This is a genomic window from Microvirga aerophila, assembly GCF_003332305.1.
Lineage (GTDB): Bacteria > Pseudomonadota > Alphaproteobacteria > Rhizobiales > Beijerinckiaceae > Microvirga > Microvirga aerophila.
Genome location: NZ_QOIO01000003.1, coordinates 1 through 115,343, shown reverse-complemented (window position 1 = coordinate 115,343; position 115,343 = coordinate 1). Strand labels below are relative to the sequence as shown.

Here is a 115,343-nt window from a genome sequence, read left to right as displayed (position 1 = left end):
CACGTGCCACGTAAGCCTCGACGGCGGCATCGATGTTGTCCTGGCATCCCAGCTCGAAGAATGCGGCGTCCGGGCGCAGGCCCCAGAAGGCGAAGGCATTCAACGAGACAATGAACTGGGCACCGCGCGGCATCAGCTGGTCGTTTAGGGAGACGCTATCCCAGAGTTCGCGCCAGCCCTTAGGCCCGTCGTTGTGTTCGGCACCAAACAGCTGCTCGTAGAGGACCGTCATCGTCGCGTTGACGGCATTCTGGTTCATCAGAAGAGCCTCCAACCAATCGCCGGTCTTTACGACCAAGCCGACGATGTCGGCGCCTTCGAAGTCTTCGTACTCGGCGCCGAATTCGTTCTGACGCAATTCATATAAATCGTTTGTGTCCATGCCCACTCCACTTGGGAAGCGGGATATCCCGCTTCCTGGCGAAGTTATGGGGAGATTGCATGAATGAGTCAATGGGATGCAGGACGTCCTTTTTCCCAAAAATATCTTTGCTTATGGCGTTCGTGTTTGTTCAAGCATTTGGCCCCGTAAACTGGTCCCTTGGCGAACCCTTTGCCAGCGGTGGGTGGTCGGGAGCTTTAGGTGGCAGGTCAGCACCACAGCGTCGGCCACGGCATTCCTCAACCGGCCCCTCGGAGAGGATTTGGGATTCCAGACGCTTGCAACGTGAGCATGGAGTATAGAAGGAACGCTCCAACGTTTGCCGCGAACTAAGTGTGGCAGTTCGATTGTCAAAGTGGTGTGGCCGCCACTGTGCAAGGATGTCACCCGGGACGAGCTTCCAAAGGTCGTCGGTGGAAAGCGTCCCATTTGGATTGATAGCAAGGTTCGTGCGCTGGGTAACAGTACTGGTCGCGGTGGCCACAACCGATGCTGGTCCCCGTTTGGGCTTCCCGTGGCCTCCTTCCGGGTCTCCGCCTGCCTCGGCCGAATGGCTGACCGGGAGCGCCAAACCGAATTCCAGGTCGTGAAACTCAGACCTGGCCTCGGCACCGCGCCCGGTCGAGCGCAGGATGACGGTGGAGACATAGTCGTGATCAATCTGGAGGTGGCACTCAAGCCGCTCCAGGAGTGGCTGCGCCTTTGGGTCGACCGGCAGGTTGAGCACGCAAAGGGTGCTCCGCGGATCCTCCGGGTTGGCTGTTCCAATTCGGGCAGGTTTCGCCAATTCAACGACCGCAATCCCTTCCCGCGGATCGACGCAGTAAAGCCGGGTATTGGTGGCTGGAATGACCTGGTTCTCAACGGGCAGCTGCAGGCCGGCTGGCACGAGGGGGTAATAGGCTCCTCGCCCGGAACTGTCGGCCACAAGGATCTCAATCGGCTTGGACAAGGTGAGACGGAGCCCGTCATGGGCAATCCAGGCAGCTCCTTCCGCGATGATGCGGTCGCCGTTGCCCAATTTTGGAACTCGTCCCACGAAGCGCTCGGTTAGCCCAGCCTGGATCGCCGGCATGTTCACCATGCCGCCTGTTGCGAGGCAGAGCTCGATGTCCTGGTAGGTCAGGCGGGCCCTTGCGAGGACCGAGTCGATGAGCGCGAGGCCTCGTGCAACGATGCTCTGGCTTGCCTCCTCCAGTTCGGCCCGGGTGACCGAGTTGACAAGGTGCCTAGAAGGGCCTTCCACCTTGAGATAGTTGCCGATAAAGACTTCCTCGCTCTCGGTGTTCGGGTTCGAAAGGTGGATCTTAACCAACTCGCACTGGTTCAGGAGCTTCGCGGCCATGCCAGGCTGCTCCAGGGCCGAGATGTCATCGAGTCTGTGCGCGGTGGCGTGCTTGGCACGGAACAGGTTCCGCAGTCTGTTGTCGAACTCGTCGCCTCCGATCTCGTTGTCACCCGCGTTGGCCACCTGCATGATGGAGCCACCCTGGATCTTACAGAGCGTCAGATCGAGGGTGCCGCCACCCCAGTCGAACACCAGGACAGACCGCCCCTCCAGACGGGCGAGCTCACGATTCATGTCCGGCTGCGAACGAAGGTAACCGTAGAGAGCCGCAACGGGCTCATGCACAAACTGGACGACCGAAATGCCGGCGGCACGAGCGGCCTGCCGGAGGGCTCGCCTTTCCGGCCCACCAAAGTCAACGGGGATCGTCATCACGGCGCGTCCAAGATCGCGGCCCGGCGCCCTCTCGCGGGCGACCGCCGCATCCTTCTTGAGGTGCTTTAGAACCTCCGCAACCGCATCGACCGGATCGACGGGACGTCCATCCACGAAGATCGGCCCCTGGCGGCGCAGGCTCATCTTTGGCGAGCGGACGAAGCCTGGAGGCGCACCACCCTGGTCGATATCGAGATGCTGCTTCGCCTCGCGACCGATCACGATGTCGCTTCCGCGGTACCAGATCACGGAAGGGTGCGGCCGCCCCTCGTCGTCGGCCAGCGGGACCGGACGGTCGCCGATGATGGAGGCGGCAAGGCTGTTGGTGGTGCCGAAGTCGATTCCAAATGTCATCCCGGTCATCGGGTGGTCTCCTCAATGGTGCCGATGGCCGATTTCAGGCGTTTGATCGCGATGTGAGGCACAGGAGGCTCGATCTCTAACGCGTCCACCGCGTCACTCAGCAGCGGTGCGATGCGTCTCTTCAACAGAAGTGTCTGCTGGGACCTCAGCTCCACGATGTCATGCCCGGCGTGCTGCTGACTTTCCTCAAGCCTGCGCTTCGCCGCCTCCAACTCGGAGGCGAGGCGGCCCCGCTCCTGGGAGAGAACCTCATTCTGTGCCGTCAGATCCGAGATCTGTGCTTTGGCTTCCCCAAGCCTGTCCTCGACGGCTGCCCGGCGCTGCCGCTCCATATCAAGCGAAGCGCGGGCCTCTTTCAGGGCGTGCCCAATGAAGGTGGCCACCGCGGCCGTTCTCTTCACCTCCGAAAACTTGCCGGAGACGAGACCCTTCCGAACCACGTCTCGGATTGAGTCCTCGGTACCTGGAAAGGTGTCCCGCAAGGTGTCCAATGTCGAGACTATGTCGAGCGACCGTTGCGTACCGAGCCATGCAAGCGAAATCAGGAGAAGGGTCTCGCCCTGCTGACGCCGCTGCTGGTCCGAAGCGTCTAGGGTAGGCGATACCTCGCGGTGGATACGCCTGAACGTCACATCGGCATCGGCGTCGAACGGCTCGAAGGCCGCAGGCACCCTTGTCTGCAGGAAAGCCTGGATTTCGGGCCAGATCCAGCGCTCAACTGCTTTCGGCAGCGTCGGCATGGCGGCGAGTGCGAGCAAGCGCGATCCGATTGGATCTGTTTCGGGAGCCAGGGAGGACGCAGCTTTGATGTCGTCATCCATGAACCGATGGATCTTTGCCGACCGGACCGCCCTGATGAAGGGACCAGGCTGAACCACGTCCTTGCCGAAATAGGCTGTCAGGGTCGGTTCCACAGGAGGACCTTCAGCACGCTTGCTCTTTGCAGACTTCGCAGCCCTGGGCGCATCCGGATCGGGTTGCTGCAGCGGCTGGGCGGGGGTTTCAGGGGATTGGTCGTTCACGCGCTCACCGCTTCAAGATAGGAGGAAGCCCACTCGGCGAATGGGTATGTCGCCGCAATGCGTTCCAAGGGTTCAATGGCATCACGGGTAGCCCCAAGGCGCCAAGCCGCCAAGGCCCACAGGGCTAGGGCCTTTTGTTGGTCCATCAGGTCCAAGGTCCCGGCACCTGCCACCTGTCGGCACTCGTCCTGTAGGACACTGCTCCACCGTCCTGTGCCGGCAAGGCGATCCGCCAGGAGGAGAATACGGCTCGTACCGTGATCGATGGGACATACCCGCCGCGTCGCGCCCCCTGGGCTGGTCGGAATTGGCGGACCGTGGAAGCTCGGTCCCCTCAGGATCGCAGTGGCTGCATCTAGCCCAGCATGTCCGGTTGGTACGCCGGCGCCAGAGAAGTTGTTCAGCGCAAAGCGCATGAGAGCGCACAAGAGCGCGGGTAACGGTCGATTGTGGGGCGAAAGCTTCAAATTCGCGGACCCGAAGTGCTCGCGGAAGCGCTCCAAAGGCGAGGTGATGCCCTGGCCATGAGGTCGCTCTTTGATCAGCAGCCCTAAGGCATACTCGGCCATGCCTGTCGCGTAATCGCTCGCGGCGCCGGCGCACCTTGGATCCGCCAGGAACCTGTCGACCGTCCCAACTGACAGCCCCTCGACGTTGAGGTGCTCTTCGAAGGCGCGCTCGACCGCCTGGAGCGCGGCGGAGCTGGCGACCCGGATCGAGAGGTCATAGCCGCCAGTGACCGGGGTGGTCCCCTTCTGGGCAGCGTTCTCAAGCCGCACTCGCACTGTCGCCAGGTTAGTCCTCGCCAATGCCCGCCCGAGCTCTGTCGCAGTGATCTTTTTGAAGGAGATACCGTCGATTGAAAGGCTGGCAGAGGTCACGTTGGCGAGGACGATGTCGGAGGGCAGCACACGCTCCCGTAAGACGAAGGAGGAGGTCGGCTCCTTACCGGCGATCAGCATCATGGGACGCGCGACATGGTGCGACGCCGACAAATGGGCCTGGAACTCGGCCGGCGTCTGGAGAATGCGGGAGCAGAACGGACATGCGAATGTTGGCGCCCGCTCACCGGATGGCTCCGGCACGCTTTCGGTGGCAGTCAGTATCCTGTCCCAAGCGTCCTCTTGGACCCAGCCGAACGTTGGCATTTCGAATCGAGCCCCCCTGTTCTTTGAATGCAAAGGTAACAGGAGAAGGAATGAAGTCACCGTTCAATAAGACCTTGGGGGCATTCGTGTGGGGTCGTTTCACGTGCGACGCCCAGGTAGGCCCTGGAGGGTTTTCGCCCAGACACCAATCCGCATCCGTTGTCACGCTTTGAGGATAGTCCGCGTTAACGCCAAGCTTAGGGAGCGGAGTGCTCTTATCCGTAGTGCTGGAGGTTCCGCAACTTGCGATGATCAGCAGTTCATGACTGCTTTCTTTTAGGCACAACTTTACCCAGTTCGTCGCCCTAAAACGCAATAATGTTGCTCTCTCCCCTCCTTCCGGACCAACTCGGAAAGCAGAGCATAGTTGGCTAGGGGCATAGTTCTAAAGAGTCGCCTGATGCGCTAGAAGTATTTTCTCGGCCCCCTTATATTCCCATCCTACAGCTAGGGAAAATTGATGGGTCAGGCAAAAGACTCGGCGCCAAGACTAGAATAACGAAACTGTCGTAATGCGGATCGATGAAGGCGGCGTCGACGAGTGTATTGCTGAGCAGTGGGCAGAACAGAATGGGTGCACCATAGATGAGGCTCGCAACAGTGATCAGAGCGCAAAATTGAGCAGCGAAATTTAAGATTATGACCCGTTTTGTGCGAAGAAAGCAGCGTCCGACTGAACTTTACCACCAAGATTGGTTATTGGCGTTCCCAGCAGCAATATCGAGCAATATTAGTAAGTTCCGCCGATAATGTAACTCTATACAATGTTGCTTCTGCTGATGAGTACAATAACAAGATTTCTGCCCCGCATTAAGCGAACGGTGGTCCATACCCATGTTGGTCGACGTCTGAGAGCTCTATGAAGTTCTATCCGACTTCTCTGTATGATGCCAATGCCGGCGAAGACGCTGTCTGGACAGCGTTACAGGTCGGTCTCGAGGCCGTGCTAGGTGGTGCATACTATCGACTGCCGATAACCGGATCTGATGGTTTTACCCGATATGAACCCGACATTCTCCTCGTCTTGCCTTTTCGGCGTCTCCTGATCCTGGAATGCAAGGGCTGCCGCATTGCGAATATCGACGCAATCAATGGCAGTGTCTGGCAAATGGCAGGGTGGTACCGCACACAGGAGCAGCCACACAGTCAGGCACGAACACAGATGTTCGCCTTGAAGGATATGCTACGGGATAGGGGGATCGCCGGTATGCCGGTGGAATATCTCGTGGCACTGCCCTTCGTCAGCAGAAAGGAATGGCAGGAGAGATTTGGCGGCTTGGCTGCCGGGGACAGTATTTTATTTACTGAGGACCTTGCCCCAGAGGCCCTTATTCGGCGTATCGAAGCCATCCAGACCCATGACATGGTTGATGAAGCCAGTTGGGGCCGGCTATCGGAGGTACTCGGCAGTTCGGATCGTTGGTCATCTGGAGGAGCTAGGGTACAGGGGAGCCCAACGGTAAATCCCGACGATCGTACCGCCATCGCCAGACGAGTCACTATCCTACGGTATACCGGGACCCCACCCTCGGCCCAGCAACTATGCTCGACGATTGGGATCGGTCTGGAAGCTCCTTACACATATCTTGTTGCTACCGCGGCACTCGAACGTCGTCGGAGTGCTGAGGCTTTAGGAGGACAGCATCAGGTAAGGAAGAATCTGCGTTCAGATGCCGAACAAACTGAGGAGGTGCAACTCCTCTTCAGTAAGGCGCTGCGCCACTTCATCTCTCGACCAATTCTATCTCGTTCCGAGGAGCGCGTCCTAATCCGCCGGGCAATCCGTGAGGTAGCCGAGCACGATGCCTATGCCGCGGAGCAACTCCGCCACGATGTATTCGCATGGCGAGATGTGCTTGCAGAATTGGAGGAGGCAGGAATTGATCTTGCAGTTAGCAGCGGTTCCACCAACCATGATTGGGCCGACCCTGCACTGCGGGATCTCGCTGTCAGACTACAGGCTTCTTTCCGGCGTCAGCGACAAAATGCTGGGAGAAGGCGCGAGACCTTCGAGGGAGCAGCCCGGCATTATCTGGACCACGTCTATGAGCCGACGCCGACGGTCGTGATGGAGGGTTTCACGCGACTAACGCCGCTTCAACGCCATTTCATATGGCGATGTGCAGAAAAGGGTGCTCGGGTTTGGGTGGTTCAACCCTACCGATCAGAACAGAGTCGGGGCTTCGCGGCTCTAGATGACACCTATAAAGACTTCCTGAATGGCGCGACAATCCTCGACATCCGCACAGATCCTGTCGGCCAAGGAAACATGCTTGTTCAACTTCAGCAAGGACTCTTTTCAAATCAAGTACCTGCAGGGGCAAATCCTTCCAATGGCAGTGTTCGGGTCGATAGATTTGAACACAGGAATGATGAGGTGGCTGCCTGCGTTGAGCGCATTCTGGCAGCCTTGTCTGATCCAGACGATTCCCGTTTACCGAAAGACATAGCGGTTGTGTGTAGCGATCCACAAGGAACCGTTCCTCTATTGCGGGAGGAAGCAGAGGTGCGTGGCAAACCGGACCTGTTTTCAGTGCCGCCGCGTCAACTACTGCTAACGCCGGTGGGCCGCTTTGCACTAACCCTCTACGAAGTCTGGGAATCAGACGGTTTAGATCTCGACGCCGAGCAGTTTGCTACACTATTGGCTTCAGGTTGGCTTGGAGCTGCCGCGCAGCGCAGTATTGAACCCTTTACTGCAATTGCAGCCCAGCAGTTCCTTTCGTGTCGCACAGCCAGAGATTGGTTGGAGGCTTTTGGTCGCCTTGAGCTACAACGTAAGGCAGGACCGGGGCTACTCGGAAGTTTATACGCTCGATTACCCTCATCTCTGATTGAGGACACTCATCTGAGGCTTTGGCGCGAAACAATCCATACGGTCGTGCGCCTATGCCGAAAGCTCTTTCAATCGGGCGAGAAGCCGATTGGTGATCACATTGCTCTGCTGTTGGACGAGATTGAGCGTCTTGATCCAGACAGAATATTGCTGGCAGAGCGGGAGGTTCTTACGAGTATCCGGGATGCCTTCGCTGACCTAGCGTCCGCTAACTCCGTATTGATGGACGCAGGGGAGTTTGGTCAGGTTCTTAACGGGCTAATTCGCGAACGTGCTGATGGCACTGGTATCAGTGACGGTGAGTTGCCCGGCAGCCAAGCGGGAAAGCAGCCGGACCGGATTTGGGTTGTTGGTCCAGAAGGCATCGATAACGTAACATGCCACACGGTCTTCTTCCTCGGTCTTGATGACCGTAATATGCCGGCCTCGGGCGGACCGCGGTGGCCGCGAGCCGAGTGGAACCTGGAGGAGCATATAAAGCGTGAGCGCTATCGATTCCTCGCTGTACTTAGAGCCGCCGAGCACAGACTCTATCTTTCCTATGCTGGACGGGACTGGGAGCAGACCTACCGAGCCTCGCTTTATTTAGACATGGTTGGGAGCTTTGTTCGCACAAATGTGGTTGCTCCCCGACCTTCACCTCCGAGCCAGGAGGTCGTAACGGCCGACCTCCCCGCGCGGCACCATATCAGCGTTCATCGCAGCCGGTATGATATCGCCGAAATCGCCATTTTTAAGCTGTGTCCCTATCGCTTCAAGCTGGAGGCCCTAACTAACTGGGCACGCTGCTATTCCAACTCATGGCAACTCGCCTGGATAGCGCGCGGGGTCTGGATTGCTGAGATCTTCGCCCACGTTCACGCAGTTGCGCCCGGTCGCCATGCCCCAATCGAGATGTCGGAACTCCTGCAAACGGCAGTTGCCGCTACAAAGTGTGCTGTTGTTGATCGGTTCAGAGGACTGCATCCCCTGACCTGGATTTCCGTCGAACGCGACGTCCGGCAATCAGTCGTATGGTTGGCCAACAAAATGATCCAGAGAGGCGCCGAGTGCGGCATCACATCGTCCACCAATTCCTTCTCTAAGGAGTTGAGTATCGATTCAGAACGCACCGTTATCATCGAGGCGTCTGCTGATTTCCTAGAACTCCGGGGCACATGGGCAAATCCCCTGTGGGAGACCAATCGCCGCGCGGTGTGGCTTCAATATGGGCGCAGGGATGTTGGGATTCCTGCACAGCAGGGCGAACTATCATTATTCACACGTCTCTACGATGCTGTGAGTTGGTGGGGCGACATGAGCTTCCATCTGTCTCGCACGGCTAAGATGGAGGTGTCCAAGGCAGACGAATTACGTGAAGCAGTACGGCACATTCAAGCCGGCGCTTTCCCGAAGAATCCAGGCGATCATTGCCGCTATTGCCCAGTGCACGACACCTGCATGGGCCTACTACCTTGAGAGATTAAGTTATGACTCGGACCCTCGCCTGTGGGATTGAGGTTTTTGAAGAACAATGGGACGTAATAAAGCATCTGATTGAGAACCCGGTGACAGTGGTTAGTGCAGGTGCCGGTTCAGGAAAGACGTACACAACAGTCGCGTCGGTGCTAGAATTGATAGAGACGCGACGAGCGCAGGCTGACCAGTTCATCCTGATCACTTTTACAAGGAAAGCTGCCAACGAACTTAAGAATCGATTGCAGGAAGCGATGTCTAAACGGGCATCGAGTTTAAGCGACGCTGATCAGCGTGGATTTTGGGAGGAGCAGCGTGAGCGCATTACAGCCGCTTACATTGGAACAATCCATGGATTTTGCCGGAGCATTCTCGAGCTATACGGGTATTCGATCGGGATTGCTCGCGAAGCCTCAGTTAGCACAGCGCAACAGTTGCTATCGCAAGCCATAACCGAAACTGTCGAGGCACTCGCTACTCGGGATGACGATCCACTCTCACCGCTTACGTTTCCTGGCGGATGGGAGGAATATCAATTGCGCAAGCGCCTCACAGAGATTTTCACGAAATCGCGGAATCAGGGCATCAGCGCGCAGGCTCTTCTCCAGGCCACAGAGCGCCAGCCAGATGAGGAGAGCAAGCGCTATAGAGTTAGAATTGCGCAAATAGTTCTTGAAGTTGAGGAGCACTACGAAACGGCTTGTCGTAATCTCCAGCAGTTAGACGCCGCAGCATTGCTTATCAAGGCCGCTCAGTTGCTGACGACGTGCGAGGATGATCGAATATCGAAACAGATAGCTGAGCGCTTCCGGTTCTTCTTCATTGATGAATTTCAAGATACAAGCGAGACACAACTGGTCATCGCGAGGGCGCTCTCACGGTACATAAAGACACTCGTAGTTGGCGATAGAAAACAGGCAATCTATGCATTTACCGGAGCCGATGTAGCGTTGATCGATCGCTTCGCTGAGGAGAACAGCACACAACCGCTGTCCCTTAGACTGTCCGGGCGCCCAACCAAGCCTTTGTTAGCCATACAGAACGTTTTGTTCGAGAGCATGCGCAGGAACTTTCGAGCTCTAGGAGATCCACTGCTCCCAAGAGATACGAGCCCTGAACCTAAAGATAAGCTGCCACCCTTTGTGATCTTTTCAGCTCCGGCAGACGACAGAGATCGCCTGTTGCGACTGGCCATCCGCATCAAGGGTATGATTGGCACCGAGATTGACCGCGAGGATGTACCCGACAGAAAAATTGCGGAAGGACACATCGCGGTATTAACTCGGACTAACGAAGAGGTCGCAGAGTGCGTTGCAGCGTTACGCAACGTTGGAGTCGATGCTAGGGCTGATAGTGGAACACCGTTCTTCCACCGACCGGAAGTCGTTGCGATGTACCGGTTTCTACATTTCCTTGTCCGCTATCCCGACGATGCCGCCTTGGTTGAGGCACTTGCAACACCGCATTTTTCGGAGGTTGATATTAATGATCGGGAAGCGCACCTGCTCGCTTATGGACACCAACGTGGAACTCCGCTGACAGACGCTTTGAGCGCGCGTCATACTGACCTCCACAAAACCATTATGGATCTTCGCTTTGCTGCACGTACTGCGACGGTGCCTCAGTTTCTCGGTGCAGTTGAACGTGCTTTTGGTCTAAAGGATCACTACAGAGAGTTAGGTCTCAGCGATGCGGCACTAGCTCTCGATCGTTTACGCGACTATGCGCGAACACTTTTCGATGATGATGAAGCTCTAACTCTTCGGACCTTTATCAGCATCCTACGCAGAGATATTGAGAATGATCGCGACCTTCCGGAAGCTGATGATCCTGCAGCAGGCGACCCGTCATTTGTCCGCGTGATGACAATACACCGTGCAAAAGGCCTCGAGTTCCCGATCGTGGTGATCCCCGAAATTCATCAGAACCGCCGTGGTAACTCAAGACCATCGTCATTGGTCGATCCAGATCATGGTCTTGAAGTGAGCGTCCAAGGCGCGCCGATCGATACTTTATCGCAAGGGTTCAGAAGGCAATCCGCCGCCGCTTTGCAGCATTCACTGGAAGAGGAAATGCGCCTGTTCTATGTCGCCGTGACTAGAGCCGAACATTTGGTCATCATGTTCGGGAGCGATATGACGGATCCGGCGCCTTTCCCCCCGCGGAGAACTTATAGTTGGCAGGACGAGGTCATCCGCGCCCGGAGTACACTTGAACGTCTCGGGGCATGGTTCGGCTCGGTTGATCGCCGCTCTCCAAACTAAAATCGTCGGAACGCTCAACTTTGCTCGTGGCGCAGAAACTCGCTCTCGCGCTGTAGCCCCTTCAGTACAGCTTCCATGTCCTACTACCGATATTCTGGCGTTACTCCAGGTTATCTAGAACGGCCCGAAGAATGCTCGCCGTACCCTTGCCAAGTGCCCAGACGGGTTCACTTGGACTGGCCCCCTTCACGCAGTAAAAGGCTTGATGACTGCTGCTTTTCCAGGCGAACACAAATAGGTCAGCCGCTCTTGCGAGACTCGTGAGTTTAGCGGTGCATACGAGATCGGAATTTACCTCAACACGGCAACCGGGGAACATCATCTCGAGAGCCTGTTTCGCTCTGCTGCCTGCAGCCTCCTCAAGTGTGTAGATGCCGAGCGTTTTGCCGTCCAGAGTCGGAAGCGTGGGTCGGGAGGTGTCCTCATCACTCACGCGCTTCAGCGAAACAATTGCTTCGTGGCTAATGCCGTAATCTTTGGCCACAAATTCAATTGGCAGCAGGTCCTGAGGCCCTAGCCGATGTGCGAAGGCTTGCGCTTGGCCAAGCACCTTCAGAAATAACTGGAGCCGGGCATTGTGCCCAGCGTCGGAGGGGCACGGTGCGACAGCGAGCGCTTCGCAGACATCAAGGCTCCAGGGCAAATGCGTGTAAGATCCGACGCGGCTCTGAACGTCTTCCAGATCAGCGATGACAGACACATAGTCGTCTGCTGACAAACCAAAGCTCAGCAAGGAGTTCAGGAGTTGCGCTAGGAGGTCTAGGTCAGTGCGCGATAGAGATTCGCCCATCGCGATCAGGACAAACAGGACGGCGGCTATCGGCTTCACCCCGGGCGCAGTCTGAGCCGCTGATGGGAAGAAGGCCGCGAAAATCTGTGGGACCGACCGGCGAACGACTGCTTCGGCCTCCCCGCTGAGATTCCCGAGTGTGTCAGCAAAAGCCTTTGATAAGTGCTGGCTCTCCTGAAAAGGCGCAATGTCCCAACTGGTCGCTGCCGCCTGGACGGACCTCTCGGCGTCGGCGGGGTCCGTCCCGCGCTTTAACTGCTCAGCCCAACGCGTCCAGGGACTCGACGCTGAATTGACGTCCGAAGTCTCAGATACGTCAGGAGTTGATGTACGCAGATCGGATATTCTCTGCTGGACCGGCGGCGGGAGAGTTGCAATGAGTTCGCTGTCGGCACCATCCACCGCAGCTCGGAGCCGCCGCGTCGCCTCCTCAGTACCGATGAACAATACGCAGGACAGAAGCCGGGTGATCGATCTGCGGCTGAGCGGAAGAGCGAGATACAGCTCGAACGCGCGATCATACTGCGCGTCGTCGAATGCCTCATCAGCATTTGCCTCGCTCGTAGCAGGCGCCGTTGACGCATTAGCGGCGCTCACGGCAGCCTGCATCAGAACCGATCCATGCTCCCTTTCCGGCAATAGTGCTACCAAATCGCCGATGATCTGCGGATTTGGTCGGGGTTGAAGGAGTTCGTAAAGGAGGAAAGCTTTAACGACATGGGGAATCCGGATTCCCCGCCGCGAAGCGAATAAGCGTGGATAGCGCTTAGCAATATGCTGGTCGAACGCCTGGCGCGTGGCGGCAAAATCCCCGGTTGCCTCCACCTCATCAACGTAGGTGCGAAAAAGCGCCTCGATGATGTCAGCGAGGGTCTGCGGTGGCAGGGCCAAGTCTGACATCGTTAGAATCAGCCAATGATCGCGTGCGACCTGTGGCCAAAGGCCGAGTCCCGCTTTGAGGCGGATATCAAGGTAGCGGAGGTTCTCCTCGTTGAGCCGGCCAGTTTCCCGCAATTCAACTATCAATTCCTCGGCACGGGTTTCGTCCCGCGCCAGGAGTGCCCGCTCAAAATCGGCCCGTATGCTCCCAACAGGCCGAGTGCTACGCCTAAGAATGGCTGGGCGTCTGCGCAGTAATGCACCGTAGTCCGCAACGCGTGCAGCAATCCTGCCATTAGCAGCAGCATCGGACCCCGCGAAGCGATAGACGGTCCCGCTGAAACGAGCACGCATGGCGCCCGCCATAGGGTCCTTGCCTCCCGCTGGCACCAACTCGAAAACATTCAGGTAGGTTGGCCCGAGCCAGGCTTGCAGCTCTTCCCCGAGCTCATAGCCACCCCGTGGGCCTGGAGTAGTGGCGTACCAACCGGTGACAGCGTGAGGCACAGTCCGAGCGAACGGGAGAATGATCGGCACGTTACTCTCTCCCTTCAGCAGGGGTTGGAGCCACAGCCGGATCTGCTCGATCACATCGGCAGGGGCGGATCCGTCGACGATTGCTTCCCATCCAAGTGCGTTCGGCGCGGCAAAAAACGCTCCAAGCCAGGCAGTTTCTGGTTCGGGCAGAGCGTGGATCATGTGCCACTCTCAACATAGGACTCGAAGTTGAGCCGAGCTTCGGCTAGCGTCTTGGGAGTTGTGTCGTAGACAACCACCTCATCGTTGAGTTCGAGGCCGTTGTACGTAAGATTCATTGAGCCCGTCAGGAGCCCGCGTTTCAGAAGCACCCCCTTGGTGTGAAGGTGTTGCCGGCGCACGATTGTGAGTTTGTCGCGCACACCAGCCTCGTCAGTCGCTTCGCCAATTGCGTCAATCAGGGTATCATTGTGCGCATCGAAACTGGTCGCGATCCCGAGCGGCGTCCCTCGCACGATCAAGTCCGTAACAACTTCGACAAGTCGGACTTCGCGTATGCCCCATTCCGGATTGATCGACCCGAAGCCGCCGGCTCGGTTGTCGAAAAGAACGATGTTGCTAATCCATGGACTCACAAACCAAACGCGATCGCCTCCAGGCGCCAGCAGTTCGCCCAGCAGCATGAGTTGCAACAACTCGCGGACAAGGTTCTGGCTCGTCACTGCGCTCTTAAAAATGCGGCGCGACTCGAAGCTCATTGGATTGCCTCCGCGATGTCAACATCAACGTGGAACCTGTCAGTGACACGGCGAACCGCCTGGATCCGAGCGAAGACAGAAAGATAGTTTGTCTGAACCGGGTTAGTCGCAAGAAAGCTGAAAGCGTCGGCGAGAACAGAAGCTGCCGTCATAGGGCATGATAAGGTAACTGCGCCGGTGCGCGCGAGTTGATCGAGGCACTGGTCGCGCCATGCGGGGTCGCACAAATCGACTAGTGCGGCCCCTTCTTTGAGATACGCGTTGACTAGTAGTGTCTCGGGCGAGGGCAGGTCGGCAAAAGGCGAGTAGAGGCGGAGGCCCGATTGCCGAATATGGGCACCGCGGGGCCACAACAGGCCATACACGACGCCGAACCGCCACTGGTCGGGGTTAACCGTTGGCGCTTCGATTCCGGCCAATCCGAGCGCCGCATCGATGTCGCTGCTGCGTGCTAACCGATAAGCGAGCACCCGCGCATCGAGTTCGACCCCAAGCCGTTCTTCTTGCTGGCTCCACATCCGGATAGCGTCAAGGAAAAAGGAGTCGCTCTCTGGTCCCGAACCGGGTCGCAGCACACGATTGGCAAGCGCGACCATGAATGCATGGAAGGTGATAAAGCCCTCCTCTGCCAAGCTTTGTCGGAGCGCGGTAAAAGTACGGTGGCTTTCGTCGGCGCCGTAGGCGTCACGAAAAGCGCGCGTCGCAACACCAATCTCACTGTTGCTATCGCCCTCAACGACATTCTCAAGGAAACGGCGCAGCTGGAAATCGCTCAAGGAAAAGTCATTGTCGCGCAGCGCACCTGTCATGAGGCTGAAGAAGCGGCGTGGATCCTCCGAATACTGGCGCAGAACCTCCTCAATATGCCCGTTGCTGCCTGGCGTCAGTTCGCTGATCCATATCTCAGTCTCCCGATCGCCCTCCAGCACATCTTCCTCGCTGCGGGGTCCGGCATCAACGTCGACGACAAGGCTCTCGCCGTCGATCTCTGGGCAAGTACTCAGGATTGCATTGAACGCAGCGGCGCCGGCCGTGGTGGCGAAACGCTCACGCAACCACGGTTCCCAATTTGCATCGATCGGAGTCCAGAGGACAGCAGCCAAGCTAAGCAGGCCCGCATTGACCTGCGCATCGCCGAGATATCCTGCGAGCTCCTGTCTGAGCTTATCCTGGACATTGCCCTGGCCGTCAGCGTCGTCGACGACGGGTGACTGGAACAAGACGTTCAGCGTTTGCTCGAGGTTAAGGTCGGCTTTACCGTTAGTAAGATTGTCTGCAGCCTGCTTTAGACTGATCAACTTGGCAATCGCCTCGTTGCTGAGTGTGGCAAGCAGGAGATGGGCCAACCACTCCCGTGCGAATGGGTTGTCGACGGCGCGGAGATAGGGTCCATAAATTGCCTCGTGATGGAAGCGCGCCGTTCTCATTGCGCGGTAACGTTGACTGGTTTCCTCGCCGAGATCCGACCACAATGCTTCTGGGAAACGTAACCTGATGCACAGTGCATCAACCGCAAGGCTGAAGCCAAGCGCCGCTGCCGTGCCGTTGACCTCAAAACTGAAGTCCTTGTTCAGCGAACTCCCGTCCCGAAAGCGGAGCACGGCATCACTGCCGAGTGCCATGCGCCTGGCCTCGATCGGGTTCATGCCCTGGTGGGTGAAAAATCGGACATCGGCGACAAGATTGGTCCAGGGACTTCCGCGTGGTGGATCAAGAATGAGGCCGGGGTCACGCGCGACGAGCTGCGTGCGCCATTTGAGACGTGCGTTTGACGTATCGATTACATTTGCAGGCGGTTGCTGCACGTTGATGACCCGAGGACGAAACACCGGCAGGCAGCATGGTCCGGCCTCGCTGTGGATCATCCAGTTGCCGAGACGATCGGTTTGCAGACTGGGCGCGAGCGGAACGGTCTGCGCCCGGTTCTGGTCAAGTGGGGGACAAAGCCAATGGCGCTCGAACGCATGACTGATGCCATAGCGTCGCGACACCCGGCCTGGGGCGAACTCACGCATCGCCTGAGTGATAGGCATGGTAACCCCTTCAGGCGTCTCACTGCCCGGTCGAGGCAGAACAATATTCACCTCGGGTAAATTTAGGTCGCTAAAGAGGTTGGCGGGTGCAAACTCGGGAAGCGGCGAGTTTGATATGTGGTAGTCCTCGCCAGTGCGGCCAGAGGCAGACCAACCGCTCTCAAGGCGCCTGAGCGCCGTCGGGAGGACCTGAGTCAGCAGCGGCCGTGGATGATCCCATAGCAGGAGCCGCACCTCATCCTCGTTGATGCGCAGCGCTTGCCCAAGATAGGTGGCAAAGCGCTCCTGCTCAGCGGGAACGCTGATGATGCGCTTGATTTCATCTGCCAAGACTCGCTGACGCTCGCGCTGACTCGAATGCTCAACTGGGCCAGCCAAGTTGGCCCAGACGCTGCCACGCTTAACTGGCCCGATCGCTTGGCTCAAGTAGTCGAGAGTGGCATAGACAGCCTGCATGCGACGGACATGACGATTTCCAGTCGGAAGAGTACGGAGCGGAAGTTCAGGATCGAACAGCATGTCGTATCCCTGATAGGCGAGACGGTCACGGCCATAATCAGAGAGAACGACGATGGTCCAGGGTCGCATGCGCCGTGACCGACCCGCCCGCCCTTTCCGCTGGAGAAATTGTGCAATGTCGCGGGGCGCCTTGTGCTGGATGACACCCCCCACCTTTGAATCGTTAAACCCCACCTCAAGCGAAGCGGTGGCGACGACGATATCGAGATTATTGCCCACGCCCGGATCCATCGACATGACGCGGCCGACCGCCTTGCGGTCTTGAGCCTGAAGGCTGTGGCCGATTGCGACCGCAGCCTCCCAATCTTGACCGTGGATCTTTCGATGCTGGCTCGGCAGGGGGCGACGCAGGGCGGCCAAGCCACCGGTGCGATGCCTAATCATGTCGAACACGCCATCGCTCTTCCGGCCCTCAGCGTCAAGCATCGCGAAATACATGCGGTTGGTAACGTCAATATCGTCGGTGAAGAGAAATACTCGCTCACCCAGAACGCCTCCGCTCTTCCGTGTGTCCGGTGCATCTAGCACGCGCGACAGCAGCATCGTGGTCTGGATAGTGGTTGACAGAAGAGCGGTGCGGGACACCGGATCGCCGCGCAGTGCAAGGAGATACTCGGCGCCCTCGGCGATCATGTCACGGCTGCGTGGCGTGACCTCAAGTGATACCTGTTCGGAGAGGCCCGTTAAACGAGCAAAGAAACGTGCCCCATCTTTAAGCGTCGCCGATAAGCCAACGAAGCTGACAGGCCTGCGCAGCATCCATCGCCAGCGGCGGAGGAGAAATGCGACCTGAGCGCCTGAACTGCCAGAATAGGTGTGAACCTCGTCAAGCAGCATCATCTCGACGGGACGCTCGGCCCTGTCGCCAATTCCGAAGAGATGACGGAAGCGATTGTCCCCGATCCGCTGGTTCAGCATTTCGGTTGTCGTGAACAGAATGTCGGGACTTTCGGCTTCGAGGCGCCGCCGGGTGAGAATAACTTCATCATTGTCGACCACGTGTCCGCAAGCGAGACACGATAATCTCTCACGACCTGCCTTTCGGTCGGACTCGCGCCAAACCAGATCGCCATCACAGCCATTGCATGGGCAGCGCAGATACTCGCAGATCAGGCCAGCGGAATGAGTTCGCCAACCGCTGCGGGCCTGGTGCGCCGTATCAGCATCGTTCGGTGTCGGACCGAAGAACGTTCCGATCAGGATCTTGCGGCGGCCCTTTGCGGCCAGTGTAGCGTCGAGCCGTCGCGCTTGGCTATAAACTTCGGAGAACTGGTCCTTGAGCAGTTCATTGCGTGGGTACAGTGCAAGGACCTTGACCCATCGACTGTCTGCGGCGGCGTGTTGAATGTTGGAGGCTATACGCGATAACGCAGGCAAATAGAAAGCGAGTGTCTTGCCACTGCCGGTCCCAGCGCTCACCAGGGTAGCCAAAGACCGAGGGCTCTCGAACCCACTAAGGATGCGGCGCGCGGCGTTGACCTGGAACTGGGCAAGGGCGAAGCTGGGCCCGTAGCTCTCGATCAATGCCTTTATGGCCACGCGGGCTGCCGTATCAGGCGTGGCGGTGCTGATCGATGCGAGGGCTGCCTCGGCATCGATATCGCGCCTGGGGTACCGACGTCGGCGCCAAAGGAAGCGGAAGTCCGCGACGAGCGTCGGCGCAGTCTGCCACCCTGTCGGTCCATTGTGTTTGGTGAACAACTGGCGCAATCGGAAGAACAGTCGGACAGCCTCGGCCATTCGCGAACGGAAGCGGGTGCCCTTTTCGTCGCCTACATCGAACAGGAGCGCCCGTGACTTGAGCGCGTCAATGACCTCAGCTGCACTTTGGAAGCTCACGGTCGCGCCAAAATGCGGGTCATCTAAAAGTCCATCGATAATCCCATGGAGCTCCTCGCCCGACACAAAGCCGTCGACGAGTCCCCAGGTCAGCAGCCGCGCCTCTCGTTGTTCAACCCTGTCGAGCGCGGCCAGAAGAAAGTCATCACCGCTTGGCATCACCGGTTCCATGCCCATACGCGGTAGCTGTCGAGTGCACTGTTAGCCTTCAACCAGCTTTGCACGGTGTCGGTGAGCAGGGCTAGAGGCGCACCACCCGTCTGGACGGCCTCAAGAAACGCTTTGACCTCGGCGGGTACGTCGAAGTCAAACGATTTTGCTGTCGCCGCCAGTTCGGCCGCGAGCCTCTTGATGCGCGTGACCGTCGCGGCATCCTGGGGCAGTGTGTCAAAGGCAACGCGGAATTCCTGATAAAGAGTCTCGTAGCGTTTGAAGGCGGTCATATTGTTATTAGTCATTGCAAGGCGTGATCTGATGACGGATGGGTTATCACCGCCAAAGAGTTCTTGGCGGTAAGCTCGCCACCCGGCCGATGTCGCCTTCGCGACATCATTTGAGGCAGCCTCGATATCCTCGAGCAGTTGGGTCCAATGGCGTCCTTTCTTGAGCGTGGCTGCCTTCTTTTCAGCCATAAACCTCTCAAGCAAGACCGCGGCCCGTTTCTGCCCAGCGCTGAGCGATGCTGGCTGTTCGACAGTAATGCCTGCGGCAGTGAGAACTGCCCGCTGATCAAGATGCCTCTTGAGCCTGACAACTGGCGTGGCGAGTTCAGACCTAAGATCATCAAGGAGACCGGCTTCAGCGACATTGGATCCCAACTCGTCGAGACGAGCCAATCGGATCCTAAGTGCCTTTGCTCGAGACGGCAGGGACCTCGTCATGTCGCGGCCTCCGTTGCTACGAGGCCGGCATCGAGAAGGATATTGAAGAGACCGGCGATCTCACCAGCTATTGCACCTGGGTCAGCCTGTTTGCGGGAGGCTTCCTCCTGTACCACCCGGGGTTCCGCAAGGGTGAGGATCTCGTCGGCAGCATGCAGGAATGACATCGTTCGCTGAATTAGACCGAGGTCGATCGACCCGAGGGCATTCAGGAGTTTCGGAATCTGCTCGCGGTCGGCTTCGTCGACAATCGTGGTGGTCTTTCCGACGAGGTCCACAATAGGGCTTGACTGAAACTCAGTCAGCCGCGAATCGAATTCCACGACTTTCATCGTTGCTCCCCTCGGCCAGGTGCCGGTTTTCTGAAGCATGAGAATGATCTCGCGCAGGTCGTTGACGAACTCGGTTTTATCCAGCTTCTCGTCAATGAAGTCGCCGATCTCGTCCTTGAACGCTCGCAATTTCGCTATAACGGGCTGAAGCCGTGCCCAGATCCGAACCTCGCTGATAGTTGGGAGAAAAGTACGGACGTGTTCGGGCAGGCCTTCCGGTACAGGTCCGGCTGCCGGAACGTCCGCCCCTAATGCTTCCAACAAGCGGACCGTATCGATTGCAAATGGCTTGTTGCCTGTCCCCTGGAAGCTGGCAACCCGCTCCAACAACAACGTTTGCAATAGGTCCCGTGCGCGCTGGTCATTAATATTTCCCAGTACCTGCCCACGCAACTGGTCCCAATTCTCTTCGAATGTTTGGGCGCCCATCACGGGCACCGGTGCAAACAGGCCACGGAGGAGACCATCGGTTCCCGACAGCCGAAGCGGGGGAGACAGACCGGCGACTCGAGCCTGGATCATCAGGGCTCGACCGAGCACTGCCGTTTGGGTCTGGGCCTGCTCCGTCAACAGCGGTGTCAGCTGCCTGAGCAGAGAGTCAATGATCGCCGCACTTGCGCAATAGTCGACATCGGCCTCGGGATATGCCCAGCGGCAATCGTTGATGCCAAAGCGGAGTGCACCGAGCAAGCCTTCGCGGATGGTTCCATCCTCGTCCTCATGCGAGTCGCATACAATGAGCACGCGACCACCGGTTGGATTGCTTCGGGCATTGGCGATCGAGAGCCAAGTGGGCTTGATCTCTTGAACGGGTATTCGCAAGCTTGCCCAGTTTATGGTGCTCTCGAGCATCTTGGCGAGCACACTCCTGATCTCACGTGCCTCTGCTTGAACAAGCTGGGCTCCGGCAGCCCATGCGTCGAGCCGCGCAGACCACTCGGCGATGCGGGGATCCTGTGGCGGCGGGGCCACTCCACTTGAGGGATGACCGTCAATGCTTTCGTCTGGTGTCAGCGCGCTAGCGGCTGCGGCTGCGGGCGTCGGCTTCTCGGGTTTTGGAGCATACTTGATGTTCGCGAGATCACCCGGAGTCGGCAGAGAGAATGCGGTAAAGATCGCGGGGGCTAGGTGAGATAGCGCGGCTTGGTCCGGCGCATTGCCACCCCAGATCGCCAACAGAGTTCCAAGCCTCCGCTTGACGGCGTCCGGTTGACTGGCCTGGCGAATCCAGCCCGCGAGGAAGCCGTTAGGCCTGATGCCCTGTAGATCAGCAGGTGGGAAATTGCCGCTTAGATAGGCGGACCGCATTAGCAACGTGCTACGCAGGATCTCGTTGATCACGCGGCGCGGGTTGAAGACAAGACGGCCGCCCTCGGTGAGATGGCGCTGCACCATTTGATCAATGGCTGCCCGATTGAATGGGAAGAGCGCGGAGCCGCGGCTCGAAAAGCCAAAAGCATTGAGGACCGCTGTCTCGTCGTCTGCTTGGCTCTCATCGTGCCAGGTTGGGAGCCAATCAGTTACCAATCCACTTGTCGCCCAGCTGTCGTAGCGCCTGCGAAGCCCCTCTGCCCCCCACCGGGCAGCATTTAGGTAAGCGCCGACCATGTCAACAACGCTCGACTTGATTTCGTTATCAGTCTGCTGCCGATTGCCGACAATCCAGACGCGCTGCGCACGGGTAAGGATCGTATCGCGTGATACGAGGTAACCATCGGTCAGCGCAAGCGCAGTCCGCATTGTGGCGCGCACCTTGCGGCCCTCGTATTCTCCTTCTTGGATGCAGACTTTCAGAAGCACATCCTGAATGCCCGCTAGTGCAGCGAAATCCTCAACAAGAAGGACTAGATCCTTGCCGTCCTCGAACAGTATCTCGCGCACGCCTAGGATGATGTCCTGAAGCGTCATACCGCCCGTGCTCTGCTCAAGCTGAAAGACATTGCCGATTGCGGTGTCGACGACAGAGTTGAGAAGGTCGACTGCAGCCTGACGGCGGCTAGTATCACTTACTGCCAACTGAGATTGGTAGTAACTTCTCACGGCAAACGCCGCGTCATTGAGGTTCACGTCGTCGGGCAAGATCAGATCTTCGCCCGAGAACTGCGACTGCGTCTCGTCGCCCTCGTTCTCTCCAGATCGCCCCTGCAGTGCCCTCGCCACAACCCGCGACAACACTTTGTCGACAAAATGTTCCGCAAGGGCCGCATCGGAGAATAGCGTTGGAAGGGACTTCGCGTGCCCCATAAGGGGTCGTAGTTCAGGAGCACGATCCTTGTGTTCGCGTGCTTCGTTGGACAACTGCTCAAAGCGTATGGCTAGTGCGTTTTCTAGCTGCGCCCGAAAAAGAACAACCGCCTGCCTCTTATCGACCTCGGCAACTGCCCGCGTCAGCGCCTCGCGGGGCTTCGCATAGCGCGGGTCCCCTGCGAGCGGCTCAAGAATCAGCTCGACGACCCTCCGTAAGCTCGCGCTTTTGGGAACGCGGATAATGTGAAGCTTCTCTCGCTTCGGAGAGCGCCGCAACTGCGCGTCAAGCCACCGGACGATATGTGATTTACCAGCTCCCGACGGGCCGGTGATTGGAACCAGCAAATAACCGCCAGGCACATTGTCGCTCAGGAAGGCGTCAAGAAGATCCTGCTCGTTCGCTGCGTTTTCGATATTCGTGCCAGCATTTCGTGTGGTCAGGTGCGAAGGCTGATGAACAGCCAACAGGACTGAAACATCTGCAGTTTCAGCCTCGTTCTTGATGCAGGCGTTGACCTGCTGCGCCTCAGGCCAATAACTCTCGAGCATCAACTGGCCCTCTTTGCGTACTTGAGGCTGACATGAGTGATGTCTCGCCATTGCCTTTGATCGTAGCCGGTCAACGTCACACTGCCCTCCGCGTCACTCCTTTGCTCGACCAGAATATAACCCTCCCGATCGAGTCTCTGGATGGCACGTGACAGCGATGTCGAGATCAGGCCCGGACGCATCCGGAACCAGGCCGCATCTTTCAACGCACCCTCCACCTCGGCACGATACAAGCCCCCGTCCATGACAGGCAGTACCGCGGCGACCCGCTCGACAAAGGCTGGAGCTGTCAACTGTTGGTTGGGTCCAAATATTTCAGCTAGGCTGTCGCGTACAGCAACAGTTGGATCGATCGTCCAGGGGGTTCCATGACGCGCAAAGCCGAGGTACACCATCCAGGTGCGCAGTCCGTTCCAGCGCGTGTTGTTTTGCACTATTGGACGGCCGCGGTCGATCAATTGGTGCGCCTCAAGTTCCGCGAGTCTGTCGACCGTCGTATCGATCGTATAAACGTCCTGTGCAAGCATCCAGGCGATGCCGCGCGACAGGTCGGCGCTCTTCGACTCTTCGCTCTCCCATAAACGAGCATTATTCTGGGGCGCAAGCGCAATAGTCCGGACAATCCTGGGAAGCCGGTCTTCTACATCGTCAGCGGACTTGTTGAGCGCCGATCGAAAGGGCTCGCACATGACAACCATGCCGCCGTCGGTCCCAAAGAGCCCTAGTTCGGTCCATCGATTCAAAGTTCGTGTGAGATGCCCAGGATCAACACCTTGGACGTCTCCGCCGCAGGCCGCGAGAAGTTCCTCACGCGGGTGTGGCCCAAACCGTATGAGGGCCCGCGCCAGCACGATCAAAACGTTAAACAGTCCGTCACTGGCTTGGTTGAGAACACTCATGTTCGGGCTCCGAGCTTAAATACATCCAACGGAAGAAGATTGGATCCGGAGTCACACAGCCGTCGTCCTGGGTGCCATGGGTCGCGGGTTGAGGCTGGCGCTAGAATGACGTGTAACGGCCGGCTCATGTTGAAGAAATATTGTGGAGGACTTTGCCCACTGATGTCCGTCCAAACGGTAGCGCGCGGCAGTCCATACGTGGAGGGTTGGCGCCTCTCCTCTTCAATACCTTGAAGTAACAGGATCCCTCCCGCGGCATGGCGATGCAGGTGTGACAGCCCCGCGTTCGCCGCTCTGAAATGGGCCGACACGGCAACCTCAGCGATGCCGAACATTGCGACGAGATCGGTCAGAACTGACAGGATCAGCCCGTTATCGAGTGGCTCGGGAAGCGGCAGTACAATCGGAGCGCGAACATCGAGGTGTGGAAAGCGGGCGTGCCATAAGGTCGTGTCGGTGGTGGCGACCCGTTCGATTCCGAAGGCAGGGGGTTCGGCATAAGCGGTCTCAACCTGTCCACGAACTCTGTGGTCAGAACATCCACCACAGGCGCGGGATACAATTACAGATCGGCCGGGTGCATGGCTGCGGTAGAGGTGGTCGAGAAGGCTAGAAATCTCGACGGTGCCACTCAAAAGTCTAGCGAGCAGCATCCGGTTGTCAGACGCTGCCTCGAAGGAGCGCATGCGCTCTTCCCTAATCGCTCGATCAAAGATCTCGCGATTCTGATGGCCGTACTCAATAACACGAACCACCGTCTGCCGAAAATACTCGGTCCAGAGTTCGTCGCTGCGCAGGTCGAAGGCCGAGGTTGTCTCGTTCTCTTGCTGTGCAATGCGTACTGGCGGCAGCGACTCGAGTTCAAGCATATTGGCGCGCGCCATCATGATAAGCGTGCGCATGTTCCAGGACTCGTTGTAATCGGACTCCTGCCGCAGCCTTGGAGGAACGATGCTAAGGTCGAGCTGCAGCAACTGTCCGAGCGGGTCAAGTCGCTCCGCATGTGCGAACATTGCAGTCCAGCGTTCGAACGCGAGATCCTCGCTGATAAGCGCTGGTGAGCCGATCTGGTTGGCAGTCTCCTGATCCTCTTTCGAATAAATGAGGAACGACGCCGCAGCGCAGCCATCCCGGCCGCCACGGCCTACCTCCTGATAAAAGCGATCGAGCGTTTCTGGAACGGCGGCATGCACAATCGTTCGAACATCACGTTTGTCAATTCCGACGCCGAAGGCCGAAGTTGCAACGATCCCATCGAGTTGATTGTCTGACCAAGCGTTGATGATCCGGAGTCTATCAGCATGACCCGTCTCACCGTGGAAGCAGTCGAGACGTCCAAAACCAGCAGTCTTGAGCATCTTGAACCAGCGCTCCGCGTCACTCCGCTTTGTTAAGTACAAGATAAATGGCCGTGGAGCGTGCCGCAGGACTTCGAGGACCTTCCGTTCCTTAAGGGGCGCGTCGTCTTCCCGATGTACCCAGTACTGAGGTTCCGGCCGCAGGTGGACGGATGAAACCATCTGCACGGTTCGCGTTGGGCCGAAAAGCGCATCGATTGTGTTGATCGTATCCGGCGTGAGGGTCGCTGACATCAGCAAGGTTTTAAACGGAGCACTCGGGCATGCGCTCAACAGGCCGCGCCGCACACCGGCGAGCATCTGAAAGGCCGGCCGGAAGCCATCACCCCACTGACTCACGAGATGTGCCTCATCGACGATTAAATATGCGAGCAAGCCCGCGCGCGCGCAATCGTAGAGCGCGGGTAGCAGTGCACCCGTTACTGCCTCAGGCGAACAATATAGGATTCCCTGGCGGCCTTCGCGGATTGCAGCCTTTATGGTAACGCGCTCGTCGGCCGTCAGCCCAGCATGCCACGCCAATGGTGGGATCTCTCGATGCGGATAGCGGCGCTTGAGCAATCGAGACATCTGGCGCGCCTGATCGAGCACGAGTGCTGTCGTGGGAACCACACACACCGTGAGGCCGCCCTCGAGCCCGCGCACGAGCACGGGCGCTTGCGCAACAAAGCTCTTGCCCGATCCCGTCGGCAGTGCAACGATCAGCGTTTCCCCGCCTGGGAGAAGGAAAGCACTACGCACAGCTTCGCGCTGTCCGGGCGATACATAGGCCTCGAACCCGCTTGCCTCACCGAGGAATGGATCTATGGGACGATACCAGTCGAGGCGCACATTGGCTTCGGCGAAGACATCCTCAAATACAGGAGTATCCGTGGCTGCAAGCCATTCAGGTTGCCAAGGCAAGGCCTCTATCACGTGTAGCCCGTCAAATTCACTGTGAGCTCGGACGCCGAAAAGGCTCCACTGTTCGCGACTCGGCCAAGAAGCGGTTGTCGGAACCCGCAGCCGTGCCAACTGTCCGGAGCGAAGTGAGTGGCGACGCAAGACGTGGCGAATCAGCGGGATGAAATCGGTTGCATGCACAAGACGGCGCTCCTGCTGGGACATCAGCAGGATCTGCCCCAGGCGCGCAAATACCCCATCCTCGCTGGCACTTGGGATTGCGCTACCCGGCAGATTGGCGAGGATTTCCTGAAGTACCGCAAAGTCAAGCACTGCCACTAGGTGCTCCCACTAATGGCAATGGTTGCCGCTTGATTATTGCTTAGGAATACAGCGCCAATCGTGTCGACGCGAACATGGGGCGCTCGAATACCATCACGAAGGGCCGCAGACAAAGCTTCCTCGAACAGCAGTTCGCTATGCTCGGGGGTATCGCCGATAGCGTCATTTTGGATGCGGGCGCGCAATTGACCGAGTCGGCCGTGGTCAACAGTTGCCGCGCGTCGCTCGGCCATAGCGAGTTTGTCTGTAAGGTCACCCTGAATACGCAGTGCCACTTCGGCCTCGATACGGGCTTTGCTGCAAAACTCGGACCAGTAGTCGAGCTCTGGGATATTCAGTCGGCGGACGCTTTCCCACCGCCGGGCATTCAGGTTGAAGTCTCGTCCACCGGCATCCTGTGGCTCGGGCACATATGGTCGGGTTAGCACTTCGAGGAGCGCCGGGTCCTCGACTGGCTCAAACTCCTGAGTGAGCCAGACCGTCTTAAAAAATGGCGGCAGCGCCATATCACCGCGGCGCCTTATTGCCGCCGTCGATGCTGATTGATTGCGCCCAAAGCGGTCGAGCACATTGTGGGCAAGTTCGAGATCAGCTTCGACCACGAAATCGAACCTTAGGAAAATGTCGGCACTCTGATGAGACTTGTAGCCGGGCACGAAGCGCCACATCGCAAAGGACCGCCCACGGTCATCGGCCTCAGTAATCGCGGTCATACCGGCAATGAACGGATCACCATAGCGCAAGAGTCCGACACCCGCATTACGTGCGCCTCGGGTCAGGGCGGTGCGGCGCCGAAACGTATACGGAATGGTTCGTATAGCCCGGGCCCGATGCGAGTTCGAGACGACGTCGAGTGAAGGTTCACAATGCTCCATGACCGTTGCAAGGGGAATTAGTGTGTGCCGACTCGAAGTCGAGTAGTGGTAACGAAATGGCGTAGCATCGCTGACGTCCAGTGATCCCACAGTTCGATCTTCTGCGCGGACGAACTGCAGGGTTCGCTCGAGCCAGACTGTGGTATCGGCGGCGATCGAACGCCAGTCATCATCGATATCTGAGAGATCGTCGAGGAGTTGTGTCGGCGGCATGCCCAAGGCGTCAAGGGCATCCTGCTGGTCGATGTTGCGAATCTCGCGCTCAATGATCCCCTGCTCTCCGGCACTCTCTCTGGTTAGGTCGGCAAGCGCTTCGGATCCATCAGAGAAAAGCGCAGAAGACAGGCCACGTATGGTGTCATCAATCAGGTACTGGAGACTTGCGACCGAGCGACTGAAGACCCGCAGGCCTGTGCTCAGATAGCCTGTCCAGGCACCGCCGAGCGGATCATCGTTGCATTGGAGGACCAGAGACAGAACCGGATCCCCTGACCCGTAGCGGTCGGCGCGCCCCAAACGTTGCTCGATGCGATTGGGGTTGAACGGAACATCATAATGGACAACGATTTTCCTTCCGCCCTGAAGGTTCAGCCCCTCCTCAGCGCGGCGGTCACAGACAAGAATAGCGTGAGTTGGATCATCGTTGAAGACGAGCCAGCTGTCATCATCTGGGCTGTGCCGGTCGACAATCTTATTCAGACGATCTGCCAAGAATTTCGCTAATGCATCTGCGGTTTTTGGGTCGGAGCAGAAGATTACGCACTGGGCTTTGCGGGAGAGCAAAGGCGGAAGGGCATCAGCTAAAGCTGTCGCGCGGTCCTGGAACAGCCCCGGTCGCGCCAATAACCTCTCAATCCGGCCAAACCTCTCAGCGTCACCGATGAGTGCGGGGCGGCGAGCTAGAAAACCAATTCCCCCGCTGCCGGAGATTGGATAATGAGACGCTCGGTCTAGCACCTGCCAGAACGCGCGCACACGATCCGACCAAACCTTACCGCTCTGGTCGTCTCCGAGATGAGAGACCTCGGCGAAACGCCAATCATCCATGGCAGCCGTCAATGCTGCCATGTCAGGAGAAGAATATTCGATGATCTGGACACCTGACCTGTCTGGTGTGAGACCGCCAATGCTGCGCCGACGGTGGCGTAGGATGCGTCGATGGAGCCGGTAGACTTCACTCAGATGGGCATGAACCCGCCCGATGGCTTCGATCAACCCCGGGTCGTCTTCCCCAGGCATCTGGTCAATCACGGCGTGAAGCGCAGAGGCATGTTCCTGCATCAGCCCATCGTTTGGGAAAAGGTGGGCCAGTTGATCGATCGTATAATCGAGGTAAAGCACGTTCTCTGGTGTGAGTCCGGCGACGATCTCGGCTAGCACCTGACGCGCTTCGATCTTGCGGCGGAACGCGGCTTCCCCGTCGAGAGGATAGGTCTTCGCATCAAGAAGGTGCAGCATTCGTAGGAAGCCTCGCTCATTGTGCAGTGCGGGCGTAGCAGAGAGGAGTAGGATCCGCTCGATTTCAGAAACTGCTGCGGCAATCTCGTGGTAGATGCCCTGGTCTCCAGTCGACCTCATATCAGTCAGGTGATGCGCTTCGTCGATCACCAGCATCGTCGCCTTACCGATCAGTGATCGGATGCGGTCGGCATCTCCATGAGCAATGACGTGAACCCGTTTGTCCAAACTGTGCTCAAGGAAGAATTTGCTTGAAAGCTCAGAACGCCACTGCGCGATAAGAGGCTCAGGAACGAGTACGAGAATCCAGGCATCGTCGGCTGAGTCGAGAACGCATTGCCGGATGAGCACCCCGGCTTCGATGGTTTTGCCGAGCCCGACCTCATCCGCAAGGAGGTAGCGCTGGACTGGATCCTGCAGAATGCGCCGAACCACCTCAATCTGGTGCGCTTCGAGCTCTACTGCAGACGAGAGCAGCGCGGACATGCCCATAGAAGCTGCGCGCTGAGCAATGAGCGAGCGCATGAACGCGCTTCTTCCATCAGAGAAGCGGGGGCTCTCATTGATTTTATTCGCAAGAAATGGCGTTGGGTCAGCAATGGGCACTGACCAACGCACGAAGACATCGCTCACGTCTAGATGCTTGGTCACGCCGTTGGGAAACCGGACTAATTGGCGATCGCCCTGATCGTCGAGAATACGCCCGATCTCCCAAGCGCCCACAGAATTATAGTGGTAAACACGTGTCTGCTCGGGCAGAGTTATTGCTTCTAAGTGGACGACCTCAATCTCGTGGACGACAGGTGCAGAGGTAGGCGCATCAAAATACTCGACTGCGCAGTGCTCGCCTAGCCTCTTGATTATCTTGCCTACCCCAAGTGATGCCCAGTTGCCGCCATTTGCCCTTACAAGCACGAATTGCCCCCGCAGTGCTCCACTGCCCCTTTTTCGGCTCAGCGTAGAGGAAAGGATGAGAATTCCAAGGGGAATGCACCACGTCTAGGGACTCCTGAATGTCCATGTGGCGCCGGGGACACAACCAATAGGTGATTGTAGCACAGATGTTCTGGTGAACCGAGCTCCTATAAACGCTATGTCGTTATAATAGACCAGGTTATTTTGCCTGTGTAAGTAATGTCATTGCGGCTATGATACTGTTGCCGGGATGTCGTTTCACTGTAGTGAACAACGGAGTTCGAGATCAGTCCGCCTCTTTATGCCGGCTGAAAGCCGATTCGAGCGTCCCGCTCGCGGAGCAGCCAAATCACCGGCAAAGCGAGAAGCACCATCCAACTCTTGCCCAGAACTTGGCCGACCAAGAAGGACAGGTCTCCAAATGCTAGCCATAGGAACAGGACACTGTCGACCACGAGCCCTATTGCGCTGCTGGCGGCTACAGCCAACACGAGGCCACGGCGCTGCAGCGGCGTGTAAACGGCAAAATCCGCCAGTTCTGAGATCAGGAACGCCAGACCGGAGGCGACCACGAGCGCCGGCGGTGCCAGCAGGGCCGACAACACCGCACCCACCAGCACTGCTCCGAGCGTCCACACCTTACCAAGCCTGCGCTGCACGAGGTCTCTCAGCACCAAAGCCAGTCCGACCATCAAAACGCCACTCGGTGCCAAAATTCCTGGCGCGACTGGCAACAGGCATGGACTGCTTGGAGGGCACACTGTCCCGATATGGCCAATGAACCAGTTGGCGGCTGGAATGCATGCGGCAAATGCTGCCAAAAATACATAGCCTTCGACTCTACGCCGAGCTTCCAAATTCATTGAGAGACTCCTTCTTGGACAGACGCTACGCCCCATTGCTCATAACCTGCTGCGCGCAACTCACAGGCCGGACATTCACCACATCCATACCCCCAGTCATGCAGGTCGCCCCGGTCGCCGCGGTAGCAAGTATGTGTCTCGGTTCGCACGATCTCGACCAAAGCGTCACCCCCAAGCTCCTGTGCGAGTTCCCAGGTCTCGGCCTTGTTGATCCACATGAGAGGGGTATGCAGGACGAAGCGGCGATCCATGCCGAGGTTGAGTGCCAACTGCATGGCTTTGACGGTGTCATCCCGGCAATCAGGGTAGCCGGAAAAATCCGTCTCGCACATGCCGCCGACGATATGCTTCAGGCCACGGCGGTAGGCGAGGGCCGCCGCGAACGTGAGAAAGATGAGATTGCGCCCTGGCACAAAGGTGTTGGGGAGGCCATCATTCCCCATGGCGATTTCGACGTCTTGGGTGAGGCTCGTGTTCGAGATCTCTTTGAGAGCATCGATCCGAATCGTATGGTCTTCTCCGATCCGACCTGCCCATTGGGGAAACTCACGGGCAAGGCGGTCGCGAATCGTTTTGCGGCACTCAAGTTCGACAATGTGCCGCTGACCGTAATCATACCCCACTGTCTCAACGGTCTCGAACCGATCTAAGGCCCAGGCTAAGCACGTGGTCGAGTCTTGCCCACCCGAGAATAAGACGAGAGCGCCATGCGTCACAGCCGGTTCTCCCCATTGAGTGGACCGAGATAGCCGCACATATCGCCGCTGCTGTCGCGGTATATGGTGACCCGAGCCAACCCGGTGCACGTTGGCGCAACCTTTCGCCAAATCCACGCCGACAGATTTTCCATGGTTGCAGGCCCCAGATCCTGAACCTCGTCCAAGAACCGGTGGTCGAGTCCGTCGCGCGCCTCATCAAGCGCCCGTTCGAACAGACCTAAGTCTACCACCATGCCAGTTGAGAGATCCGGAACGCCGCGGACCGTCACCTCAGCCCGATAGGAGTGACCATGGATGCGCCGACTGGGTTCAGCGTCAATTGTCCGCTGAAGCGTGTGAGCAGCCTCGAACCAAAACTGTTTGCTCAGCCCAAACATTTACGGAATCCCAATAAGTTTGTGGGTTTGCAAGCTCAATCTCCAACGGGGATTCTGCAGGCAGTACTCGACCGCAGCCACTGTATTTGCCTCACGCCTTGGTCCATCCATGGGCTGCAACCAAAAGTGCTCGAACGCCAAGCCGGCCACGGTGGCAGGGTCAAGTCCGACCTGAGGGTAGACGAGCTTGAGTTCGTTGCCGCGGGATTGGCGCAGGGGAGCGCCGGCTTTGGGGCTGACACAGACCCAGTCCAACCCTGGCTGGGCCTCGACCGTCCCATTAGTTTCAACCGCAACCTCGAAACCACGCCTTCGCACAGCCTCGATTAGGAATTGATCGAGTTGGAGCAGCGGTTCCCCCCCGGTGAAAACAACAAACCGCTGGCGCCCCGCTCCTGCCCAGGCATCCTCTATCGCCTGGGCCAAGGCTTCCGCTGACTGGAACCGCCCTCCTCCGACCCCATCTGTTCCAACAAAGTCGGTATCACAGAACTGGCATATGGCTCGGCTGCGGTCGTCCTCCCGCCCAGACCAGAGGTTACAACCGGAAAACCGGCAAAACACAGCCGCTCGCCCAGCCTGCGCTCCTTCGCCTTGTAACGTCTTGAAGACCTCTTTGACTGTGTAAGCCATCGGTTGCTATCCGGTCATGGCCTCAAGCAAGGGTGCTGAATCGAGACCCTTTGAGCGCCGCGCTTTCAGATCGGCGCGCACGACCTTGACCAGGTACTGCGCGAGCGTGGTGACGTCCCGATTGACGTTTTGGATGGCTTTCCAGTGACGGACGTCGCCACCGCCAAAGTCCCACTCGCCCCCCGTCCAGGCGGTTCGGTCCACAAGGCAGCCCATGCCCTTTGCGAATTCCTCCCAGGATCGTGCGCCGTCCAGGGTCGCAAGCACCTCCATGACATAGCCGAGGGCACCAATGCCGGCGCCATGGACCAACCGGGACGTTTTTGGAGTATGCCCCCACCACGCCTCTGGGAAAACCCGCTGGACGGCTTTGTAGAACTCACTGACCAGCTTCAGGCTTCGCTCGCGCCCATTCGCTGACGGCATGAAGTCACGCAAAATGCCATCATTCAGAGAGTTCATGATGACCTTCTGAATCGCCGTGTCGCTGATAATGCCATTAGGGTTGGTATGCTGGTGGATTTGTCCCCTGAGGGAAGAAATTGAAGAATAATTCAGCTTGTCGGTGAACTCTGCTGCAATCGAGCGGCTCTCAAAGCGCGGGGGCAGGCTCTCGACACCAGGGAGCAGTTCGTAGATGAGGGACTTCGGCAACGGCCGCGTGTTGTTGATCAGCACGAACTGCCGGCGCAGCTCCGCCTCATCACGGCAGATCACCACAGACACAAACACCCTGAAGTCCTTATCTTCCAGCTGGGACAAGGCGGTTAGGCGCTGCTGTCCATCCACGACGAGGCCGAGAGGCCCCTCCGAAACATCGATCTTGATCTTGCAGACTGAATCGTCGCCGTCTGTCACCTTTACACCCCTCGTAAAGGCGACCACGATGGGGTTGGGCAGGATCGCATCGGGCTTTTCAAGATAGTCCCGGATTTCTCGGATGTGAGTGGCAATTTGTGGCCGCTGAAAGCCACTCAGATTGCCTTCGCTGTCCCGGCCAATTCGGTCGATTGCTGCAAATGTGAGAATCTCCCTGGCGGACGCGGCGAATGACACGACCGTATGGGATTTGCTTTGATCCGCCCGGATTGCATTAAAGGTCAGATGGCGCATTCAGACGGCCTCTTTGATGTCGAGATTGTTGATAAGATGTTTGTAGACGCCCAGGTTGTGAATACCGCGGCGCTTGTTACGGTTACTCGCGCGGAAGAGGATCACGTCGATTGAGGCACTCTGGCAAATGGCACATGAGCACTGACGCCAGGCGCGGTCGCTGAGCGTCTCACGGTACCGGTCCGCTAATGCCTTTATTTTCGGCGTCTCAGCCACGTCCGCATAGGGGCGCTCCGTTGCCAGGACCGCGTTGTAAGCCATCACGGCCTGTGTGGTCTCCTCGACCTCGTTTTCATTTCGGTCAAAAGCCCGAAGTGCCGAAAGAGCCGTCTTTTCCAACCGAGTCAGGTCTTCCGCACGAAAGGCCCCTCGCTTGACCAGGCGCTGCAGTCGTGTGTTCTCGATCGACTGAGGCACCCGAATGGCGGTGTAGTACTTCAGGCGGCCCTTGTCCGCAGGCAGGTAGTAGTTCTGCCGGTCGTCCTTGAACGCTCTGATCAGAGGCGACGTTGTGTCGAAGCTCGTGATGTTGAATTCAAGGAACGATTCTATGTCGTCAGCCTTGGCGAAGCCGAGCACATGAATTCTCGTATTCGACGGGATGGCTGCACGGATTGCCCGCAGACAGTTTTGAATCTGGTTGGATTTCAGGGGTACCATGCCGCCGATGGCAAGATAGGTATATCCAATACGCACCAACCGCTCGGCAGCGACCGCCATGCTGCCAGGGGACCAGCCCTGCACGACACCGAGGGGCGTGAACCGGTTGCTGATTCGGTGCGCCAAGGCGAAGAACTTGCTCGCATTGTCGAGCGTAATGTCGAACCGCCGCCGCCTTTCTTCCGTTTCGCCCTCGAGTTTCTGCAGACCATCCTCATAGTCGAATATGATGTGATCGACCGAACAGCCGTGCGTAAAACCACCATGGTCGTAAAAGTCGATCATTTCCTCAGGGCTGTAAGGAGGAACTTCTTCGTTCACATAGGTAAAGGCACCGCAGTCTCCATAAATGGCGAGATGTCGATACCGTTCACTGTCGAGGCGCAGGAACTTGCGAGCTCCTTCGATTTGGAATCGCATCGCCTGCGAGGCACTGTATTTTCCGGCGACCCTATGATCGCCGACGATTCCGCGCGACACAAGGATGCCATCATAAGGAGCATACCCGAGGATCTCGTGCGGGTAGAGGTCATCCCAGTACGGTTTACGGGTCGGCGCATGGCGGTCGGCCAGCATGTCGTAGTGCGGATCGACCATATCCAGAGAGTCGGCAAAGATGAACTTCATCGGTGTGGCCTTGCGAGATCTCGGTCGAGGCGAACGAGGTAATCAGACAGCCTCGAGATGTGGGGTGTGGTGCTCTGAACCTCATTCCAGCGCCAACCAAGCTCCTCCCAGACACCTTCAGTCCAGCGGCAGTACGGAGCAATCCGACTCAGCGAACGACGCACCTCCTCCTCGATGGTTGTCGAGGTCTCCGCTCTCAGCATGATGGGGTCCATGAGGGCCCCCATGGCGCGAATGCCGGCTGAATGCATCAGGCGACTCTCGGTTGGCCTCCGCCCCCAGGCGTGGGGAAATATGTCTCGGACGGCGGACCAATACATAATCAAGCTGCGGTACATCCCATCCGTATCGGCGCTGGGCAAACCACTGAATTGGCTCAGAGCCCCGAGTGGAGGTCGAAGATTACGTTTGATCGCCTCGACAAGCGCCGTATCAATGACGACAGCCTTGTCACGCTCGCTGTCGGACTCTCTACGGATGAGATGATAGAATGGCGACGACGGATCCCGGTTCAGCAGGTTACATAATTCTGACGGCAACCGCCGAGGAGCCAAGTCTCGCGGCAGGACGCTGCCGATTTCGGGAAGCAACTCGTTGATCAACCGGGTCGGCAAGGGCTTCGCCTTGTTGACCAAGATGAACTGCTCGCGTTGCGTGCCGATGTCGGGAGAGATGAAGCCGACAACCGGAACCGGGAACCTCGGATTTTTGGCTTTCGCCAAAGCTAGGGAGCGCTGCTGCCCGTCAACGATCCACGCAGCACGCTGGCCTTCTGGGTGAATGGGGATCGTCAGGGTGCCGCCTTGCGCTGCCTCAATGAGTCCCTCGGGGGCAGGCCCCCGCGACTGCCGAAACTCAATTTCCTGCGAAAGGGCCAGAATGATTGCATTGGGGAACAGCACAGGACCGCTGTTGAGAAACTCGAGAATCGAGTTCACATGCTCCCGGATTTCCTTACGCTGAAACCCACGCAATCCATCCGTATCATCTCGGGCAATGCGACTGATGTCCGCCACCTTTGTGATGTCAGATCCATGCAAAAAGAATGAGTAGACTGGAACTCCATCACCCTGGACAGCGCGAAGCGCCCGAACGACGACATGGCTCATAGCGGGAGACATTCCATGCCCTCCCCCTGAAGCTCCTCGAAATTGTTGAACAGATCTCGGAAACGAGATTGCTCGCAAGCAATCCCGAGTTCACGCCGCAGTTTCTGCAGCATGCGGGAACTTTGCCCGCCAACAGCATGGTAATGGACACCGATAGCAGCCCTGATTTCGTCGTCAGTTGCCCTACGACCGACCCGTTTCATTGGAGCAGCGAGCGGCTCAAGGCGGGACCTGACCAAGGCTGCGTGATCCTCGACACCTCCCGTAAATGAGTTGGGCAGGATGAACTGCGTGAAATCCGCCATCGCCCGCTGCGCGAAATCAGCAACAGTACCAGGCCGGCCACCCTCAGCCTCTAGGCGATCATCGTACGGCATCACGGCCGACCTTAAGTCAGCCGGGAGCGCACCAACCTCCGTACGGGTGAACAAACGGAGACGCTCCACCGGCAATGTGAGCAGGTCCCGCTCAACCATTTGCAGGTAAGAGCCAGAGGCCGCAATGAGCAGAAGGCGACAACCAGAAGGCCATTCAAACCGCTGATACTGCTTTAGCACAGCCCACCAGTGATCCGGAGCAATGCCGAGATGGGTCGGGATCGCATTAGGCAACCCTGGCGAGATGGTCGCCTCGTACGAGGGTACCTCCGCCTCCGCATCAACCAACCCAAGCCCAGCAGAGATAATCTTCAGGGGAGCTCCGAGCAATTCCGCCGCACGTCGAGCCTCAGCAAACCCGCGACCACTGTACATCTTATCTGCGCGGGTTCGCCCGAGCCCAGCAAGCTGGCTGAGCCAATGCCGGGCAGCCGCGTCGGGATCCCACTTTGGCACATTCCGAAAGTGAGCCTCCTCTTTTGGAAGCACGCGCTTGCGCCCAGTGCAGGTGGTAATGAGGGTAACGTGTTTCATCGCAACCTTGAAACTGCTTCAGTCTCTCAACCTACCTTACAGAAACTACGTAACACACGCCATCACAATTTCAATTAACTGTTGCCCCATTGTCGGTCGTTAACAGGTTTTCTGCAGGCCGCTGGACAGCGTGACGGCGGTGCCGGGCAGGCTAAGCGCTTTCTGGAGTTTGCACGTGTAAGGTCGATGCGTTGAGTTAAGCGGTTATTCACCACCAGCAGGTTAACAGCCTTAATGGCAATTTTGTATCATATGATGGGCATGTAGTTATCGGTGTCGAAACGGCGCAAACCCACAACCACAGCATTGCAGTCGCCGCGGTCGATGTAGTCGGCCATAAAATCAGTTTGCGGTCGTTCGTAGGGCGTGTGAAACGGCGCTCAGCAATGAGTTCATTTTGCTACGCTGTTCACGGGATTATCCGGGTAGATCTGGGAGAACTGTATTTCGACGAGGTTGTCCCGGAACCTGGAGAACTCGTAGGTAAGTGTACGATCGTCGCTCGCCCCTATGCATACGAGCACAATCCGCTGAAACGAGAACTGGAACGGGCAGCCTAGCCGCGGGACTGCCTCTTCTGCACCGAATGAGCGCCCACCGATCCATCTGAACACGATCGACTATAGGCAACAGCTGATACGTTCCTTCCCCTGCCGAACTCGATTGAAGGGGGCCGCAGAGGTCGCTCGCAAGGCTTGTTCTATCAACTCAAAGAGACTCCCGGGTATCCTCCTCGTGTCAATCGACTCTATGGAGTTCCCGTGACGATCTACGTCTGCAGGCGGTGTACGCATCGTCGGTTAGCCTCGATGAGGTTTGTGAGGCCTCGAAGCGTTCACCTGAAGACGTTGCACACGGACTTGTTGCCCTGAGGTTCTTGCCTGCCCACACCCCCTATGAGGAGCTTGAGATTTAGTAGCGGCTCTGTTGCGGTTAGACACGCTGCTGATGAGTGTCAGCAGCCATGAGGGTACTGAGATGAGGGTGCACGACTTTGGTCTCGCCTGCCCATTCTAGGCCGAGAGCATGTCGCTGGTACGCGGAGTACGAGACGCAGCCAGGACCGGGGTCGCTTGGCAAGTTCGACCATTTCACAACAAAGGCTTGTTGCCGCGGTCCCGCACGAATACTTGACCGGTTCGAGCGACACAGTCAGGCGGAAGCTTCTTCGATCCAATTGGTTTGTAGCCCATCTGCCTCATCATGTTTGTGACCATATAGCCGGCCTGGACAGTTCCTTCGTTGTGCTTGGTGTAATCGCCTCCCAAGGCGGCTTGAAGCAGTGGATCAATTTTTGCCAGCGGGGGCAATCCTTGTGTGATGGCAGTCAGAGCGACCTGCTTGCCCTCTGGGGAGAAGATGATCCGGTGCATCACTTTGGAAATCGGGTCATCCAGGGTTAGAGACTTGTTGGAACGGTAATCGAGACCTGATTGTTCGATGAACTCGACCCAGGCAATTGCCTTTGGGTCACCAGTGTCCGCGCGCTTCCTTGCGTTCACCCAAAGGTTATGACGCTCGGTCGGAAGTTTCGACTTAAGCCACTCGAGATCCATTCTCACAATCAGGTTTCCTGACGGACAGCTACGTGAGGTGCATCTTGGCCCTCGGAGTGCGCGCTCGCAAGCCTAGTGAGATACCATCAACGTATTCAAAATTCTTCTATGGACCTGCGCTGCGTGCCGTATGCTTCGGCCACCATTTCAGCGCCCGAGCAGGTGTTAAGTAGCGAGGCCCGGCCCAGGCAGAGGCATAATGGGGGCCCATCCCTTCGGACAGAGTAGACGTGGAGTGGGCTCGTGTTGAACCCACTCGGATCCTTCTAGCACTTCATGCTGGCCAGTTCCGGCCTGGTGGATGCCCCTGTGCCGTTGCCGGCGCTAGGGACAGTTCTCCACAATTGTCCTGGATAGTGCGTCTCGGCGCTCGATTCGGGAAAGGGCGACCGGTGTGGGCTATGATTAAGGCGCCTCTGAGAGGCGAGCCATGTATCCGAAGCACACGCGGTTGAGATGGACGAAGACAGAAGAGCTAATTACAAATGTGCTTGATCAGGGGAGCCCACGATGGACGAAATGAAAACGGCAGATGCGTTGGAGGTCGCCACTGAATTGTTAATGGAAGCTGCAGCTAGCACCGATACGGCAAGCCGTGAAGGCCATCGTTATCGTTTGGCACTCAACACGATTGAACGGCCGCTTTCGCAACGCGGCGTTACGAAAATCTTTGCCTTCGGCGACAGTAGCCTCAAGCCGTTTATGGACGATCAACTCACAACACTGTGCGACATCGTCCTATTTGACCGTACTACTTCCTGAGCACCGGCATTGGGTGATGGACTTTCGTCCGCCTCTGCTGGAGGGTGACTGGCGCTGTTCCAGACCCAATCCAGATCGAGGTCCCCGTCTGTGCTGGGTGGCTGAGCAAAGGTAATTCACCCCGTCGCTGGCGCGACCGAACTGGTGTTCTCCGCTTGTTGGCGATCTCCCTGCTCGTGGCGCTCGTCATGTAACGGGTAGTCTCCCGCTTAAGGCAGGCAGGCCAAGTGGCCTCTCTCTTCAAACACAGGTGGAGCCCCGGCGCGAAATTAAATCCTCGTTGGGTGGTGGCCGCTTCCAGATCAGGCTTTCGGGATCAATGATCACGCTCAAGGTAAAGGCTGGTTTGCCGAATAGCCTTATAGCTAAGCTTCGTTGTCGTTAAGCTTCAAAAAAAGGTGTTATTGACAATTTATAACGTATCTTTTATAATAAAGTTGCTTCGCCGGTACTTGCCCCTTGAAGCGTTGCCTTTGGGCTTATCAGTTAGCTTGAGCATACGTTACTGCGAAGCTTGTCACGTACCAAATCATCATCAGTTAGCCGCTTGGGCTAACACCCAACGAGGGAGCCTCTGGGCTCCCTTTGTATTTGAGGAGCCATGCTCATGTGCCTTGCTCACCAAATTGGCCACGGTCGCTCTGCCCTACCCCTGTTTAGGGTCAGGATCTCAGCATCCCAGGTCCTGCGCACCCTTGCCGTCAGGTCCCGTTCTGGTTCGGTATATGATATATTCAGTGATATCGGATCTTCACCTCCAACCCGACCACCCTCGCCTATCCCGAATAGGAGCTGATGGCCAGGCGCAAGCGCGCTTACCGGCAAGGCGACCTTGATGGCCTGTGCGGCGTCTATGCTATAGTAAACGCTCTCAAGCACATCCTCCGGCTGCGGGATCAGCAATGTCGAAAGCTCTTCGAAAGGCTGATCAAGAGTCTTGAACAAGACTGTTATCACCTCCACAAGCCTCTTATCCAAGGCATGTACTTTGCCCAACTGAAGCAACTCGCCGTTGTGGCAGGTCACAGCCGCATTCAGGGCAGGTATCTCACCTTCCAAGCTCGTCCTCTGCGGCTAAAGCGGGATCACCGCACTCTACCCCGTATATGGGCTGCATTGGACCAGGAGCTTGGGCCAATGTGTGTGGCTATCGTCGGCCTTACAGGTGCCACCGACCATTGGTGTGTGGTGTACCGGGTGACGCCTAAGACCCTCTGGCTTCTGGACTCTTCTGGCCAGAGCCGGATCCATCGGTCTCGCTGCACAGTCCGGCTCTCCCGCACCCGTTACTGCCTCGATGCCCGCGAGGTTTTGCTGATCAAGCGATAGCCTGTTCGTAACTCCTCTGCAGAACACTCCTTGCCAAAACGGCAGAGCTCTGAGCGCGGCACCTCGGAGTTCTGCCTTGTCTCTTCTTGCAGCAGCAAGTGTAGCTTCATGACCTCGAGAGACCTGTCTTTGATGATTGCTTGGTCTCGCTCTCACCTGCACCGCATTGGACCATCGCGGGAGCAGTCCTCACAAAACACTGCCCATGCGACTCCTGGCAGCAGGCTAGACAAGCTTCTGCTGCCAGACACAATGCACAAAGCGGATATCCTGTGGCAACTGCTGGAGGGAAAGAACAAAAGCTATCACAATGGCGTTGCGCGTCTGAAGGAATCAACGGAAGGATGTTGCTCCTTTCCGAAACACGACGCTGATTTGAACAGGACCGCTATGGTCAGTAAAGCGGCGTGCCTACCTCGACAAAGAGCCACGCAGAAAAAAGGCTAAAAAAGCTCAAGGAATTGAGTATTTTCGAAACCAAATGGGCCATTAAATTAGCATATCAACTTGGCACACAGCAGCGTTGAAGCCAGCCGACAAAGCCTCAGTCGAGTTCCCTGTTTATCTTTGTAGAATGGAATTATCGTACCCAGTCTGCGGCCATAAGGTAGAGCGCCTGTTTTACGCCCGCGCAACCTAAGACAGGGTAATCTTCCACCATCCGGGTAAGGTTTAGGTACGCGGTTGGCCTCTCTAAAAAAGCACCATCAAGCTTTTGAAAGACGCCATACCGAATGCCGTCGGTAACAATGAGGCGCTGGCATCCTTCAAATCCAATCCTCTGTGCGTAGGAGAATGCCTGCGACCGGGCGGTCAGGCAGGCTCGGTTACGCTGCTTTGCCTCGACCACAGCCGTGAGCGTATCTTTTTGCCGTGGCATTCGCGCAAACAATGCAACATCAATTCGGTCCCACTCAACCGCCATTCGTTGCGGTGTCCACCCCAGTGCGCGGAAGAGCGGGATAACGAGATACGAAATTGTTTCGTATTCAGACGGGGTTGTGTGTGAGCGTTCGTACCACTTCGCAATCCGGATCAGCTTTTCTATTTCCTCCATCAGGAGGTCCGTCGAATGCGCTGAGACACCGTTGTCGAAGAGGAATTCCGATATTTCTTGGGGCCTGACCTCAATCAGAGACTCCTTTGCTTGAGGCAAGACCGGCAAAATTCGGCTATTGGGAGTGAGTTGCAGGCTCGCGATCCACGTCAATACGTCAGGCGACGTCAGCACCTGTGTTGTGTCGCCCCATTTCAATGGCTCTCCACTAAAGCGCTTCGGTCCACCGCTCGCCTGCCAAACCCAGTCTACGCGCCGGAGGTGCTGTATATCCCAGCCATCAACATCGCCGAAGTGATCATTCCATTCGTAATCTCCGCGAACATGACCAACACCATACACTTCGGATTTTCCAACCTTGAGAACCACCAAATCTCCATCCTGAATGCGCTCGCAGAACCGCTGCAGGTCCTGCGCTTTGCGCGGCGAGATGCCATTCCTGTTTGGCCAAGGCCCGTCGTAGCCAGGACCGTTCAGGATCACGCCCCAACGCAGGCAAAGCTCTGCATAGTTCCGCTCGGCATCCCCAGCGCCGACCTGCCATACCATTGGGTTTCTCATTATGGCCCCTCATCACTGGTACATCTCGATGTAAAACAGGTCCGCTTACCACGGCAGGGGAATTGATCTCCACCTGGATTGGGTCCCTTCTTGGGCTCAAACGCCTTCAGGTACTTGCCTTGTGTCGCTCAGTTCATTGGTGACTGGAAAGGGCGTGACGAAAGTGATCGGGTTGAAACAAGTGTGACACCCCTTCCCTTTTTTCTTTCTCGTTTTTTATTTCAGAATTCGATCACTTTCGTCACCAATAACAACAACAACGATGGTTAGGGCAGGTTACCCACGAAGGCTCAGGCCGACCACCTTCTGGCCCTTGTTCGAGTGGACAATCTCGAACCCGAAGCTTTCGAGATTGCGTCGGACCGTCAGTTGTTGCTGTCTCATTGTAATTCCCATTTCCTGTGTCCAATCTGCGTACGCTTGATAGAGTTCCAACATCCGGCAACTGCCGTTTCGCTCGCAGCGGTCGTCAAGGAAGGCTGGGAGCGGGTTCGCGAACGTCAACCAGCGCTGCTTTGATGCCTTGATGGCTTCCGGCTCTTTGAAGCGCCAACTACGCCGGATTATTCGTCGTAGGCCGTCAATGGCTCGGTTGAGGACGCCGGAAAGCTCGGACGCCGAGATCCGCTCGAACAGGTCGCGGTCGATTTCCTGTTCCGTGAAGGTGCGCTTGAAGGGGATCACCATGAGACGCCGCATCATGCCGTGACTGAGATCTGCGAGCGAGGGTGGGTTGTTGCAGAGCAGGATAGGAACGGTCAGAACGGTGAAGGTGAAGGGCTGCCCGAACTTTCTCTCACCGGTGACAACCTTTTCCTCGCTAAGCTTTTTCAATTCACCGTCGGGGAGCTTGATCCCAGCCCGCACATCGTCATCGAGCAGGAGAAGCTTGCCGAGTAGGCTGCCGACAGTGAACCGACTGTTTCCAAGATCTTCGACTCGAATCGCGCTTACCAGTTCGGTACCCATCAGCTTAACCATAGTCTGGAGAAGGGCACTCTTACCGTTGCTTCCGCCCCCTTCGCAGACGATCACCGACGGGATCTTGCGGATGGGTTGAATCACATAGCCACACACCTCGTGCCAGTGCCGCACCATCGCCCGGTCGCCACAGAAGATTTCGGTAATGGCATTGTCATACTGGGGGCAGGTGGCGTGAGGGTCATAATCGACGTCAAGAACGTGCCGCAGATAGGACTGTGCACGGTGTGGCTTTAACTCGACCGTTCCGTCAGTTCCAATCCAGAGCTCGCCGTTGCGACAGTTGATGACCGCAGGCGGAGGCGACAAGAAGCGCAGGCGGTCATCACCGACAGCCACCTGAGACGCGAGCAGGGCCATAACCTGCTTGACGAGTGAGGCTGTGTTAGCCGATCGAGGGACATTGAGAGTCTGGAGCGTTTCCAGAACCACGCGCCCCATCACCTTTTGATCCACAGGCGCCCACTTCGTGTCATCGAAGGCCCAAAACTGTCCATCCGGCGCATGGATCAGATGGTTTCCACCGGCGTAGCGGCGGTCCAGCACCGCTTGCATGATAAATTCCCCCTTGTCTTCACCTGGAGCAATTGCGGCCGTGTACCGTGTGATGCTTGTGACAATCTGCTCGACTTCTGAGCTATCGAGTGCAGGCCGACAACGCGCCTCGTTTTCGGCAAGGAGGGCGGCCTTGATTGCGGCAGGCTGAAGCCCGGTGTTGCGCAACTGCCCCGCAAGGCTAGTTAGGGTAGTGTTGCGCCGTCCCTTCGGGATTTCCTGCTCACCAGGCTTACCCTGCACTGGCGGTGAAGGCTCCTTCCGCTTCTGACCGTCCCTAATTTTTTGACGCCAGCTCTTCGGCAGTTTGGTAAGCGATTGAAACTCGGGCGTCCCACCACCTCGCCACGAATATCGCTTGCCTGAGACATGGCGACTGGGCGGGACGACGACAAAGGCTCCATTCGCCTGTAGGTCAACGCCACTGCCAAGAGTTGTCCCATGGCTCGTGCGTACCGTGAATGTGGGATAGCGGAAGAAGTAATGGGTTCCCCCGCCGCCCGTTTCGGAAATGAGCAAGGGCTGCAAGACGCCAAGTTCGGCCTCAAGCTGCTTGAGGGAGCCGTCACCACCGTTACGAGGATCGACGTCGATAACGATTATTCCGGATTGCTTACCAGTTGCGATGGCGATGTTTGCGTCCGGATGTTCTGCGAACGCATCCCGGATTTTACTTTCGTCGGTGGTCGCACCATTGACCCCGCCTGTGAAGAGGGGGTGCTTTCCAGGTCGTACGCAGGAGGCACCTTGGCTACAAGTACAGACTCCTTTTCTAACCGTGTGCAGGAGGATGATTGGAATTCCAGCTCTAGCATAGCGGAGCGCATGTTTGATGTTCGATTGCATGTCAGTTCCATGGTTGCCGCATCAGCGGCGCGCGGCGAAGGGAGGCGCAGACAGGGATGCCCACCTTCAGTTTCAGATATTTTTTCCTGGGAACTGATGGTATTAACGCGCAGAGTGCACGTACTAGTTACTCTAAAGATGAAGCTATCTCACCCTATTCGTCAGCAATAGTCTGATATCGATATAAGTTTTACCTAAATTTACTGCAATAAGGTCGAAAATCAGATTTAAAAGACTCGATTCTGGCTCTTGAAGTCAAGTATTGGGGCACTCTCCCACGCATATCTGCGCGGGCACTGGATATATTTCCTAAACCGCAGCAAGGTCCCGAGCAATTGACCTCCCGCGGCCTATTATCGGGTCGGCAGGGTACCCTGCCGACCCGCTCACCGGGGGGTTACGTCACTCTTTGAACTCGGCCGCAACCGAGAAGACGCATGACAGGCGACCTCGCCTTGATTCGATTGCGCGCACCTGCGCCCTGGCTAGGTCGATCACCAAATGCGCCGGTTGCAGGCAGAGTGGTGTACCCGTGCGTCGGAAGACGACATCGCGCCGTTTGGGGATCACGCGGATCATATTCCAGGCGTGAAGACCGAACAGGGCAATTTCGTAGAAGTCGTCGTCACGAAGGATGTGTGCGTTCCGTACTGTCGTGTCACACAGCAAGCGAAGGTGATCCAACAAGTGCCAAGTGTCATCGTCAATGCGGGCGGCGGCCCCTTCCGGAAGGGTAATCCGCGTCAGCATGGTGAGGCTCCGACGCACGCGGTTGAGGTACTTGTCCGAAGACCCGCTACCTCATAGGCCTCGATATCGCACAGACGATATCGGATTGCGCGGCCAAGTTTAACGTAGACGCACCCGTCCCCACGAAGACGAGCAGCTTGGAGAGTCTTGGGGCTTACGCTCCATCGCTCCGCCAGTTGCGCTTCGGTCAGCAGCACAGGGCTGGAAGGGAGACAAAAGTTTTTATTTTGTTCAGGGGGCATTGCCGCACCTTTCCACAGAGTTCAAGGAGCTCGCACAGACAACGGTGCGAGGGCATGACTTGGAACTGGGTACGGTTTGCAGCGCAGGGCATCAGCGATGCTAAGGCCCATGGACTAGTGCGACTAAGAACTGCCCCCTCTATAAGGGAGCCTAAAACCTAGTGCAACCCGGCTCGGGCAGAAATCGGCATGATTCGAAGCACGCCGGCGCGACGGTTGCTAGGCTGTTGCTAGGCACCTGCAGCATGGGCTTGGGGGGTTAGGTAAGCCTTTGACGGCGTTGGCGATCCCGGGAAGACTCGAACTTCCGACCTACGGTTTAGGAAACCGCCGCTCTGTCCAGCTGAGCTACGGGACCGCACAGACGGATGAGTAGCACAATTCTTCGATAGGTAAACGGGTCATGCACCGCTTCCTGGGCTGGCTGGCGTGGCTGTTTCATTGAGGCCGGATATAGTCCTGTGTCTCGCAGGAATGGTCATGCGGAATTTGAGCGCCCTCGTCTTGGTGTTGGGTCTGCTGCCCCTGTCGGCGGCGGGCCAGGAGCGTGGGGCCCGGCCTGCTAGTGGCAAGGGGCCCGATCCATGCGCGACGCAAAGCCAGCTCGACCGGTTGCAGGGTCTGACCGCCCAGGGCGACCTCGCGCTGGGATCAGGCCGCCTCGCGAGCCTTGCGTCGATCCGACTGCCCGACGATCCTGTCCACCGGGAAGAGGCCCTCGGCTGGCTTCGGGCCTGGACAGGGCGCGAGGTCCGGGTGCAGGGCCGGCCTGAACCCGACCGCTGGGGCCGGATCCCTGCGCGGATCCGGCTTATGGGCGAATCGACCTCTCTCGATCTGGCCCATGGCCTCGTGGAGGCCGGCCTTGCGCTGGTGGATCCGGGGGCGGCGGACGCGTTCTGTCATCCGGAATTGTTGGCGCTCGAGGCCACGGCCAGGGAGCAAAGCCTTGGTGTCTGGAAGGATGACCGCTATAAGCCCTTGGACGCCGAACGGATCGACCGCTTGCGCGATCGGGTCGGCAGCTTCGTTCTGGTCGAGGGACGCATCCGCAGCATCGGCGAGCGGACTCAACGAACCTATTTAAACTTCGGGGGGCAGTGGGCAGAGGACTTCACGATCATCGTGCCGAAGAAAACATGGAAGCTGATGGCGGAACGCGGTCTCGACGCTGCGGCGCTGAAAGGCCAGCGGGTCCGAGCCCGAGGCATTTTGGAGCCTTGGCAAGGCGCCTCTCTTACCATTGTACTTCCGGAGATGATGGAACGCCTCGCAGGCGAACGCCTGCCACGCTGAGCAAGCATGAGCGAAACACGTTATTCAGCAGGACTTCGAGTTGCCGGCAGCCTGACGCTCGCGGCCCTGCTCTCTGGCTGCGCCGCCCTGGGCTTCGGCAGCATGTCGGTCCCGTCCGATGCGCCCCGGGTGATCGGGCCGGAAAGGCCGCGGGACCAGGATCACGAGCGCCTGGTGGCGGCGTTCGGAGGGGAGGCCAAGGCGCCGCAGATGCAGCGCCGCCTCAACGACATCGTCAACCGCCTCGTCATGGCGACCGACAGGCCGGACGAGTCCTACCAGGTGACCATCCTGAACTCCCCCGTGGTGAACGCCTTCGCGCTTCCCAACGGTCGGCTCTATGTCACCCGCGGCCTCCTGGCGCTTGCCAACGACACATCGGAAGTGGCTGCCGTGCTGTCCCACGAGATCGCCCACGTCACCCTGCGGCATGCCTCCCAGCGCAATGAGTTGCAGGCCCGGTCGACCCTGATCAAGCGGGTGACGGAAAATGTGCTCAACGACGCCGAGCAGGCGGCCGTGGAGCAAAGCGAGGCGCGCTCCAACTTGGCGAACTTCTCGCGCGCTCAGGAGCTGGAGGCCGACCAGACCGGCGTGCGGGTTCTGGCGCGGGCCGGGTTCGACCCCTACGGAGCGCCGCGCTTCCTGACGGCCCTGGGTCGTTCAGGCACAGGATCCAAGGACAATGCGGGGGCGGACATGATGGCGTCCCATCCCAGCACCAACGACCGCATCTCGCAGGCCCTTCAGGCCGCCAAGCGCGCCGGGCAGCCAGGCATGGGCGAAGCGACCCGGTCCGACTATCTGGCTTCCCTCGACGGCATCGCCTTTGGTGACGACCCGGCCGACGGCGTGGTAAAGGGGCGCCGCTTCACCCATGCGAGGCTGGGCGTCGCCTTTGAGGCCCCCGAGGGCTTCTCGCTCGAGAATACCTCGCAGGCGGTGCTCGGGGCATCGCAGGACGGCTCGCGCCGGCTTCTGTTCGACGCGGCCAATACGCCGAGCGGCCAGAGCCTGGAGGAGGTTCTGCGCTCGACCTGGACCGACACGATCGAGCCGGGCAGCCTGGAAACCACCACCATCAACGGCCTACCGGTCGCCACCGCCACCTCGGTCGGCAAGGAATGGTCGTTCCGCCTCTCGGCCATCCGCATCGGCAGCACCACGTACCGGCTCATCATGGCGACGCGCAGCGGCGGGGGCGATCTGGAAGGCATGTTCCAGCGGACCCTCGACACGGTGCGCCAAGTCAAGCGCGACGAAGCCCGGCAGGTCCGCCCGTTGAAGCTGCAGGTCGTCACCGCGCAGGAAGGCGATACGGCCCAACGTCTGGCGGACCGCATGCCGGTCGACCGGGCCCTGGACCGTTTTCTGTTGCTGAACGGACTCGACCGGAACGCCCCCCTGAAACCTGGCGAACGCTATAAAATCATCGTCGAGTGATAGGCAGGCCTGTGGCGAAAGCATCGAACCCGGAAGCGGCGGCCGCTTCCGGGTTCGATGTTGATCTGTCAAAGCGGAAGAACCGGGTGCCGCGTCTGGCCTGACGCGCTAGACGAAGGCTCCGGACGCCTGAGGATACTTCTCCATCAAGGCGCGCTTGAGTTTCTCAAGCGCGCGGTTCTCGATCTGGCGGACGCGTTCCTTCGAAATCCCGAGCCTGTCGCCAAGGAATTCGAGGGTGACCTGCTCGTCCTCGAGGCGGCGGGCCCGCAGGATGCGCAGCTCACGTTCGTTGAGAACCTCAAGCGCCTGCCGCAGCCAGCGTACGCGGCGTTCGGTGTCGATCACCTCGCTGACGCTCTCGTCCGGCAGGGGGCTGTTGTCGACCAGGAACTCGACCCGCTCGGCGGAGTTCGACGCATCAGCGTCGAGAACCGGGGCATTGAGGGATGTGTCCGGTGCCGACAGACGGGCGTCCATGAGCGCCACGTCGGCGCTGGAAACGCCGATCGCCTCGGCGATCTTGGCATGGACATCGGAAGCAATGCGCTCCTCACCGCCCCGGGTCAGACGGGCGCGCAGGCGGCGCAGGTTAAAGAAAAGGGCCTTCTGGGCGGAACTAGTTCCGCCACGGACAATTGACCAGTTGCGCAGGATATAATCCTGCACGGAGGCGCGGATCCACCACGTAGCGTAGGTCGAGAAGCGCACCTCCCGTTCGGGTTCGAACCGGGCGGCGGCCTCAAGCAGGCCGACATGCCCCTCCTGAACGAGATCGGCCATCGGCAGTCCGTAGTGACGGAAGCGGGCGGCGAGCGCGATCACGAGACGCATATGCGCAGCCGTCAGCTGATGAAGAGCCGTTTCATCGCGGTTCTCTTTCCAGCGCACGGCTAACAGATGCTCTTCTTCCCTCTCGAGAAAAGGAGCATTCATGGCGGCGCGGACGAACCGGCGACGAACCCCTGAGATTTCTCCCATTGTGTCCTCCTTGGCAGAGACACAACGAGCGACTGGGGAAAAAGTTCAGGACAAAACTGCTGAGGTTGCGAAAATAGATTCCGGACCTTCGAAAACAAGAGGCTGGAAAAAGAAAAAAGCCCGGCGGGAAGCCGGGCTTTTCCAAAGGCGGAACAGGGGCCTGGATCAGGCTGCCTCCTCCTGGAGATCGTCGCCGTCGGCGTCCACGTCGCCCTTGGCGCGGCGCGGAGACTTGGCAAGGCTCTGCTCGATCAGCTTCAGGGCTTCCGTATCGGTGATCTTGTTGACGGCCGCGATTTCGCGGACAACCCGGTCGAGGGCCGATTCATAGAGCTGACGCTCGCTGTACGACTGCTCCGGCTGAGCCTCTGAGCGGTACAGGTCGCGTACGACCTCGGTCACGGAGATCAGATCGCCGGAATTGATCTTGGCTTCATATTCCTGGGCGCGGCGCGACCACATGGTGCGCTTGACGCGGGCCCGGCCGGTCAGCACGTCCAGAGCCTTCTGGACCAGGGCCGGCTCGGCCAGCTTGCGCATGCCGACGCTGGAGACCTTCCCGGTCGGGACGCGAAGGACCATCTTGTCCTTATCGAAGGAGACCACGAACAATTCCAGTTTAAAGCCCGCGATTTCCTGCTCCTCGACAGCCGTGATGCGGCCGACGCCGTGAGCGGGGTACACAATTGCTTCGCCGGTTTTGAAACCCAGGCGCTGGGCGGACTTTTTGGTGGTCGTCATGCGAGAGAGGCCTCCTTGCATGGTCCTCGCTTTCAGGCGAGGCGCTTTAATTCCATCGGGCAGGGCCCCGGAAGGAACGAAAATGACTGGTTGCGGAACGTGATTGCTCCGCGCATCTCCCTGATGAGCCAGTAGCTGGAAAACGCCCATAACCCATGACATAAGGTTGGTCAGTCTACCTTAGGTCATCGGTTGTGCTGTCATAGTTTCATCGTGTGGACTGCCTACCTGCGGGGTCGGCGCACGGAATGGGCGCATGCGACGGCATTGACGAGACCCTATCACAGTCCGCCCGAAAAAGCAAAAAATTTCAGAATCAGTGTTAAAAAAGTTCGCGTACGGCCACGTTTCGTAACCGATGTTTCGTCTCTCAGTCGCCCTCGCCGGGAGCCGGGGTGAAGAACTTGTCGTACTTGCCGGGGACGCCGTCGAACTCCTTGGCGTCGGGCGGCGCGTCCTTCTTCTGAGTGATGTTGGGCCAGCTCTTGGCCATTTCGGCGTTAATCTTGAGCCACTGCTCCAGGCCGGGCTCCGCGTCGGGCTTGATGGCTTCAGCCGGACATTCGGGCTCGCAGACGCCGCAATCGATGCACTCGTCGGGATGGATGACGAGCATGTTCTCGCCCTCGTAGAAACAGTCGACCGGGCACACCTCCACGCAGTCCATATATTTGCACTTGATGCAATTTTCCGTGACGACGTAAGTCATGAACAGTCCTTCGAGGGTCGGTTCGATCGAAACAGGCGGTCTGGCGTCGCTCTAACCGCTGCCGTCACGGCTGACAAGCGTTCCTTCGGCCTCATTGAGGTCAACGTAGAGCAGCCTTGCTTCCGTTGCAGGGCCCCGGCGCTCTCCGAGCCCCTCGACCCGGACCACGAGGGTCGTCCAGGCAAGAGCCAAGGTGATCACGTCGCCCACCGCCACGGCCTTGGCGGCATTGTCCGTCCGCTGGCCGTTTATCCGGACAAAGCCGCCGGTGACGAGCTTGGCGGCCAGGGTCCGGGATTTGGCGAAGCGCGCGAACCACAGCCACTTGTCGAGCCGCTGCCGGTCCTCACGCATGGAGCCTCACAGTCTCACTTCTTGCTGTCCTCAAGCTGGGCCTTGAGGGCCATCAGCTTGGCGAAAGGCGAGTTCGGATCTGGCTGCTTCTCCCGGCGATCGGGCCCGCCGTCGCGGCGTCCCTCGGGCCGCTTGTCCGGACGGGGACCGCGACGCTCGTCGGGCCGGTTCGGCCCACGGTGCGGCCGATCCTGCTGCTGACGGCCGCCCTCCCCTTGCGCCTCGCGGCGCTCGGGCTGGCGGTCCGGGCGTGGGCCCTGACGGTGCGGGCGGTCACCCGCAGGACGCCCGCCTGCCGGGCGCTCGCCTTGGGTGTCTCCCTGGCGGGGACGCCGGTCGGGGCGCTGCTCCGTGCGCTCTCCCCGATTGGGGCGTCCGCGTCCGTGGCGGGCATGGCCGCCCTCGTGGTGGCGACGGCCCTGACGCCAGATTTCAATCATCTCGGGCTCGGCCGGGGCTTCGGCTGCACCCTCGGGCGCCGCAGCCTGAGCCTCGGCGGGAGCGGCGCCTTCATGGGCAGCCTCGACGGCCTCATTGACCGTGGCTGTGCCCTCCGGAGCCTCCGCTGCGACAGCCCCAACCTCCTGCGTGAGAACCGGAGCCTCGGCGGCTTCGGCTTCCGACGCTTCTGGCGAATCCTCTTCGACCACTGCTTCGGCAGGCTCGCCCTCGGGCGCCGGGGCAGGAGCCGCCTCGGTGGACGCCGCCGGCACGATCGGCGTGGTGATGGCCGGGCCGGGGCGGCGCTCAGCCACGTAGCCCAGGGACTTGAGAATGGTGGCGAAATCCTCGCCAGCGCAGCCTACGAGGGACGTCATGGACACGGTGGGAACGAACCCGTCCCCGTCCGCCGCGCCTGCCGGCGGTTCGCCCGGCGTGACGCCGGGCCTGTAGGTGATGGCGGGCCGGATGAGGTCGGCCAGACGCTCGAGAATATCAACGCGCACGGCCCGGTTGCCGCAGACCCGGAAGCCGGCGGCCCGGTAAAGGCCTGGCGCGATGTCGTGATCGACGGGGATCGAGGTTCGGCCGGACTGGGCCAGATGGGCGATCTCGTCGATGCCCTTCTGCTCGAGGCCGCCGTTCTGCAACGCCCAGAGCTGCGCCGCCAGCGTGCGGGGCGCGGGCTTCAACAGGGCCGGCAGGTAAAGGTGATAGGCCCCGAACCGGATGCCGGCCTTGCGCAGGGCCGCGCGGGCGTCCTGATCCAAGCTGCGCACGTCGTTGAGCACCTTCGAGCGCTCGAGGACACCAAGGGATTCGCCGATCTGGAACGCGATGCCCCGGGCGAGGCCCGTGAGTTCCTGGCTGTCCTCCAGCTGCATGAGTGGGCGGAGAAGCCGCACGATATAAGCTTTGAGCCAGGCCCGCAGGCGGGTCTCGACCTTGTCGCGGGCCGGCCCCGTAAGCTGCTCGTCGGAGAGGACGCGCAGGCGCGGGTCGAAGAGCTTGTCCCCAGGCTCCAGCTTGGCGACCGGGTCGCCCATCCAGCGGATGGTGCCGTCGTTCGACAGCACCAGCAGGGTGTCCGGGGTCTCGGCGAACCGGTCCGCCCGCGCCTCGATCTCCCCGGCCAGGGCCTTGCTGGCTGCGTTGCGCAGGGTCTTGGCCTCTCCCGTGTCGGCCTGGGGATCAGGCACGAAATGGAAGCCGTGCAGGTGGCCGATGTGCTGACCCTCGACAGTGACGTCGCCGGTGGTCGTAATTTCCGCTTCGAGCATCGTGTTCTCTCTCAAGCGCCGCATGAGAACGCTGGTTCGCCTGTCAACAAAGCGCTGGGCGAGACGTTCATGAAGCGCGTCCGATAGCTTGTCCTCTACCTGACGCGCAACACCCTGCCAATGCTCTGGATCCTTCAACCAGTCGGGACGGTTAGCGACGAAGGACCAAGTCCGGACCTGGGCGATTCGGTTCGACAGGGTGTCGATGTCTCCATCCGTACGGTCCATGGCCGACAAATGGCGGGAAAACCAATCCGCCGGCACGGCTCCGTCCTTCATGAGGAAACGATAGATCTGTCCGACAAGATCCGCATGGGTTTGTGGGGACACTTTTCTGTAATCGGGCACCTGACAGACCTGCCAGAGCCTCTCCACTGCGACCTTGGACCGCGCAAAGGCCTGGATGTCGTCGTCCCGCGCCAGCACTTCGAGCGCCGCCACGTCCTCCCCCATGGGGGCGCGCACGAGGCCGTATTCGCGGGGCTGCTCGGCCAGGGAATCGCGCAGGCGTCCGAGGGTGGAGAAATCGAGATCCGGGTTGCGCCACTGCAGGATGCGCAGGGGATCGAAGGTGTGGTTCTCCAGCGCCTCGACGGTTTCCGCGTCGAAGGCCGGGCAGCGTCCCGTGGTGCCGAAGGTGCCGTCCCGCATGTGGCGGCCGGCGCGACCGGCAATCTGGGCCAGCTCCGGGTTGTACAATTTGCGGAAGCGGAAGCCGTCGTACTTCTTGTCGGACGCGAAGGCCACGTGGTCGACGTCGAGGTTGAGGCCCATGCCGACCGCATCCGTGGCGATCAGATAATCCACGTCCCCGTTCTGATAGAGCTCGACCTGCGCGTTGCGGGTGCGGGGCGACAGGGCCCCCAGAACCACCGCCGCGCCGCCGCTCTGGCGGCGGATCAACTCGGCAATGGCGTAGACCTCCTCGGCCGAGAAGGCCACGATGGCGCTGCGGCGCGGCAGGCGGGACACCTTCTTCTCGCCCGCGAAGGTGAGCTTCGATAGGCGCGGCCGGGTGATCACGTGCACGTTGGGGATCAACGTCTCGATCAGGGGCCGCATGGTGTTGGAGCCGATGAGCAGCGTCTCCTCGCGCCCGCGCTGGTTCAGCAGGCGGTCCGTGAACACATGGCCCCGGTCGAGGTCGCTGGCGAGCTGGATCTCGTCCACGGCCACGAAGGCGAGATCGAGATCCCGGGGCATGGCCTCGACGGTGGAGATCCAGTAGCGCGGACGGTCCGGCTTGATCTTTTCCTCACCAGTGACGAGGGCCACGTTGTGAGGGCCCGCCTTCTCCACCACGCGCTGATAGACCTCGCGGGCGAGCAGGCGCAGCGGCAGGCCGATCATGCCGCTTTCGTGACCAAGCATCCGCTCGATGGCCAGATGGGTCTTGCCCGTGTTGGTCGGGCCAAGCACGGCTGTGACGCCACGCGAACGGACTTGCGGGGGAAGGGAACGACGGGCCATGCCTGAAAAATGACGCGGGTTTGGTCCCGATGAGAGGATCGAGGGGCTCCATGACCGCAAAGCGGGAACAAAAAAGCCGTCTCGGTAAAGCAGCCCGGCGCGAGACGCCCGGCTGCGGGCTAAACCCTTATATGGTGTTTCACAGCGGTTTCACCACCGTCCGGGACGATTAAAGGCTCGTGCGGACAGGCTTTTCTACTGCTTGTTCGAGATGGGGACCACCTTCGCGTCCCCCTCCACGGAAAACCGGGAGGCCTCGACCACGCTCACGCCCACCATGGTGCGTACCGAAACCCGGACTGGGAAAAGGAGACGCTGCCCCTCGACCGGCGCGAGCCAGACCGACATGTCCTTGTTGTCACGCATGAATTTGGTCGCGGGCCGCTCAGACCGGTGGCCCGAGATCGGCACGTAGCGGGCGTTGCACACCAGAACAGGGCCCGAATAGCCGGGCACTTCGACCTTGTTGGTCCCGCCATAGCTGAGGACCACATTGAAGCGCGCCGCCCCATCGAAGACCGGGATCGTGCGGTTGCAATTGGCCGCATCGGTCAGGTTGCCGTTGCCGATCGCCGGCATCAGCAGGGCGCTGACCGGATCGACCACGCCCTTCTTGTCCTGCTCCTTCACCGGAACCCGATCGGGCTTCTCGTCGATGGGCGGATCGATGTCGACGGCCGCCACGTTGCCGGCCGTCAGGCCCATGCGCACGATGCGCTGGTCGTCGGAGGAGCGCGACGTCACCGCAAAGGAAGTAGGCTGCGGCTGGGAGCCGACGATGGCGCCCGCGGCGGTCGCCGCGCCCTTGCCGCCGGTCAGAAGCTTGGCGAGACCAGACAGCTTGACGCCCGCTTCCATCTTGTATTTCGAGCCGTCGAAGGTCCCGACGAGATCAGCCTTGCCCAGGGACAGGCCGATCAGGCTGACGTCATAATCCACCTTGAGAGTCCCCGCCCCGCTCGGCGAGCCGACGCCCACAAGGGCCAAGGTTAGTAAGGTGGAAGCAAGAGGGTGCATAGGGCTTTCCCGGAACTGGGTCAGGTCACATGTTAACGGAATCAGGATATATAGTGACCACGATGCTGCAAAAAATCGAGATGCGGCGCCGTGTTATTCTTGACGCGGGCCCCTGTTTTGACCTATAGGCTCGCAACTTCCAAGGACTTCTGGTGTCCGGCCGCGCGGGATCTGCGTTGAAGCAAACCCGTGAAAGATAAGGCCGTGGCACCCTGACACAATAGGATTGAACCCATGTCGCGCCGTTGCGAACTGACCGGCAAGGCCGTGCTGAGTGGCCACCTGGTGAGCCACTCGAACCGCAAGACGAAGCGGAAGTTCCTGCCGAACCTCTGCAACGTCACGCTCGTCTCCGATACGCTGAACCGCTCCGTGCGTCTTCGCGTCTCCGCCAATGCGCTCCGTTCGGTCGAGCACCGCGGCGGACTCGATGGCTTCCTGGCCAAGGCCAAGGCGGACGAGCTGTCGTCGAACGCCCTCACGATCAAGCGCGAGATCGAGAAGAAGCTCGCCGCTGCGAGCTAAGCTCGGCTTTTTCGACACCTGACTCTGCGTTTCGGGCGGCGTCCAAGCCGCCCGTTTTGCGTTTCCAGCGTGTAGAGCATCGGATCGGCGCATCGTTGGACCGGAAGACCGGACCGGCGTTCCAAGCGCGATGCGCCAGGAGACGAACCGCATGACCCGCATCGACCGTCGCGATTTCCTCATCGCACTTGCCGCCATGACCCTGGTCGTGCTGGCCTCGAACATCCTTGTGCAGCACCCGTTCACCCATCTGGGGCTGGCTGATTATCTCACCTGGGGTGCCTTTACCTATCCGTTCTCGTTCCTGGTGACGGACCTGGCGAACCGGCGATTCGGGACCGCCGGCGCGCGCCGGATCGTCTATGCGGGCTTCGTCCTGGCCGTGGTCCTGTCGGTGGCGCTGGCGACGCCGCGCATCGCCATCGCGTCGGGTGCGGCCTTCCTGGTGGCGCAGCTTCTCGATATTCGCATTTTCGCGCGGCTGCGCGACAAGGCCTGGTGGCTTCCCCCCTTCGTGTCGTCCGTGATCTCCTCGGCCCTCGACACGGCCATCTTCTTCTCGGTGGCGTTCTATTGCGGCGTTCTGCCGGGCACCGGAAGCACCATCAGCGGCTTGCTCGGTTCCGTGGGAGTCGCGGACGAATGCGTCGTCCTGCCCTGGACGAGCCTCGCCATAGCGGACTATGGCGTGAAGCTGGCCCTGGCGGCCCTGGCGATTGCCCCCTATGGGGCCATCCTGCGGCTCATGCGCCCCTTTACGACCCCGCGCGCGATCTGACCCGAAGAGGCGCGATTACAGCGCCTCCTCCACGTAAGGCGGATGGGGAATGGCTTGGTGGGCGGCGCGCAAAGCGGCCGACCAGCGTTCGCGCAGATCCCGGAAATACGGCTCGTCCTCCTGAATGCGGTAGGTGATTCCGGCTTTCAGGGCATTGCGCTTGGCCATCACGATATCAATCGGCAAACCAACGCCCAGATTCGACTTCAGCGTCGAATCCATGGAAATGAGCCCGAGTTTCAGGGCCTCGATCAGCTCCGTTTCATGGGAGATCGCCCGGTCGAGGATAGGCTTCCCGTATTTGGGCTCGCCGATCTGCAGGAACGGCGTGTCCTGGGTCGCCTCAATGGCGTTGCCGGCCGAATAGACCTGGTAGAGGCGCATCGGCCCCTGCCCGATCTGCCCTCCCAGAAGGATCGTCACGTCGAACCCCGTACGGTGCTTTTCCATCTCGGCCCCGTCCATCTCGTAGACCTGACGGACGGCCCGCCCCACGAGCTGGGCGGCCTTGAACATGCTGGAAACGCTCAAAAGCGTCTCGAGCTCGCCGGTCACAGGATCCTCGATCCCATCGGACAAAAGGGACATCACCGACTGGCTCACGGACAGGTTGCCGGCGGTTGCCAGGGTGATGACCCGCTCGCCCGGGATCTCGAACAGGTGCAGCTTCCGGAAGGTCGCGATGTTGTCCACGCCCGCATTGGTGCGGGTGTCGGCGATCATCACGAGGCCATCCCGCACCAGGATGCCGACGCAATAAGTCATGGGTGCTCCTCCTGGAGGCTTCTGGTTGAATTGACGCGATGGAGGCATCATTACGCCTGTGCTTGACGGGCGCCTTCAATCCTCAAGGAGACATCGAGCGCTTCACGGGAGATCCCGTAATAGCTGCCTCTGACGGGAGCCGCATCAAGATAATCGAGCCCAACCGCGATGCGGACGTAGTGTTCCGTTGCGGAAACAGCGTTGGTCGGGTCGAAACTGACCCATCCCAGGCCCCCGATATGGGCCTCGGCCCAGGCATGACCGGCCTCTTGGTTGATCTGGTCAGGCCTGTGCAGATAGCCCGACACGTAGCGCGCCGGAATGCCAAGGCGGCGGGCGGCTGCCAGAAACACATGAGTGAAATCCTGGCAGACGCCATGCCCGGCCGAGAACGCCTCCGCGGCCGCCGTGGTGGCGTTGGTCACCTCCGTGTCGAAGCGCATGCGCGCCTTCAGCTCGCCCATAAGGGCATGGGCCTGCTCTAGGGGATTCGAGAGGTGCCCCGCGGCGGCCTCGGCGAATTCGACCATCGGCGCGTCGATCTGGGTGAGCGGGGTGTTGCGCAGATAGAACATCTCGGGAAAACGCTCGACGCCGCCGCGAATCACGCCTGCGGTGTCGGTGGTCTCGATCTCGCCGACGACCCTCAGGTTGATGAGATCGACGGGGCCGTGGGCGTACAGGCTGTGGGTGACGTTGCCGTACCAGTCCTCCCGGCGCATGAGGCGGGCGTCGCAATCTGCATCGATCCCCCAGGACAGCACCGTCTGTCCCTCATGATTGCCGGGCGTGAGGCGCAGGATCTGAATCGCCGACTTCACGGGCTCGCTGTAGCGGTAGGTGGTCTGGTGGGTGATCCGAATGCGCATGATCAGCACAGATACTGGTTGGTGATGGTGTGTCCGAGCCGGTTGTTCTCGTGAATGAAGTCCTGAAGAAACTCGTGAAGGCCGTGCTGGAAGATGTCGTTGATCGTCCGGTTGGTGAGGCGCGCATGGGAGGCTCTGGCCTGCCGCTGCGCGTTTCCGGTCGTGCCGTAGCGGTGGGCGATATCGTCCAGATGACGGGAGAGCGCCGCGTAGCAGGCGGCGAGCGAGCGCGGCATCTCCTCCCGGAGGATCAGGAGATCGGCCACAAGCCACGGCCTCAGGTTCTGGTGATAGACCCACTGGTAGCTCACCAGCGCCGAAACGGAACGCAGGATCGCGGCCCACTGGTAATAGTCGATCCCGCCGCCGACCTCCGCGTCCTGCGGCAGCAGCACGTGGTATTTCACATCCAGCACCCGCGCGGTGTTGTCGGCCCTTTCGATGTAGACCCCAAGACGGGAAAACCAGTAGGCGTCGTTGCGCAGCATGGTGCGAAGCGCCGAGCCGTCGTAGCGCAGGGAGGTCTCCTTCACCAGGTTGAGGAACCGGGGCAGGTCCTCGACGCGGATCCGCTTGGCCTTGAATCGGCGCAGATCGAGCCAAGCTGAGTTGATCGCCTCCCACATTTCCGACGTCAGCGCTCCGCGAACGGACCGGGCATTATGCCGGGCGGTGTCGAAGCAGCATTGAATGCTGGACGGATTGGTCTCGGAAAAGGCCAGGAACTCGATGACCCGCTCGGGCGTGATCTCGACGTCCCCATAGGCTTCCAGGAACTGATCCATGCTGCCGGCGGTGACAAGCGCCGATTCCCACTCGTTGCTGTTGACGCCGTGATAGGAGATCGGCATCGACGCCATGCGATAGGCCACATCGAGGATCCGGGCCGTGTTCTCGGCGCGCTCCACATAACGTGAGAGCCAATAAAGGCTGTCGGCATCACGGCTGAGCACGGAAACGCTCCGGTTGGGACAAGTGACTCATTCGCTCAACACCCAGGTGTCCTTGGTGCCGCCGCCTTGGCTCGAATTCACCACCAGGGAGCCGGGCTTGAGCGCCACCCGGGTCAGGCCGCCCGGCACGATCCGGACGCCGTCACGGCCGGTGAGAACGAAAGGCCTCAGGTCCACATGGCGCGGGGCAAGGCCGCTTTCTGTGAAGACCGGGCTCGTGGACAGCGCCAGGGTGGGCTGCGCGATGTAGTTGTCGGGACTGGCGAGGACGAGCCTGCGAAAATGCTCCCGCGCCTCTTGGGTGGCGTGGGGCCCGACAAGCATGCCGTAGCCGCCCGAGCCGTTGACTTCCTTCACGACGAGCTCGTGCAGGTTGTCCGCCACGTAGGACAGGGCCTCCTTCTCGCGGCAGCGCCACGTGGGCACGTTCTTGAGGATCGGCTCCTCGCCCATGTAGAAGCGAACGATGTCGGGCACGTAGCTGTACATGGCCTTGTCGTCGGCCACTCCCGTTCCGGGCGCGTTGGCGATGGCCACGTTGCCCGCCCGGTAAGCCGCGATCAGCCCCGGCACGCCCAACGCCGAATCGGGCCTGAACACGAGCGGATCGAGGAAATCGTCGTCGATGCGGCTGTAGATCACGTCGACGCGCTTCGGGCCCTCCGTCGTGCGCATGAAGACGACTTCGTCGCGCACGAAGAGATCCCGCCCCTCGACCAGCTCCACGCCCATCCGGTCGGCCAGGAAGCTGTGCTCGTAATAGGCGCTGTTGAGGGAGCCTGGAGTCAGCAGGACGACGGTGGGTTGGGCCGAGCTGGTTGCGGGTGCCACCGATTTCAACGTGCCAAGCAGTTCGTCCACGTAATTCTCGATGGGACGGATGCGTTGCATCGCCATGAGATCGGGAAAGAGCCGCAGCATGACCTCCCGGTTCTCCAGCATGTAGGAGACGCCGGAAGGGGTCCGCAGATTGTCCTCGAGCACATAGAAATCGTCGCCGTCGACCCGCACCACGTCGATGCCCGCCACCTGAACGTAGATGCCGCCGCGAAGCGCCAGTCCGTTCATCTGCGGGCGGTAATAGGGATTTTGGAACACGAGTTCCGGCGGGATGATGCCGGCGCGCAGGATTTCGCCAGGACCGTAGATGTCTTGCAGGAAAAGATTGAGCGCCTTGACCCTCTGTTCGAGGCCGCGGGTCAGGCGAGCCCATTCATGCCCGGCGAGGATGCGCGGAATGATGTCGAAGGGGATAAGCCGTTCTTCCGCCTCCGCATTGCCATAGACCGCGAAGGTGATGCCGACCTTTCGGAAGAGGAGCTCGGCCTCCTCGCGGCGGTGTTCCAGAAGCTGAGGGGGCGCGGACTTCAGCCATTCCTGGAGCACCTGATAGGCGTCCCGACACTGGCCGTCGGACCCATTCATCTCATCGAAAATCGATCTGTCCGTCACCGGGTATCCGTCACCCTCTCGAGCCTGCCTGCGGCGCAGGGGCTCTGCGTCACCAGCATATCAATAAAACTTAGAGTTCTGAACCGTTTGAGTTCAATGGGAATCAGGAATCGTCCAAGGCAACGACGGATGAGAAAATGAGCAGCTGCGCAATAACTGGGCAACGCCTCTGGAGTGGCTGCCGTCAGCCCGCGAGAGCGAACTCCAGCAGCAGCGTTCGCTGGAACCAGTTGAAGTTGTTGTCGGAGATCATGGTCAAGATCGTTTCGCCGGCTTCCCGGTGAACCGCGAGCCCTTCCATGTTGTCGATCTGCTGCGACGCATCGCTTTCGAAGATCACGTCTCCGTCTACGAGGGCGCCTGGCCGGATGGCCGTGCGGGCGATCCGGCGCAGGCGGATACGCAGCCAGTCGAGAACCGAAAAGCGTCGCTCCAGGAGCAGCATCTCGCCACTGGGTAGAAAGGCCAAGTCCGAGATATCGTAGCCTGCCGTGCGCACAACCTCGAATGTGCCCGCCTGCGATCCGGTCAGGATGAATCCCTTGGTGGGCGTATCGTCGAACCAGCCGGAGCGCTCCGCGACCGCCACGAGGGAACCCGCGAGGGGCGAGCGTGCGGGCGCTATGCCGATGGCCTCCAGGCCGCGATTGCCCGGCAGACCCGACAGCTCTTCCGGAACCGCAATCGGCGCGCCCTCGCCCAGAGACCCGTCACGATGCCGATCGAAACGGATGACCCCATGGCTGCGCTCGACGCCCATAAAGGCGGCCCCGCCTGAGGCCGTGAGGCTTTCGGTGTCGTAGAAACGGCTCCGTCGCAGAGGTTTTCCGCCATCGAGAAGCAGGGGCGCCAACACCGTGCCGGACAGGCCAGAAAGACGCCCGTCGGCAGTCTCCACACGGGCTTTCAGCCACTGGGAATTATCCGCCACCGCAACCAGATCCCGCCCGTCGCGGGAGCGCCAGAGGGCGGAAAAGCCGCCGAACCGCTTATCGGTCGACCGCAGGTCGAGTCCCGACCGGAACAGGAGAGCCCCGAACCGGGACCGGTCCGGGTCCGCGGCGGACAGCCTGTCGATGGGCACGGCCTCGATCGCCATGGCGGTAGGCTGCTCAAGGGCCTGCGGACGCCGTGACAGGGCCCGGCTTGCAACGGCCGTGGCCGCGAGTGCGCCGCCGCCGATCAGAAGGGATCGCCGGCTGAGCCTCAAGCAAAGGCCCGGCGCTGAGGAGCGCGGCCCGTGGGCGTCTGGTTTTCCTCGAAGAGCTCCGCAAGCTTCTCGGTCATCACGCCTCCGAGTTCCTCCGCGTCCACGATGGTGACCGCGCGGCGGTAATAGCGCGTCACGTCGTGTCCGATGCCGATGGCGATGAGTTCCACAGGCGAGCGGGTCTCGATCTCTTCGATGACGAAGCGCAGGTGGCGCTCGAGGTAGTTGCCCGGATTGACCGAGAGCGTCGAGTCGTCGACCGGCGCGCCGTCGGAGATCACCATCAGGATCCGCCGCTGCTCGGGCCGGCCGAGAAGGCGCTTGTGAGCCCAGTCCAGCGCCTCGCCGTCGATGTTCTCCTTCAGCAGTCCCTCGCGCATCATCAGGCCCAGGTTCTTACGGGCGCGCCGCCAGGGTGCGTCGGCGGACTTGTAGATGATGTGCCGCAAGTCGTTGAGGCGGCCGGGATTGGCCGGCTTGTTGCTCTGGAGCCAGGACTCACGCGCCTGCCCGCCCTTCCAGGCGCGGGTGGTGAAGCCCAGGATCTCGACCTTGACGCCGCAGCGCTCCAAGGTCCGGGCCAGGATGTCGGCGCAGGTGGCCGCCACCGTGATGGGACGCCCGCGCATGGAGCCGGAATTGTCGAGGAGCAGGGTCACCACCGTGTCGCGGAAGTTCGTGTCCTGCTCCTGCTTGAAGCTGAGGGGCTGGAACGGATCCATGACGATGCGGGGAAGCCGCGCGGGATCCAGGGTCCCCTCCTCGAGGTCGAATTCCCAGGACCGGTTCTGCTGCGCCATGAGGCGGCGCTGGAGACGGTTCGCCAAGCGTCCCACCACCCCCTGGAGGTGGGCAAGCTGCTTGTCGAGATAGGCCCGCAGGCGCGTTAGCTCGTCGGAGTCGCAGAGATCTTCCGCGTGGATGACCTCGTCGAACCTGTTCGTGAAAGCCTTGTAGTCGGGTCCGCGCGGCTCGTTGGACCGGGACGGGGGACGCCACGATTCGGCTGCATCCTGAGAATCGGCTTCGTCGGCCTCTTCGGGCATTTCGCCCGATGGGCCGTCCGCATCCTCACTCGCGCCCTCCTCCATCTCGTCGCTGGCGTCCTCGCTGACCTCGACCTCGGCCCGGTCGCCCTGCGCCTCCTTCTCGGACTCGCCCTCGCCCTGCTGCTGGTCCTCTTGGGACTCGTTCTCCTCCTGGCTCTCGTCGTCTTCCGGGTTGAGGGCCGATTCATCGGCCATGTCCAGGGAGGAGAGAAGCTCGCGGATGTTGCGGGCAAAGTCGCGCTGGCTCTCGATGTTCTTGAGAAGGCCGTCGAGATCGCGCCCAGCCCGATCCTCGATGAAGTCGCGCCAGAGCTCGACGATCTTGGTGGCGGCCGGCGGGGGCCTTTCGCCCGTCAGGCGCTCGCGCACCAGGAGCGCGATGGCGTCTTCGAGGGGCGCGTCGGCGCGGTCGCTGATGTTCTCGTATTTGCCCCCGCGATGATAGCGGTCCTCGAGCATCGCCGAGATGTTGGAGGCCACCCCCTTCATCCGGCGGGAGCCGATGGATTCCACCCGAGCCTGCTCGACCGCGTCGAACACCGCGCGGGCGGCTTGGCCGTCCGGCGCGAGCCGGCGATGGAGCGCCGTATCGTGACAGGCAAGGCGAAGCGCCATTGCGTCCGCGTTGCCGCGCAGGATCGCCACGTCGTGGGAGGTCAGCCGCCGGGGCGGCTCCGGCAGGCGCGCCTTGTCGCCCATGAGGGCCGGACGGTCGGACGCGAACGTCACCTCCAAGTCCTGCTTGCGGGCGATGGCCTTCATGGTGCCGGCGATGGAGCGCTTCAGCGGCTCCGCCGGCGCTTCCTTTTTCTCACCCGGCTTTCGGTTTGAGATGGACATCTCACCTCCCCTGTCATCCCCGCGAAGGCAGGGATCCATCACCTCCGACAGAGCCAATCCGGGCGCTGCCGGCCTTCATGGATTCCGGGCTCGGCTGTGCCGCCCCGGAATGACGTTGGTTTACGACAGAGCCATGTTCACGGCGCTTTCCGGCAGGTCCTTGCCAAAGGAGCGCTGGTAGAACTCGGCCACCAGGGCGCGCTCGAGTTCGTCGCACTTGTTCAGGAAGGTCACGCGGAACGCGAAGCCCGTATCGCCGAAGATCTCGGCGTTCTCCGCCCAGGTGATCACCGTGCGCGGGCTCATGACGGTCGAGAGGTCGCCGTTCATGAAGGCGCTGCGCGTGAGATCGGCCACGCGCACCATCTTGTTGACGATGTCGCGCCCTTCCGGGTTTTCCTGATAATGCTTTGCCTTGGAGAGGACGATGTCCACCTCCTTGTCGTGCGGCAGGTAGTTCAGGGTCGTGACGATGGACCAGCGGTCCATCTGGCCCTGGTTGATCTGCTGCGTGCCGTGATAGAGGCCGGACGTGTCGCCGAGGCCCACCGTGTTGGCGGTGGAGAACAACCGGAAGGCCGGATGAGGCCGGATCACCCGCTTCTGGTCGAGAAGCGTGAGCTTGCCCGACTGCTCCAGGATGCGCTGGATCACGAACATCACGTCGGGGCGGCCGGCGTCGTACTCGTCGAACACCAGCGCCACGTTGTTCTGCAGCGCCCAGGGTAGAATTCCGTCCTGGAAGGCGGTGACCTGCTTGCCTTCCTTCAGCACGATGGCGTCCTTGCCGACGAGGTCGATGCGCGACACGTGGCTGTCCAGGTTGACGCGGATGCAGGGCCAGTTGAGGCGGGCCGCGACCTGCTCGATATGGGTCGACTTGCCGGTGCCGTGATAGCCCGTGATCATCACGCGGCGGTTGCGGGCAAAGCCTGCCAGGATCGCCAGGGTGGTCTCGCGATCGAACAGATAATCCGGATCAAGATCCGGCACGTGCTCTTCGCTTTGGGAAAAGGCCGGGACCTCCAAATCCGAGTCGATGCCGAAGACCTGTCGCACGGACACCTTCATGTCCGGTGTTTGGGTCGCTGTCTCGGTTAGTGCCGTCATAGGGGCCTCTCGGTCGGATTTGGAATGCTTCGTGTGTGTCGGTGCCATGAGCTTCTTAACGCCCAAGGCGGCATGGTGCAATTTCTTGAGAGATTAACAGGGTTGCATCGACTGGCCTGCTCTCAGCACAGGCCTGCCGTCTTGAGGATGTCATGCGCCTTGATGATGTCGCGCAGGCGCTCCTCGAAGGAGCGGTCGCCGCCATTGGCGTCCGGGTGGAACTGCTTCACCAGGGCCTTGTACTGGGCCTTGATGGCGGCCTTCTCGGCGGTCTCGTCGAGACCCAACACATCCAGCGCCCGTCGCACCGCCCCCGTATAGCGCGGCTGCTTGGGCTCCGCTTGCGCCCGGCGCTGGCGCCCTTGCGTGAAATCCTCACCCCGCAGGATGCCCAGGGGATCGGAATAGGCCCATTCGCGCGTTTCAGGCGCGGCGTCCGCACTCCCGGCCTTGGCGGAGGAGTTCACCCCCATGGCCCAGGTCGGACGGTGCCCGATGATGGCGTCTTTCTGATAGGCCGCCACCGCGTTGTCGGACATACCGGCGAAATAGTTGTACGACGCGTTGTACTCGCGCACATGCTCGAGGCAGAAGCGCCAGTACTGCCCCTCGTTGTCCCGTCCCTTCGGGGCGCGATACTGCCCTTCCGCCTTGCAGGACGGATGCTCGCAAGCGGGCCCTTTGGCGTCGCGCGGCTCGTCGCAGGACGGCTTGATGCGGATGCGGTCGAAAAGAGGCGAATTGAGATCCATGATACAGCGATTATGAGTGGCCTGAGGCCCGGAGCCAAGGCCTCAGCGCTTTTCGCCGCAGACCCGTTCAAAAAGGTTTACCAAAGCATGACCCTGACCGCCTGGATCACCGAAGAACTAACGCAGCGCCTACACCCTGCCGAACTCACCGTCACGGACGAGTCGCAGCAGCATTTCGGTCATGCGGGGTGGCGCGAAGGCGGGGAAACTCACTTCCGTCTTTATATCGTGTCGGAAGCCTTCATCGGCAAGAGCCGAGTCGAGCGTCACCGCCTCGTGAACGAGGTTCTGAGCGGGGCGTTCGCCCGGGGCCTGCATGCCCTCGCCATTCAGGCGAAGGCCCCGGGGGAGTAGGTCTTTCCCGAAGGGACTACTTGATTCGCTCGAGCACGCTCACGTAGTTGGCAACGGCCGCGCCGCCCATGTTGAAGACGCCGCCCAGAACAGGGTTCTTCACCTGGATGCCGCCCGCCTCCTCGCAGAGCTGCATGGCCGAAAGCGCATGCATGGACACGCCGGTCGCCCCGATGGGGTGCCCCTTGGCCTTGAGGCCGCCGGATGGGTTCACCGGAAGCTTCCCGTCCCGGTTTGTCCAGCCTTCCTTGATGGCAGTGGCGCCCTGCCCCCGGGGCGTCAGGCCCATGGCCTCGTATTCGAGGAGTTCGGCGACGGTGAAGCAGTCGTGGGTTTCCACGAAGGAAAGGTCCGTCAGCTCGATTCCGGCCTGGTCGAGAGCCCGCCGCCACGCTTCCGCACAGCCCTCGAACTGGATGATGTCGCGCTTGGACATGGGCAGGAAGTCCTGCGCATGGGCGGTGGCCCGGAACGCAACGGCGCGGGGCATGCGCAGGGCCGTCTCCGTGTCGGCCAGCACGAGCGCCGCAGCGCCGTCGGATACCAGCGAGCAGTCGGTGCGCTTCAAGGGGCCCGCCACGAAGGGGTTCTTGTCGCTCTCGGCCCGGCAGAAGTCGAAGCCAAGATCCTTGCGCATCTGCGCGTAAGGATTGTCGACGCCGTTCTTATGATTTTTGGCCGCAATCATGGCCAGCGCATCGGACTGGTCGCCGTAGCGCTGGAAGTACCGGCCGGCGATCTGGCCGAACACCCCTGCGAACCCACCCTGGGTCTCTCCGTCCTCCTTGAGATAGGACGCCTTGAGGAGGATGTTGCCGATCTCGGGGCCGGGGGTCCGCGTCATCTGCTCGACGCCGACCACCAGAACGGTCTTGGCGCGCTTGGCCTCAATGGTCTTGATGGCTTGGTGCACGGCGGCAGAACCGGTCGCACAGGCGTTCTCGACCCGAGTCGCCGGCTTGAAGCGGAACCTGTCGCTGGCCTGGAACACCAGGGAGGCGGTGAAATCCTGAGCCGAGAAGCCGCCGTTGAAGTGACCGAGCACCACCTCGTCGATATCCTCGGGCCCGAGGCCCGCATGCTCCAGGGCCTCGTTGGTCACGCGCACGATGAGGCTCTCCACCGTCTCGGTGTCGAGCTTGCCGAAGGGCGTATGAGCCCAGCCGACGATGCAGGCTGTCATGGGGTTTCCTCGCGAATCTGTCCTTGAACACGAAAATGGGGTCGTTCATGGAACGCAGCAAGAGAAGAGTGCCGCCTGCAAGCGCACGAAAGGTGTTTGAGGGAGCGGAACGGTCTTGTCTCTGGTCGGCCCCTCATGCTCCTTAGAGTGTATTCAGATGAGGCCTCCCATGCGCTTGTGCGTCTTTTGCGGCTCCAACCCGGGCCATGATTCGTCCTATCTCGAGGCGGCCCGCGCGTTGGGCGAGACCTTGGCCCGGGAGAAGATCGAGCTTGTCTATGGCGGCGCCTCGGTCGGCCTCATGGGGGCGGTTGCGGATGCGGTGAGCGCGGGCGGCGGGACCGTGATCGGCGTGATGCCTCAGGCCCTAGTCGATAAGGAAATCGCCCATAAGGGATTGAGCGACCTGAGGATCGTCGGCTCCATGCACGAGCGCAAAGCCCTGATGGCCGAGCTTGCGGATGGGTTCGTGGCCCTGCCCGGCGGTCTCGGGACGTTCGAGGAGCTGTTCGAGGTCTGGACCTGGGCCCAGCTCGGCTATCACCGCAAGCCATGCTCGCTTCTCAACGCGAGCGGCTTCTATGACAAGCTTACGGACTTCCTCGACGACGTGGTCGAGCGCGGCTTCGTAAAATCCATCCACCGCTCCATGCTCATCGTCGAGCAAGATCCAACCGCTCTCATCGCAGCCATCCGGGCCTACGAGCCGCCGGTCGTGGATAAATGGATCAAGGCCGGGGAGCGGTGATCGGCACAGGGGCAGCCAATCCCCGGCTGCGCCCTGAAAATCATTCCTGCGACAGCAGCAGGAGCGCCACGCCGCCGACGATCAGCCCCATGCCGAGGATTTCACGCCGGGTCGTCGCCTGGGCCAGGAAGTGGTGGGACACGGCCTGCGCCATCAGCACCTCGACGAGGGCAAGGGTGCGCACGTTCGCGGCAGTGGTCAGGGCGAATCCGAGAAACCAGAACTGGGACGCAAGCGCCCCCAGGAATCCTGCCCCCAGGGAGGGCCGCCAGGCCCCGAAGCTGGCGATGAGCGCCTTCCGGTCGAAAAGGCCAAGCCAGACGAGCAGGATTCCCGTCTGAAGGCCGAGTCCCCAGACAAGGGTGGTGGTCGCCCGCATCAGCGAGGACCCGTCGGGCAGCGACAGAATGGCCCCGCGAAACCCGATCGCCGCCAAGGCAAAGAAGGCGCCCGATGCGATGCCGAAGAGCACCGGCCTCACGCCTCCCGAGGTCAGGCTGGTGCCGGGCTTCACCGACATCACCACGACCCCGAGCGTCGCGATGACGATGGCGAGCGCTGTTGCGGGTGTCAGGCGGTCGCCGAGCAGAACGAGGCCGAACAGAGCCACCTGCACGGGCTCGGTCTTCGTATAGGCGGTCACGATGGAGAAGGCGCGCTCCCGCATGGCCGAGAGCATGAGCGCGGTCGCGAGGATCTGCGCCACGGCGCCGGCGAGAATATAGGCGAAGAACGCCGCGTTTGGACCTGGAACGGTTTCGGACGTTATTAGGGTCACGATGGCGAGAGCCAGGAGGGCGAACGGAAACCCGTAGAGAAACCGAACCTGCGTGGCTCCTACGGTCCCGATCTGCTCCGTCAGCCGGCGCTGGGTTGCATTGCGGCCGGTCTGGGCGGCGGCGGCGGCCAGCGTCACGGGGATCCAGAGGAGGGATAAATTCATGTGCAATCTTTAAACCGCGCGGCTCTTGCCACTCTCTTGCCATGGAATCTTATACAAAGGGAGAACTGGGATGGACGATAAATGCCCTCAACCCTGGCCAAATCCGGGGTAAGGGTCTAAAAACAGCCCAGCTGGCACAAGCGGGACCGTTATTATGCCATCTTTCAATCTTGCCTCTATGGAGCCGTTCCGCATGAACGTAAGCCGAGCCCTTCGCCTGACTGCCTTCGCCATCGCGGCTCTTGTGAGCGGGTCGGCACTGGCAGCGAGCCCGGCTCTGGTGGTCGAAGTCGAGTCCGGCCGCGTGTTGCACGCGGAGCGGGCGACCGATCCCTGGTTTCCCGCCTCCGTCACCAAGCTGATGACCGCCTACGTGGTCCTCGAGCAGGTCCGCGCCGGCCAGTTGAGCATGGAAAAGCTCCTGACCGTCTCGGAGAACGCAGCCTCTCAGCCCCCGTCCAAGATGGGCTTCAAGCCCGGCACCGAAATCCGCCTCGACAACGCCCTCAAGATTCTGATGGTCAAGTCCGCGAACGATATCGCGACGACTATCGCGGAGAATATCGGCGGCTCCGTCGACGGCTTCGCGGAGATGATGAACGAGACCGCCATGCGGCTCGGCATGAAGAACAGCCACTTCGCCAATCCGCACGGCCTTCCCGACGAGCGCAATCAAACCACGGCGCGCGACATGGCGATCCTCGCCCGCGCACTCCTGCTTGAGTTCCCCAACCAGCAGAACCTGTTCCATATCGGGGCCATTCAGTTCGGCCGCCGGATCATGCGCAACACCAACGGCCTCATCGGCCGCTATCCTGGCGCAGACGGCATGAAGACCGGCTTCATCTGTTCGTCCGGCTTCAACGTGGTGGCCAGCGCCACCCGCAACGGCCGCCACCTCATCACGGTGGTGTTCGGCGCGCCCTCCGCCAACGAGCGCACCATGAAGGCCGCCGAGCTGTTCGATCGGGGCTTCAGCAGCTCCGTGAACTTCACCAATCCGGTCCTGACCGCGCTGCCGGCCTCTTCGTTGACGACCCCGCCGGACATGCGGTCGGTCATCTGCGACAGGCGCGGCCCGATGCCTCAAGAAGAGGACAGCCCGGCGGCGGTCGCCGAAGGCGAGACGAGCGCGCCGAATCTGTTCTCGTCGAGCGTGATGGCGTTCGCCGGCGGAACGACGCAGCCCATGCGCACCACGCTTCTGCCGCGCACGGCGGTCGAGCCGGAGCGGATCTGGGTTGGCCTCACGCCGCCGTCGGAGGCCGATCTTGCCGCTGAGGCCGCCAAGGAAAAGGCTGCGGCCGAGAAGGCTCGCAAGAGCAAGGCGACCGCCAAGTCCAAGAAGGGCTCCGCGGCTAAGGACGCCAAGGAAGCCTCGAGCGACGACGCCGAGGTCAGCGCCGACGACGAGAAGGCCTCCACCAAGGAGGCGGTGAAGACCAAGGGCAAGAACGGGTCCCGCGTCAGCGTTACGCTGAAGCCCTTGACCAAGGACACCAAGGAAAAGGCCCCCGCGACGAAGCCCCAGGCCTCCGTGGCCGAAAAGGCCAAGCCGGCCAAGGTCGATGCGGCCGCCAAGCCGAAATCATCCAAGAACTGACCCTGGACACACTGACCCTTGAGCCGGGCTTTCTCTGGTTAGGAGAACGCCCGGCTCAGGCGCGACGCCGATCGGCGGGTCTCTTCGAGCCGGACTGGCCTTGCAATCGAAGACAATCCGGGCGAACGGTGCGGGCCTGAACCCGATTGCGCCCATGACCCAAGCTTCTCCCCAAGCCGCGCCCCACTCCTCTCCGCTGGCTCCCCCGGCCTTCGGACTGCTCTTCGCTCTCGGCTCCGCCTCCTTCTACGGCCTCAACATCGTATTTGCCCGGCTGGCCTCGTTCGCCGGGATCAGCGGCTCGACCGTCGTGACCTATCGAGTGCTCCTGATGCTGGTGCTCGTGGGGGCCTTCGCCCTGCTGGCGCGGCGATCCCTGGCCATGGCCCGGGACGAGCGGGGCACGATGCTCGTGCTCGGGATCTCCACCACTCTCGTGGGCATCTGCTACCTGTCGTCCGTGGCCTACATTCCGGTCACGGTGGCGGTCGTGGTGTTCTACACGTTCCCGATCCTCATCGTTCTAGCCAGCCCGTTCGTGGAGCGAACGAAACTCACGCCCGCGCTTCTGGGCGTTGCGGCCCTGGCGCTGACCGGCGTTGCGATGGTGGTCGGCCCAGCGTTCGGTGGGCTCGACTGGCGCGGCCTCGCCCTGGCGTTCGGCGCGAGCATCGCGACCGCGACCCAGTTCTTCGCAGCCGCCCGCTGCCGCAGAACCGGCGTCGTGGCCAAAGTCTTCTGGATCCATCTTCTGGTTCTGCCCACCTCGGTGGCGATCGGCTGGGTGGCGGGGCAGCTTGGTCCGCCATCGAGCCTGGGGCTTGCGCCTTATGCGATTGCCATGACGATCGGCGGCTATGTGATCGGCTTCATGCTTCAGTTTCTCGCCCTGGGGCGCATCACGGCGGTTGCAGCCGGGATCATCTATTGCGCCGAACCCGTGGTGGCGGCCGTTTCATCGGCGGTCATCCTGGGGGAGACCTTCACCATCGTGCAAATGGCCGGCGGCGCTCTGGTGCTGTCAGCCATCGTCGCCAATGTGGCGCTGGAGCAGCGCCGCATGAGGCGCTCGCCCGCCTTGACCGCCGCGGAGTAACACCATGCAGACGCCACCAGCCCCCCTGCCGCTCACCGTTCTGACGGGCTTTCTCGGCGCCGGCAAAACGACGCTTCTCAACCGCCTGCTCCAGGACCTGGCGCTTCACGACACGGTGGTGATCATCAACGAGTTCGGCGAGATCGGGCTCGATCACCTGCTCGTCGAGAAGGTCGACGAGGGCATGGTTCTCCTCTCCGCCGGTTGCCTCTGCTGCACCGTGAGAGGCGACCTCATCGCCACTCTGGAAGATCTTCTGCGCAAGCGGGACAACGGGCGCATCACGCCGTTCCGCCGGGTGGTGATCGAGACGACCGGCCTCGCCGACCCGGCCCCGATCCTGCACGCGGTTCTGTACCATCCCTATCTGTCCATGCGCTACGCGGTGGAGGGCGTGGTGACGGTCGTCGATGCGGTGAACGGATCGGCGACCCTCGACGCCTATGTGGAGGCCGCAAAACAGGCGGCCGTGGCCGAGCGCATCGTTCTCGCCAAAGCGGATCTCGTCACGGATCAGGCGGATCTGGCCCGCTTGCGCCAGAGACTTCGCGATCTCAATCCCGGCGCGGCGATCCTGGCGGCGGACGCCCCTGCGGATGTCATCATTTCCGGCGGCCTCTTCGACCTTGAGGGCAAGATTGCGGACGTGGCCGAGTGGCTAAAAGCCGAGGCCGTCGAGGAGGCCGAGCACAGGAGTCACGCCCATCAGCATGGGCATCATCATCACGGGCATGGGCACGCCCACGAACACCATCACGACGTAAACCGCCACGACGAGCGTATTCGCGCCTTCTGCCTGACCAGCGACCAGCCGGTTCCCCAGGGCACGCTCGACATGTTTCTCGATCTCCTGCGCTCGTCACAGGGTGCGAAGCTTCTGCGGATAAAGGGCCTCGTGGCCCTCGCGGAGGATCCGGAGCACCCGGTCGTCATTCACGGCGTCCAGCACGTGATCCATGTGCCGGCGATTCTGCCACGCTGGCCGAGCGAGGACCGCCGAAGCCGCATCGTGTTCATCGTGGACGACCTCGACCGCAGCGTCGTGGAAGGGCTCTGGAATGCGTTTCTGGGCCGGCCCGGCATCGACCAGCCTGACGCGGCGGCGCTGTCGGACAACCCGCTGTCGCTGAGGCGCTAGAGCCTCAGGCGTTCGCCATCTGGGAGCGCTGCGCCCAGCCGGTCATCGACTGCTCGATGAGCGCAGTGATCACGTACATGACGACGCCGAGCACGGCGAGCACCACGAGAGCCGCCCAGACCAGCGGCACCTCGAAAGCCGCCGATGCCCGCGTCAGCAGGTTGCCGATTCCCACATTCGAGGCGTTCTGCTCGCCGATGACCGAGCCCACATAGGCGAGCGTGATCGCCACTTTCAGGGAACCGAAGAAATACGGCATGGCGCGCGGCAGGCCGACCTTCAGGATGATATCGCGCTTCGAGGCGCCCAGCGCCCGCAGCACATCCTCCATCTCGGGCTCCACTGTCGAGATGCCGGTCGCCACGTTCACCACGATGGGAAAGAACGAGATGAGGAACGCCGTCATGACCGGCGGCACCCACCCGACCCCGAACCAGAACACCAGGATCGGCACAACGGCCACCTTCGGGATCGAGTTGAAGCCGACGAGAAGCGGATAGGTGCCCGCATTGATGAGCCGGGATGCGCCCAGCACCATGCCGAGCAGGAGACCGAACACCACCGCGAGGCCAAATCCCGCAATCGTCATCCAGAGAGTGTGCATGGCGTGATAGGCGAGCTGGTTCCGGTATTCCCAGATTGCCAGCAGGATGGTGGACGGGGCGGGCAGCACGAAGCTGGACACGCCGAAGAGGCGGCAGATCAGTTCCCACAGACCGAAGAACCCGATGGTGAAGATCCATGGCGCTAGGGTAAGCTGACGTTTGATGGGCATGGGCATCCTCACGCGGCCATGCGGGCCTGCGCGATATGCCCGCGCAGCTCGTGGACGAGGGTCGTGAACTCCGGCGTGTAGGTGATTTCGAGGTCTCGCGGTCGTGGGAAGTCCACCTCGCGTTCGGCCACGATGCGTCCGGGGCGCGCGCTCATGCAGAAGATCCGATCCGCCAGGAACGCCGCCTCGCGCAGATCGTGCGTGACCAGGATGACCGTGACGGGACTTGCCGCATGCAGGTCGCGGATCACGCACCACAGCTCCTCGCGGGTGAAAGTGTCGAGCGCGCCGAAGGGCTCGTCGAGCATGAGAAGCTTCGGCTCGTGGATCAGCGCCCGGCACAGGGACGCGCGCTGCTGCATGCCCCCCGACAATTGCCACGGAAATTTATGCCCCTGCCCTTTCAGGCCCACCTGGGCCAGGAGCTTTTCGACCTTGGCGACGTACTCGGCCTTGTGCCTGCGCAGCTTTGATCGATGGGGCTCCACGATTTCGAGCGGCAGAAGAATGTTGTCGAGGGTGGTGCGCCAGGGCAGCATGGTCGGGTTTTGAAACGCCATGCCGGCGAGCTTCACCGGCGCGGTCACCTGCTTGCCGTCTACGATGACCGTGCCTTTTATGGGAAACTGCAGGCCGGTCGCGAGCTTCATCAACGTGGACTTTCCGCAGCCCGACGGGCCGACGATGGCGGCGAACTCGCCCTCCCGCACCGCAAGATTGAGGTGCTCGACCGCCGCAGCGCCGTCTTCCGTCCGAGCGTAAACGTGCGTCACGTCGTGAATATCGACGAATTTTTTCATGGAAACAGGATGCCCGGAATGAAAAAGGCCCGATCACTGGATCGGGCCTGCAAGATCAGTTCACCTTCCGCTGGTCGGCAGCGGGAAGAAACTGCTCGGTGAAGACATCGTCCACGTTCGGCTTCGCCTTATAGGTAAAGGTCAGGCCGATTTGGTCGAGGGACTTCGCGAAGCGCTCCTTGTCGATGCCGCCGAAGCCGTTGGTCTTGACCCATGGGGTCAGCATGTTCTGCTCCAGCACCATCTTGAGGCGCTCCAGCTCCACATCCTTCTTGGCCACGTCGTTGCGCTTGATGACCGCGTCGACGGCGCTCGACGGGTCCTTCACGGTATCCTGCACGCCCTTCATGATGGCCCGCAGGAGGCCCTTCACGGCCTCGGGCTTCTCGGCGGCGAATTTCGGCGACACGATGATGGTGTTGCCGTAGAGATCCACGCCGTAATCGCTCATCAGCATGACGACGATGTCATCCGTCGGCACCCCGCGGGACTTCAGGTTGATGTAGGACGACATGGAGAAGCCGAAGACGGCGTCCACCTCTCCTTGAGCCAACATGGGCTCGCGGACGGGAAAGCCCACATTCTCGAACTTCATGCTGGAATCATCGATCTTGTTGACCGACTTGAAGATCGGCCACTGGGCAAAAGCCCCATCGGCGGCGGGCGCCCCGAAGGTCTTGCCCTGAAGGCTCGACGCCTCCTTGCTGATGCCCCGGCTCTTGCGGCCGATGATCGCGAAGGGCGGCCGGTCGTAGATCACCATCACGGCCTTGATGTCGGTTCCGGGATTCTCGTCGCGGAAGCGCACGAGGGAGTTTACATCGCCGAAGCCCACATCGTAGGTGCCCGACGCCACGCGGGAGATCGGCTCGCGGGAGCCGGCCGCAGGATCGATGGTCACGTCGAGGCCCTCAGCCTTGAAGTAGCCCTTGTCGAGGGCGACCGCGAAGGGAGCCGCAGGCCCCTCCCATCGCCAGTCGAGGCTGAAGCGCACGGGCGTCTGCGCCTGCGCGGCTGCCGAGCCGAGAAGTGCGAACGCGCCCACGAGCACCCCCCTGATCCATCGGGCCTGTGTCGAACGAGCGGACGTCATTACCATTACCTCTGTTATCACTTGGGCCCAGTGCAGGGCCGCCTGTCGAGAGCGGCGGCATTGCCGGGCCTTTTTCCTGTTGCGCACATGCAAGCAGAACTGCGTCGGGCGTCAAGGCTCCGCCTGTACAAGAAAACGACATCGGATGCCCAAGTTCAGGTCTTGACGCCCAAAATGTCCCTTCCTACCTGAATACCATCGGCGACCGGGCCCCTCTGGCGAGCGCATCCATGCGCTCGCGATGTCGGAGTCGATGCTTGAACAGAAGCAATCATAGGTCCGGTTATGCCAGAATTCCTCTTGTTGGAATGGCTGGGAAAGCCCGTCTGGATGTGGACGGCTTTCTTGAGCCTTATCGTCTTTCTCCTCGCTTTCGACCTTGGCGTCCTCAACAGGAAGGACAAGGAGCTGGGAGTAGCGCAGAGCTTGTGGCTCTCTGCTTTCTATATCGGCATCTCGGTCGCGTTCGGCGTCTATCTCTGGTGGGCGTTCGAAAACGGCCTTCTCGTCACTGAAGACGGGAGTCATGCCGGAATCGCCTATTTCACGGGCTTCTTCATCGAGAAATCCTTGTCCATCGACAACGTGTTCGTGATCTCGCTGATCTTCGGCTATTTCGCGATCCCGAGGGCCTACCAGTATCGCGCGCTCGTGTGGGGCATCATCGGCGTTATCGTGCTGCGTGGCATCATGATCGCGCTCGGCGCCGCTCTGGTGCAGGAATATGCCTGGATTCTCTATGTCTTCGGCGCCTTCCTCATCATCACGGGCATCAAGATGCTCTTCCTGCCGGAGAGCGATCCCAATCTCGAACAGAACCGCATGATCGGCTTCCTGAAGAGGCACATGCGCGTGACGGATCGCCTCCACGCCCAGCACTTCTTCGTGCACGGACCGGATCCGAAAACCGGTAAGGTCGTGCTTTGGGCGACGCCGCTCTTCCTGGCGCTGGTGGTGATCAACGTCGCGGACCTGATCTTCGCTGTGGACTCGGTGCCGGCGATCTTTGCCATCACGACAGACACCTTCGTGGTCTACACGGCCAACATCATGGCGATCCTCGGGCTGCGCGCCCTCTACTTCGCGCTTGCCGCGATGGTGCACCGGTTCCACTATCTGAAATACGCCCTTGCGCTCGTTCTCGTGTTCATCGGCGGAAAGATCTTCTGGAACCAGATCGTCGGAAAGGTCGATCCGACCATATCCCTCGGCGTGACCCTCACGCTCATCCTGGGCGGCGTGTTCTACTCGCTCTGGAAGACGAAGGGTGAGCGGATGATCGCTGCCGAGTAGCCGCGACACCAACCTACGGCAGTGCGCTCCGGCCCGGGTCGGAGCGCACGCTTGCATAAACGCTAAACAGGCAGGATCCCGTCGCTCTTGACCTCCTCCATCACCGCATAGGTGCGGGTTTCCTTGACGCCCGGGAGCGCCAGGAGGATCTCGCCCAGGAAACGGCGATAGGCGGCCATGTCGGCAACACGGGTCTTGACCAGATAGTCGAACCCTCCCGCCACCATGTGGCATTCGAGAACCTCCGGCGCGCGCCGAACGGCTGCGGCGAACTTCTCGAAGACGTCGGGTGTCGTCTTGTCGAGGGACACCTCGACAAAAACCAAAAGCTCCAAGCCGAGCCGGTGCGGGTCGAGCCGGGCTCCGAACCCAGCGATATAACCCTCCCGCTGAAGGCGCTTCATTCGCTCGCTCGTCGAGGTGGGCGACAGCCCCACCTTCTCGGCCAGATCGACGGTTGCGATCCGCCCATCCTCTTGGAGGCATTTAAGGATCTTGCGATCAATCCGGTCGATTTCCGCCATTGTCACGGCCCTTTGCCAACTTTGCCTTTATATCTACGGATAAACTAGAAATATTGCCATCGAAACGCGGATGCCTCCTGGGTATATTTCCGGAACTGGAGGACACCATGACCCTGAACTCGCAGCCCGCTGCCCCCTTCAATCCCCCTTATGCGGAAGACGACAAGGCTATCGCGGCCCGGCTTCTGGCCAACTCGCGCCTATCTCCCGAGCGGGAGCACCGGGTGGACCAGCGCGCCAAGCGGCTGATCGAGGCCATCCGAGGCAAGGGCGGCGGCCTGGGCGGCGTCGAAGAGATGCTGAGGGAATATTCCCTGTCCACCAAGGAGGGATTAGCCCTCATGGTGCTGGCCGAAGCGCTGCTGCGCGTGCCCGATTCCGCCACAGCCGACAGGCTGATCGAGGATAAGCTCGGACAGGGCAACTTCGCCGACCATGAAGCGAAATCCGATGCCTTCCTGGTCTCGGCCTCCGCTTGGGCGCTGGGCATCACGGCACGGATCATCCAGCCTGGCGAAACCCCGGAAGGGATTTTGCGCCAACTCACCAAGCGCCTTGGCCTGCCGGCGGTGCGCACTGCGACGCGACAGGCCATGCGGGTCATGGGCAACCACTTCGTGCTCGGCCAGACCATCGACGAGGCGCTCAAGCGCGCAAGCTCCGGCAAGGGGCGGCTCTACCGCTATTCCTTCGACATGCTGGGCGAAGGCGCCCGCACGGCGGAGGACGCCAGGCGCTATTACGACTCATATGCGTCCGCGATCGACGCCATCGGCCGCTCCGCCGGCAATGAGCCCTTGCCTGATCGACCGGGTATTTCAGTCAAGCTTTCAGCCCTGCACCCACGCTACGAGGCGACAAGCCGCGAACGGGTAATGCGTGAACTCGTGCCGCTTGTCATCGCACTGGCCCAGAAGGCCAAGTCCCACGACCTCAACTTCACCATCGATGCGGAAGAAGCCGATCGTCTCGAGCTCTCCCTTGAGGTGATCGAAGCGGTTCTGGCCGATCCATCCCTTGCGGGCTGGAGCGGTTTCGGACTCGCGATCCAGGGCTACCAGAAGCGCGCGGGCGCGGTGATCGACGCCATCGGCGCCATGGCCGAGCGGTACGACCGGCAGATGATGGTGCGCTTGGTCAAGGGCGCCTACTGGGACACGGAGGTGAAGCGCGCACAGGAGCGTGGGCTGGACGATTATCCGGTGTTCACCCGCAAGGCGATGACGGATCTGAATTATGTCGCCTGCGCCGAAAAGCTGCTGGCTCAGCGTCCGCGCATCTATCCGCAATTCGCCACTCACAATGCGCTGACGGTTGCGTCCATTATCGAGCGCGCCGGCGGGACCGATGGCTACGAATTCCAGCGTCTGCACGGCATGGGCGAGGCGCTCTATGGTCGCCTGCTCGAAGGCGAGCCAGGCTTGGCCTGCCGGGCCTACGCGCCGGTGGGCGGCCATCGCGATTTGCTAGCTTATCTGGTGCGGCGTCTTTTGGAGAACGGTGCGAACTCGTCCTTCGTGTCCGTAGCGGCCGATCCATCCGTGCCGGTCGAGACACTGCTGAAGCGCCCTGCCGACATCATCGTGTCGGCAGATCGCGCGCGCCACCCGAAAGTGCCGCTTCCCCGCGATCTCTACGGGTCAGGGCGGCCGAATTCCCGGGGCGTGGAGTTCGGGCATCGCGCCTCTCTCGAAGCTCTGCTCGGTGAAATCGGACGGAGCGCTCGACAGCCTTTCAAGGCAGAGCCCCTGATCGACGGAAAAGCCGCGTCGGGCGAAGTCTGTCGAATCGTCAGTCCCATCGACTGCGCCACTGGGGTGGGCGAAGTCGTGGAAGCCGCCGCTGAAACAGCCGACAGGGCCATGGCTGCCGCGCAGGCAGGTTTCGTCGGCTGGAGCCGCACCGCGGCCGAGACACGCGCGAAGGCTCTGATGCGAGCAGCGGATCTTCTGGAGGAACGTCGCGGGGCTCTGCTGCATCTGCTGCAGGCCGAAGCAGGCAAGACCCTTGACGACGCCATGTCCGAAGTGCGCGAGGCGGTTGATTTCTGCCGCTACTACGCTGCCCAGGGTCGCACCCTGTTCGGCAGCGGGGACGCGATGCCGGGCCCGACCGGCGAGAGCAATGTGCTGCGTCTTCGCGGACGGGGCGTTTTCGTGGCCATCTCGCCCTGGAATTTTCCCCTCGCGATTTTCCTCGGGCAGGTCTCCGCGGCTCTCATGGCGGGCAACGCCGTCGTGGCAAAGCCCGCTGAGCAAACGCCGCTGGTCGCCGCGCTCGCGGTCCGGCTGCTGCACGAAGCGGGTGTGCCGCAATCCGCCTTGCATCTCGTGCCAGGCGACGGACGCGTGGGCGCCCGTCTGGTGGAACATCGGGATGTGGCGGGTGTGGTCTTCACCGGATCAACGGAAGTGGCGCGGCTCATCAACCGCACCCTTGCGATGAAGGACGGCCCCATCGTGCCGCTGATCGCCGAGACCGGTGGCATCAATGCCATGATCGTGGATGCCACGGCCTTGCCGGAGCAGGTGGCGGACGATGTGGTGATGTCCGCGTTCCGCTCGGCCGGACAGCGTTGTTCGGCCCTGCGTCTGCTGTGCGTCCAGGAGGACGTGGCGGACCGCATGATCGAGATGATCGCCGGTAACGCGCAGGAACTGAAAATCGGGGATCCGCGTGAGATCGATGCCCATGTGGGACCGGTGATTGACCGTGACGCGAAGGAAAAGCTCGACGCGCATGTGAGCGCCATGAAACAATCCGCGAAGGTGCACCATGCGGGCGATGCTCCCGCGGCCGGCACCTATGTGGCGCCGCATATCTTCGAGTTGAACAGGCCGCACGATCTGGCCGAGGAGGTGTTCGGCCCGGTTCTGCATGTGGTCCGCTACAAGGCAGATAAATTGGAGGATGTGCTGGAATCCATCGAGGGCACAGGCTACGGCCTGACCCTTGGCGTGCATTCGCGTATCGATGCCACTGTCGAGCATGTGATCGAGCGGCTGTCGGTGGGCAACGTGTATGTGAACCGCAACATGATCGGGGCGGTCGTGGGCGTGCAGCCGTTCGGCGGGCACGGGCTCTCGGGAACGGGTCCGAAGGCGGGAGGTCCGCATTATCTCCTGCGCTTCGCCACCGAGCAGACGGTCACCATCAACACGGCGGCGGCCGGCGGCAATGCAAACCTGATCGCCATGGGAGAGTGAGCCCCGCCCTCAGCGATTGGTCACGAACGGGAATGTCTCGATGTGCTCCCACGGTCCGCCGAGGTAGCGCCAGAGGCTCATTCCTTCGGCCACAACGGAAAATGCCGCGAAGCCTCGGCTGAGGTCTGCGAGCAGAGTCCGTGCGGCGTCCGGCTCCACCTTGTTTTGGACCGTGACGTGAGGCTGATGCTTTTGCCGGTCCTGCAAGGTGAGCCAAAGCGCCCATCTCATGGCGAGCGCCCGGCGGAAGGCGCTGAGCGTTTGTGACTCGAAGGTGTAGGCCACGCCGCGTCCGAGCGAGCGGAGGCCCGTCACATGGATGGGAAACGGCGGCTGCGCCGCAGCGGCGTCCATGATGTCCTGGACGAGGACGTCGTGCTGATCTGCCGGGAGCTTGTGAAACAGGGTCAGGTGCGCGGGGATCAGGTTCCGATCCGGCGGGAAGTAACGCCGCCGCTGCCGGTCGAAGAACGTGAAGGAACGCTCGTCCATGGCGAGCGTGAGAATCAGCGGCGCGTGCTCCGTCATGGCAAAGAAAAACCCGGCTTGCGGCCGGGTTCCAGAACCTTAGAAATTGAGGGCCGCTTTGGCTTCTCGCAGCTGAGCGACAGTTGCCTCCGCGGCGTGTTTGATTGTGACGTCCGTGGTGGCGTCGTAGTGCATCTCGGCTTGGAGAATCTCATGATCGAGGATCTCCTGCGTCAGCTCTTCCTCGGGAAGAGCGCGCTCGGCCAGCACTGTGAGGCCGTTCGGGCTGATGTCGGCAAAGCCGCCGCGAACCAGGATGCGCCGGCCGTTGCCGGGCGTGTTGGTGACGACGAGAAACCCGATCTTGAGAGTCGTCATCGTGGGCGCGTGACCGGCCAGAACCGTCATGTCGCCCTCTGTCGCGGGAAGGATCACCGCATCGACGGCCCCCGAATAGAGCGTGCGCTCCGGGGAGACGAGTTCGAAAGTAAAGGTAGCCATTTTAGCTCCTCGTCATCCTGTCCGCCGCAAGGCGCGGCACGGGGAACGTTGGGAATGCTTTGAGACGGGTCCGGAGCGCAGGGGATGCGCTCCGGAATGCGTGTTGCTTACGCAGCTTCGGCGGCGAGGCGCTGGGCCTTCTCGATCGCCTCTTCGATGCTGCCGACCATGTAGAAAGCAGCCTCGGGCAGGTGATCGTACTGGCCGTCCACGAGACCCTTGAAGCCCTTGATGGTGTCTTCGAGAGCCACGAGCTTGCCCGGCGAGCCGGTGAAGACTTCAGCCACGAAGAAGGGCTGCGACAGGAAGCGCTCGATCTTGCGGGCGCGGGCGACCGTCAGCTTGTCCTCTTCCGACAGCTCGTCCATGCCCAGGATCGCGATGATGTCCTGGAGCGACTTGTAGCGCTGCAGGATCTGCTGGACTGAACGAGCCACGTTGTAGTGCTCCTCGCCGAGGATGGCGGCGGAAAGCATGCGCGAGGTCGAGTCGAGCGGGTCCACGGCCGGGTAGATGCCCTTTTCGGCGATCGAGCGCGAAAGCACGGTCGTGGCATCGAGGTGGGCGAAGGACGTGGCCGGAGCCGGGTCGGTCAGGTCGTCGGCGGGCACGTAGATGGCCTGCACCGAGGTGATCGAGCCCTTGTTGGTGGTGGTGATGCGCTCCTGCAGCATGCCCATGTCGGTGGCGAGCGTCGGCTGATAGCCCACCGCCGAGGGAATGCGGCCGAGAAGCGCCGACACCTCGGAGCCCGCCTGCGTGAAGCGGAAGATGTTGTCGACGAAGAACAGCACGTCCTGGCCCTGGTCGCGGAAGTTCTCTGCGACGGTCAGACCGGTGAGCGCGACGCGGGCGCGGGCGCCTGGGGGCTCGTTCATTTGCCCGTACACGAGGGCGCACTTGGAGCCTTCGCCGCCGCCATGCTTGTTCACGCCGGACTCGATCATCTCGTGATAGAGATCGTTGCCCTCGCGGGTGCGTTCTCCGACGCCGGCGAACACGGAGTAGCCGCCGTGGGCCTTCGCGACGTTGTTGATGAGCTCCATGATCAGCACGGTCTTGCCGACGCCGGCGCCGCCGAAGAGGCCGATCTTACCGCCCTTGGCGTAAGGCGCGAGCAGGTCGACGACCTTGATGCCAGTGACGAGGATCTGGGCTTCCGTCGCCTGCTCGGCGTAGGACGGAGCGGGCTGGTGGATGGCGCGCTGGCCTTCCGCTGGGATGGGTCCGGCTTCGTCCACGGGCTCGCCGATGACGTTCATGATGCGGCCGAGCGTGCCGGCGCCAACCGGCACCGAAATCGGCGCGCCGGTGTCGGTGACGGGCTGGCCGCGCACGAGACCCTCGGACGTGTCCATGGCGATGCAGCGGACGGTGTTCTCACCGAGCTGCTGAGCCACTTCGAGCACGAGGCGGTTGCCGCCGTTCGTGGTTTCGAGGGCGTTCAGGATCTCGGGCAGGTTACCTTCGAACTGCACGTCGACGACGGCGCCGATGACCTGCGAGATGCGACCGGTCGGCTTGCCGGCAGTAGTGGCGGTGTTGGCCATGATTGGCTCCTCTCGGATGTCGTCAGAGCGCCTCGGCGCCCGAGATGATTTCGATCAGTTCCTTGGTGATCATCGCCTGACGCGACCGGTTATAGGTCATCGTCTGCTTCTTGATCATTTCGCCCGCGTTGCGGGTCGCATTGTCCATGGCGCTCATGCGAGCGCCCTGTTCGGACGCGGCGTTCTCCAGCAATGCGCGGAAGATCTGCACGGTCAGGTTCCGTGGCAGAAGCGTCGTGAGGATTTCGCCCTCGTCAGGCTCGTAGTCATAGACCGCGTCCGCCGCGACCGCGCCGCTTTCGATCTGCGCCGGCACGATCTGTTGTGCGGTCGGGATCTGGGCGATCACGGAGCGGAAGCGCGAGTAGAACAAGGTCGCCACGTCGAACTCGCCCGCCTCGAAGAGAGCGAGAACCTTCTGGGCGATCATGTCGCCCTGCTCGAAGCCGAGCTGGCGCACGGAGCGCAGGTCGATGAGCTCGATGATCTGCTGGGCGAACTGGCGACGCAGAATGTCGTAGCCCTTCTTGCCGACGCAGATAATCTTGACGGTCTTGCCCTCGGCCATCAGCCGGTTGGCGTGATCACGCGCGAGACGCGCGATCGAGGAGTTGAACGCGCCGCAGAGGCCACGCTCGGCTGTGCAGACGATCAGGAGATGAACCTGATCGGAGCCGGTGCCGGCGAGAAGACGCGGCGTCTCGGGCCCGACGGTGACGCCGGACGCGATGTTGCCGAGCACGACGGCCATACGCTCCGCGTAAGGACGCGCGGCCTCCGCCGCGCTCTGCGCACGGCGCAGCTTCGCGGCGGCGACCATCTGCATGGCCTTGGTGATCTTCTGCGTCGCCTTGACCGAGGCGATGCGATTGCGAAGGTCTTTTAAGCTCGGCATCGAGCAGCCCTACCCTCTCCGGAGAACCGGTCCGATCTTACGAGAACGACTTGGCGAAGTTGACGACGACGTCCTTGAGCTTCGCTTCGGAGTCGCTCGACAGATCCTTCGAGGCGCGGATGGCCTCCAGGATGTCGGCATGCTTGCCGCGCAGCAGGCTGAGAAGACCGTCCTCGAAAGCGCGCACGCGGTTCAGCGGGAGCGCATCGAGATAGCCGTTCACGCCCGCGTAGATCACCGCCACCTGCTCTTCCATCTTCAGCGGCGAGAACTGCGGCTGCTTCAGGAGTTCGGTGAGGCGCGAGCCGCGGTTGAGCAGGCGCTGCGTCGTGGCATCGAGGTCGGAGCCGAACTGGGCGAAGGCCGCCATTTCGCGGTACTGGGCCAGCTCGCCCTTGATCTTGCCGGCAACCTTCTTCATCGCCTTCGTCTGGGCCGACGAGCCCACGCGGGACACCGACAGACCGACGTTCACGGCCGGGCGGATACCCTGGTAGAACAGATCCGTCTCGAGGAAGATCTGGCCGTCGGTGATCGAGATCACGTTGGTGGGGATGTAGGCCGACACGTCGTTGGCCTGCGTCTCGATGACCGGCAGAGCGGTGAGCGAACCCGAACCATTCTCGTCGTTGAGCTTCGCAGCGCGCTCCAGCAAGCGGGAGTGCAGGTAGAACACGTCGCCCGGATAAGCCTCGCGGCCCGGCGGACGGCGCAGGAGCAGCGACATCTGGCGGTATGCGACGGCCTGCTTCGAGAGGTCGTCGTAGGTGATCACGGCGTGCATGCCGTTGTCACGGAAGTACTCGCCCATGGCGCAGCCGGCAAACGGAGCCAGGAACTGCATGGGGGCCGGATCGGACGCGGTGGCCGCGACGATGATCGAGTATTCCAGCGCGCCGTTCTCTTCCAGAACCTTCACGAACTGGGCTACCGTGGAGCGCTTTTGACCAACGGCCACATAGACGCAGTAGAGCTTCTGCGACTCGTCGTTGCCCTGGTTGAGGGGCTTCTGGTTGAGGATCGTGTCGAGAATGATGGCGGTCTTGCCAGTCTGGCGGTCACCGATGATCAGCTCGCGCTGGCCGCGGCCGACCGGGATCAGGGCGTCGATGGACTTGAGGCCCGTCGCCATCGGCTCGTGCACCGACTTGCGCGGAATGATGCCGGGAGCCTTGACGTCCACGCGGCGACGCTCGGTCGACACGATGGGACCCTTGCCGTCGATGGGATTGCCGAGCGCGTCGACGACGCGGCCGAGCAGGCCCTTGCCGACCGGCACGTCCACGATGGCGCCTGTGCGCTTCACTGTCTGGCCTTCGGCGATCTCACGGTCGGAACCGAAGATCACGATACCGACGTTGTCGGTTTCGAGATTGAGGGCCATGCCACGCACGCCGCTCTCGAACTCGACCATCTCGCCCGCCTGGACGTTGTCGAGGCCGTAGCAACGGGCAATGCCATCGCCGACGGACAGCACCTGACCGACTTCGGTGACTTCAGCCTCGGTGCCGAAGTTCTTGATCTGCTCTTTGAGGATCGCGGAGATCTCAGCGGCTCGAATGTCCATCAGCGGACCTCTTTCATCGCTAGACGAATGGAATTGAGTTTGGTGCGCACCGAGGCATCCACCATGCGGGAGCCCATCTTCACGATGAGACCGCCGATGAGGCTCGGGTCGATTTTGACGTCCAGGGAAACGTCAGCCTTGGCGACGTCGCGCAGCGCCGCCTTGATTTCGTTCATGACCGTGTCGGAAGGCTCTTCTGCCAGGATAACCTGCGCCCGGACGATGCCCTTGGCATCCGCCACAAGATCCCCGTAGGCGCGGATCATGTCCGGAAGAGCAAAGAGACGGCGCTTCGCGGCAACCAGACGGATGAAGTTGCCGGCCAGACCGGAAATGCCGGCCCGGTCCAGAATGGCCGCAATCGCGTCCGACTGCTCTTCCGCCGTGAAGATGGGATTGCGGATCAGGCGCTGCAAGTCTTCGCTGCCCTGGATCATCTCGTTGAAGCGACCGAGATCGCCGGAAGCGGCGTCGACGGCGTTTGCTTCGCTGGCGAGGTCGAACAGCGCCGTGGCGTAGCGCAAAGCTACGCCCGACAGGAGGGGTCCTTCATTCGAACCGCTTTGCGCCACGTTATTCGTCTCTCTCAAGTCTTACGGGTTTCGGACCGGCAGCGCCTGGAATGAAGGCCCTCGGGAAACCCGTCAAGTCGGTGGAAAGGAGCCAAAGCGGGAGGTTTCTCCGCCCATCGGCGGGGGTGCACTAGCATGGGTTTTTCGCAGGCGCAAGGTTGGCTGAGACAAGCGCGGCCCGATGGCCAGGACAAAGAGAAGCATCAGGGTTAAGAGCGCCGCTCCATTGGGCGGAAATCGGGCCCCGGAACGAGGTTTTTCTTACAGGAAACTTTGCGGATCCACGTCGATGGCCACCCGGGCATTGCCCCTCACCTTGGGACAGCGGCCGAGCCAGTCGCGGAGATAGGCCTGAAGATCGACCTCGCGCTCCGTCTTGACCAGAAGCCGGAACCGGTAACGTCCCCGGATCAGCGCAAGGGGCGCCTCGGCCGGCCCAAGCACCGTAACGCCGGCCGGCGGCTGGGCCACCAGGGCCATGGCGCGGGCATGGGCTTCCGCCGCCTCCCGCTCGGCCGCCGAGACGATGAGGGAGGCAAGACGCCCGAAGGGTGGCAGGCCCGCAATTTCGCGGACGCGGGTTTCCTCCTCGTAAAAACGCTCCGCGTCTCCGGAGACCAGTGCGGCGATCACCGGATGGTCGGGCTGCCAGGTCTGGACCAGGGCGCGGCCCGGCTTCTCGCCGCGCCCGGCCCGACCGGTCACCTGCTGGAGCATCTGGAAGGTCCGCTCGGCTGCCCGGGGATCCCCCGACGTGAGGCCGATATCGGCGTCCAGCACCCCGACCAGGGTCATGAGGGGGAAGTTGTGTCCCTTGGCCACCAACTGGGTGCCGATCACGATGTCGAACGCGCCGTCCGCGATAGCGGCGAGTTCGGTTCGCAGGCGCTCGGTGCCGCCCAGCATGTCGCTGGACAGGACGACGCAGCGCTTGTCCGGAAAGATCTCGGCCACCTCCTCGGCGATTCGCTCCACGCCGGGCCCGCAGGGCACCAGCGAATCGATGCTGCCGCAGGAGATGCAGGCCTGGGGCGTCCGCTCTACATGGCCGCAATGGTGGCAAACGAGGGAGCGGCGGAAACGGTGCTCGACGAGCCAAGCCGAGCAGTTGGGGCATTCGTAACGGTGGGCGCAGGCGCGGCAGAGGGTCAGCGGCGCATAGCCGCGCCGGTTGAGGAACAGGAGAACCTGCTCGCCACGCCCCAAGGTATCCTCGATGGAGAGGTTGAGGGTCGGCGAGAGCCAGCGCCCTTTCGGGATGGTCTCCCGCCTCAGGTCCACCGCCCGGATCTGCGGCATCTGACGCCCGCCGAAGCGCTCCGGCAGCTGGACGTGACGGTAACGTCCGCGCTGAACGTTGACCCGGCTCTCGATGGACGGCGTGGCGGAGGCCAGCACCACAGAGGCGTTTTCTATCCGACCCCGGACGACCGCCATGTCCCGAGCGTGGTAATGGACCCCATCATCCTGTTTGTAGGCGGTCTCGTGTTCCTCATCCACCACGATGAGGCCGAGATCCGCGTAGGGCAGGAACAGGGCCGAACGGGCCCCGGCCACCACTCTCACCTCGCCCGAAGCAATGGCCGCATAGAGGCGCTCCCGCTTCCGCCCCGTGACACCCGAGTGCCAAGTCGCGGGTTTCACCCCGAAGCGGGCCGCGAATCGGTCGAGGAATTGGGTCGTCAGGGCGATCTCGGGCATGAGAATCAGGGCCTGCCGGCCATCCCGCACCGCTTGCGCCACCGCCTCGAAATAGACCTCCGTCTTGCCAGAGCCGGTGACGCCTTCAAGCAGGGTGACCGGTGGGTGCTCCTCGGCCATGGAGGCGATGAGCTCCAGCGCGGCCGCTTGCTGGCCGTCCGACAACGCAGCGCTCCCGGAGTCGGGGTTCGGCGCCTCCGCGACAGGCTCCTGCAGCAGGGTAACGGTTTCCAGCGTGCCCTCGTCGATGAGCCCGTCGACCACTCCGGCGCTGACGCCTGCTGCGTGGGCAAGCTCGCTCTTGAGCCGGACCACCCCGTCCTGCGCTGCCTCGATCACCTTCTGACGCGCGGGCGTCATGCGCTTGGGCAGCTGGCCTGCGAGCCTTACGCCCACCCGGACCACCTCCGCCCGCTCCGCGTCCACGAGCTTGAGGCCCATGGCCAGCGCCGAGCCCTTGGGCGCGAGGGTGTACCAAGCGATCCAGTCCAGGAACTTGCGCATCTTGGCCGAAAGGTTCGGCGCGTCGACGACCCCTGTGACCTTCTTGAGATTGCCGCCCTGCCCCGACCGCAGCCCCCACACCACGCCCACGACCTCGCGGCTGGCGAGCGGCACCTGCACCACATCTCCTTCCTTGAGGTCCAGTCCATCCGGGACCGCGTAGCTGTAGGCCGTGTCCAGCGCCAGGGGGATGAGGACATCGGCGATGTGGCTTGTCATTCGGAGGAGGTTAACCTGTCCTAGCTAGAGTTTCTGAACTTGCACAAAGCGGGAACATGTCAAGCAGCGATTCGCAAAACGCCCTCGATCTCGTCCTGCCCGGCGCGGCCGATACGCGCCAGGAGGCGATGCAATGGCTGGCGTCCCTTGCCAAGGAGCGCCGTCTGTCGCCGAAGACCGTGGAAGCCTATGCCCGCGATCTCAGGCAGTTCCTGACCTTCCTGACAGACCACCTGGGAGAGCCGCCGGGCCTCGTGGCAATCCTCGGCCTCAAACCCCTCGACATTCGGTCCTTTCTGGCGGCCCGGCGCATGAAGGCGGTGCAAAGCCGATCCCTGATGCGCCAGCTTGCGGCCTTGCGCTCCTTCGCGCGCCACCTGGAGCGGGAGGGCCACGGCACCGCGTCGGCCTTCGCGGCGATTCGCACCCCGAAGGTCGACAAGAACCTGCCCCGACCCCTCTCGGCCACATCGGCCGTTGCGGTAACGGACACGGAATTGAGAGCGGGCGAGAATCGGAAAGCCTGGGTGCTGGCCAGGGACGCGGCCGTGCTCTCGCTGCTTTATGGTGCGGGTCTGCGCATCTCGGAGGCGCTTGGTCTCCAGCGCCGGGACGCACCGATCCACGGGACGGATTCGATCACCGTCACCGGCAAGGGCGGCAAGATGCGCAGCGTGCCGGTGATCCCGGCGATCCAGCGTGCCGTCGGGGAGTACCTGAGCTTGTGCCCCTATGCAGTGCCGCCCGAGGGCCCGCTCTTCGTCGGTGCCCGGGGCGGACCGCTCTCGCCCCGCATCATTCAGCTGGCGGTGGAAGAATTGCGCGGCGCTCTCGGCCTACCGGACAGCGCGACGCCCCATGCCCTGCGCCATTCCTTCGCGACGCATCTCTTGGCTCGTGGGGGCGACCTCCGCGGCATCCAGGAACTTTTGGGCCACGCCTCCCTGTCGACGACGCAACTCTACACGAAGGTGGATGCCGCAAGGCTGATGGACGCTTTCGACGCCGCCCATCCGCGGGCGCGCGTGAAGGGCGTCTAATCCGTCCTCAGGAAAGTCTTGGCCATTTCGGGAGGCCCGACGCTAGGGCTTTGCCCTCACTCGGCCGCGGTCGCCCGCGCCAGGAGCTGCCGCGCGGCGGGGCCGATGTCACCGTTCGTCCAGTGGCGACGGCAGACCGAGACGTAGCGGCTCTCGTCGCCGAGCTCGATTACCTCACCGGAACGCACGGCCTCGCCGTTGCGGTCGAACTTGAGGATCATCGTGGCCTTGCGGCCGCAATGGCAGAGCTGCTTGATCTCCAGGAAGTCGTCGGCCAAGGCCATGATCGTGGCGATCGCGTCGCTGAACAACACGCCATAGACGTTGTTCTTCAGGCCGTAGGCCATGACGGGGATGTTCAGCTCGTCGACGATCCAGGCGAGCTGGCGGACCTGCTCCGCCGTCGTGAACTGCACTTCGTCGATGAGCACGGCCGTCACCGGCCTTTTCGCATGTTCGGTCGCCACGATGGCGTCGATGGCGTCATCCTTCCTCAGCGGAATCGCATCGGCTTCGATGCCGATGCGGGACCGCACCTTGCCGACCCCGAAACGGTCGTCGACGAGGCTCGTGAACAGCAGCACGTGGCCGCCGTTCTCGATGTAGTTGTAGCGGACCTGCAGGAGATGGGTCGTCTTGCCTGCATTCATCACCGAATAGAGGAAGTGAAGCTTCGCCATCTGTCGATCACATATGGATGGCGCGCTTCTCCACGGCCATCGCCGCTTCCTTGACGGCTTCGGCCAGGGTCGGATGCGCGTGGCAGGTGCGGGCCATGTCCTCGGACGATGCGCCGAACTCCATGGCGATGGCGGCCTCGTGGATCAGGTTGCCCGCCTCAGGGCCGACAATGTGCACGCCCAGCACCTTGTCGGTGGCAGCATCCGCCAGGATCTTCACGAAACCGTCCGTGGTGCGGTTCACCTTGGCGCGGCCATTGGCCGTGAAGGGGAACTTGCCCGCGTTGTAGGCGATGCCAGCCGCCTTCAACTCCTCCTCGGACTTGCCGACGGAAGCGACCTCGGGGAACGTGTAGACCACGCTTGGAATCACGTCGTAATTCACGTGGCCCGCCTTGCCGGCGAGGATCTCGGCAACCGCCACGCCCTCGTCTTCGGCCTTGTGGGCGAGCATCGGGCCGGCGATCACGTCGCCGATCGCGTAAATGCCGGTCACGTTGGTGGCGAAATGCGCATCGGTCAGGATGCGGCCCTTATTGTCTATCTGGACGCCGATATGGTCGAGGCCGAGGCCTTGCGTGTAGGGCACGCGACCGACCGCCACGAGTACCACGTCGGCCTCGATGGTCTCCGCGTTGCCGCCGGCAGCGGCTTCCACGGCCAGGGCGGCACCGCTGCCCTTGCGCTCGACCTTGGTCACCTTGGCGCCGAGCTTGAACTGGAAGCCCTGCTTGCCCAGGATGCGCTGGAACTGTTTGGCGACCTCGCCGTCCATGCCCGGCAGGATGCGGTCGAGATATTCGATCACGAGCACTTCCGAGCCCAGGCGACGCCACACGGAGCCGAGCTCCAGACCGATGACGCCCGCTCCAATGACCACGAGACGCTTGGGCACGCTCTCGAGTTCAAGCGCGCCGGTCGAGGACACGACGACTTTCTCGTCGATCTCGATGCCTGGAAGGCGTGTCACGTCCGAGCCGGTCGCGATGACGATGTTCTTGGTCTCGAGGATCTGGTTGGAGCCGTCCTCGGACATCACTTCCACCTGGCCGGCGGCGGCGATGCGCGCTGTGCCGATGAAAGCGTCGATCTTGTTCTTCTTGAGCAGGAACTCGACGCCCTTGGTGTTGCCCTCGACGCCTTCCTGCTTGAAGGACAGCATCTTCTTCAGGTCGAGGCTTGGCGCGCTGACGCCAATGCCGAGATCGGCGAAATGGTCTCTCGCATCCTCGAACATATGAGAGGCATGCAGCAGCGCCTTGGACGGAATGCAGCCCACGTTGAGGCAGGTGCCGCCGTGGGTCTTGCGCTTCTCGACGACGGCCGTCTTGAGGCCGAGCTGCGCGGCGCGGATGGCACAGACATAGCCGCCAGGGCCGGTTCCGATGACAACGAGATCGTAGGACATTGGTTTTTCTCAGATCTGGTTTGCAGCTACACGCCGCCGTTCAATGATTAGCTCGTTCCAAACATCGGCAAGGCTATCCAAGAGCACTCTCTGTTGTTCCTGAATGGCCTTAGTCTGCTCGATGAATGTTGTCGTCGTGCTGAATGCCTTGAGCTTCTGGAGGCCACCTTCCCCGAACTCGGCTGCAATCCTGAAGATCTCTTCGTCTACACCGCCGCCAAATAAATGGAGACGGTGTTGAACTATGTCATTGATTGGATGATCTCCAGGCTTGCCGTTTGGCATTTTGGAAATCTTACAGATCGAGAACCAGACGAGCCGGATCCTCAAGGGCCTCCTTGACGCGCACCAGGAACGTCACGGCCTCCTTGCCGTCCACGATCCGGTGATCATAGGACAGCGCCAGATACATCATGGGCCGCGCGACGATCTGGCCGTTCCGGACCACGGGCCGCTCCTCGATGCGGTGCATGCCGAGAATGCCCGATTGCGGCGCGTTGAGGATCGGCGTCGACATGAGCGAGCCATAGATGCCGCCATTGGTGATCGTGAAGGTGCCGCCCTGCATCTCGTCGATGGAGAGCTTGCCGTCGCGGGCGCGGCGGCCGAAATCCGCGATCTTCTTCTCGATCCCGGCGACCGACAGGTCGTCCGCGTCACGAACCACGGGAACCACGAGGCCCTTCTCGGTGCCGACCGCGATGCCGATGTGGTAGTAGTTCTTGTAGACGAGGTCCTGCCCGTCGATTTCGGCGTTGACCGCCGGCACGTCCTTGAGAGCTTGGATCACCGCCTTGGTGAAGAAGCCCATGAAGCCGAGCTTCGTGCCGTGCTTCTTCTCGAACACATCCTTGTACTGATTGCGCAGGCTCATGACAGCGGTCATGTCCACGTCGTTGAACGTGGTGAGCATGGCGGCGGTGTTCTGGGCGTCCTTCAAGCGGCGCGCGATGGTCTGGCGCAGCTTGGTCATCTTCACGCGCTCTTCGCGCTCCTCATCCACCGGAGCCGAGGGAGCGCGCATCTGGACGGGCGCGCTCGGGGCGGGAGCAGCGCTTCCGGTCGCGATTGCCGCTAGCATGTCGCCCTTGGTGACGCGTCCATCCTTGCCCGAGCCCGGAACCCGAGAGGCATCGACGCCACTCTCGGCAGCGATGCGGGAAACGGCCGGACCGTGGTCCTTCGCGGCGCCGGCTTGCGCGGGAGCAGCCGCCGGAGCCGGAGCCGCAGCGGCCGGAGCAGGCGCCGCGGCCTTCGGGGCCTCGGCCTTGGGCGCGGGAGCCGAAGCAGCCGCGCCACCCTCGACGATCGATCCGAGCAACGCACCCGGGCCAACGGTCTCGCCGTCCTTCGCCAGGATATCACCAAGGGTGCCGCTTGCCGGGGCATTCACCTCGAGCGTCACCTTGTCGGTTTCGAGCTCGACGACGGGTTCGTCGGCTTTGACGGCTTCGCCGGGCTTCTTGAACCAGCGGCCGATGGTGGCCTCTGAAACGGATTCGCCAAGGGTAGGTACGCGGATTTCGGTTGCCATGATCGTCTTACGGTTTCGGGGCGTCTTGAGGCCGATGATGGGTTAAGGTCGCTCGCGGCGGTCAGGCCGCGAACGCCTCGTCGAGGAAAGCCTGCAGCTGAGCCATGTGCTTCGACATGAGGCCCGTGGCGGTGGCGGCGGAAGCGGCCCGACCCACGTAGCGGGGACGGTCCACCTTCGAGCCTGCGGTTTTGAGCACCCATTCCAGATAGGGTTCGACGAAGGTCCAGGAGCCCATGTTCTTCGGCTCTTCCTGGCACCACACCACGTCGGCCTTCTTGAAGCGGGCGAGCTCCGCTGCCAGGGACTTGGCCGGGAACGGATAGAGCTGCTCGACGCGCATCAGATAGACGTCGTCGATCCCGCGCTTCTCGCGCTCCTCGAGCAGGTCGTAATAGACCTTGCCAGTGCAGATCACCACGCGCCGGATCTTGTCGTCCTTCACGAGCTTGACGCCGTCCGTCGTGCGCTGCGCATCGTCGTGCAGGACCCGGTGGAACGAGGTTCCGGATGAGATCTCGTCGAGGCGCGAGACGCAGCGCTTGTGGCGCAGCAGCGACTTCGGCGTCATCAGGATCAAGGGCTTGCGGAACTCGCGCTTGAGCTGGCGGCGCAGGATGTGGAAGTAGTTCGACGGGGTCGAGCAGTAGGCGACCTGCATGTTGTCCTCGGCGCACATCTGCAGCCAGCGCTCGAGGCGGGCCGAGGAGTGCTCGGGACCCTGACCCTCGTAACCGTGCGGCAGCAGGCACACGAGTCCCGACATGCGCAGCCACTTGCGCTCGCCGGAGGAGATGAACTGGTCGAACACCACCTGGGCGCCGTTGGCGAAGTCGCCGAACTGCGCTTCCCACAGGGTGAGCGCATTGGGCTCCGAGAGAGTGTAACCGTACTCGAAGCCGAGCACCGCCTCCTCCGACAGCATCGAGTTGATGACCTCGTAGCGCCCCTGACCTTCGCGGATGTGGTTGAGGGGCGTATAGCGCTCCTCGTTCTCCTGATCGGTCAGCACCGTATGGCGTTGCGAGAAGGTGCCGCGCTCCACGTCCTGGCCGGACAGGCGGACGCGGTGGTCTTCGAGCAGGAGCGAGCCGAAGGCAAGCGCCTCGGCCATTGCCCAGTCGATGCCCTCGCCGGTTTCCATCATCTTCTTGCGGTTGTCGAGGAAGCGCTGGATCGTGCGGTGGAGGTGGAAGCCTTCGGGCACCGTCGTCAGAGCCTTGGCGATCTCCTGCAGGGTCTCGACCGGCACGCCAGTCTGGCCCCGGCGGGGATCATCCTGATCCTCGCGCACGGCCTTGAGGCCCGCCCAGCGCCCATCGAGCCAGTCCGCCTTGTTGGGCTTGTAGCTGGTGGCGATGTCGAATTCGGTGTCGAGCTTCGAGCGCCAAGCGCTCTTCATGCCGTCGATGTCGGCTTCCGTCACCGTGCCGTCGGCGAGAAGCTTCTTGGAGTAGAGCTCCAGGATCGACGGATGTGACCGGATCTTGCGGTACATGAGCGGCTGCGTGAAAGCCGGCTCGTCGCCTTCGTTGTGGCCAAAGCGCCGGTAGCAGAACATGTCGATGACGACCGGCTTCTGGAACTTCTGCCGGTATTCGGTCGCGACCTTGGCGGCGAACACGACCGCCTCTGGATCATCGCCATTCACATGGAAGATCGGCGCCTCAACCATCTTGGCCACGTCGGACGGATAGGGCGAGGAGCGCGAGAAGCGCGGATCGGTGGTAAAGCCGATCTGGTTGTTGATGATGAAGTGGATCGAGCCGCCGGTGCGGTGCCCGCGCAGCCCCGAGAGGCCGAGGCACTCCGCCACGACGCCCTGACCCGCGAAGGCGGCGTCGCCGTGAATGAGGAGCGGCATCACGGCGGTGCGGTTTTCCGGCGTGCAGCCGTGCTGGTCCTGCTTGGCGCGCACCTTGCCGAGCACCACGGGATCGACGATCTCCAGATGCGACGGGTTGGCCGTGAGCGACAGGTGGACGTTGTTGCCGTCGAAAGTGCGGTCGGAGGATGCGCCCAGGTGGTACTTCACGTCGCCGGAGCCTTCCACATCGTCGGGCGCGAAGGAACCGCCCTTGAACTCGTGGAACAGAGCCCGGTGAGGCTTGCCCATAACCTGGGTGAGCACGTTCAGGCGGCCGCGGTGGGCCATGCCGAACACGATCTCCTTGCAGCCGAGGTTGCCGCCGCGCTTGATGATCTGCTCGAGCGCCGGGATCAGCGACTCGCCACCGTCCAGGCCGAAGCGCTTGGTGCCGGTGTACTTCAGGTCGAGGAACTTCTCGAAGCCCTCGGCCTCCACAAGCTTGTTGAGGATGGCGCGCTTGCCCTCGGGCGTGAAGGTGATTTCCTTGTCGGCGCCTTCGATGCGCTCCTGGAGCCAGGCCTTCTCGGTCGGATCGGAGATGTGCATGAATTCGACGCCGAGCGTATGGCAGTAGGTACGCTCCAGGATCGCGACGATTTCGCGGATGGTGGCGAATTCCAGCCCGAGCACGTTGTCGAGGAAGATCTTGCGGTCCCAATCGGCTTCCGTGAAGCCGTAATGGGACGGATGCAGCTCCTGGTCGTTCGGGCGCGGATTGATGCCCAGCGGATCGAGCTTGGCGTGCAGGTGTCCGCGCACCCGGTAGGCACGGATCAGCATGATGGCGCGAACCGAGTCGCGGGTCGCCTGCTGCACGTCAGCCTGGCTGATCTCCTGGCCCTTGGTCTGCGCCTTGGCCTTGAGCTTGTCGCCCACGGCCTTCTCGACCTGGGCCCAGTTGCCGTCGAGGGCGGAGACCAGTTCGCCGTTCGCCGGAATGGGCCAGTTGGGCTTTTTCCAGGACGCACCCTGGGCGTTCTTCTCGACAGCCTGCTTGTCGTCCTTGAGCGCGCCGAAAAAGGCCTGCCACTCGGCGTCCACCGAGGACGGATCCTTCTCGTAGCGAGCGTAAAGATCCTCAATGTAAGGAGCGTTCGCCCCATAGAGAAAAGCGGTGTTCAGGAACGTTTCGTTGGCGTCTTGGCGTGCCATGGCAAATGTCTATCCAAATGAACGGTAGGGCCGCCTCAGCGTGACCGAGGCGGCCTGTGGCTTATCGGGCCTTGAGAACCTCGACCAAGGTTTTTCCAAGGCGTGCCGGAGACGGCGAGACGCGGATGCCCGCCGCCTCCATGGCGGCGATCTTGTCTTCCGCGCCGCCCTTGCCGCCGGAGATAATGGCGCCGGCATGGCCCATGCGGCGACCGGGAGGAGCGGTGCGGCCTGCAATAAAGCCCACCATTGGCTTCTTGCGGCCCTTCTTGGCCTCGCGGGCGATGAACTCGGCGGCCTCTTCCTCTGCGGAGCCGCCGATCTCGCCGATCATGACGATTGACTCGGTCTTGGGGTCCGACAGGAACATGTCGAGCATCTCGATGAACTCGGTGCCCTTCACGGGATCGCCGCCGATGCCCACCGCTGTGGTCTGGCCGAGGCCTTCGTTGGTGGTCTGGAACACAGCCTCGTAGGTGAGCGTGCCCGAGCGGGACACGATGCCCACCGAGCCGGGCTTGAAGATGTTGGCCGGCATGATGCCGATCTTTGATTCACCCGCCGTCACGATGCCGGGGCAGTTCGGGCCGATGAGGCGCGACTTGGAACCCTCGAGAGAGCGCTTCACACGCACCATGTCGAGCACCGGAATGCCTTCGGTGATGCACACGATAAGCGGGATCTCGGCCTGGATGGCCTCGCAGATGGCGTCCGCCGCGCCCGGAGGCGGAACGTACACCACGGAGGCGTCGGCTCCCGTCTTCTCGCGCGCTTCCATGACCGTGTCGAAGACGGGCAGGTTCAGGTGCGTGGAGCCGCCTTTGCCGGGCGAGGTGCCGCCGACCATCTTGGTGCCGTAGGCGATCGCCTGCTCGGAGTGAAAGGTGCCGTTCTTGCCGGTAAAGCCCTGGCAGATGACCTTGGTGTTCTTGTCAATCAGGATGGACATCAGCTCGAAACCTTACTTCCCGCCGCGCACGGCGTTGACGATCTTCTGGGCGGCGTCGTCGAGGTCGTCCGCCGGGATCACGTTGAGGCCGGACTCGCGGATGATCTGCTTGCCCTCTTCCACGTTGGTGCCCTCAAGGCGCACCACCAGCGGAACCTGGAGGCCGACGGTCTTCACGGCCGCGATCACGCCGCGGGCGATGACGTCGCACTTCATGATGCCGCCGAAGATGTTGACCAGGATGCCCTTAACGTTCGGGTCGGCCGTGATGATCTTGAACGCCGCCGTGACCTTCTCCTCCGAGGCGCCGCCGCCCACATCGAGGAAGTTCGCCGGCTCTTCGCCGTAGAGCTTGATGATGTCCAGCGTCGCCATGGCGAGGCCCGCGCCGTTGACCATGCAGCCGATGGTGCCGTCGAGCGCAATGTAGGCGAGGTCGTCCTTGGACGCCTCGATTTCCTTGTCGTCCTCCTCCGTGATGTCCCGGAGTTCCTGAACGTCCGGATGGCGGTAGAGCGCATTGCCGTCGAACGAGATCTTCGCGTCCAGACACTTGAGGTGCCCGTCCTTGGTGACGATCAGCGGGTTGATCTCGAGCATCTCCATGTCCTTCGCCTTGAAGGCCGTGTAGAGCTTCGTGACCAGGTCCTCGGCCTCCTTAGCGAGCGGGCCCTTCAGGCCCAGCGCCTTGGCGACCGTGCGGCCGTGATGGGGCATTACGCCAGTGGCCGGATCGATCGAGAAAGTGAGGATCTTCTCCGGGGTGTCGTGTGCGACCTGCTCGATATCCATGCCGCCTTCGGTCGAGACGACGAAAGCGACCCGGCCCGTGGCGCGGTCAACCAGCATGGAGAGATAGAGCTCGGTTTCGATGTCCGAACCGTCCTCGATGTAGAGACGGTTGACCTGCTTGCCGGCTTCGCCCGTCTGGATGGTCACCAGGGTGTTGCCCAGCATCTGCTGCGCAAACTCTTTCACCTCGTCGATGGACTTGGCAAGGCGCACGCCGCCCTTTTCGCCCGCAGCGGCTTCCTTGAACTTGCCCTTGCCGCGGCCGCCCGCATGGATCTGGGACTTCACGACCCAGAGCGGTCCGCCGAGTTCCTTAGCGGCAGCCTCCGCCTCGTCGGGGGAGAAGATGGCCTTGCCGCGGGAGACCGGCAGGCCGAACTCCTTCAGGACGGCTTTGCCTTGGTATTCATGAATGTTCATGAGCTTTTCTCTTCCGTCGTCCCGGCGCGCCTCGAGCGCCTCCGGGACCGTTGTGCCTGAATGCGTTTAGGCCAGCGCCGAATTGATCTGCTTGCAGGCGTCCACGAGGCCCTGCACCGAAGCGACGGACTTCTCGAACATCGCCTTCTCGTCGCCGGAGAACTCGACCTCGACGATGCGCTCGACGCCCTTCTCACCGATCACGATCGGCACGCCCACGAACATGTCCTTCACGCCGTACTGGCCGTTGAGATAGGCCGCGCAGGGCAGGACGCGCTTCTTGTCCTTGAGGTAGCTCTCGGCCATGGCGATGGCGGAAGCAGCCGGCGCATAAAAAGCCGAGCCGGTCTTGAGCAGGTTAACGATCTCGCCGCCGCCCTTGCGGGTGCGCTCGACCATGGCGTCGAGCTTCTCCTGGGTGGTCCAGCCCATCTTGACGAGGTCAGGCAGCGGGATGCCGGCGACCGTGGAGTAGCGCACCAGCGGCACCATGTCGTCGCCGTGGCCGCCGAGCACGAAGGCGGTCACGTCCTTGACCGACACGTTGAATTCCTTGGCCAGGAAGTGGCGGAAGCGAGCCGAGTCCAGAACGCCGGCCATGCCGACGATCTTCTCAGGCTTGAGGCCGGAGAACTTCTGCAACGCCCAGACCATGGCGTCGAGCGGGTTGGTGATGCAGATCACGAAGGCGTTCGGGGCGTATTGCTTGATGCCGTTGCCGACCGCTTCCATGACCTTGAGGTTGATGCCGATCAGATCGTCGCGGCTCATGCCCGGCTTGCGGGGCACGCCGGCGGTCACGATGATCACATCCGCGCCTTGGATGGCCGAATAGTCGTTCGCGCCCTTGTACTTCGCATCGAACCCGTCGACCGGTGCGGATTCCGCGATGTCGAGACCTTTGCCCTGGGGAATTCCCTCTGCGATATCGAAGAGAACAACGTCGCCGAGTTCCTTCAAGCCGACGAGATGGGCGAGCGTGCCGCCGATCTGGCCAGCGCCGATGAGCGCGATCTTGTGACGGGCCATGGATTTGTCCTTGGATTGTGGAGAGGCGCGAGCCTTTTTGGAGTGGCGCTGTTTGACTCAGAAATAAGCCTCGTTCAAGCCAGCAAAAGGTTAAAGCTCAAGGGTTTACGGGCTAGCGGCCGTGCCGGGCTGGAGCCATACTTCCGTTTGTTTCGTTATTTCAGTATCTTAGGTGGTAAACAGCGTCAGGAATTTTCCTGTTACAAAAATCTCATTCTGTAACTTCCATTATATTATTCCATCCGCCAAGGCCCGCAGAATAACCCGGACTGTAATGGCCAAGCGCAGGTCCAGGACGTCGCGCGGCACCTCCGCGTCGAGCCGGATGGCGAGCGGATTGATGAAACGGTAAGCCGCATCGCTCACGTAGGCTAGCGCCTTCTCCCGGTCGCGCGGCTCGAACTTTCCCGTGGCGATCCCTTCGTCGATCACCCGTTCGATGAGCTGGCGCATGCGGGTGCGGTGCTTTCGTATGAGCGCGCGGGAGGTTTCGGTAGCCGTGCAGTACACGTCGAAGAGATGCCGGTTCTGGGTGAGCAGGTCCCGGTGGGTCTGGGACCAAGCCTGGATCAGCCGCTCCATCTTGTCGTCGGCGGGGTCGGGCGCATCGGCGATGTCGGCGATCCGTGTCTCTAGGGCTTTAAGCCATTGGCCCGCCACCGCATCGATCAGGGCCGCCTTGGATGGGAAATACCGATAGACGTTCGCATGGGTCATTCCGGCCGCATCCGCGATGGCCACCACCGTGACCTGCTTAGGGCCCAGGCGCTTCAGCTGGTCGTCTGCGATCGCCAAAAGGCGGCTGTCAGCCGGCGTTGCCGTGTCTTGGAACCGTGAGAGACTGCCCCGCGGGCGCTTCATGTTTCGACCAGGCCGGTCGACTGGCCTGAACTGGCGGAGTCCGGCCGACCATGCGGCTGGCCGAGATACTCCTCGGAACGCATCTCGATGAGGCGCGAGACGGTGCGGTCGAACTCGAAGACCTCACGCCCCGTCTCCGCATGATAGAGGTCGTGAACCTCGGTTTCGGCGGAGGCCAAGAGCTTCACATGGACGTCGTAGAGCGTGTCGATGAGGGTGATGAAACGCTTCGCCTCGTTGCGGCGATCGAACCCCATGCGGGGAATGTCCTCGAGGATGATCGTGTGGAACTCATCCGCGATGGCCAGGTAATCGGCGGCCCCGAGGGGTTGTGAGCAGAGATCCGCGAAGGTGAACCGCGCAACCCCACCAGCCGCCTGGGGAATTTCCACCGGATGGCCCTTGACGGTCAGCGTCATGGGCCGCCCCTCCGTGCGGCCGGTGAGCCGCCGAAAGGCTCCGCTCAGCGCCTCGTGCGCGGCGCTGTCCGCAGGCGTATGGAAGACCGGGCTGCCCGCGAGCTTTTCCAGGCGGAAGTCCGTGCGTGAATCGAGCCGGACGACATCCATCCGTTCCGTGAGCAGCGCAATGAAAGGCAGGAAGAGGGAGCGGTTGAGCCCGCCCTCGTAGAGCCGGTCCGGCTCCACGTTGGAAGTGGCGACCACCACGACCCCATGCCCGAAAAGCGCCGTGAAGAGACGCCCGAGAATCATCGCATCGGCGATGTCCGTGACGACGAACTCGTCGAAGCACAGGACCCAGGCCTCCTGCGCCAGAGCCTCGGCCACCGGCGCAATGGGATCGTCACCCCGCACGTCCCCGTTCTTCAGCTTCTGCCGCCACTGATGGATGCGCTCGTGCACATCGGACATGAACGCGTGAAAATGGACCCGGCGCTTGCGATGGACCGGCAGGGCCTCGAAGAACAGGTCCATGAGCATGGTCTTGCCACGCCCGACCGAGCCCCAGACGTAGAGGCCCTTGGGAGGCGCGGGATTGCGCTTGCCGAACAGCCAGCCGAGGGCGCTGGCCTTGCGCGAGAGACGGTAGCCGTTCAGGCTCTCGGCCAGGGTCTCGAGCCGCCGCAGAAGAGCGACCTGTGCGGGGTCGCGCTCGATTGCCTCGGCGGCCACGAGGGCGTCGTAGCGTGCGGTGATGGAGTGGGGATGAAGGAGGCGAGCTTCGGTCACGGATTGACCGATAACCTCCTCATCGTCGGAGCGCAAATCCCTTATCGCCCCAAGGACAGAGGCGCGCCGGATTTAGCCAGGACGCCGCTGAGGGACCCGGAGGAGCCGCGCAGACGCGCCGCGACGGCGCCGCCGGTCTGGTAGAGATAGACCTCACCATTACGGTAGTCCCAGGCATTGACCCTGGACAGGTCCTGGTTCGAGCAGCCGCTGGCAGAGGCCTTGTAGAGGTCGAGAGCGGGCGCGCTTGAGAGCTGGACCCGGCACGATCCACCTGAGGCGTCGCGTGCCGTCCAATTGCCCACCATGGCGGTGCGGCTCGCAGGAGCCGCGGGCGCAGCGGGCGCGATCGGAGCCGGTGCGGCCGCGGGAGGCAGGCCTGCCACGTCGGTCCCGCCGGGCGTAGGCATGGGCGCGCCCGCTACGGGAGGCAGCGGCTGGCCCTCGACCGGAGGCAGCGGAGCCGACGAGATAGGGCCCGTAGGCACGGCCTCGACGGGCTCCGCCTCCAGTGGGGCCGGCGCCGCAGCGGCACTGCGGATGGGCGAGCCGCCAATGCGGGCGGATGAGCATGCGCCGAGCGCCAGAACCGCGCAGAGAGTGGCAGCAAGGGCATAACCGTGACGACTCATCTCATCCTCATTGTGTTACGGGACTCCGGTCCCGGTGGTCTCAATCGGGTACCGTGAAATGGCAGTAATCAGGCGCGAGTCAAGCCGAGACGCATCTGGAGGGCCCGCAGGCACCCGGTCTGAAGATCGGTAGGATCTCCATCCACGGCAGCGATGCGACACGCCATGGCGTGAAGGTCGCTCCGCTCGGAGGGCTGCAGGGTGTTCATCCAGAGCTTTGCGAACCTCAAGGTCAGATCGCCTGGGTCATTGGCGTGATCGGCGACCCATCGGGCGAACGTGAAGGCCTCGTCAACGTTCGTCTGATCCATGGTGGTCTGCATCTCGTGCTTGATGGCAGTCTCGGCGGCCAGGCTGAGGCGCCCGCGGGAGGCCGCCAGGGCGATCAGCATGGCGGCCGCGGCCGCAGCCGGATCGTCGACTGACGCGATGGGGGAGCTTTCGGCTTTGCTCAGGAAGCGTTTGCGTCGGTAGATGCCCCGGATGCGCTGGGCGGAGTCGATGACATCGAAAGCCGCGCGTCCGGCGTCCCTTAGGCGATAGAACCAAAAGGCGGCTGCCCCGAGGGCTGTGAGTAGGGCAATAAGGGCAGGCAACGGAGGCTCCGGGCAATGATCGTTCTGCCCGGAGTGTTACTTTAGAACGCCTGAGGCGCGCTAGGCATAAATTCGGCTTAGACGACCCGCGCGATCATCATCTTCTTGATCTCGGCGATGGCCTTCGCCGGGTTCAGCCCCTTGGGGCAGGTGTTGGCGCAGTTCATGATCGTGTGGCAGCGGTAGAGCCGGAAGGGATCATGAAGGTTGTCGAGGCGCTCGCCCGTGGATTCATCACGGCTGTCGATGAGCCAGCGATAGGCCTGCAGGAGCGCCGCAGGACCCAGGAAGCGGTCCCCGTTCCACCAGTAGCTCGGGCAGGACGTGGTGCAGCAGGCGCACAGGATGCACTCGTAGAGGCCGTCGAGCTGTTGGCGCTCCTCGGGGGTCTGGCGCCATTCGGTCTCGGGCTCCGCCGTCTGGGTGTGCAGCCAGGGCTCGATGGAGGCGTGCTGGGCAAAGAAGCTCGTGAGATCCGGCACCAGATCCTTCAGCACCGGCATGTGCGGCAGCGGATAAATCTTGATGGCGCCACCGTCGCAATCGTCGATGCCGAGTGTACAGGCCAACGTGTTGCCGCCCATGATGTTCATGGCGCAAGAACCGCAGATGCCCTCGCGGCAGGAGCGGCGGAAGACCAGGGTCGAGTCGACGTTGTTCTTGATCCAGATCAGGGCGTCGAGCACCATCGGGCCGCAATCGTCCCGGTCGACGTAGTAGGTGTCGATGCGCGGGTTTGCGCCATCGTCCGGATTCCAGCGGTAGATGCGGAATTCCTGAAGGTTGGTAGCCCCGGCCGGCTTCGGCCAGGACTTGCCTTCGGTGTATTTGGAGTTCTTGGGAAGCGTGAACTGAGCCATTGTTGAGTTCTTCCTTAGTACACGCGGGCCTTGGGCTCGATGTACTGGATCTCGTTGGACATCGTGTAGGTGTGCACGGGCCGGTAATCGACGCTTACCTTGTGAGAGGTGTCGTCGAGCCAGGACAGGGTGTGCTTCATCCAGTTCTTGTCGTCACGGTCCGGGAAGTCCTCACGGGCATGGGCGCCGCGGGATTCCTGGCGGTTGGCCGCGCTTTCCATGGTGACGACCGCCTGCCCGATGAGGTTATCGAATTCGAGGGTCTCGATCAGGTCCGTGTTCCAGATCAGCGAGCGGTCCGTCACCCGCACGTCGGCCGCGCCGTTCCAGACCTTGTGGATGAGCTGCTTGCCTTCTTCCAACACCTCGCCGGTGCGGAACACCGCGCAGTTGTTCTGCATGGTCTTCTGCATTTCGAGGCGCAGCTCCGCGGTCGGCGTGGAACCGTTGGCGTAGCGGAACTTGTCGAGACGCGAGAGGGCGAGCTCGTCCGCGCCCTTGGGCAGGTCCGTGTGCTTTTCGTTGGGCGTCAGGATCTCGGCGCAGCGAAGGCCGGCTGCGCGGCCGAACACCACGAGGTCGATGAGCGAGTTGGAGCCGAGGCGGTTCGCGCCGTGCACCGACACGCAGGCCGCTTCGCCCAGCGCCATCAGGCCCGGCACCACCGTATCCGGGTTGCCGTTTTTGAGCGTCAGCACCTCGCCATGATAGTTCGTCGGGATGCCGCCCATGTTGTAGTGGACGGTCGGCAGAACCGGGATCGGCTCCTTGGTCACGTCGACGCCCGCGAAGATCTTGGCGCTCTCCGAGATGCCCGGCAGGCGCTCGTGCAGGATCTTCGGGTCGAGATGGTCGAGGTGCAGGTAGATGTGGTCCTTGTTCTTGCCGACGCCGCGACCAGCCCGAATCTCCATGGTCATGGCGCGGGACACCACGTCACGGGAGGCAAGATCCTTGGCGGAGGGCGCATAGCGCTCCATGAAGCGCTCGCCTTCGGAGTTCGTCACATAGCCACCTTCGCCCCGCGCGCCCTCGGTGATGAGGCAGCCCGCGCCGTAGATGCCGGTCGGGTGGAACTGCACGAACTCCATGTCCTGGAGCGGCAGGCCCGCCCGCAGCACCATGGCGTTGCCATCGCCCGTGCAGGTATGGGCCGAGGTCGCCGAGAAATAGGCGCGCCCGTAGCCGCCCGTGGCCAAGATCGTCATGTGGGCGCGGAAGCGGTGGATTTCGCCGGTCGACTGGTTGAGGGCAACGACGCCGATGCAGCGGCCGGAATCGTCCATCATCAGGTCGAGGGCGAAGTACTCGATGAAGAAGTTGGTCTGGTTGCGGACTGCCTGCCCGTAAAGCGTGTGCAGGATCGCGTGGCCCGTGCGGTCGGCGGCCGCGCAGGTGCGCTGGGCGGTGCCCTTGCCGTAATCGGTGGTCATGCCGCCGAATGGGCGCTGGTAGATCTTGCCCTCATCCGTGCGGGAGAAGGGAACGCCCCAGTGCTCCAGCTCGTAGACGGCTGCCGGCGCATTGCGGCAGAGATATTCGATGGCGTCCTGATCGCCGAGCCAGTCCGATCCCTTGACGGTGTCGTACATGTGCCAGCGCCAGTCGTCCGGGCCCATGTTGCCGAGCGACGCGGAGATGCCGCCCTGCGCCGCGACCGTGTGCGAGCGGGTCGGGAACACCTTGGTGATGCAAGCGGTGCGAAGACCAGCCTGCGAGCAGCCGACGGTGGCGCGCAGGCCCGCGCCGCCCGCGCCCACGATCACCACGTCGAAGGTGTGATCAACGATGGTATAGGCCTTGCCGTTGACGGCGGCGCCGTTCGTTCCTTGAGCCATGATGTTGTTCCTTAAATCAGGATCCGGCCGAGGCTGACCTTGAGAATCGCGTAGAGGCACGCGATCGCGATGATCACGGCGTAGAAGTTGTTCGCGATGACGGCAGCGATCTTGTAGCCCTTGTCGTGGACATAATCCTCGATGACGATCTGCATGCCCAGGCGCATGTGGTTCGTCACCGAGATGACCGCCAGGATGAGGATGATCGCCACCAGCGGGTGGGAGATGATGTCGATCGCCCGGGCGTAGTCGCTGCCGGCGAGCGCCGCCACGATGATCACGAAGGCGATGATGAGCGGGACGTTGGATACCGCCGTCATGCGGTGAAGCCACCAATGCTCCACCCCGTGCCCGGAGGCGCCGAGGCCCTTCACGCGGGCGAGCGGGGTGCGCATGGAAACGCGGGTATCGGGTCTGTTGTCGACCATGAGCCTGTCTCCTTTAGAACGCCACGAAGGCGACGACCCAGATCAGCACCGTCAGGATGACCGAGCCGACGAGGGTGAAGCGGGCCATGTTGATGCGTTGGGCAGGCTCCATGCCGTGCCCGAAATCCCATACGAGGTGCCGCACGCCGCCCAGCATGTGGTGCATGAGAATCCAGGTGTAGCCGAACAGGATCAGGATCCCGAGGGGCGAGCCGAAGAACCACTGCACCCGGTCGAAGGCCGTGGGGCCAGCGGCCAGGGACACCAGCCAGATCGCGAAGAGCGCAATGCCCCCATACAGCGCCATGCCCGAGATACGGTGAGCAACCGACATGGCCATCGTCCATGACCAGCGATAGACCTGAAGATGCGGGGACAAGGGCCTCGGGGCCACCTTCGCCTCAGCCATGGCGTAGACTCCTGATCGGCGACACGAACGTCGCGCCTAGTTTGGAATGGTTCGTATCTGAAGCGCCGCAACACCGCAATGCGCCTCGTGCGATCCTGGTTTACAAAAGGCATGCTTCGTCAGACGCGAAGTCTGCCTTAAGGTTTGGACTTGTACAATTTGTAATAATTCTCATCTACCTTCGCGAATGACGAAGGATCGTTTATGCAATTCGACCTGACGGATTTAAGCCTCTTCCGCCATGTGGTCGAGGCGGGAAGCATCACCCATGGTGCGGAGCGGGCCCATCTGGCTCTGGGGGCGGCTAGCACTCGGATCCGGAACATGGAAAAGTCGCTCGGCGCTCCTCTTTTGTTGCGCAACCGCCAGGGCGTTGTCCCTACGCCCGCCGGACGCACCCTTCTTCAACACGCCCGCGCCATGCTGGCCCAGGCCGAGCGCCTGCGCGAGGACCTGGGCACCTACACGGGCGGCCTTGCGGGCCAGATCCGCATTCTCTCCAACACCAATGCGTTGACCGAGTTCCTGCCCGAGGCCTTGAGCGCCTTCCTGGCCGAGCATCCGCAGGTCAGCATCGACCTGGAGGAACGCCTGAGCGACGAGATCGTGGGCCTGATCGCCGAGGGCGTGGGGAATCTGGGCATCGTGGCAGGCACCGTCGACACGGGGCGGCTGGAGACCTATCCGTTCCGCAGCGATCGGTTCGTGCTGGTTGCGCCAAAGGGGCATCCACTCGCGGCCAAGGGCAGCATCGCCTTCGCGGAAGTGCTGGAGCATGATTTCGTGGGGCTCGACCGGGCGAGCGCCCTGCAGCGCTTCCTCGCCGACAAGGCGGGCCGCATCGGTCGCCCCTTACGCCTGCGGGTTCAACTGCGCAGCTTCGATGCCGTGTGCCGTATGGTGGAGGCGGGCGTCGGCCTCGGTATCGTGCCGGAGACCACCGCGCAGCGGGCAGCCAGAACCATGGCAATCGCCGTGGTCAGCCTGGAGGACCCATGGGCAGCCCGCGACCTGACCCTGTGCATCCGTGCCTTGAAGGACTTGCCGTCGTCGGCGCGGCAGTTGGTCGAGCACCTGAGAAAAGGCGCGTGAGCGATTACGCCAAACGGACGTCGAGGGATGGCATCGGCAGGCTGCGACGGAGGCACGCGGCCTCAAGCGTGTTACGCAGCAGGCAAGCGATGGTCATCGGCCCGACGCCGCCGGGCACTGGCGTGATGGCGGAGGCCACGGCTGACGCCTCCGCATAGGCCACGTCGCCGACGACGCGGGTCTTGCCCTCCCCGGACGAAGGATTCGGCACCCGGTTGATGCCCACATCCACCACGATGGCGCCCCGCTTGATCCAATCGCCCCGCACCATTTCAGGCCGTCCGACAGCCGCCACAAGGATATCGGCCTCGCGGCAGACCTCCGGCAGGTCGCGGGTCTTCGAATGGGCCACCGTCACCGTGCAGCTCTGCCCGATAAGGAGCTGGGCCATGGGTTTGCCGACGATGTTGGACCGGCCGAGCACCACCGCATTGAGACCCGCGAGATCCCGCTGGACGGATTGGATGAGCAACAGGCACCCCAAAGGCGTGCAGGAGACGAGGCCCGGCACGCCGGTCATCAGCTTGCCGGCATTGATGGGGTGGAAGCCGTCCACGTCCTTGGCGGGATCGATGGCCTCGATCACCTTCTGGGCGTCGATCTGCCTTGGCAGGGGCAGCTGCACGAGGATGCCGTCCACGGCCGGATCGGCGTTGAGCCCAGCCACGAGGCTCAGCAGCTCGGCCTCACTGGTGGAGGCTGGCAGCACATGCTCGAAGGAGCGCATGCCCACCTCGACGGTCTGGCGCGCCTTGTTCTTCACGTAGATCTGACTGGCCGGATCCTCGCCGACGATCACCACGGCAAGCCCCGGCGTCGCCCCCTGTTGCGCCATGTCGCCGACCGCATCGGTGATGCGAGCCCGCAAACCCGCCGCATAAGCCTTTCCGTCGATGATGCTGGCGCTCATGAATGCTGTCCTGTCAAAGCGGCGAGACGGGCTGCCAGAGCCGCTCCGTCTCCCGAAATCAGAAATGTCTTCAGCCTGTTGGTTGCTCCCCCTTCCAAGCTCACGGAAGAGACTGGCACCCGAAGGGTCTTGGCCAGGAGTTTCCGGACGCCCTTATTGGCTGCCCCATCCTCCGGCGCTGCCCGCACCCGAACCTTGAGGACGGCTCGCCCGTCCGAGAGCGTCTCGACACCGTCGATGGCGTCGCGCCCGCCTCGGGGCGTGACCCGCACCCGAACCTCGAGCCCGTCCGGGCGGATGCGCAAGGGCAAGGCGTGAGCCGCCGTTAGAAGGCCGCCGGGAGCAGGTAATCCACGATAAGCTTCTGGATGAAGATGATGAGCAGGATCAGGATGACGGGCGAAATATCGACCCCGCCGAGATTGGGCAGGATCCTCCGGATCGGCCGCAAGGCGGGTTCGGTCACCGCATCAAGGAAATTCCAGATCGAGCGGACGAAATCGTTGCGGGTGTTGACGACGTTGAAGGCGACCAGCCAGCTCAGGATCGCCGAGGCGACGATGAGGTAAACATAAAGCTGCAAGGCCAGCAGGATGACTTCGAGCAGAGCGCGCATGGGAAACCTGTCAGGAACGGATCGTGCTCATGTAGCGTTCTTGGCAGTTCGGAACAACCCGGGATCCGCCGGAGGCCCCAATCCCATCCGAAAGAATGGCGGTTTCAGGCTCCATCAACGATTGACAGACCCGAGCCCCCGAGCCTAAAACCCGGCCGCTTGGTCGCGTACAACCGGCCGGGGCTGTAGCTCAGATGGGAGAGCGCTGCAATCGCACTGCAGAGGTCAGGGGTTCGAATCCCCTCAGCTCCACCAAGCTTTTCAATGATGTAGCTGCTTTGTGTTGCCCGCAGTGAATGAGCTGGTAAGCAGTGGGTAAGCAAGCGACACAATATCGCTGGTTTGAAGAGGGTATCCACCAACGGAATTTGTGTGGGTCGATTCCGTTTGCATTCACAGATTTGGTCTGACAAAGCGAAACGTGTGGGTTTAGCTAGGTAGTAGAGCACTCCCTTGGTAAGGGAGAGGTCGAGAGTTCAATCCTCTCTGGCAGCACCAGCCAAACCTTTGAGAAACCAAGAACTTGTTGTAGGACAAGACTTTGAGGCCGCCCCACCTGTACACAAGGGCGGTACACATGGTTCTCAAGATGGCTTCCCCTTGGAAAGACCCAAAGACAGGCATTTTCTACCTTCGCATTCGTGTGCCATCTGATTTGGTCACGACGGTGAAGGGGCAAAACATCAGCCTTCCTGTAGGCGATGAGACCGTCCAAGCTAGGGCTGGTGAGACTGTAAAAGCCTCCCTTAGAACGCGCGACCCCCGCGAAGCTAAGACGCGATTCGCCAAGGCCCTAACGGCTCTCAACAATTTCTGGGGTGCAGTGAGGAGGGGGCCACAGAAGCTCTCCCAGAAGGATGCTGTAGCCCTCGCTGGTGAGATTTACAGTGCCTTCGTGAAGGCCTTTGAGGAGAACCCTGGCTCCTACGAGAGATGGGCGAACGTCCTTGAGGCGAATGAGGAGGCCAGAGCTGGTAATTTCGGTTATGGCGCTCTGATGATTGGTCACCAAGCCAAGGTGAAGCGGTCAATGGAAGATCGCTTTGGTCCCATCGCTGATTCCATTGTGAGGCATAAGGGTTTAGTCATCGATGGGGAAAGCCGTGAACGGGTTCTCATTGAGGTAAGTAAGGGTCTCGATCAGGCCTCTCACCAGATCAAGAAGTTCGCAGATGGGGACTACTCTCCAGATCCCCGCGCAAATCGCTTCCCTTCCTTCCATAAGCCATCTGAGAAGCAAACTAACCCCCTCACCATGACCTCAATGTTCGAAGCATGGGAGAAGGAGGCCATCCAGCTCAATAGAGCCTCTGCCACTCCCAATCGCTATCGTTCGGTCTTCACCAACTTCCGCGCCTTCCTCGGCGATGATGACGCGACGAGGGTCACCGCTGAGGATGTCATCCGCTTCAAGGATGCGAGGCTTGCTGAAGGTAAGTCGGGAAAGACGATCAAGGATGCTGACCTTGCAGCCCTCAAGTCTGTCTTTGGGTGGGCCGTGGAGAACAAGCGCCTCCCCAGCAATCCTGCTGCCGATGTGACGATTCGTGTTACAAAGCGAAGGGTGGAGCGGGAAAGCGGCTTCACTGACGATGAGGCCGAGACCATCCTCAAGGCTGCCCTCACCTACTCCAAGCCTCGCCAAGAAAGTGAAGGTCTCGCCTCAGGCAAGCGGTGGGTCCCTTGGATTTGCGCCTTCACTGGAGCCCGTGTTTCGGAAGTGACTGCGCTACGTAAGGACAGCTTCAGGAGTGTTAAGGGCGTCCACGTAGTTAGGATCATGGGCACAAAGAACGGGGTTTACCGTGACGTTCCCCTCCATCCTCAGCTTGAGGAGATTGGTCTCCTGAAGTTCATTGAGAGTGCCTCCCCTAGCCCTCTGTTCTTCAGCGAAAAGGATCAGAAAGGGCGAGGCGCACAATCCCAATCAGAGAAGCTTGCTAAGTGGGTCCGGTCTATTGGGATCACCGATGAGCGCGTTCAGCCTAACCACGGGTGGCGGCACCGCTTCACGACCAAGGCCAGAGCCGTTGGCATGGATCACGAGAAGCGTGAGTACATTCTCGGTCACACGCTTCCCGGCCTTGGGTCAGTCTATGGTGACATGGCCGGGCTCTATCATGAGGTAATTAAGCTGCCTCGGTACGAGGTCTGATGCCTAATCCAAGGCGAAGCCCAAGCAGACGGCGATCAGGACACCAAGGGTGCCCAAACCAGCGGCGGCCACTAACGGGACGGCAGACCAGAGATGGTAGTTGGTCATAGGTGAACCCCATCGACATCCCTCTGAATTAACGCAGAGCAGAGAGCCAAGGGTCCACAGGGCCGACATCCGGCACCAAGGCTTAGAGCAGTCGTCAGGCTCAAACGATTCCTGCGATGATGACGATTATAACCCCGGCAGCACCGAGTCCGGCCGCTGTGGCTAACGGCAACAGAACAGTTGTCAGGATGTCGTCTCTCACCATCACGGCCTCCTCAGGTTACTGCTTAGTTAATTAACGCTGGAGAACGTCGTTTATTCCCGATCGCTCACCTCCGGCAGCCTAGCTTCCGGTCTGGCTGGAGGGGCTCATGGGAGTGCGCCTATACCGACCGGTGGACCTGGGGTCGTGTTCCTCGGCGGGGCTGACAAAATAAGAGCCCCAGGAGGGGCGTCCTGAGGCTCTCGCTTCTCGCTTCTCGCAACTCACTTTTAGCAATCACTGTCGCCAAGCCTATCAACGCGAGGATCAGTTCGTGTCACCTGGCAGATGATCAACGCTGCTTCTACATTCCGGGTTCGATAGCTTCCCGAGGTAACCAACGTGGAGCTATCTAATTTCACTTAAACTAGGAATACACAGGGGGCGGCTCTCAGGGGTCGCCTTTCCCTATTTCTAGATTGAGGCCGCCTTCCTCAGGTCACAGTTTCTCATTCATTGCGGAGCCCCGTAGGCGTTCTTAAGTCTACGGTCTCCGTTATCGATGATGAGTGAGTTCATGGAAGCGCAGACGAGCGACAAGACAACAGCCTATAAGGTAACAAGCGGAGTCCTCGGGGCTCTGGCCCTGCTGGGGTGGGGTCTCTACGGCTACTCGGCTGCATTCTCAGGAAGCCAAGAGGATGCCCTCCGTGAGCAGACTACGCGTCTCCAGAATGAGATCAGTCAGCTCAATGCGGAGCATCGTCGGGTCACTGCCGAATACGACCAACTTCGCCAAAGCACCGGGGACTTGAAGATTGCTCAAGGTCAACTCGCGTCTGTCCAGGGGCAGATAAAGAGCCTTGAGCAAGCACGGGCGCAACTGACGGAGTCGATCGCTCAAGCGCGGGCTCAGTTGGGATCGGCGCTCGCTTCAGATGACGGAGGTCCGTCTCAGACTGGCGCGACGAGTCCCGCGAACGGTCCAGTACGAGTAGATGCCGTGCAGGAGGCCCTAACCAAGCTCGGATATGGACCGCTTACAGCCGATGGGCGAATGGGTTCCAAGACCCGTCAAGCTATCCAAGCCTTCGAGCGAGCCCAAGGCATCACGGTTACGGGCAATCTAGAACCGGCGACAGTGCAAGCTCTTGAAGCTGCCTCTGGTATATCAATCCAGTAAATGACCTGTGCCACGCACGCAGGTGCCTTAAGCTACCCTCGGCTTCAATCACCATGAGCTTAATGCGGGGCAGCTCAGAGCCGCCCTGTTTCGCCGTGAGAGGGCAGCAGCTCGGTTGTATCGTTGATAACTAAGGCTTTTTCCTCTTGGTTGTAGGCAAGTCCTGTAGGCAGGAAATGAGCTTGGGGATAGCTGTGAACAACTCTTGCCAGACATAGGGTCGTACCTGACAAGATGACCCAAACATGAGCCAGACAATCCGCCCAATCCTCACCGCCCTTCGTTGGTTATTCGTTCTCGTGTTCGGGGCCATCATCGGAGAGTTCTTTGTCAGATGGGCGGATGAGCTAGGGTTCTACTCGGCCCCTCATCTCCGCGTGACACAGGCCGCAGCTTGGCTCGGATGGGCAATCGACACCTTTTACCTTCGGTATGTCGCCACCTTCCTCGCTGGATTGCTGTTCGGATGGCGTATCGCTTTCATGGCTCGTCGTCAGAACCAAGATGACGCTGCGGTCCCGAAGGAACACCTCGAAAACTTAGGCCAACGGTCACTCCTTCTTGCAGCACGGATCGAGAAACATCTTAGAACACCCCCCGCTCTACAAAGAGGAAACCCGGAAGATTTCATGGCAGAGATTAGTGCCGTCCTTACGAGCTATGAGAAGCTTGGGATCGCATCTCCCCTCATCAGACCCAACGTTGAACTCACCAAATTCATCGCAGCAAACTCGCAGTGCTTTCGCACGTTGGGTCCCTTGATTAGAGACGGCCACATAGAAAAGGCGCGGCTCTTTGCATCGGAGGTTAACAAGAGGGTTCTAGCTGATTTGCAATTGGATGTTTGCACCCGAAAAACGTGAAAGCGCGTACTACGGAGCGTCTAGGCCGCGTTCCCTGTACCCACCCCGCCTCCCGCAGCGCCCTTTCCGCTATCCCCCTCCGTCACTGGCGGCGATCTTGGCTTTGAAGGCACCCATATAACCCCATCCTACTGGTTCAGGACTCACCAAGGCCTCTCAGGCGGCATCGGGAGGTGCTTATGAGACTCCCCTAGGACCACTCTTTTGATGACCTCACGGTGGACCCGGTAGTCCCGAGCAAGCTTGGATAGTTCCTGCTCGCCGTCTGCATAGCGCAATCGAGCTTCCAGAATCTGCTCCACGGAGAGCCTTGCATCTCGTATCCGCTTCCTCATAATCCCCGCTCGACTCAGCTGGAACGGATCGGGAACGTCTCATGAGATAGGAGGAGTGTCGAGGAACTGCGCTTGGTCGCGCACAAAGCCTGTTGATCAGTGTGGAGGAAGCTGCAATTCGCCTGAGGCGGCAGAATCTTAGCGGCCCTCCCGCATGAGGGGGCTCTGATCAGCCGGCACTCTGACCCACGAATGTTGAGACGACAAAATCACCTGAGGCCGGAGAAGTAGACTGGGCGCGCTTATAGCTAAGCTTCAAGAAAAGCTTGTTGTCCAGGAGGTACAGCAAGAGCGAGTAGCCTCTGTTGAGGCTTGGCCGCTCAGCGGTACACGTTCGCAGCTTACTACAAATCAAACGAGATCAGACCAATGGCTTAAAGATCCTGCGACCTTTGGCAGATTTCAGCACATTCTCTGGAGATACGATCAATTCAGAATCCGCGCTTGGTGCACAAATGCTTCGGCTCTGCTTCAGCCGGTCGGGCTCAAAGATTTTCTTGGCCCTAACAGATGCGAGTTAATCAATGTCTCTTCATGGTGCTCATGAATGTTATGACGCTTTAGCAGCCCAGGATGTATTGGAGATTCCCACCGTCTTGATATGCGACACTTTCCTGATGCGCGAGGGAATCAAGCACCTCCTGCCGAAGACTCAGTTCCAGATCCAAGACGAGGCCGTCGACCGTCCATCAGGTTTCCCGGGTTTTCCCGATGCCAAGGCCATCCTGTTCCTGATAGAGACAAGCGGCAGTCCCTCTGATGTGGCTGATCTTATCAGGGAGCTAAAGGCGCAGGGCGAGGCTGCCCGGATCGTTCTTCTAGCCGACAACGTCGGTTGGGATGAGATCGTGCTGGCCTACCAGGCCGGAGCGGCGGGAGTTCTCGACACGGCAACAGCCCCGGAGATCCTGATCAAATCTCTTGAGCTGATCGTGCTGGGAGAGAGTGTGTTCCCCGCTGCCGTCATCCTGTCCGCTACCAATGATATGACACACGCGCTCCGACAGGAGCATCAGCCCGGGACAGCAGAGGCACCAATCGATACCCATTCGCCAGGGGAGAGAAACCTATCTGGCCGGGAGGAGGCGATCCTCCGGTTGCTGACAGAAGGGGCTCCGAACAAGATCATAGCCCGCAAGTTGGGTGTGGCTGAGGCAACGGTGAAAGTTCATGTCAAGGCGATCCTGAGAAAGATCCGCGCCCAAAACCGCACCCAGGCTGCCATGTGGGCAACAACTCACCTCAGCTCAGCACCTGATTTGAGACGTGACTAGGCACCTCCAGGAACCGTGAGAGAAACAGGCATGAGGATCATTCTCGCTGCTTCGATTTGCGTGTTCGCAACATCAGCACATGCTGATCATTGGACCGGAAAGGTGGCCCAGACCCGGTACGCCGTCGATGCTTGCTTGAGCAGCCTCGCCAATACTCTTCCGGGCGAACCGAGTCATCAGCCATTAGTGACCACCTGCACCGACCGGATGAAAACTCATGCGCGGGCTCTCAGATGCCAATCGTTGGAGCAGACTGGCAGACCTGAACATAATGGTAGGAAGTGTTCAATCTGATCGGCAGCCAACTGGGTCCGGATGTAAGAGCGCCCTGACCAAGGAAGTCGGGATGAGATCACCGTCAGGCTCCTAGTTCATCCAGAGGGAAAACTGCTGGAGATGAATCTTTCACCGGCACTACGGTTAAGTGGTTGAGAGCTGAATAGCTATCTGTGAGACTACAAGCGTAGCTATAAGCACCGAGAGCCTCCATGCTGGTCCGATCCCCTGCCCTATCCCGCAGGTCAGTCACTGAGCAGATCATCAAGCAGTCCCGCAACTGGTCCGAGTTCTGGGACGCTCTGGTCCAACTCGATGACATCTCCCAGCAGGGGGATACCTTCGAGCGCCTGACGCAACTCTATCTCCAGACCCAACCTGAGTACCAATCTAAACTCAGGAGCGTGTGGCGATGGAGCGAGGTGCCGGATGAGGTCAGGGCAAGGCTGGGGTTACCTGCCACGGACGAAGGCATCGACATCCTCGCTGAGACGTTTCAGGGCGAACTTTGGGCCATCCAATGTAAGTTTCACAGCAACCCCGATCGAGCCGTAACCCGCCAGGAACTAGGCACCTTCGTCGCTCTCGCCTCAGTGGCAGGGCTGTCGCAGCGAGTTGTGGCTCACACCTCCTCCAAGCCTATCCGTAAGCGAGCCCTGATGGGCGAGACAGTCGAGATCGGACTGGACCGCTGGCTTACGCTGGAACAGGAGCAGTGGTCTCTAATCACCGCTGCCCTCCAAGGACGTGCGGCACGGCCAGAGCCTCGTCTCCCCCGGCTCCACCAGCAAGAAGCACTGGCAGCAGCTCGGGCTCACTGGTCCTGACCCGTCAAACTGGTCCATTCGGAGGACAACTTTTCCGGGCATTTTGATCCTTGAGGAGGGTCAGTGCCATGAAGAAGACGCGCTACACGGAAGAGCAGATCGCCTTTGCGCTGCGCCAGGCCGAGAGCGGCACGCCGGTGGCCGAGGTGATCCGCAAGATGGGGATCACCGAGCCAACCTTCTACAGGTGGAAGAAGCAGTTCGCCGGAATGGGCGTGACCGAGATCCG

93 protein-coding genes and 3 tRNA genes (1 of these 96 running past the window's edge) are annotated in these 115,343 nt (G+C 61.2%); 25 read left to right on the top strand and 71 right to left on the bottom strand.

All coding sequences use genetic code 11. From position 1 onward, the window contains the following. From DRB19_RS30695 to DRB19_RS02895, 4 genes are all read right to left on the bottom strand, one after another. Positions 1–382, bottom strand: partial view of a hypothetical protein gene (locus DRB19_RS30695; protein ID WP_210207437.1) — the 5' portion only. The gene continues 602 nt to the left of window position 1, outside the view; 382 of the gene's 984 nt are visible here — the first part of the coding sequence; its start codon is at positions 380–382; its stop codon lies off the left edge, out of view. Positions 383–512: 130 nt separating this feature from the next. Further along, complete coding sequence (locus DRB19_RS02905; RefSeq protein WP_114184529.1) at positions 513–2,468, bottom strand: Hsp70 family protein; 1,956 nt, start codon at positions 2,466–2,468, stop codon at positions 513–515. After that, positions 2,465–3,490 (bottom strand): hypothetical protein, encoded by a 1,026-nt coding sequence (locus tag DRB19_RS02900; protein ID WP_114184528.1) that lies wholly within the window; start codon positions 3,488–3,490, stop codon positions 2,465–2,467. Before DRB19_RS02900 ends, DRB19_RS02905 begins: the two co-directional genes overlap by 4 nt. Then, entirely contained in the window at positions 3,487–4,638 is a 1,152-nt protein-coding gene (locus DRB19_RS02895) for a hypothetical protein (RefSeq protein WP_114184527.1), read from the bottom strand. The genes DRB19_RS02900 and DRB19_RS02895 overlap by 4 nt, the downstream gene beginning before the upstream one ends. An 859-nt stretch (positions 4,639–5,497) precedes the next feature. Between DRB19_RS02895 and DRB19_RS02890 the strand changes: the two genes are divergently transcribed. Next, positions 5,498–8,932: a PD-(D/E)XK nuclease family protein gene (locus tag DRB19_RS02890; RefSeq protein WP_114184526.1), complete on the top strand. Its 3,435-nt coding sequence runs from the start codon at positions 5,498–5,500 to the stop codon at positions 8,930–8,932. Positions 8,933–8,943: 11 nt separating this feature from the next. Then, positions 8,944–11,193 carry a UvrD-helicase domain-containing protein gene (locus tag DRB19_RS02885; protein ID WP_114184525.1) on the top strand — a complete coding sequence of 750 codons (2,250 nt, stop codon included), beginning with the start codon at positions 8,944–8,946 and terminating at the stop codon, positions 11,191–11,193. A 100-nt stretch (positions 11,194–11,293) separates the two neighbouring features. Here the strand turns inward: DRB19_RS02885 and dpdD are convergent, their stop codons facing one another. The 15 genes from dpdD to dbpB (DRB19_RS02810) form a co-directional block, all read right to left on the bottom strand. Further along, positions 11,294–13,561 carry a protein DpdD gene (gene dpdD, locus DRB19_RS02880; RefSeq protein ID WP_114184524.1) on the bottom strand — a complete coding sequence of 756 codons (2,268 nt, stop codon included), beginning with the start codon at positions 13,559–13,561 and terminating at the stop codon, positions 11,294–11,296. Further along, positions 13,558–14,097 carry a phospholipase D-like domain-containing protein DpdK gene (gene dpdK, locus DRB19_RS02875; protein ID WP_114184523.1) on the bottom strand — a complete coding sequence of 180 codons (540 nt, stop codon included), beginning with the start codon at positions 14,095–14,097 and terminating at the stop codon, positions 13,558–13,560. Before dpdK ends, dpdD begins: the two co-directional genes overlap by 4 nt. Then, a complete protein-coding gene (gene dpdJ, locus DRB19_RS02870) occupies positions 14,094–18,647 on the bottom strand; it encodes a protein DpdJ (RefSeq protein WP_162815566.1) in 4,554 nt (1,517 codons plus the stop codon). The genes dpdK and dpdJ overlap by 4 nt, the downstream gene beginning before the upstream one ends. Beyond that, positions 18,647–19,324, bottom strand: coding sequence for a hypothetical protein (locus DRB19_RS02865; protein ID WP_162815565.1), 678 nt, complete (start codon positions 19,322–19,324; stop codon positions 18,647–18,649). The genes dpdJ and DRB19_RS02865 overlap by 1 nt, the downstream gene beginning before the upstream one ends. 41 nt (positions 19,325–19,365) lie before the next feature. Next, positions 19,366–22,497: a protein DpdH gene (gene dpdH / locus DRB19_RS02860; RefSeq protein WP_114184520.1), complete on the bottom strand. Its 3,132-nt coding sequence runs from the start codon at positions 22,495–22,497 to the stop codon at positions 19,366–19,368. After that, positions 22,497–23,396: a protein DpdG gene (dpdG, locus tag DRB19_RS02855; RefSeq protein ID WP_114184519.1), complete on the bottom strand. Its 900-nt coding sequence runs from the start codon at positions 23,394–23,396 to the stop codon at positions 22,497–22,499. The genes dpdH and dpdG overlap by 1 nt, the downstream gene beginning before the upstream one ends. Beyond that, entirely contained in the window at positions 23,393–25,975 is a 2,583-nt protein-coding gene (gene dpdF, locus DRB19_RS02850) for a protein DpdF (RefSeq protein ID WP_114184518.1), read from the bottom strand. The genes dpdG and dpdF overlap by 4 nt, the downstream gene beginning before the upstream one ends. Beyond that, complete coding sequence (gene dpdE, locus DRB19_RS02845; RefSeq protein WP_114184517.1) at positions 25,975–29,226, bottom strand: protein DpdE; 3,252 nt, start codon at positions 29,224–29,226, stop codon at positions 25,975–25,977. The genes dpdF and dpdE overlap by 1 nt, the downstream gene beginning before the upstream one ends. Before the next feature lie 299 nt (positions 29,227–29,525). Then, positions 29,526–29,885 (bottom strand): VUT family protein, encoded by a 360-nt coding sequence (locus tag DRB19_RS30995; RefSeq protein ID WP_245439244.1) that lies wholly within the window; start codon positions 29,883–29,885, stop codon positions 29,526–29,528. A gap of 200 nt (positions 29,886–30,085) precedes the next feature. Continuing rightward, a complete protein-coding gene (gene queC, locus DRB19_RS02835) occupies positions 30,086–30,805 on the bottom strand; it encodes a 7-cyano-7-deazaguanine synthase QueC (RefSeq protein WP_114184515.1) in 720 nt (239 codons plus the stop codon). Then, positions 30,802–31,185, bottom strand: a complete 384-nt coding sequence (locus DRB19_RS02830) for a 6-pyruvoyl trahydropterin synthase family protein (RefSeq protein WP_114184514.1) — start codon at positions 31,183–31,185, stop codon at positions 30,802–30,804. Before DRB19_RS02830 ends, queC begins: the two co-directional genes overlap by 4 nt. Continuing rightward, a complete protein-coding gene (gene queE, locus DRB19_RS02825) occupies positions 31,186–31,818 on the bottom strand; it encodes a 7-carboxy-7-deazaguanine synthase (protein ID WP_114184513.1) in 633 nt (210 codons plus the stop codon). It abuts the gene before it with no gap. Positions 31,819–31,824: 6 nt separating this feature from the next. Further along, the gene (gene dbpB / locus DRB19_RS02820) at positions 31,825–32,931 is read right to left on the bottom strand and encodes a DGQHR domain-containing protein DpdB (RefSeq protein ID WP_114184512.1); all 1,107 of its coding nucleotides are present in this window, start codon (positions 32,929–32,931) and stop codon (positions 31,825–31,827) included. Further along, complete coding sequence (gene dpdA, locus DRB19_RS02815; RefSeq protein WP_114184511.1) at positions 32,932–34,218, bottom strand: tRNA-guanine transglycosylase DpdA; 1,287 nt, start codon at positions 34,216–34,218, stop codon at positions 32,932–32,934. Beyond that, positions 34,215–35,339: a DGQHR domain-containing protein DpdB gene (gene dbpB, locus DRB19_RS02810; protein ID WP_114184510.1), complete on the bottom strand. Its 1,125-nt coding sequence runs from the start codon at positions 35,337–35,339 to the stop codon at positions 34,215–34,217. Before dbpB (DRB19_RS02810) ends, dpdA begins: the two co-directional genes overlap by 4 nt. A 56-nt stretch (positions 35,340–35,395) precedes the next feature. On the opposite strand from dbpB (DRB19_RS02810), the gene DRB19_RS29710 reads away from it, so the two are divergent. Beyond that, on the top strand, positions 35,396–35,599 hold the full coding sequence (locus DRB19_RS29710; RefSeq protein ID WP_162815564.1) for a hypothetical protein: 204 nt from the start codon (positions 35,396–35,398) through the stop codon (positions 35,597–35,599). Between the two features lie 1,730 nt (positions 35,600–37,329). On the opposite strand, the gene DRB19_RS02795 is transcribed toward DRB19_RS29710, so the two are convergent. After that, entirely contained in the window at positions 37,330–37,794 is a 465-nt protein-coding gene (locus tag DRB19_RS02795) for a hypothetical protein (protein WP_114184507.1), read from the bottom strand. A 510-nt stretch (positions 37,795–38,304) separates the two neighbouring features. Between DRB19_RS02795 and DRB19_RS02790 the strand changes: the two genes are divergently transcribed. Beyond that, on the top strand, positions 38,305–38,556 hold the full coding sequence (locus DRB19_RS02790; RefSeq protein WP_114184506.1) for a hypothetical protein: 252 nt from the start codon (positions 38,305–38,307) through the stop codon (positions 38,554–38,556). Positions 38,557–39,174: 618 nt separating this feature from the next. On the opposite strand, the gene DRB19_RS02785 is transcribed toward DRB19_RS02790, so the two are convergent. The 5 genes from DRB19_RS02785 to DRB19_RS02760 all read right to left on the bottom strand — a co-directional run bounded on the left by DRB19_RS02785 (position 39,175) and on the right by DRB19_RS02760 (position 45,235). Next, entirely contained in the window at positions 39,175–39,615 is a 441-nt protein-coding gene (locus DRB19_RS02785; RefSeq protein WP_114184505.1) for a hypothetical protein, read from the bottom strand. A gap of 850 nt (positions 39,616–40,465) precedes the next feature. Further along, positions 40,466–41,491, bottom strand: coding sequence for a hypothetical protein (locus tag DRB19_RS02780; protein WP_210207436.1), 1,026 nt, complete (start codon positions 41,489–41,491; stop codon positions 40,466–40,468). A gap of 288 nt (positions 41,492–41,779) precedes the next feature. Then, a complete protein-coding gene (locus DRB19_RS02775; protein ID WP_114184503.1) occupies positions 41,780–43,885 on the bottom strand; it encodes a phage/plasmid primase, P4 family in 2,106 nt (701 codons plus the stop codon). 402 nt (positions 43,886–44,287) lie between these two features. Further along, positions 44,288–44,635, bottom strand: coding sequence for a hypothetical protein (locus DRB19_RS02770; RefSeq protein WP_114184502.1), 348 nt, complete (start codon positions 44,633–44,635; stop codon positions 44,288–44,290). A 523-nt stretch (positions 44,636–45,158) separates the two neighbouring features. Next, positions 45,159–45,235, bottom strand: a tRNA-Arg gene (locus tag DRB19_RS02760). A gap of 122 nt (positions 45,236–45,357) precedes the next feature. Here DRB19_RS02760 and DRB19_RS02755 point away from each other — a divergent pair. Continuing rightward, positions 45,358–46,173: a thermonuclease family protein gene (locus DRB19_RS02755; RefSeq protein ID WP_147021660.1), complete on the top strand. Its 816-nt coding sequence runs from the start codon at positions 45,358–45,360 to the stop codon at positions 46,171–46,173. A 6-nt stretch (positions 46,174–46,179) separates the two neighbouring features. After that, positions 46,180–47,616 (top strand): M48 family metalloprotease, encoded by a 1,437-nt coding sequence (locus DRB19_RS02750; protein WP_114184499.1) that lies wholly within the window; start codon positions 46,180–46,182, stop codon positions 47,614–47,616. 108 nt (positions 47,617–47,724) lie between these two features. Here DRB19_RS02750 and DRB19_RS02745 read toward each other — a convergent pair whose 3' ends face one another. The 6 genes from DRB19_RS02745 to DRB19_RS02720 all read right to left on the bottom strand — a co-directional run bounded on the left by DRB19_RS02745 (position 47,725) and on the right by DRB19_RS02720 (position 54,609). Beyond that, a complete protein-coding gene (locus tag DRB19_RS02745) occupies positions 47,725–48,597 on the bottom strand; it encodes an RNA polymerase factor sigma-32 (protein ID WP_114184498.1) in 873 nt (290 codons plus the stop codon). Positions 48,598–48,762: 165 nt separating this feature from the next. Continuing rightward, entirely contained in the window at positions 48,763–49,338 is a 576-nt protein-coding gene (locus tag DRB19_RS02740; RefSeq protein ID WP_114184497.1) for a CarD family transcriptional regulator, read from the bottom strand. A gap of 370 nt (positions 49,339–49,708) precedes the next feature. Continuing rightward, positions 49,709–50,047, bottom strand: coding sequence for a ferredoxin FdxA (gene fdxA, locus DRB19_RS02735; protein ID WP_114184496.1), 339 nt, complete (start codon positions 50,045–50,047; stop codon positions 49,709–49,711). A gap of 51 nt (positions 50,048–50,098) precedes the next feature. Beyond that, positions 50,099–50,401 carry an RNA-binding S4 domain-containing protein gene (locus DRB19_RS02730; RefSeq protein WP_114184495.1) on the bottom strand — a complete coding sequence of 101 codons (303 nt, stop codon included), beginning with the start codon at positions 50,399–50,401 and terminating at the stop codon, positions 50,099–50,101. 14 nt (positions 50,402–50,415) lie between these two features. After that, positions 50,416–53,592, bottom strand: a complete 3,177-nt coding sequence (locus tag DRB19_RS02725; protein ID WP_114184494.1) for a helicase-related protein — start codon at positions 53,590–53,592, stop codon at positions 50,416–50,418. 195 nt (positions 53,593–53,787) lie between these two features. Next, entirely contained in the window at positions 53,788–54,609 is an 822-nt protein-coding gene (locus DRB19_RS02720) for a DUF3108 domain-containing protein (protein WP_114184493.1), read from the bottom strand. Positions 54,610–54,843: 234 nt separating this feature from the next. Here DRB19_RS02720 and rpmB point away from each other — a divergent pair, with 234 nt between their 5' ends. Both rpmB and DRB19_RS02710 read left to right on the top strand, forming a co-directional pair. Further along, on the top strand, positions 54,844–55,134 hold the full coding sequence (rpmB, locus tag DRB19_RS02715) for a 50S ribosomal protein L28 (RefSeq protein WP_114184492.1): 291 nt from the start codon (positions 54,844–54,846) through the stop codon (positions 55,132–55,134). Between the two features lie 151 nt (positions 55,135–55,285). Then, positions 55,286–55,912: a queuosine precursor transporter gene (locus tag DRB19_RS02710; RefSeq protein WP_114184633.1), complete on the top strand. Its 627-nt coding sequence runs from the start codon at positions 55,286–55,288 to the stop codon at positions 55,910–55,912. A 15-nt stretch (positions 55,913–55,927) separates the two neighbouring features. Here the strand turns inward: DRB19_RS02710 and DRB19_RS02705 are convergent, their stop codons facing one another. The 8 genes from DRB19_RS02705 to DRB19_RS02670 form a co-directional block, all read right to left on the bottom strand. Continuing rightward, a complete protein-coding gene (locus DRB19_RS02705) occupies positions 55,928–56,677 on the bottom strand; it encodes a proteasome-type protease (protein WP_114184491.1) in 750 nt (249 codons plus the stop codon). Between the two features lie 50 nt (positions 56,678–56,727). Further along, a complete protein-coding gene (locus DRB19_RS02700; protein ID WP_114184632.1) occupies positions 56,728–57,546 on the bottom strand; it encodes a transglutaminase family protein in 819 nt (272 codons plus the stop codon). A 2-nt stretch (positions 57,547–57,548) separates the two neighbouring features. Then, positions 57,549–58,499: an alpha-E domain-containing protein gene (locus DRB19_RS02695; protein WP_114184490.1), complete on the bottom strand. Its 951-nt coding sequence runs from the start codon at positions 58,497–58,499 to the stop codon at positions 57,549–57,551. Positions 58,500–58,526: 27 nt separating this feature from the next. Continuing rightward, positions 58,527–59,924 (bottom strand): circularly permuted type 2 ATP-grasp protein, encoded by a 1,398-nt coding sequence (locus tag DRB19_RS02690; RefSeq protein WP_114184631.1) that lies wholly within the window; start codon positions 59,922–59,924, stop codon positions 58,527–58,529. A 211-nt stretch (positions 59,925–60,135) separates the two neighbouring features. Beyond that, the gene (locus tag DRB19_RS02685; protein ID WP_245439243.1) at positions 60,136–61,161 is read right to left on the bottom strand and encodes an esterase-like activity of phytase family protein; all 1,026 of its coding nucleotides are present in this window, start codon (positions 61,159–61,161) and stop codon (positions 60,136–60,138) included. Further along, positions 61,158–63,050 carry a cobaltochelatase subunit CobT gene (gene cobT / locus DRB19_RS02680; RefSeq protein WP_114184629.1) on the bottom strand — a complete coding sequence of 631 codons (1,893 nt, stop codon included), beginning with the start codon at positions 63,048–63,050 and terminating at the stop codon, positions 61,158–61,160. Before cobT ends, DRB19_RS02685 begins: the two co-directional genes overlap by 4 nt. A 120-nt stretch (positions 63,051–63,170) precedes the next feature. After that, on the bottom strand, positions 63,171–64,160 hold the full coding sequence (gene cobS, locus DRB19_RS02675) for a cobaltochelatase subunit CobS (RefSeq protein ID WP_114184489.1): 990 nt from the start codon (positions 64,158–64,160) through the stop codon (positions 63,171–63,173). A 122-nt stretch (positions 64,161–64,282) separates the two neighbouring features. Beyond that, positions 64,283–64,912, bottom strand: a complete 630-nt coding sequence (locus DRB19_RS02670; protein WP_114184488.1) for a J domain-containing protein — start codon at positions 64,910–64,912, stop codon at positions 64,283–64,285. An 87-nt stretch (positions 64,913–64,999) separates the two neighbouring features. Between DRB19_RS02670 and DRB19_RS02665 the strand changes: the two genes are divergently transcribed. Then, positions 65,000–65,266, top strand: a complete 267-nt coding sequence (locus DRB19_RS02665; RefSeq protein ID WP_114184628.1) for a BolA family protein — start codon at positions 65,000–65,002, stop codon at positions 65,264–65,266. A gap of 16 nt (positions 65,267–65,282) precedes the next feature. Here DRB19_RS02665 and DRB19_RS02660 read toward each other — a convergent pair whose 3' ends face one another. After that, positions 65,283–66,449: an acetyl-CoA acetyltransferase gene (locus DRB19_RS02660; protein WP_114184487.1), complete on the bottom strand. Its 1,167-nt coding sequence runs from the start codon at positions 66,447–66,449 to the stop codon at positions 65,283–65,285. Positions 66,450–66,618: 169 nt separating this feature from the next. On the opposite strand from DRB19_RS02660, the gene DRB19_RS02655 reads away from it, so the two are divergent. After that, complete coding sequence (locus tag DRB19_RS02655; protein WP_114184486.1) at positions 66,619–67,197, top strand: LOG family protein; 579 nt, start codon at positions 66,619–66,621, stop codon at positions 67,195–67,197. A gap of 40 nt (positions 67,198–67,237) precedes the next feature. Here the strand turns inward: DRB19_RS02655 and DRB19_RS02650 are convergent, their stop codons facing one another. After that, positions 67,238–68,140: a DMT family transporter gene (locus DRB19_RS02650; RefSeq protein ID WP_114184485.1), complete on the bottom strand. Its 903-nt coding sequence runs from the start codon at positions 68,138–68,140 to the stop codon at positions 67,238–67,240. A gap of 193 nt (positions 68,141–68,333) precedes the next feature. Here DRB19_RS02650 and DRB19_RS02645 point away from each other — a divergent pair, with 193 nt between their 5' ends. The 3 genes from DRB19_RS02645 to DRB19_RS02635 all read left to right on the top strand — a co-directional run bounded on the left by DRB19_RS02645 (position 68,334) and on the right by DRB19_RS02635 (position 71,977). After that, positions 68,334–69,743, top strand: coding sequence for a D-alanyl-D-alanine carboxypeptidase family protein (locus tag DRB19_RS02645; RefSeq protein ID WP_114184484.1), 1,410 nt, complete (start codon positions 68,334–68,336; stop codon positions 69,741–69,743). 100 nt (positions 69,744–69,843) lie between these two features. Continuing rightward, positions 69,844–70,839 carry a DMT family transporter gene (locus DRB19_RS02640; RefSeq protein ID WP_114184483.1) on the top strand — a complete coding sequence of 332 codons (996 nt, stop codon included), beginning with the start codon at positions 69,844–69,846 and terminating at the stop codon, positions 70,837–70,839. Between the two features lie 4 nt (positions 70,840–70,843). Beyond that, complete coding sequence (locus tag DRB19_RS02635) at positions 70,844–71,977, top strand: CobW family GTP-binding protein (protein ID WP_114184482.1); 1,134 nt, start codon at positions 70,844–70,846, stop codon at positions 71,975–71,977. Between the two features lie 4 nt (positions 71,978–71,981). Here DRB19_RS02635 and DRB19_RS02630 read toward each other — a convergent pair whose 3' ends face one another. Genes DRB19_RS02630 through DRB19_RS02620 form a run of 3 tightly spaced genes read right to left on the bottom strand, consistent with a single transcriptional unit; the run spans position 71,982 to position 74,645 of the window. Continuing rightward, complete coding sequence (locus DRB19_RS02630) at positions 71,982–72,752, bottom strand: ABC transporter permease (RefSeq protein ID WP_114184481.1); 771 nt, start codon at positions 72,750–72,752, stop codon at positions 71,982–71,984. Between the two features lie 8 nt (positions 72,753–72,760). Beyond that, on the bottom strand, positions 72,761–73,552 hold the full coding sequence (locus tag DRB19_RS02625) for an ABC transporter ATP-binding protein (RefSeq protein ID WP_114184480.1): 792 nt from the start codon (positions 73,550–73,552) through the stop codon (positions 72,761–72,763). Positions 73,553–73,607: 55 nt separating this feature from the next. Next, positions 73,608–74,645: an ABC transporter substrate-binding protein gene (locus DRB19_RS02620; RefSeq protein ID WP_114184479.1), complete on the bottom strand. Its 1,038-nt coding sequence runs from the start codon at positions 74,643–74,645 to the stop codon at positions 73,608–73,610. 285 nt (positions 74,646–74,930) lie between these two features. Between DRB19_RS02620 and DRB19_RS02615 the strand changes: the two genes are divergently transcribed. After that, on the top strand, positions 74,931–75,938 hold the full coding sequence (locus tag DRB19_RS02615; protein WP_114184478.1) for a TerC family protein: 1,008 nt from the start codon (positions 74,931–74,933) through the stop codon (positions 75,936–75,938). Positions 75,939–76,000: 62 nt separating this feature from the next. Here the strand turns inward: DRB19_RS02615 and DRB19_RS02610 are convergent, their stop codons facing one another. Then, entirely contained in the window at positions 76,001–76,462 is a 462-nt protein-coding gene (locus tag DRB19_RS02610) for an Lrp/AsnC ligand binding domain-containing protein (protein WP_114184477.1), read from the bottom strand. A 107-nt stretch (positions 76,463–76,569) separates the two neighbouring features. Between DRB19_RS02610 and putA the strand changes: the two genes are divergently transcribed. Next, on the top strand, positions 76,570–79,668 hold the full coding sequence (gene putA, locus DRB19_RS02605; protein WP_114184476.1) for a bifunctional proline dehydrogenase/L-glutamate gamma-semialdehyde dehydrogenase PutA: 3,099 nt from the start codon (positions 76,570–76,572) through the stop codon (positions 79,666–79,668). Between the two features lie 9 nt (positions 79,669–79,677). Here the strand turns inward: putA and DRB19_RS02600 are convergent, their stop codons facing one another. The 7 genes from DRB19_RS02600 to DRB19_RS02570 all read right to left on the bottom strand — a co-directional run bounded on the left by DRB19_RS02600 (position 79,678) and on the right by DRB19_RS02570 (position 87,645). Then, a complete protein-coding gene (locus tag DRB19_RS02600) occupies positions 79,678–80,196 on the bottom strand; it encodes a 2'-5' RNA ligase family protein (protein ID WP_114184475.1) in 519 nt (172 codons plus the stop codon). 39 nt (positions 80,197–80,235) lie between these two features. Further along, positions 80,236–80,637 carry a F0F1 ATP synthase subunit epsilon gene (locus DRB19_RS02595; protein ID WP_114184474.1) on the bottom strand — a complete coding sequence of 134 codons (402 nt, stop codon included), beginning with the start codon at positions 80,635–80,637 and terminating at the stop codon, positions 80,236–80,238. A 107-nt stretch (positions 80,638–80,744) separates the two neighbouring features. Beyond that, complete coding sequence (gene atpD / locus DRB19_RS02590) at positions 80,745–82,187, bottom strand: F0F1 ATP synthase subunit beta (protein WP_114184473.1); 1,443 nt, start codon at positions 82,185–82,187, stop codon at positions 80,745–80,747. A 22-nt stretch (positions 82,188–82,209) separates the two neighbouring features. Further along, a complete protein-coding gene (locus DRB19_RS02585) occupies positions 82,210–83,082 on the bottom strand; it encodes a F0F1 ATP synthase subunit gamma (protein WP_114184472.1) in 873 nt (290 codons plus the stop codon). Between the two features lie 37 nt (positions 83,083–83,119). Next, a complete protein-coding gene (gene atpA, locus DRB19_RS02580; protein ID WP_114184471.1) occupies positions 83,120–84,649 on the bottom strand; it encodes a F0F1 ATP synthase subunit alpha in 1,530 nt (509 codons plus the stop codon). After that, positions 84,649–85,221, bottom strand: coding sequence for a F0F1 ATP synthase subunit delta (locus DRB19_RS02575; protein WP_114184470.1), 573 nt, complete (start codon positions 85,219–85,221; stop codon positions 84,649–84,651). Before DRB19_RS02575 ends, atpA begins: the two co-directional genes overlap by 1 nt. 261 nt (positions 85,222–85,482) lie before the next feature. Further along, positions 85,483–87,645, bottom strand: coding sequence for a primosomal protein N' (locus DRB19_RS02570; protein ID WP_114184469.1), 2,163 nt, complete (start codon positions 87,643–87,645; stop codon positions 85,483–85,485). A 56-nt stretch (positions 87,646–87,701) separates the two neighbouring features. Here DRB19_RS02570 and DRB19_RS02565 point away from each other — a divergent pair, with 56 nt between their 5' ends. Beyond that, complete coding sequence (locus DRB19_RS02565; protein ID WP_114184468.1) at positions 87,702–88,685, top strand: tyrosine recombinase XerC; 984 nt, start codon at positions 87,702–87,704, stop codon at positions 88,683–88,685. A gap of 56 nt (positions 88,686–88,741) precedes the next feature. Here the strand turns inward: DRB19_RS02565 and DRB19_RS02560 are convergent, their stop codons facing one another. The 16 genes from DRB19_RS02560 to sdhC form a co-directional block, all read right to left on the bottom strand. After that, the gene (locus DRB19_RS02560) at positions 88,742–89,365 is read right to left on the bottom strand and encodes a thymidine kinase (protein ID WP_114184467.1); all 624 of its coding nucleotides are present in this window, start codon (positions 89,363–89,365) and stop codon (positions 88,742–88,744) included. Between the two features lie 7 nt (positions 89,366–89,372). Beyond that, positions 89,373–90,773, bottom strand: coding sequence for a dihydrolipoyl dehydrogenase (gene lpdA, locus DRB19_RS02555; protein WP_114184466.1), 1,401 nt, complete (start codon positions 90,771–90,773; stop codon positions 89,373–89,375). Between the two features lie 9 nt (positions 90,774–90,782). Further along, the gene (locus DRB19_RS02550) at positions 90,783–91,058 is read right to left on the bottom strand and encodes a hypothetical protein (RefSeq protein ID WP_114184465.1); all 276 of its coding nucleotides are present in this window, start codon (positions 91,056–91,058) and stop codon (positions 90,783–90,785) included. Between the two features lie 10 nt (positions 91,059–91,068). After that, positions 91,069–92,307, bottom strand: coding sequence for a 2-oxoglutarate dehydrogenase complex dihydrolipoyllysine-residue succinyltransferase (gene odhB / locus DRB19_RS02545; protein ID WP_114184464.1), 1,239 nt, complete (start codon positions 92,305–92,307; stop codon positions 91,069–91,071). Between the two features lie 61 nt (positions 92,308–92,368). Beyond that, a complete protein-coding gene (locus tag DRB19_RS02540; protein ID WP_114184463.1) occupies positions 92,369–95,329 on the bottom strand; it encodes a 2-oxoglutarate dehydrogenase E1 component in 2,961 nt (986 codons plus the stop codon). Positions 95,330–95,390: 61 nt separating this feature from the next. Continuing rightward, the gene (sucD, locus tag DRB19_RS02535; RefSeq protein ID WP_114184462.1) at positions 95,391–96,278 is read right to left on the bottom strand and encodes a succinate--CoA ligase subunit alpha; all 888 of its coding nucleotides are present in this window, start codon (positions 96,276–96,278) and stop codon (positions 95,391–95,393) included. 12 nt (positions 96,279–96,290) lie between these two features. Then, positions 96,291–97,490: an ADP-forming succinate--CoA ligase subunit beta gene (sucC, locus tag DRB19_RS02530; protein ID WP_114184461.1), complete on the bottom strand. Its 1,200-nt coding sequence runs from the start codon at positions 97,488–97,490 to the stop codon at positions 96,291–96,293. A 66-nt stretch (positions 97,491–97,556) separates the two neighbouring features. Next, on the bottom strand, positions 97,557–98,519 hold the full coding sequence (mdh, locus tag DRB19_RS02525; RefSeq protein ID WP_114184460.1) for a malate dehydrogenase: 963 nt from the start codon (positions 98,517–98,519) through the stop codon (positions 97,557–97,559). A 228-nt stretch (positions 98,520–98,747) separates the two neighbouring features. Next, positions 98,748–99,380, bottom strand: coding sequence for a TetR/AcrR family transcriptional regulator (locus tag DRB19_RS02520; protein ID WP_114184459.1), 633 nt, complete (start codon positions 99,378–99,380; stop codon positions 98,748–98,750). After that, complete coding sequence (zapE, locus tag DRB19_RS02515; protein WP_245439242.1) at positions 99,377–100,570, bottom strand: cell division protein ZapE; 1,194 nt, start codon at positions 100,568–100,570, stop codon at positions 99,377–99,379. Before zapE ends, DRB19_RS02520 begins: the two co-directional genes overlap by 4 nt. Positions 100,571–100,611: 41 nt before the next feature. Then, positions 100,612–101,202: an AprI/Inh family metalloprotease inhibitor gene (locus tag DRB19_RS02510; RefSeq protein ID WP_114184458.1), complete on the bottom strand. Its 591-nt coding sequence runs from the start codon at positions 101,200–101,202 to the stop codon at positions 100,612–100,614. A 68-nt stretch (positions 101,203–101,270) separates the two neighbouring features. Then, positions 101,271–101,798: a hypothetical protein gene (locus DRB19_RS02505; RefSeq protein WP_114184457.1), complete on the bottom strand. Its 528-nt coding sequence runs from the start codon at positions 101,796–101,798 to the stop codon at positions 101,271–101,273. Between the two features lie 77 nt (positions 101,799–101,875). Next, positions 101,876–102,658 (bottom strand): succinate dehydrogenase iron-sulfur subunit, encoded by a 783-nt coding sequence (locus tag DRB19_RS02500; protein WP_114184456.1) that lies wholly within the window; start codon positions 102,656–102,658, stop codon positions 101,876–101,878. 14 nt (positions 102,659–102,672) lie between these two features. Further along, positions 102,673–104,499: a succinate dehydrogenase flavoprotein subunit gene (gene sdhA / locus DRB19_RS02495; RefSeq protein WP_373867332.1), complete on the bottom strand. Its 1,827-nt coding sequence runs from the start codon at positions 104,497–104,499 to the stop codon at positions 102,673–102,675. An 8-nt stretch (positions 104,500–104,507) separates the two neighbouring features. Beyond that, positions 104,508–104,924 (bottom strand): succinate dehydrogenase, hydrophobic membrane anchor protein, encoded by a 417-nt coding sequence (gene sdhD, locus DRB19_RS02490; RefSeq protein WP_114184454.1) that lies wholly within the window; start codon positions 104,922–104,924, stop codon positions 104,508–104,510. 13 nt (positions 104,925–104,937) lie between these two features. Beyond that, positions 104,938–105,333, bottom strand: coding sequence for a succinate dehydrogenase, cytochrome b556 subunit (gene sdhC / locus DRB19_RS02485; protein WP_114184453.1), 396 nt, complete (start codon positions 105,331–105,333; stop codon positions 104,938–104,940). Between the two features lie 204 nt (positions 105,334–105,537). On the opposite strand from sdhC, the gene DRB19_RS02480 reads away from it, so the two are divergent. After that, positions 105,538–106,425 carry a LysR family transcriptional regulator gene (locus tag DRB19_RS02480; RefSeq protein ID WP_114184452.1) on the top strand — a complete coding sequence of 296 codons (888 nt, stop codon included), beginning with the start codon at positions 105,538–105,540 and terminating at the stop codon, positions 106,423–106,425. Between the two features lie 4 nt (positions 106,426–106,429). On the opposite strand, the gene folD is transcribed toward DRB19_RS02480, so the two are convergent. Genes folD through DRB19_RS02465 form a run of 3 tightly spaced genes read right to left on the bottom strand, consistent with a single transcriptional unit; the run spans position 106,430 to position 107,951 of the window. Beyond that, positions 106,430–107,335, bottom strand: coding sequence for a bifunctional methylenetetrahydrofolate dehydrogenase/methenyltetrahydrofolate cyclohydrolase FolD (gene folD, locus DRB19_RS02475; protein ID WP_114184451.1), 906 nt, complete (start codon positions 107,333–107,335; stop codon positions 106,430–106,432). Beyond that, on the bottom strand, positions 107,332–107,646 hold the full coding sequence (locus tag DRB19_RS02470) for a DUF167 family protein (RefSeq protein WP_114184450.1): 315 nt from the start codon (positions 107,644–107,646) through the stop codon (positions 107,332–107,334). Before DRB19_RS02470 ends, folD begins: the two co-directional genes overlap by 4 nt. 14 nt (positions 107,647–107,660) lie before the next feature. Beyond that, the gene (locus DRB19_RS02465) at positions 107,661–107,951 is read right to left on the bottom strand and encodes a YggT family protein (protein WP_114184449.1); all 291 of its coding nucleotides are present in this window, start codon (positions 107,949–107,951) and stop codon (positions 107,661–107,663) included. A gap of 179 nt (positions 107,952–108,130) precedes the next feature. Here DRB19_RS02465 and DRB19_RS02460 point away from each other — a divergent pair. The 8 genes from DRB19_RS02460 to DRB19_RS02425 all read left to right on the top strand — a co-directional run. Continuing rightward, positions 108,131–108,206 (top strand) — tRNA-Ala (locus DRB19_RS02460). A gap of 168 nt (positions 108,207–108,374) precedes the next feature. Then, positions 108,375–108,449 (top strand) — tRNA-Thr (locus DRB19_RS29705). A 79-nt stretch (positions 108,450–108,528) separates the two neighbouring features. Beyond that, entirely contained in the window at positions 108,529–110,106 is a 1,578-nt protein-coding gene (locus DRB19_RS02455) for a DUF6538 domain-containing protein (RefSeq protein WP_114184448.1), read from the top strand. A gap of 812 nt (positions 110,107–110,918) precedes the next feature. Further along, positions 110,919–111,539, top strand: coding sequence for a peptidoglycan-binding domain-containing protein (locus DRB19_RS31790; RefSeq protein ID WP_114184447.1), 621 nt, complete (start codon positions 110,919–110,921; stop codon positions 111,537–111,539). 245 nt (positions 111,540–111,784) lie between these two features. Next, positions 111,785–112,402: a hypothetical protein gene (locus tag DRB19_RS02445; protein ID WP_114184446.1), complete on the top strand. Its 618-nt coding sequence runs from the start codon at positions 111,785–111,787 to the stop codon at positions 112,400–112,402. 952 nt (positions 112,403–113,354) lie between these two features. After that, complete coding sequence (locus DRB19_RS02435; protein WP_162815562.1) at positions 113,355–114,011, top strand: LuxR C-terminal-related transcriptional regulator; 657 nt, start codon at positions 113,355–113,357, stop codon at positions 114,009–114,011. Positions 114,012–114,499: 488 nt separating this feature from the next. Beyond that, complete coding sequence (locus DRB19_RS02430; protein ID WP_114184443.1) at positions 114,500–115,114, top strand: restriction endonuclease; 615 nt, start codon at positions 114,500–114,502, stop codon at positions 115,112–115,114. Positions 115,115–115,182: 68 nt separating this feature from the next. After that, the coding region (locus tag DRB19_RS02425) for a transposase (RefSeq protein ID WP_162815561.1) at positions 115,183–115,343 on the top strand (161 nt) is incomplete at its 3' end.

Excerpts from the sequence above, each read along its gene's own strand:
- DRB19_RS02585 (WP_114184472.1), bottom strand. The coding sequence starts at position 83,082 with ATGCCGAGCTTAAAAGACCTTCGCAATCGCATCGCCTCGGTCAAGGCG.
- DRB19_RS02730 (WP_114184495.1), bottom strand. The coding sequence starts at position 50,401 with ATGCGTGAGGACCGGCAGCGGCTCGACAAGTGGCTGTGGTTCGCGCGC.
- DRB19_RS02625 (WP_114184480.1), bottom strand. The coding sequence starts at position 73,552 with ATGAAAAAATTCGTCGATATTCACGACGTGACGCACGTTTACGCTCGG.
- DRB19_RS02755 (WP_147021660.1), top strand. The coding sequence starts at position 45,358 with ATGCGGAATTTGAGCGCCCTCGTCTTGGTGTTGGGTCTGCTGCCCCTG.
- DRB19_RS02600 (WP_114184475.1), bottom strand. The coding sequence starts at position 80,196 with ATGACGGAGCACGCGCCGCTGATTCTCACGCTCGCCATGGACGAGCGT.
- cobS (WP_114184489.1), bottom strand. The coding sequence starts at position 64,160 with ATGACGGCACTAACCGAGACAGCGACCCAAACACCGGACATGAAGGTG.
- DRB19_RS02615 (WP_114184478.1), top strand. The coding sequence starts at position 74,931 with ATGCCAGAATTCCTCTTGTTGGAATGGCTGGGAAAGCCCGTCTGGATG.
- DRB19_RS02650 (WP_114184485.1), bottom strand. The coding sequence starts at position 68,140 with ATGAATTTATCCCTCCTCTGGATCCCCGTGACGCTGGCCGCCGCCGCC.
- dpdD (WP_114184524.1), bottom strand. The coding sequence starts at position 13,561 with ATGATCCACGCTCTGCCCGAACCAGAAACTGCCTGGCTTGGAGCGTTT.
- DRB19_RS02635 (WP_114184482.1), top strand. The coding sequence starts at position 70,844 with ATGCAGACGCCACCAGCCCCCCTGCCGCTCACCGTTCTGACGGGCTTT.
- sdhC (WP_114184453.1), bottom strand. The coding sequence starts at position 105,333 with ATGGCTGAGGCGAAGGTGGCCCCGAGGCCCTTGTCCCCGCATCTTCAG.
- DRB19_RS02480 (WP_114184452.1), top strand. The coding sequence starts at position 105,538 with ATGCAATTCGACCTGACGGATTTAAGCCTCTTCCGCCATGTGGTCGAG.
- DRB19_RS02435 (WP_162815562.1), top strand. The coding sequence starts at position 113,355 with ATGCGCGAGGGAATCAAGCACCTCCTGCCGAAGACTCAGTTCCAGATC.
- DRB19_RS02620 (WP_114184479.1), bottom strand. The coding sequence starts at position 74,645 with ATGACGTCCGCTCGTTCGACACAGGCCCGATGGATCAGGGGGGTGCTC.
- DRB19_RS02665 (WP_114184628.1), top strand. The coding sequence starts at position 65,000 with ATGACCCTGACCGCCTGGATCACCGAAGAACTAACGCAGCGCCTACAC.
- rpmB (WP_114184492.1), top strand. The coding sequence starts at position 54,844 with ATGTCGCGCCGTTGCGAACTGACCGGCAAGGCCGTGCTGAGTGGCCAC.
- odhB (WP_114184464.1), bottom strand. The coding sequence starts at position 92,307 with ATGGCAACCGAAATCCGCGTACCTACCCTTGGCGAATCCGTTTCAGAG.
- DRB19_RS02610 (WP_114184477.1), bottom strand. The coding sequence starts at position 76,462 with ATGGCGGAAATCGACCGGATTGATCGCAAGATCCTTAAATGCCTCCAA.
- DRB19_RS02905 (WP_114184529.1), bottom strand. The coding sequence starts at position 2,468 with ATGACCGGGATGACATTTGGAATCGACTTCGGCACCACCAACAGCCTT.
- DRB19_RS02830 (WP_114184514.1), bottom strand. The coding sequence starts at position 31,185 with ATGTTTGGGCTGAGCAAACAGTTTTGGTTCGAGGCTGCTCACACGCTT.
- DRB19_RS02750 (WP_114184499.1), top strand. The coding sequence starts at position 46,180 with ATGAGCGAAACACGTTATTCAGCAGGACTTCGAGTTGCCGGCAGCCTG.
- DRB19_RS02630 (WP_114184481.1), bottom strand. The coding sequence starts at position 72,752 with ATGCCCATCAAACGTCAGCTTACCCTAGCGCCATGGATCTTCACCATC.
- DRB19_RS02795 (WP_114184507.1), bottom strand. The coding sequence starts at position 37,794 with ATGGATCTCGAGTGGCTTAAGTCGAAACTTCCGACCGAGCGTCATAAC.
- DRB19_RS02430 (WP_114184443.1), top strand. The coding sequence starts at position 114,500 with ATGCTGGTCCGATCCCCTGCCCTATCCCGCAGGTCAGTCACTGAGCAG.
- DRB19_RS02465 (WP_114184449.1), bottom strand. The coding sequence starts at position 107,951 with ATGCGCGCTCTGCTCGAAGTCATCCTGCTGGCCTTGCAGCTTTATGTT.
- DRB19_RS02645 (WP_114184484.1), top strand. The coding sequence starts at position 68,334 with ATGAACGTAAGCCGAGCCCTTCGCCTGACTGCCTTCGCCATCGCGGCT.
- DRB19_RS02510 (WP_114184458.1), bottom strand. The coding sequence starts at position 101,202 with ATGAGTCGTCACGGTTATGCCCTTGCTGCCACTCTCTGCGCGGTTCTG.
- DRB19_RS02520 (WP_114184459.1), bottom strand. The coding sequence starts at position 99,380 with ATGAAGCGCCCGCGGGGCAGTCTCTCACGGTTCCAAGACACGGCAACG.
- dpdJ (WP_162815566.1), bottom strand. The coding sequence starts at position 18,647 with ATGCCAAGCGGTGATGACTTTCTTCTGGCCGCGCTCGACAGGGTTGAA.
- DRB19_RS02540 (WP_114184463.1), bottom strand. The coding sequence starts at position 95,329 with ATGGCACGCCAAGACGCCAACGAAACGTTCCTGAACACCGCTTTTCTC.
- DRB19_RS02565 (WP_114184468.1), top strand. The coding sequence starts at position 87,702 with ATGTCAAGCAGCGATTCGCAAAACGCCCTCGATCTCGTCCTGCCCGGC.
- DRB19_RS02595 (WP_114184474.1), bottom strand. The coding sequence starts at position 80,637 with ATGGCTACCTTTACTTTCGAACTCGTCTCCCCGGAGCGCACGCTCTAT.
- DRB19_RS02745 (WP_114184498.1), bottom strand. The coding sequence starts at position 48,597 with ATGGGAGAAATCTCAGGGGTTCGTCGCCGGTTCGTCCGCGCCGCCATG.
- DRB19_RS02775 (WP_114184503.1), bottom strand. The coding sequence starts at position 43,885 with ATGCAATCGAACATCAAACATGCGCTCCGCTATGCTAGAGCTGGAATT.
- queE (WP_114184513.1), bottom strand. The coding sequence starts at position 31,818 with ATGGCTTACACAGTCAAAGAGGTCTTCAAGACGTTACAAGGCGAAGGA.
- DRB19_RS02560 (WP_114184467.1), bottom strand. The coding sequence starts at position 89,365 with ATGGCGAAGCTTCACTTCCTCTATTCGGTGATGAATGCAGGCAAGACG.
- DRB19_RS02700 (WP_114184632.1), bottom strand. The coding sequence starts at position 57,546 with ATGCGCATTCGGATCACCCACCAGACCACCTACCGCTACAGCGAGCCC.
- DRB19_RS02670 (WP_114184488.1), bottom strand. The coding sequence starts at position 64,912 with ATGGATCTCAATTCGCCTCTTTTCGACCGCATCCGCATCAAGCCGTCC.
- DRB19_RS02885 (WP_114184525.1), top strand. The coding sequence starts at position 8,944 with ATGACTCGGACCCTCGCCTGTGGGATTGAGGTTTTTGAAGAACAATGG.
- sucD (WP_114184462.1), bottom strand. The coding sequence starts at position 96,278 with ATGTCCATCCTGATTGACAAGAACACCAAGGTCATCTGCCAGGGCTTT.
- DRB19_RS02660 (WP_114184487.1), bottom strand. The coding sequence starts at position 66,449 with ATGACAGCCTGCATCGTCGGCTGGGCTCATACGCCCTTCGGCAAGCTC.
- DRB19_RS02455 (WP_114184448.1), top strand. The coding sequence starts at position 108,529 with ATGGTTCTCAAGATGGCTTCCCCTTGGAAAGACCCAAAGACAGGCATT.
- DRB19_RS02770 (WP_114184502.1), bottom strand. The coding sequence starts at position 44,635 with ATGCTGACGCGGATTACCCTTCCGGAAGGGGCCGCCGCCCGCATTGAC.
- dpdA (WP_114184511.1), bottom strand. The coding sequence starts at position 34,218 with ATGAAGTTCATCTTTGCCGACTCTCTGGATATGGTCGATCCGCACTAC.
- DRB19_RS02690 (WP_114184631.1), bottom strand. The coding sequence starts at position 59,924 with ATGAATGGGTCCGACGGCCAGTGTCGGGACGCCTATCAGGTGCTCCAG.
- DRB19_RS02500 (WP_114184456.1), bottom strand. The coding sequence starts at position 102,658 with ATGGCTCAGTTCACGCTTCCCAAGAACTCCAAATACACCGAAGGCAAG.
- DRB19_RS02710 (WP_114184633.1), top strand. The coding sequence starts at position 55,286 with ATGACCCGCATCGACCGTCGCGATTTCCTCATCGCACTTGCCGCCATG.
- DRB19_RS02740 (WP_114184497.1), bottom strand. The coding sequence starts at position 49,338 with ATGACGACCACCAAAAAGTCCGCCCAGCGCCTGGGTTTCAAAACCGGC.
- putA (WP_114184476.1), top strand. The coding sequence starts at position 76,570 with ATGACCCTGAACTCGCAGCCCGCTGCCCCCTTCAATCCCCCTTATGCG.
- fdxA (WP_114184496.1), bottom strand. The coding sequence starts at position 50,047 with ATGACTTACGTCGTCACGGAAAATTGCATCAAGTGCAAATATATGGAC.
- DRB19_RS02705 (WP_114184491.1), bottom strand. The coding sequence starts at position 56,677 with ATGACTTATTGCGTCGGCATCCTGGTGCGGGATGGCCTCGTGATGATC.
- atpD (WP_114184473.1), bottom strand. The coding sequence starts at position 82,187 with ATGGCCAACACCGCCACTACTGCCGGCAAGCCGACCGGTCGCATCTCG.
- DRB19_RS02570 (WP_114184469.1), bottom strand. The coding sequence starts at position 87,645 with ATGACAAGCCACATCGCCGATGTCCTCATCCCCCTGGCGCTGGACACG.
- DRB19_RS02790 (WP_114184506.1), top strand. The coding sequence starts at position 38,305 with ATGGACGAAATGAAAACGGCAGATGCGTTGGAGGTCGCCACTGAATTG.
- atpA (WP_114184471.1), bottom strand. The coding sequence starts at position 84,649 with ATGGACATTCGAGCCGCTGAGATCTCCGCGATCCTCAAAGAGCAGATC.
- DRB19_RS02895 (WP_114184527.1), bottom strand. The coding sequence starts at position 4,638 with ATGCCAACGTTCGGCTGGGTCCAAGAGGACGCTTGGGACAGGATACTG.
- DRB19_RS02445 (WP_114184446.1), top strand. The coding sequence starts at position 111,785 with ATGAGCCAGACAATCCGCCCAATCCTCACCGCCCTTCGTTGGTTATTC.
- dbpB (WP_114184510.1), bottom strand. The coding sequence starts at position 35,339 with ATGTCTCCCGCTATGAGCCATGTCGTCGTTCGGGCGCTTCGCGCTGTC.
- cobT (WP_114184629.1), bottom strand. The coding sequence starts at position 63,050 with ATGTCCATCTCAAACCGAAAGCCGGGTGAGAAAAAGGAAGCGCCGGCG.
- mdh (WP_114184460.1), bottom strand. The coding sequence starts at position 98,519 with ATGGCCCGTCACAAGATCGCGCTCATCGGCGCTGGCCAGATCGGCGGC.
- folD (WP_114184451.1), bottom strand. The coding sequence starts at position 107,335 with ATGAGCGCCAGCATCATCGACGGAAAGGCTTATGCGGCGGGTTTGCGG.
- DRB19_RS02550 (WP_114184465.1), bottom strand. The coding sequence starts at position 91,058 with ATGCCAAACGGCAAGCCTGGAGATCATCCAATCAATGACATAGTTCAA.
- sucC (WP_114184461.1), bottom strand. The coding sequence starts at position 97,490 with ATGAACATTCATGAATACCAAGGCAAAGCCGTCCTGAAGGAGTTCGGC.
- DRB19_RS02725 (WP_114184494.1), bottom strand. The coding sequence starts at position 53,592 with ATGGCCCGTCGTTCCCTTCCCCCGCAAGTCCGTTCGCGTGGCGTCACA.
- dpdG (WP_114184519.1), bottom strand. The coding sequence starts at position 23,396 with ATGAGTGTTCTCAACCAAGCCAGTGACGGACTGTTTAACGTTTTGATC.
- dbpB (WP_114184512.1), bottom strand. The coding sequence starts at position 32,931 with ATGCGCCATCTGACCTTTAATGCAATCCGGGCGGATCAAAGCAAATCC.
- DRB19_RS02780 (WP_210207436.1), bottom strand. The coding sequence starts at position 41,491 with ATGGTATGGCAGGTCGGCGCTGGGGATGCCGAGCGGAACTATGCAGAG.
- dpdH (WP_114184520.1), bottom strand. The coding sequence starts at position 22,497 with ATGCTCGAGAGTTATTGGCCTGAGGCGCAGCAGGTCAACGCCTGCATC.
- DRB19_RS02655 (WP_114184486.1), top strand. The coding sequence starts at position 66,619 with ATGCGCTTGTGCGTCTTTTGCGGCTCCAACCCGGGCCATGATTCGTCC.
- dpdK (WP_114184523.1), bottom strand. The coding sequence starts at position 14,097 with ATGAGCTTCGAGTCGCGCCGCATTTTTAAGAGCGCAGTGACGAGCCAG.
- lpdA (WP_114184466.1), bottom strand. The coding sequence starts at position 90,773 with ATGTCCTACGATCTCGTTGTCATCGGAACCGGCCCTGGCGGCTATGTC.
- DRB19_RS31790 (WP_114184447.1), top strand. The coding sequence starts at position 110,919 with ATGATGAGTGAGTTCATGGAAGCGCAGACGAGCGACAAGACAACAGCC.
- DRB19_RS02720 (WP_114184493.1), bottom strand. The coding sequence starts at position 54,609 with ATGCACCCTCTTGCTTCCACCTTACTAACCTTGGCCCTTGTGGGCGTC.
- sdhD (WP_114184454.1), bottom strand. The coding sequence starts at position 104,924 with ATGGTCGACAACAGACCCGATACCCGCGTTTCCATGCGCACCCCGCTC.
- DRB19_RS02890 (WP_114184526.1), top strand. The coding sequence starts at position 5,498 with ATGAAGTTCTATCCGACTTCTCTGTATGATGCCAATGCCGGCGAAGAC.